We start from the raw sequence: 113,199 nt of genomic DNA on the forward strand, positions 1-113,199 counted from the left end.
CCACCGGAACGCCCTGAGGCCTTCCCCGTCCAGGCCGACGATGTCGATGTCATGACCATCCCGGTCATGGAACACGATCTCCCCACCCGTCATCAGGGCCGGCGCCTTCAACAACCGATTCATCCCATACGCGAGGGTCGTCTTCCCGCACCCCGACTCTCCGGCGAGCCCGAGAATCTCGCCGCGATTCAGCGTCAGCGACACATCCCGCACGGCTTTGACCGGCGGATCCACCTCATACTCGATCGACACATTCCGCGCCGTCAACACCGGCTCACTCATGCGGTGACTCCCTTGGTCTTGGCAGCCTTGCGCACACGGCGCGCGGCTTCGGGCGCATTGCGCAGCTTCGGGTTGATGACTTCGTCGATGGCGAAGTTGATGAGCGACAGACCGGCGCCGAGGAGCGCGATCATGAGCCCCGGCGGGACGAACCACCACCAGGCTCCGCGCCCGAGCGCCTGCCCCGACTGCGCGTCGTTGAGGATCGAGCCCCAGGTGATCGACGAGTTGGGTCCGAGGCCGAGGTACGAGAGCCCCGCCTCGCCGAGGATCGCGAAGATGATCGCGAAGAGGAACTGCGCCGCGAGCAGCGGCAGCAGGTTCGGCATGATCTCGACGAGGATCACCCGGAACGACCGCTCCCCCGCGACCTTCGAGGCATACACGTAGTCACGGGTGCGGAGCGACCGCGTCTGGAGCCGGAGGACGTAGGCGGCCCCGGCCCAGGACGTGATGCCGAGCACGAAGGCGACGAGCTGCCAGCTGCGCTGCGGGACGAACGAGGCGATCACCATGACGAGCGGCAGACCCGGGATCACGATCATCACGTTGGTGAGAAGCGCGAGGCCGTCTTCACGCCACCCACCCAGGTACCCGGCGAGCACGCCGAACAGGAGGGAGAGGATGATCGCGATGCTGCCGGCTGTGACGCCGATGAGCAAGGAGCCCTGGGCTCCGATCGCCAGCTGAGCGAACATGTCGTTGCCGAGCTTGGTGGTCCCCAACCAGTGCTCCGCGGACGGCGGCTGAAGTGCCGGGTTGGCGGTGCTGCGCGGATCCTGCGAGAAGATCGGCGCGATGATCGCGAACAGCACGATCGCCACCACGATGCACGCACCGACGATGAACTTGGGAGAGGTGCTGGGCAGGATGCGACGACGCTTGCGTCCCTGCTGCGTGGCCAGCGAGATCGTGCTCGCGGGGGCGGTGATGGGCGGCTCTTGAGTCAGAAGCGGGTTCTTCGTGTCAGACATTCTGGCGAGCCCTCGGGTCGATGAAGCCATAGACGAGGTCCATGATGAAGTTGGCGGCGAGCACCGTCAGGGTGATGACGAGGAAGAGTCCCTGCATCAGCGCGTAGTCGTTGTTGGTCACGGCCTGGAACATCAGCTTGCCGATGCCGGGGTACGTGAACACCTGCTCCATCACGATGGAGCCGGCGACGACGAACCCGAGCGTGATCGAGAAGCCCGCGATGGAGGGGATCGCCGCGTTGCGGGCCGCATACGTGGTGAGCACCCGACGCGGACGCAGGCCTTTCGCCTCCGCGGTGAGCACGTAGTCCTCGGCGAGCGTGGAGACCATCATGTTGCGCATGCCGAACATCCAGCCACCGACCGAGCTGATCACGATCGTGACGGCCGGGAGGATCGCGTGGGCGACGGCATCGCTGAAGAACGCCCAGGTCGGCTCGGGGCCGTCCGGGAAGTCGAAGACGTCGTAGCCGCCGAAGATCGGGAACCACCCCAGCCCGACCGCGAACACGGCGACCAGGATCAGCGCCATCCAGAAGTACGGGATCGACTGCAGCACGGTGGTCGCGGGGATCAGGTGATCGACCCAGGTGCCGCGCTTCCACCCGGCCCAGGCGCCGAGAACGACACCGAGGACGAAGGAGATGACGGTCGCGGTCCCGACGAGGATGAGCGTCCACGGCAAGGCTCCCGCGATGAGTTCCGTCACCGGGGTGGGGAACTTCGTGACCGAGACACCGAGGTCGCCCTGGAACATGCGGCCCCAGTAGGAGAGGTACTGCTCCCAGAGTGAGGAGTCGTCACCGCCGAGCAGGAGCTTGATGTTGCGGATGGCGGTCTCGGAGACCTCACCGCCGGCCCGCTGCATCTTGGCGATCATGATGTCGGCCGGGTTCCCCGGCATGAGCCGGGGAAGAAGGAAGTTGATGGAGATCGCGGCCCAGAGCGTGAACGCGTAGAACCCGATTCTTCGTGCATAGAACTTCATGTCACTGTTTTCCTGACTTCCTTCTTCCCCGACTCCTTTACTACTTGACCGGCTGCAGCTGCGTCAGGACGTAGCCTGCCGCGATCGCACCCCAGGACGGCGGGAAGGCGTAGAGGTCCTCCTCGGTCGGCCAGCCCGTGTAGTCCTTCGTGTTGTAGAAGGTCTGGGTCGCGTTGATGACGAGCGGGATGTAGGGCAGGTCACGGACGATCTCGGTCTGGATCGTGCCGTACAGCTCCTTCTTCGTGGCCTCGTCGTTCGTGCTGACCGCGGCCTGGATCGCTGTGTCCACGACCGGGTTGCTGTACCGGCTGAAGTTCCAGCGGCCTGCCGGGACCTCGGTGCCGACGGGGCTCGTCGACTCGACGGCGGTGCCGCCGAACCAGTCACGGTAGATCTGGAACGGGTCGGCGACGGACGTGCCGATCACCCCACCCATGATCAGCTGGAAGTCACCGCCCTGACGGGAGTCGGAGAATTCCTGCCACTGCACGGTCGACGCGGTGATCTTGATGCCGGCTGCCTCGGCCTGCTCGGCGATCAGTTTCGCGGCGTCATTGTAGTCGGTCCAGCCATCGACCGAGGTGAGCGTGATCTCGAGCGGCACGCCGCCCTTCTCGTAGATACCGCTGGAGCCCTTGGTGTAGCCGGCGGCCTCGAGGATCGAACCCGCCTCGGCGACGTTCGCCTCCTGCGGGCTGACCTCGTTGGCGGGGTCGGCGACCCACTTCTCGTCGCGCGGAAGAAGGGCGAACGTCGGCGAGATGTCGCCGGTGAGGCCGACGAACGCCTTGTCCTTGATGGTGGCGCGGTCGATCGCGACGTTGAGCGCCTGACGCACGGCCACGTCGGTCTGCGGACCGGTGCAGCCGAGCTCGGCGTTCGAGCAGGTGTAGAGCACCGTCGGGTCCTGCGGCGTGTTGATCCACTCGATCGCGCCGTTGCCGGTCACGTCATCCGGGTTCGGGATGAACATGCCCGTCCAGTCGAGCTTGCCTGCGGCGAGCAGGTCCTGCGCGGTCTGGTTGTTGTCGACGGCGATGTACTGGACCTTCTTGACACCGAGCTCGTCGGCATCGCGGAAGTTCTCGTTCGCGACGAGGGTGTAGGACTCGCTCGTGGTCTTGTCGACGACGTAGGCGCCGGATCCGACCGGGTCTTCATTCGTGAAGTTCGCGAAGTCGGTGACATCCGCCCAGACGTGCTCCGGGAGGATGTAGGTCGAGCCGAGACGCTGGAACTCCGTCGTGTACTGGGCGGTGGTGTACGTCAGCACGACGGTGGTGTCGTCGGTGGCCTCGGCGGAGACCAGACCGTTGCCCTCGGGGTTGTTGGCCTCGTAGTTGAAGGAGAAAGCAACGTCCTTCGCGGTGAGCGGCTTGCCGTCGCTCCACTTGAGGTCGGGCTTGATGGTGATCGTGATCGCCGTGCCGTCCTCGTTGTACTCGAACGAGTCGCCGATCAGGCCGACCGGCTCGGAGTCCGCCGTCTTGTTGTAGAAGAACAGGGGCTCGTAGATCGGTCCGAGCGCGCCGTGGAGCACGGTCGGTGCGAACGGGTTGTAGTTCGCGGCGATCGGGGTCTGGCTGCCGGCCCAGACACGCAGGGCCCGGTCGCCATCGGCGTTGCCGCTGTCGCTGCCGCCGCCACAGGCCGTGAGGCCCAGGGCGAGGACGGATGCTCCGGCAATCGCGGTGAGCGCAATCTTGCGCCTTCCGTTTCGGATCATTTCTCTTGTTTCCTCTCGGTGCTGCACTGCAGGAGGGATCGCTCCGGATGGAGCAGAACCCCGGAGGTGGGGTTCGTGGGCCCGGGGAGGCAGCCGGTCGGCCACTCCCGAAGGGGTTTGTTAGGACAGTAACCTAACAAACCCCGACCCGACGAACAAGACTCCCCGCGTCCACCAGATAACGTTTCGGACTCGACCGGGATCGTCGTCATCCGCGCGCACTAAGGGTGGAGGTGACACTAAGATCGATCCGAGAGGTTAAGGTGCCCATGACTCAAAGCAGGGACATCCGGGTCGCCGTCTCGACGGTCATCCTGACGTTGCGGCGGACCGACGAAGGACGCGCGGTGCTCGCGCTGCCGCTCGTCCTGCGCACCCGCGAGCCGTTCGCCGATCAGTGGGCCCTCCCCGGCGGCTGGCTCACATCGACCGAATCGCCCGTCGACGCCTCCGCGCGCACCCTCGCCGAGACGACCGGTCTCGCCCCCAGTTACCTGGAGCAGCTCTACGCCTTCGGTGCCGTCGACCGCTCCCCCACCCGGGTCGTGTCGATCGTGTACTGGGCGCTGCTGCGTCAGGACGAGGTGACGGCGCAGAGCGCGGCGCACCGCGCGTCGGGCCACTCCCCCGAGAACGTGAGGTGGTTCGACGTCGACGAGCTGCCACAGCTCGCGTTCGACCACACCGAGATCGTCGAGTACGCGCTGTGGCGGCTGCGCAACAAGGTCGGGTACAGCCGCGTCGCGCAAGGCTTCCTTCCCGCGGAGTTCACGCTCGCCGAGCTGCGGGAGGCCTACGAGTCGATCCTCGGCCGCACCCTCGACCCCGCCAATTTCCGTCGCCAGGTGGAAGCGGCGGGCAATCTGCTCCCCACCGACCGGTTCCGCACCGGAAGTCACCGACCAGCCCGCTTGTACCGCGACAACACCGACGTCGAGCTGGCCGACCGCGGCCCTCTCGGTCCCGAAGAAACGAGCACCCGATGAGCATCACCTTCGTACCCGCTCCCGCCGTTCCGCCGATGGACGCCTCGGTCGACCACGCGATCCAGGCCATCGTCAGCGGGGCGTCGACCGACGCCACATGCGCCACCGACCTCGCGGCCGGCCCATGGGATTTCGACGCACGACCGGGATACGGCCCCGGCTCGTCGATGGGCGACGTGATCCCGACCGGCGCCCCGCGACAGGGCGAGCTGCCCGCCGCGTACCGCGACGCGTCGGAGGACGAGCTCGACAGGAGGATCCGCGCCGCGAAGGCCACCCTCGGCGATCGGGTCGTGATCCTCGGCCACTTCTACCAGCGCGAAGAGGTCGTGCAGCACGCTGACTACGTGGGCGACTCCTTCCAGCTCGCGACAGCGGCCAGGGGGCGCGCAGATGCCGAGGCGATCGTGTTCTGCGGTGTGCACTTCATGGCCGAGACCGCCGACCTGCTTTCCATGCCCGACCAGGCGGTGATCCTGCCCAACCTCGCTGCCGGATGCTCGATGGCGGATATGGCCGACATCGACCAGGTCGAGGACTGCTGGGAGCAGCTCGAAGACGTGCTCGGCGACCTCGACGCCGTCGATGCCGACGGCCGTGTACCGGTAATCCCCGTGACCTACATGAATTCCTCTGCCGCGATCAAGGGCTTCGTCGGACGGCACGGCGGGATCGTCTGCACCTCGTCCAACGCCCAGACCGTGCTCGAGTGGGCCTTCGAGCGTGGACGTCGCGTGTTGTTCTTCCCCGACCAGCACCTGGGTCGCAACACCGCCAAGGCGATGGGGGTGCCCCTCGAGCAGATGCCGATGTGGAACCCGCGGCGAGCGCTCGGCGGGTCTTCCGCAGCCGAGCTTGTGGACTCCCGAGTGATCCTGTGGCACGGGTTCTGCTCGGTGCACCGCCGCTTCACGGTGGGTCAGATCGACCAGGCGCGCGCCGAGCACCCCGGTGTGCGCGTGATCGTGCACCCCGAGTGCCCGATGGAGGTCGTCGACGCGGCAGACGAGGCGGGCTCGACCGAGTACATCCGCCGCGCGATCGACACGGCGACCGAACCGACCACCTTCGCGATCGGCACCGAGATCAACCTCGTGCGGCGACTGGCGGCGCAGTATCCGCAGCACGAGATCTTCTGCCTCGACCCGGTGGTGTGCCCGTGCTCCACGATGTACCGCATCCACCCGGGCTACCTCGCCTGGGTGTTGGAGGAGCTCGTGGCCGGTCGCACCCCGAACCGGATCACCGTCTCCGACGACGTCGCCGATCCCGCGCGTGTGGCGCTGGAGCGGATGCTCGCGGCGAAGCCCCCGGTGGTCGCGGGCGCGCGATGAACGTCGTGATCGTCGGATCGGGCATCGCGGGACTCACCGCGGCGCTGCACGCGCACGAGGCCGGCCACGAGGTGACGATCGTCACCAAGGGTGACCTCGGAGACGGGTGCACCGGGTTCGCTCAGGGCGGCGTCGCCGGGATCTACACCCACGACGACTCGGCTGCCGCACACGCCGCCGACACGCTGGACGCCGGTGCGGGACTGTCCGACCCGAGCGCGGTACAGGTGCTGGTCGCCGACGGTGCCGCCCGGATCGCCGAGCTCATCGCACGCGGCGTCGGCTTCGACCGTTCGGCTGATGGTTCGCTGCAGCTCGGTCGTGAGGCCGCGCACCGCCACGCCCACATCGTGCATGCGGGCGGCGACGCGACCGGAGCGGCGATCTCCGCCGCGCTCATCGCCGCCGTGCGACGCACGGGCATCGGCGTCATCGAGCACGCGTTCCTGATCGACCTCGTGAGGGGTGCGAGCGCCGTGCGCGGCATCCGCGTTCTTCGCGACAGTGTGGCCTCCGACATCGCCGCCGACGCCGTGATCCTCGCCACCGGGGGTGCCGGTCACCTCTACGCGCACACGACCAACCCGAGGGGGACGACGGGTGACGGCATCGCCGCCGCGATGCGGGCGGGAGCCGCGGTCGCGGACCTGGAGTTCGTCCAGTTCCATCCGACGATCCTGGCGACGGGCCCCGCGTTCCTCATCTCCGAGGCGGTGCGCGGTGAGGGCGCGACGCTGCTCGACGACCAGGGCCGCCGGTTCGCGTTCGACAGCCACCCCGACGGCGAGCTCGCACCGCGCGATGTCGTGTCGCGAGCGATCGCGCGCCGGGCCGCGGCTCAGGGCGCACCGATCAGGCTCGACGCGACGATGCTCGGAGCCGAGGTCCTCGCGCGACGGTTCCCGACGATCGACCGTGTGACGAGGGAACGCGGGTTCGACTGGGCGCGCGAACCGATCCCCGTGACCCCGGCAGCGCATTACCTGATGGGTGGCGTGGTCACCGACCTCCACGGTCGTACGACGATCCCCGGCCTCTTCGCCGTGGGCGAGGTCGCTCGCACAGGCGTGCACGGAGCCAATCGACTGGCATCGAACTCCCTGCTCGAGGGCGCGGTATTCGGAGCCCGTGCGGCTGCGGCACTGACGAGTTCCTCGGCGGCCGTCGCACAGGAAGCCTCGTCTGCTGATCTTCGTCCGGATGCGGACGACTGGCCCACCGCTCCCGTCTTCACCCGCGCCGCACTGCAGCAGCTCATGTGGGATGACGTCGGACTGCTGCGCAGGGGTGAGGGCCTCGCGCACGCCCTCGCCACGCTGCGGACGTGGTCTGCAGCGAACGCGGCGCCGAGGACGGTGGCCGCGCATGAGGACGCGAACCTGCTGCTCCTCGCCGAGGCGACGGCCGCGGCGGCACTGGCCCGCACGGCGTCCGTCGGCGCCCATCACCGTGTCGATGCGCTCCCACCGGAAACCCCTGCGCCCTCGCACACCCCGTCATCGATCCTGGAGGCCGTCTGATGCTGACCACCGCCACTCTGCACCGCGTCGTCGGCGCCGCCCTCGAAGAAGACGCCCCCTGGGGCGATCTCACCAGCACCACTCTTCTCCCCGCCGACGCGACAGCCACCGCCGATCTCGTGGCTCGCGAGGCCGGAATCTTCAGCGGCGGCGAGGTCTTCGCCGCCGCATTCCGGCTCACCGACGCGTCTCTCGACGTCGACCTGCACGTCGGCGACGGTGACGAGTTCTCGGCGGGTGATGTCCTCGCCTCGGTCTCGGGCTCGGCCCGCAGCGTGCTCACGGCGGAGCGGGTCGCCCTGAACTTCACGCAGCGGATGAGCGGTATCGCCACTCTGACCGCTGCCTACGTGGCGGCGATCGACGATTCGGACGCCCGCATCGCCGATACCCGCAAGACCACTCCGGGCCTGCGCGCGTTCGAACGGCACGCCGTCGAATCGGGTGGAGGCCGCAACCACCGGTACTCGCTGTCCGACGCCGTGATGGCCAAGGACAACCACCTCGCGGTGCTGAAACGCTCCGGCCTCGACCTCGCGACCGCACTGCGCGAGGCACTGTCACGGCTTCCGCACACGACCCACGTCGTCGTCGAGGTCGACCGTGTCGACCAGATCGATGCTGTGCTCGACGGTGGCGCCCACACCGTACTGCTCGACAACTTCTCGCTGGACGACCTGCGCGCGGGCGTGGCCCTGATCGGTGACCGCGCCATCGTCGAAGCCTCCGGCGGAGTGAACCTCGACACGGTCGGCGACATCGCCCGCACCGGAGTGGATGTCATCTCGGTTGGGGCGCTGACGCACTCTGCGCGCGCCCTCGACCTGGGCCTGGACCTGCGGATCGACTGAGCGCGAAGCCCTCCCCGGACATGCACCAGCTCGACATGCTCTACCTCGATCACGCCGCGACCTCCCCCGTACGGCCGGAGGTGCTCGAGGCGATGCGCCCCTACCTCACCGGGGTGTTCGGCAACCCGTCGAGTCACCACACGGCAGGCGAGGCTGCGGCGAGGGCTCTCGATGACGCCCGTGCGCGAGTGGCCCGGGCGCTCGGAATGCGGACGAGCGACGTCGTGTTCACCGGTGGAGGCACCGAGGCGAACAACCTCGCGGTGAAGGGCATCGTGCTGGCCGCTCTCGAGGCCGGGCGGCGCCGTCTGGTGACCTCGCCGATCGAGCACGAGTCGATCCTCGAATCCGCCGAATATCTGCGGCGCTTCCATGCCGTCGAGGTGACGGTGCTGCCGGTCGACTCGCGAGGACGGATAGCACCCGACGACCTGGCGTCGGCGATCGGTGACGACACCGCGCTCGTGTCGATCGGTCACGCGAACAACGAGATCGGCACGGTCCAGGATGTGGCGGCGCTCGCATCCGTCACGAGGGCGGCCCGAGTGCCCCTGCACCTCGATGCCGTGCAGTCGACGGGTTGGCTTCCGCTGCGCGATCTCGGCGGGGATGCGGTGTCGATCGCCGGGCACAAGCTCGGTGCCCCCAAGGGCATCGGCGCGCTGGCCGTGCGGGGGCGCGTGCCCGTCGAGCCGTTGCTGCACGGCGGCGGCCAGGAGCGAGGTCGACGCTCGGGCACCGAGAACGTCGCCGGCGCCGTGGCGCTCGCCACGGCCCTCGACCTCGCGGAGCGGGAGCGCGATGTCGTCGCGGCGCGCGTCGGCACGGCGACGACCCACTTCATCTCCCGGGTACTCGCGGGCGTCCCCGAAGCACGCCTCACCGGCGATGCCGTGCACCGTCTGCCCGGAACGGCGAGCTTCACGTTCGTCGGCACCAGCGGGGAAGCGGTGCTGCTCGAGTTGGAGCGTCGCGGAGTCATCTCCTCGAGCGGGTCGGCGTGCGCGGCAGGCAGCGATGAGCCCTCGCATGTGCTGCTCGCCTGCGGTGTGCCACCGGAGGTGGCGCAGACCTCGGTGCGTTTCAGCTTCGGTCGGGAGCCGCTGCCGGCGGATGCTCCCGAACGACTGGCAGCACTCGTCGCAGAGTCGGTGCGCGCGGCCCGGGGCTGATGCCCGGCCATAGAATCGGCACGTGACTGCCTCCGCCCCGATCGTGACGCTGATCGTCCCCGGACGTGACATCGCCGCCTTCGCACCGGCTGCACTCGACTCCCTGCGCGCGCAGAGCGAGCAACGATGGCGGGCGATCCTCATCGACGACGGCTCGACGGATGACACGGGAGCGGTATTCGACGCCGCTGCGGCCGATGATCGCCGGTTCACGACCATCCGCCACGCGGCCTCCCGCGGTCTCGGCGCAGCGCGCAACGTCGGCCTCGCGCAGGTCGACACCCCGTACCTCGGCTTCCTCGACGGCGACGACGAGCTGCTGCCGAACGCCCTCGCCCGCTTGACGGGGACGCTCGAGCACACCGGCAGCGACTTCGTCGCCGGCGCCTACGTGCGCTCGCGACCCCAGGGCGGCGGTTACGTCGCCGGTCGCGTCCAGCCCTGGGTAGCCGCATCGACCTCGCCGGAGCGGCTCGGCACCACGCTCGCCGCGCACCCGCAGGCGGTGTCGAACATCGTCGCCTGGTCGAAGCTGAGTCGCACGCCCTTCTGGAATGATCTCCGCTTCCCCGAAGACGTCGCGTACGAGGACCAGGTGGTCGCCCAGCTGATGTACACCCGGGCCCGGGCCTTCGACGTGATCCCCGACGTGGTCGTCCGCTGGCGGCTCCGGGCGGATGGGACCTCGATCACCCAGGGCAAGGCGCAACTGCCGGTGCTGCGGGACTATCTCGCTGCCCTGCGGGGCGGCATCCGGGTGCTCCACGAGGCCGGGGCACGCGCCTCGGTGACCGCACGAATCGAACTGATCCTCGCGATGGACCTCGCCTCTCTTCTCGAGATCGCCGGCAGCCACCCCGACCCGACATACGCGGCCGAGGTCGAGACCTTCATCGCCGAGCTGCGAGCGCTTCCCGAATTCGCCGATGCCATGCCCGACCCCGCCACCGCCGCCGCGCTCGCGTGGTGAAGCCCGACCTCCGAACCCCAGACCGGTGAACGCATGAACGACTACCTCTCCTCGCTCTTCTCGCTCGACGGCCGCACCGCGGTGGTGACCGGCGGCAGCTCCGGTATCGGCCGCGGCATCGCCACCGCCCTCGCCCGTGCCGGTGCGGCGACGGTCGTCGTCGCACGCGGAGAGGACCGTATCCGATCGACCGTCGACGAGCTGCGCGCGCACGGGTGCCGCACAGCCGGGGTGGTGGGTGACCTCAGCACACGAGAAGGGATCCACGCCGTCGCCGACGCCGCCGCCGAGCCGTTCGGCGTCCCCGACATCCTCGTCAACTCGGCAGGCATCAACATCCGCCCGCCGTTCCCGGAGATCACCGAAGACGATTGGGACGCGACGATGACGGTCAACGCCCTCGCGCCGTTCCTGCTCGGTCAGCGCTATGCGCAGGGCATGGCTGCCCGCGGATACGGCCGGATCATCCACATCAGCTCTCAGCAGGCCCACCGCGCCTTCGTCGGCAGCGGGATCTACGGCGCATCGAAGGGCGCGGTGGAATCGCTCATGCGCTCAGAGGCCGAAGCCTGGGGCAGCACGGGTGTCACGAGCAACACACTCGTCCCGGGGTTCGTGCTCACCCCGTTGAACGCGCGTCTGCAGCAGGACCCGGAGAAGGTCGCGGAGCTCGCAGCCCGCACCATGATCGGGCGCAACGGACTGCCGAGCGATTTCGCCGCCGCAGCAGTGTTCCTCGCCGGGGCGGGCTCGGCCTACGTCACCGGTCACTCGCTGTTCGTCGACGGCGGGCTGTCGGTGCACTGAAGCCCGTCACGGCTCAAGGCTCCGCCGGGTAGATCCGCTCGTCCGGGCGAGGTTCGGCGAGCAGCGGCACGGCAGCCGTGATGGCCGAGACGGCGTCCGCACCCGCGGAGTCGACAGGGGCCTTGTCGGCACGCCGCTCGGCGAGGGGCGCCACCGCACCGCCGGTCACCGCTTCCTCGACCGCGGCCTCGGTGTCGAGCACGCGCGAGGCCGCCACCTGCTCGGCCGCGAGCTCGGCATAGAGTCCGCCGAGCGCGAGGAGCTCGGCGTGGGTGCCCGACTCGACGATGCGACCCGCCTCGAGCACATGGATCACGTCCGCGCCCATCACCGTCGAGAGCCGGTGGGCGATGGACAGCGTCGTGCGCCCCTTCGCGGCCTCGTCGAGCGCCTCCTGCACGACGCGCTCCGACACGGTGTCGAGAGCGGACGTGGCCTCGTCGAGCAGGAGCACCGGCGGATCTTTCAGTAGCACGCGGGCGATCGCGATGCGCTGCTTCTCGCCACCGGAGAGCCGGTACCCGCGCTCCCCCACCACGGTGTCGTAGCCCTGTTCGAAGCCGGCGATGATGTGGTGGATGTTCGCCGCGGTGCATGCAGCGATCAACTCGTCCTCGGTCGCGTCCGGCTTCGCGTACCGCAGGTTCTCGCGGATCGTGGCGTGGAACAGATAGGTCTCCTGCGACACGATGCCGACGTGGTCGATGATCGACTCCTGGGTGAGCGCGCGCACATCGGCGCCGGCGAACATCACGGCGCCGCCCTTCGCCTCGTACAGGCGCGGAGCCAGGTACAGGATCGTGGTCTTGCCCGCGCCCGACGGCCCGACGAAGGCGACGTGCTGGCCGGGTTCCGCGACGAACGACACCCCGTCCAGCGTCGGGCGGGCATCTGCGGAGGCATCCGGATAGCGGAAGACGACGTCGGCGAACTCGAGCCGCCCCCTGGGTCCCGGCGCCTCGTCGACCGTGATCGCGTCCGGCGCATCCTGGATCTCCGGCACGAGGTCGAGGTACTCGAAGATGCGGGCGAACAACGCCGACGACGTCTGCAGGTCGAGCGAGACGCGCATGAGCCCCATCAACGGCATGAGCAGTCGCGCCTGCACCGTGGTGAAGGCGACGACGGTTCCCGCGGTGATGGCGCCTGTGCCGCCGGCGATCAGGTAGCCCGACACGAGGTAGATGACCGCCGGCACACTGGCCATGAGCACCTGCACGACGGCGAAGAAGCCCTGACCGCTCATCGCCCGTCGCACCTGCAGGACCACCTGGTTGCGGTTCTCGGCCTGGTAGCGCTCGGACTCGGTGCGCTGTCGGTTGAACGCCTTCGACAGCAGCATTCCCGACACGCTCAGGGTCTCCTGGGTGATCGAGGTGAGTTCCGAGAGGGATTCCTGCGTCTCGCCCGCGATGCGCGCCCGGACCTGGCCGACCTTGCGTTGGACGAAGATCAGGAACGGCATCATGATCACGGCGATGAGCGTCAGCCGCCAGTCGATCAGGCTCATCGCGACGAGCGAGGCGATGACGGTCACGACGTTGCCCAGGATGCTGGTGACGGTGTTGGTCAGCACGCCGGAGACGCCGCCCACGTCGTTCTGCAGGCGCGACTGGATGACCCCCGTCTTGGTGCGGGTGAAGAATCCGAGCTCCATCGCCTGCAGGTGCTCGAACAGCTTCACGCGCAGGTCGCCGGTGACGCTGTTTCCGACGGTCGAGGTCAGCCACGTCTGGGCGACTCCCAGCACCGCGGAGATCAGGAACAGAGCGATCATCGCGGCGACCAGCCACGCGAGCAGTTCGAGGTGCGGGCCTCCCCCGGCGACGGGGAACAGCGCGTCGTCGAAGATGCGCTGCACGATCAGGGGCGGCACGACGGCGATCGCGGCTCCGACCACCACCAGGATGCCCGTGAAGAAGATGCGCCAGCGATACGCCCGGAACAGCGAGACCACCCGTGCGCCGAGGCCGCTGATCCGCGGCGCCTCGGCGTTCAGCCTCCGCTGCGCGTCTTCATCGACCCCACGGAAGCCACCACCCCGCGGGCCACCGCCCATGCCGCCGCCCATGCTCATGGCGCCAGCGTACTCACGCGCGAGGACATCGAGGCCCGTCCCTCCGCCGTCAGCGGATATCTGTGAATTCGGAATGAAATGTCCGCGGCTGCCGTTACGCTGAATGACTCTTGCGAACTCTCGCGATATCCACTTCTTCTTCGCCTTGGAGGCCGCCCATGTCTGCCGTCGATACCGGCTCCATCTCGACGACTCCCGCACCGTCAGGGGGCGAGATCTCCCGCAAGGACATGCGGGTGATCTGGCTGCTTCTGGTCGCCGCCTTCGTCGCCATCCTCAACGAGACCACGATGGGGATCGCGATCCCCCACCTCAACACCGACCTGGGCATCCCGCCCGAGCTCGGCCAGTGGCTCACCAGCGCCTTCATGCTGACCATGGCCGTGGTGATCCCCACGACCGGGTTCATCCTGCAGCGGTTCACCACGCGCCAGGTCTTCATCGCCGCGATGATCGCGTTCTCGCTCGGCACCCTCGTGGCGCTCGTCGCTCCCGGCTTCACCGTGCTGCTCGTCGGCCGCGTGATCCAGGCGGCCGGTACCGGCATCATGATGCCGCTGCTGATGACGACGATCATGAACGTGGTCCCGCCGCAGTCCCGTGGTCGCATGATGGGCCGCGTCGGCCTCGTGATCTCGCTCGCGCCCGCGATCGGGCCGACGCTCGCGGGCGCGGTGCTCGAACTCGCCAGTTGGCGTGCACTGTTCGGGATCATCCTCCCGATCTCGCTGATCGCCCTGTTCATGGGTGTGAAGTGGATGACCAACCTCGGCGAAACCCGCAAGGTGCCGCTCGATGTGCTCTCGATCCCGCTCGCCGCGCTCGGTTTCGGCGGCATCGTGTTCGGTCTCAGCCAGTTCGGCGGCGAGGGCGGATCCGGCGAGACCACCGGCATCATCTCGCTGGTCGTCGGCGCTCTCTCGCTCGGGCTGTTCGTCTGGCGTCAGCTCGTCCTGCAGCGCATCGACGACGCGCTGCTCGACCTGCGCGTCTTCCGCTCCAGCAACTTCACGCTGTCCGTGATCATCATGTCGATCCTGGCGCTCTCGATGTTCGGCACCCTGACTCTGCTTCCGCAGTACCTGCAGAACGTGGCCGGCCTCAACCCGCTCCAGTCAGGCCTGATCCTGCTTCCCGGCTCGCTGCTGATGGGTCTGCTCGGACCGATCATGGGGCGTGTCTACGATGCGCGCGGCACCCGCCCGCTGCTCATCCCCGGCACGATCCTGGTGTCGGCGTCGCTGTTCTTCTACTCGACCGTGGGTGAGCACACCGTGTGGTGGGTGCTCATCATCGTGCAGGCGGCCATGTCGGTGGGTCTGGCGATGTCGTTCACGCCGCTGTTCTCCGCCTCGCTCGGATCGCTTCAGCGCTCCCTGTACTCGCACGGCTCTGCGGTGCTGAACACACTGCAGCAGGTCGGCGGCGCTGCCGGTGTGGCGCTCCTGCTGGTGACGTACTCGTCGATCCTGCACGCCGGTGAGCAGGAAGGGCTGTCGACTGCAGTGGCTGGTGCACCCGGTGCACGCATGGCGTTCCTGATCGCGGCGATCATCTCGCTCGCGGCGGTGGCGCTCAGCCCGTTCGTCCGCAAGCCCGCCGACGATGCCGGCGAGGGCTTCCACGGAGGACACTGACCGCCCGTAGGCGGCCTGCGATGGCGTCTGCCTCTTACTCGCTCTTCGGTGCGGGGAACTGGCAGACGCCATTGCTGCAATAGCCGGCGGCATCGCCCTCGAGCAGGTTCAGGGAGTCCAGGAGCGGCTGCAGCCCGACGGGCGCTTCCTGCTGCACGGAGTCCTGCTGCGTGTTCTTCATCCCTCGATCGTACGCCTGCCAGGAGCGGGTGGCGTCGAACCCGCGCCGAACCTGCGAGCACCGCGTCGACAGCGGTTGGACAGCAGTTCTCCCCTACGGTTGATCCATGCTCAAACGACTCCTCGCCCGCATGTTCTGGGCGTTCAGCAGGTGGACGCTCGTGAGCGAGACTGCACCGACACGTCCCACTGTGCTCGTGGGGGCGCCCCACACGTCGAACTGGGACTTCGTCCTGATGCTCGCCATCGCCTGGCGGCTCGACATCGACGTGCACTGGCTCGGGAAGAAGAGCCTCTTCCACGGGTGGCGGGGTCCGATCATGCGGCGTCTCGGCGGCATCCCCGTCGACCGCGACGACCCGGCACGCGTGGTGAAGGATGTCGTGGGGCAGGTCCACGACGGCACCGTGTTCGGTCTGGTCGTCACTCCCGATGGAACCCGTGGGGGCAACGAGTACTGGAAGTCGGGCTTCTACCGGATCGCGAGAGAGACGGGCATGCCGGTGACCCTCGGGTTCGTCGATCGGACCACCATGACCACCGGTCTCGGTCCGACCATCGACCTGACCGGCGATGTCGCGGCCGACATGGACCGGATCCGCGCGTTCTACGCCGACAAGGCCGGCGTGCGTCCGGAGCGACGGACCGAGCCGCGGTTGCGCGAAGAAGGTGCCGACACGACCGAGCCCGACGCCGCATAGGCGCGGACCCCCAGGCGCAGGGGCGTCAGTTCTCCTGCTCGGTGTGCGCGCGAGCGTATTCGAGGTCGTCGTCACTGAGGGGCTCCACCATGCCGACCACAGCACCGGTGATCACACGGATCTCCTCCCGCACCGCTTCATCGAGATGCGGGGTGTCGCTGTCGAGCACGGCCCGGCGTCCGTCTTCCGAGAGCGCGGACCACCATTCGCGGATCGGGGGGAGCGTCATATTGCCTTCTTTCGTCCTGCGGGTGCAAGCGTCTGGACAGCACCGGAGCGCGGAATCCACACTGAGACCATGACATCAGACCCTTCGGGTGGTGAGCACGAGCTCGACGACCGTGCCGACGGACGAGACGAGACGGCGAACGAACGCGCGGATCGCAACTGGGACGAGCTGCTGCAGGAGCTGCGGGTCATGCAGACCGGCACGCAGATCCTGACCGGCTTCCTCCTGGCCGTCGCCTTCCAGCCGCGGTTCACCGACATGGACGAAGTCCAGCGTGATCTGTACGTCGTGCTCGTGGCTCTCGCGGCGGTGGCGACCATCCTCGCCCTCGCCCCGGTGGGGATGCATCGGGCACTGTTCGGACGCCGTCGCAAGCCCGATCTCGTCCGCATCGCCGCCCGGATCGTCCGCATCGACCTGATCGTGATCGGCGCCCTGACCATCGGCGTGACGACCCTGATCGTCGACTTCACGGTGAACCGCAGCGCGGGGATCGTCGCCCTCGTCGCAGCGCTCGTTCTCGTGGCGTCCCTGTGGGTGGCCTTGCCACGCATCATGCGCGGCAGACCCCTCAGCCGTGGAGCCGCCGCCGACTGACGGCGACTCCACGGACGCGAGGACGCTCAGCGTCCTGCCGGACTCCGGTTCTCCGCACTGACCATCCACGCGAACTGCTCGAGTCGCTCGATGATGGCGTGCAGGAGGTCGGCCGACGTCGGATCCTCGTCGTCGACGGCGTCGTGCACGTCGCGCACCGTTCCCACGGCAGCTTCGAGGCGCTCGGTGATCAGGTCGATGGTCTCCGTCGTCGACACCTCGCCGGCGGGGAACTCGGGAAGCGACGTGGTCTTCGCGATGGTCGCGCTGCGCCCGTCGGGGACGGCGTGCAGGGCGCGCATGCGCTCCGCGATCGTGTCGCTGAAGGTCCGCGCATCATCGATGATCTCGTCGAGCTGGCGATGGGTGTCGCGGAAGTTGCGTCCGACGACGTTCCAGTGCGCCTGCTTTCCCTGGATCGCGAGATCGAGCAGGTCGACGAGCACCGCCTGCAGGTTGTTCGCGAGCGTCGTCGAGGCGGTGAACCCCTTCTCCGCGTTCTGCTGCCTGGTCGTCTTCGCCGCGCCCTTGGTCGAGCCGCTGGACTTCTTGGTGGTTTTGCTTTCAGCCATGGTGTGACCTCCTGCCGGTGACGCTAGCTCGCACCGCGGACCCGGGCGAGGGGGTTGACACCGAGCGGATGCAACCCGGAATGTGACTCGAGTGACTGACGCAGACATCGTGAACCACGACCACCGCAGAACGCAGCCGGAGATCGTCATATCGCCGATCAGCGACGAGGATGCCGGCGAGGTATTGACCGTGCAGCGCGCGGCCTTCGTCTCGGAAGCGGCGATCTACGGGAGCGTCGACATGCCCCCTCTGACGCAGACGCTCTCCGAGCTGGAGGCGGAGCTGCGATCCGAGTCCGGCCTGACGGCGCGCATCGACGGGCGACTCGTCGGCGCGCTCCGCTACGTCGAGAAGGACGCTCTGCTGCTGATCGGCAGGATCGCGATCGCCCCCGACATGCAGGGCGAGGGTATCGGAAGGCTGCTGCTGGAGAGCGCCGAGAAGGCGTCGGGTGCGGATGTCGCCGAGCTGTTCACCGGAAGCCTGAGCGAGGCGAACATCCGCCTGTACACGTCATGCGGATATGAGGAGTACGAGCGCGTGCCCGACGGGGACGGCACCGAACAGGTGTTTCTGCGCAAGAACCTGCGAGGAGGGTAAGAGCCTCCTCCGAATCCGCGCAAGGGGGTTGAGACCATCTCCGAGGTCCGGCATCGTGGCCCGGACATGCCGCGACCGTGGCATGCCCCAACCGGAAGGAGAGTCTCGTGCTCACCCTCACCGACAACGCCTCCGCCATCGTGACGACCCTCGTCAGCCGTCAGACCGACGCCCCGGATGCCGGACTCCGCATCCACTCCACCGAGGCCCAGGGTCCGGAAGGCGGTGCACGCCTCGCCGTGCTCGTCGCCGCCGACCCCGAACCGCAGGACCAGGTCGTGGAAGTCGCCGGAACCCGGCTGTTCCTCGATGAGTCGGCTGTCGCTGCTCTCGACGACAAGATCCTCGATGCCGGCGTTGACGACGAAGGCTCCGTGTCGTTCGCCGTCACCCCTCAGGTCGCCTGACCGAAGAATTCCGGATGCCGCGGCCGACTCGGTCGCGGCATCCGTCTGTCCGCACCGCGTAACCTGGAGGGAGCTCGCACACCCGTGCGAACACTCGAAAGGCCACCGTGAAGATCTCTCTGCTCCGCCGGTTCGTCGTCCTCGCGGAGGAACTGCATTTCCCGCGTGCGGCGGAGAAGCTCGGCATCCCGCTGGCCTCGCTCTATACCTCGATCGACAAGATCGAGGAAGAAGTCGGGCACCCGGTCGTGCATCGTGAAGGACCGACCCGGCTCACCCCTGTCGGCGAACTCCTCCTGGTGGAGGCGAAGGCTGAGGTCGCTGCGGCTCCGGAGCCGGTTCGCAACGCGCCCGCCCCTGCCGGAGGCAAGGCCAAGGCATCGAAGGGCAAGGGCCGCACGCCCGCGGTGAAGGGGCAGCCGAAGCCCTACAAGAAGCGCCAGGGCCGTTAGGGAGTCAGTCCCAGTCGAGGTACTCCTCGATGACGACCGCTGTCTCGATCGGGTGCGTCATCGGGAACATGTGATCGGCTCCGTCGATGCTCTTCACGCTCGCACGTTCGGGCGCCGTGGACTGCAGCTGCTCTCCGTTGGAGAACGGAGCGTCGATATCCTTGGTGCCCTGGATGATCAGGACGGGCATTACGGGCGCGAGCGGGATGTCGTTCTCTTCGACGGCCAGCAGCGCCAGGCCGTTCACGCGATCGGCGTGGGCCATGGCGAAGGCCCGTGCGACGGTGCCGCCGAAGCCGTGGCCACCGATCCAGGTGTCGCCCAGACCGACGTGATCGATCAGGGCCAGCACATCCTCGACCCGCTGATCCAGCGAGACCTCTTCACGCTTGGTCTCGGCGCGGTGGCCGATCCGCAGCACGTGGAAGCCGGCCTCTTCGGCGAGGTAGTGCGCGACGACGCCGAGAACATCGGCGGCCACATCGCGTTCCTGGATGAGGACGAGCTTGACGGGACCGTCGCCCTCATCGACGAAGGGGATCGCGCGGCCGTCGGGCTCGAAGATCTGGGTGTCGGTCATCGGCGTCAATCTCCTCGTGCCGTCAGGGTCAGGAACTCCGGCGGAACGTCCACGGCGGACGCCAGCGACCGAACCGCGGCCGGAGCCGCCGTGTTCCAGCGTATCCCGACCTGGCGGTCAGCAAGACGTTCCGGCGGCGGCGTCGTCGAGACGCGACTCGGAGACAGCACGAGAGGAGAGACGATCGAGACGCCGGCGAGCGCGAGCGCCGCCCGGCGAGAGAAAGGGAGGGTGCCGCGCTTCACCCACAGGCGGATACTGAGCGCGAACATCACCAGGACGATGACGGCTGCGCACCCGATCACCACGATGGCCGATATCTCTCGGGGAACCGGGCCGCGCTTCGCTATTCCGAAGCTCGCTATGAGCATGATGACGGAGGCGACCGGCAGAGACCACTCCGCGAACTCGATGACCGGATCGCCGCGCCGGATGGGCGGTCGGTGGAGGGCCCGCCACTGTCGCCGGGACATCGCCGGATCGACGCCTGCGCCCTTTGTCGTTTCCGGACGGTCTCCCGGCTGGCCATCTCGTGGCACGGGCTCAGCGCGGGTCCGAGTGATCGCGCGGCGGCTTTTCCCCCGCGACGACGGAGAGTGCCGCGTAGTAGCGTCTGCCGACCTCCACCGTCGTGATCGCGCGCAACTTGTAGCCGAGGGGTGCGGGGTGCCACGTGCCGTCGGGGCGAACCTCGTGGAGATACACGAACCGACCGGTGATGGTGTCCAGGGCCCCGATCCACGTCGCGCGACGCTCCGACTCCTTTTGGATGCCCAGAAGGTGGTCGCTGCCACCCAATTCTCTGATCACACCCGCTGTCGTCTCGAGGTCGAGCTCAGGCGTGTAAGTAGGTGGCCACTCGGGAAGCGTCTTGGCGAATGCCACTGACACGGACTCGTCGTCGGTGATCTGCCTCGCATCCTGCACTCGGAAGGCGATCAGCCCGTCGAAGTAGCCGCCGTCGACAGTCTGCGCCATCAACGCCCATCTCGATCCGACCCGCAGCACGATGCCTTCAAGACGGTCGGCATGCTTCGGCTTCCGGTCGACTCTCACGAGCGTCATGGTGGTCATCGCGTGGCGCAGGCGAGCGCGCGCCTTCTTCGACTTCACAAGGCCCCCGGATCAGCGTCCCATGGGCAGGCCACTCATCGCCGAGAAGAACAGCGTGGCCCAGAGGATGAAGAAGAGCACGAAGAACACGGTGCCGATCGCTCCGATCACCAGCGCCCACCGGGCGAGACCGGCTCCCGACTCGGTGTTGCCAGGGGTCCGCAGCTGCCGCAGAGCGAAGACTCCGAGGATGATGCCCGCGACAGGCATGACGAATGCGGCGATGAAACCGATGAGCGCGAGCATATTGGTGCGCGGCGCAGTGGCGGGCGAGGTCATGAAGGCCTTCTGGTCGTAGAGGTCACCCGAGCGCGCGCGGCTCATGGCGAGGAGCTCCACGACGTCACCGTCCGGCGTCCTGAGCGATATTCTGGCGGGTTCCCGCAGTCATCCGCAACACGAAAAAGGATCTTCGGCCTGAGCGGCCGCTACCAGGCCCGCCCGCGAAGATCGATCGTGCCCTCGGGCCACCTGCGCGGTGGGGAGCCGAGCGCGAGTGTCAGGATCGGCGGCCCCGGAGGCTGCGTGGTGGGCTGACCGGCGCGATCGATCGAATGCTCCGCTGCGGAGACGCGGTGCCACCCGCACGACTCGTAGAAGGCGACCACCTCCTCGCGGCACCCGAGATACCCGAACTCGATGCCCCCGGCCTCCGTCATCGATGCGGCTGCGCGCTCCAAGAGCCGCGCACCGGCCCGCTGTCCTCGTGCGTGCGGAGAGATCAGAACCCCACCGACGCCCGCGATCACGGCCTCCGCCGCACCGACGCCGATCGTCCGCCGCGCCCAGCCGACGTGCCCCACCACGACATCGCCGAGTCGGGCGATGACGTGAAGGTCGTGGGACGCATAGCCGTAGGGCTGATCGGGATCCCACGCTCCGAACTCGGCGAAGTACTCGGCATCGAAATGCTCCCGCAGCCGCGCCAGGTCGTTCGCGGTCAGACGATCATGCGGAACGGTGTCGATGGAGAAGGTCGTCATACCTCGACGACCTGCCCGGCCTCCACCCGCCAGTGCCGGTCGGTCTGCACGGTGGCGAGCATCCGCCGATCGTGGGTGACCAGCAGCAGCGTTCCCTCGTAGGACTCGAGCGCCTGTTCGAGCTGCTCGATCGCAGGAAGGTCGAGGTGGTTGGTCGGCTCATCGAGCACGAGCAGGTTGATGCCGCGCGCCTGCAGCAGTGCCAGTCCTGCGCGTGTGCGCTCACCCGGCGAGAGCTCATCGACGGCGCGTGTCACATGATCCGCCTTGAGTCCGAACTTCGCCAGGAGTGTGCGGACCTCACCCGACGCCATCTCCGGAACAAGTTCCTCGAAGGCGACCGCGAGCGGCTGCGTGCCGACGAGCAGTGCACGGGCCTGATCGATCTCGCCGATCTGCACGCTCGCGCCGAGACTCGCTGTTCCCTCGTCGGGAAGCTGCCGCCCCAGCAGTCCGCGCAGCAGCGTCGACTTCCCCGCACCGTTGGGGCCGGTGATGCCGATCCGCTCCCCCGCGTTCACCTGGAGCGACACGGGCCCGAGCTGGAAGCTCCCCTGCCGGAACACGGCCGAGCTCAGCGTCGACACGACGGAGCTGGAGCGCGGCGCCGAGCCGATCGTGAACTCGAGCTGCCACTCCTTGCGCGGCTCCTCGACCTCTTCGAGTCGGGCGATCCTGCTCTCCATCTGACGCACCTTCTGCGCCTGCTTCTCACTCGACTCCGCCGATGCCTTGCGTTTGATCTTGTCGTTGTCCGGAGCCTTCTTCATCGCGTTGCGCACGCCCTGGCTCGACCACTCGCGCTGGGTTCGGGCACGAGCGACGAGGTCGGCTTTCTTGTCTGCGAACTCGTCGTACTTCTCGCGCTGGTGACGACGGACCGTGGCCCGCTCCTCCAGGTACGCGTCATAGCCACCGCCGAACACGCGGTTGCTGCCCTGCGCGAGGTCGAGTTCCAGCACGCGGGTCACGCAGCGGGCGAGGAACTCTCGGTCGTGGCTGACCACCACGACGCCGCCGCGGAGCCCCCGTACGAAGGCCTCGAGCCGTTCGATCCCGTCGAGGTCGAGGTCATTGGTGGGCTCGTCCAGCAACGCGATGTCGAAGCGCGAGAGCAGCAGCGCGGCAAGACCGACGCGGGCCGCCTGCCCACCCGAGAGCGACGTCATCATCGCTTCGGCCGGATCGTCGCCCAGGTCGAGTCCGAGATCGGCGAGCACCACCGGAAGCCGCTCGTCGAGGTCGGCGGCGCCGCTCGCCAGCCAGCGGTCCAGCGCGACGGAGTAGATGTCGGCCGGGTCTGTGCCAGGAGCAGCGAGGCTGGGGTCACCGAGTGCAACGGCGGCGACATCCATCTCTCTGGTCGCGGCCGTGCAGCCCGTGCGACGGCCGATGTAGTCGGCGACGCTCTCTCCGATGATGCGCTCGTGCTCCTGCGGAAGCCAGCCGACGAAGGCATCCGCCGGTGAGAGCCGGATCGTCCCGGCCTGCGGTTCGTCGACGCCGGCCAGCAGCTTCAGAAGGGTCGACTTCCCCGCCCCGTTCGCCCCGACGAGTCCGACGACGTCACCCGCCGTGACGGTCAGGTCGAGGGAGTCGAACAGGGTGCGGTGGCCGTACCCGCCGGCCAGCCCTTGGGCCACGAGTGTTGCGGTCATCCGTCAATCCTGTCACCCATGCGGGTGGTGCACGGACGCGTCAGCCGTCGAGGCGCTCGGCGAGCCATCCCTCCAACTGATTGGCATACGCGCGCGCTCGGTAGCGGCGAATGCGCGCCATATCCTCGACGTCGGTCGTCTCGTTCACCGCTCGATCGTTGCCTGCTTCGACGATCTCGACGACCTTCGCAAGCATGCCGTCCTGGAGGACACGCTTGAGATAGGCGTGATCGCCGGTGATACCACCGCCACGTTTCATGGACATCGCCCCCGCCGGCTGGAGGATCTGCAGGAACCTTCCCAGGTGCCGGTCATCAGTGACGAAGACGCATGGAACCTCGAACGCGCCGCGGAACTCGGGGAGAGAGGGCATCGTCGCGACTCGCGAATGCGTCAGGTCAAAGCTCGTGTTCCACAGTGCGTCGAGCGTGGAGGGGAGGTCCTTCTGCTCGCGCAGCTTCATGATGTTCAACGCCATCTCACGCCCCGTGTTATTGCCTGCCAGCAGCAGCACGCCCAGCAACACCTCTCGTGACCCACGGGCGAACAGCTCCTCGGCGAACCCGGTGAGGACACGGAACCCGGACTCGGGACTCCTCCCCTGCAAGTACAACTGATACGCCTTCAGCATCACGGCGTAGGACGGAATGAGGAGATTCTCTCGAACGATCTCGAATTCCTCTGTGCCTATCTCGCTCGGATGTTCAGCGTCCCCAGGAACAGGGTCGGGTAGAGCCTCACCTTCGAGCCACGCTGTGATCCGTGAGCGGTCACCGGCGAGCAGCTCCTGCGCGTTCTCGCTCCGGCGCCGATAGTTCGACACGTCTTGCAGCCCCGCCCGCCGCATGACCCCCTCGCCTGCACCGAGGCCGGGCAGGACCCGTGCGTCAGCATCGAGACGGCGGACAAGATCCGCCATTCGCCGATTCACCACCCCATCGGCGTACTCCGTGCCCTTACGCGCGATGGTATCCAGGTGCGCCGTCACGTTCGCATCCAGGAGGAGAGTCCTGATGGGGCCCTCGTATCGGGCGGGAAAGTACTGGTAGGTGGGCATCTGTCGTCCTCTCGTCCTCGTCGACGACGCTATCGTGACGGTGCGGGCGAGCACGGATTCGCGTGCGCAGTGACAGGTGCGTCAGTCCGAAGCTTCCCCGCCGAACTCAGTTGTTGAAGCGGAACTCCACGACGTTGCGCTACAGATAGGCATTGGCTCCGGCGCTGTGGCTGCGGTCCGTCGAAGCAGGCCGCACTAGGGAAGGCATCGACTGTGCACTCGTCGCTCGGTTCTTCAACAGGCGTGTCAAGAGCCGTTGGTCCGCTGCCGCTTGATTTCATAAAGGTGAATGAGCATACAGCTTCGGAAATCGGCAGGCCGCCATGATATGCGCATGACTGAACATGAAGTCCTCTTCGCCGTCACCGGCGTGATCGCCAACATGTACAACGGGCCGCACTGCGTCGAAGCGACCGCGACTCTTGTCGAGTCCGGCAACCTCATAGGCTACGAGCTCGAAGCACACGCGGTCTCCCTCTTCGCTTCAAGTGAGAGCGGGACTGTGGCCACCGGATCGCAAGGACGCGCGTTCGGAGAGAACTGGGTTAGGCAGCGGAGCGGGGGGCTTCTGGAGACGGCGGGGGAGTTCTCCGGCGGCACGCCGTTCCAGCGGAACGCCGGTCATATGATCGCGGTTGCAGCGGATCAGGGCTTGCTCCTGGACCCGACGTTCTCTCAGTTCCAGAAGCTGGGCCGTGCAGCACGACCGCTGTTCGCAGAAGAAGCCGAGCTGCGGCTGAATAAGTTCTGGAAGCTGGAGGACGAGACGTTTTACGCACGCTGGTACCTCGAGGATGACTACATGCCGGACGACTTCGCCAAGGTTCGCAAAGTACAAGCGGCGGATGCGGCGGAAATCGTGAAGTTTGTCCGCTCGAAGCTCGCTACCACATGAAATTCCAGCGGAACCAGCTCAGTAGACGCGACCGCCTGCCTCAGTTGTTGAAGCGGAGCTCCACCTCATTCCGGCACTCAGGAACGAAGTCGAGTAGGGACCTAACTCGATCCTAGGCCGTCGTGTTCGCCAGAATGTTTTGCACCGAGGCCTGGAGCGTGGATGAAGAGCAACGTCTCAATAACCCTGAACGGGCAGGCAGAGATCACTGCTCAGTTCCGGTCGAAAGGGATGAGCGATCCGGAGCTCTTCGCTGCGCTGCGGCAAGCCAAGCGCGACTGGAAGGTCTCGAAGAAGGAGTACAACAAGGCCTATGACCGCGTGGACGAGGCGGGCGACAAGCACGGCAGACCCAGCCCTCAGTGGCACAAGCAGTCTCGCCGCGCCGACAAGTACTGGAAGCGCACGCACTGGGCGGAGGACGCGTACCTCGTCTACGATGCTCAGGTGCGGTCTCGCGGGCTGTACTGAGACCATGCCAGGCAGTCTTGCGCAGGTCCTTCGTCGGACCCCCTGGCCAGGCTGGGCGGCATGTAGAACGAGCAGGACTGGCTGGACGATCTAGCACGCGCGCACCTGCGTGCAGGGATGCAGCCGGCGTGGTCGCGCTGCTACGAGATGGCGTCGACATCACCGATCGTCCAGATCTCTGGAGCGCCGAGGACAGGGCCAGACGCACTGAATGGGAGTTACGACTGAAGAGACTCGGGCTCAGGGACCGTCGCTGAGCCCGACTCGGCTAGATACTGTGCGGGATCATCCAGCCCGTGAACGGGCCGCCCCTGCTCCGTGCCGGCGCGAGTCAGGTGGCGTTGTCGTCGCTGAAAGTGCCGGAACGCGAGCAGGGTGAGGTTGGACGAGGGCGCTCAGTAGTCGATCGCGTGGTCGGACTGGTAGAGCGCCTTGGCGCTGCTCGCATCACGGATGGCCTGGCGGACCGAGGCCTTGGTGATGTCCAGGACGCGTAGCTTCCCGTCGGTCTCGGCGACCGACTCGATGCGTCGGAAGTCCGCGGAGAACCGTTCGGCGAAGTCGGCGAGACCGCGCAGCTTCGGCAGGGCATCAGTGAGGTGGTGCCCGTGAGGATCCACCAGATCTGCGACCACAGTTCCGTCATGGGCCGTGCCGAAGAAGACGAAGTCGGGACGCAGCGCCCGCCAGTCCTGCACCTCGTCCTTGTAGGCGATCGCCAGAGAGTCCTGGGTCGCCCGGTCGGGGTTGCGGTACCACCCGCGGAACCCGACCCCGTCCGACTCGGCCTTGAGAACCTTGGCCTCCCAGCTGCTAGTGAAGTGCATGGGGACCTTGCCGTCCGCTCGCGACATCACGTGCATGTCGAAGAGCGGCAGGTCTTCCTCGGTGCCGTCCGGGTGGCGCAGCTTGGTGTCCGTCTGAGTAAGCTTCGGCACCGTGATGGCCAGTAGCTCCGGGGTCGTCGACATCGCTTCGATCACGTCGTACTCGGCCTGGCGTTCGTCGGGCAGGCTCTTGCGTGCCACTCGAGTCTGGGTTAGCCACGTCTTGGCGAGCCCGTCAGCCTCGGCCTCGACCGCCTGGGCGATCTCCGGAACGCGTCCCAGCGCCGCCACAGTGATGTGCGCGCCCAACAGGTCGTCCTCGTCGTCGTCGTCACCTACGAGGTGATCGACGTAGCTCGAGCAGAGCGCTGGGCTCAGGACTCGAGCAGCAGCTCGGTAGTAGTCCTCGATCGCACGGGGATCCGCGTCGACCGAGAACGGCTTGTAGGAGAGCCCGCCGCCGACACGACCGCGGATCTCCTCACCCTCCATCGTCACGACGTCCTCGCGTGCGGCCGCGACCTTGTCCTTGTACTGGACAGCCCGACCGTCCAACACCGCGTGGAGGTGGACGTGCGCCTTGCTGACTGCCTCGTCGACGAGCCGATCCTTCGAGAGGGCAGCCGCGAGAGCGGTGAGCCGGCGGATCGGCTTGACGTGCTTCTTCGGGATCGTCACCGACGGGAGCGCAGCGAAACGGTCCCAGACCTCCTGGTCGATCGCCGTGTTCGGGTGCAGCTCGATGGGATCGAACAGCACACGTCGACCCTGGCCACCGCCGGCGTCGTCGCCGTCGCCGTTGTCCTTGCTTGTCGCACCCCGCATCAGGAGCTTGGCGACCTCTGTCGCGGTCTTGCGATCGAACCGCGGCAGGAGGCAGTCCACCGAGTTCAGCAGCTCGTTGCCCGGGATCCGGCGTGCCAGCGGTGTACGCATCATGCGACCGAGCAGCTGGGTGATGTGGGTCGGGCTCTGCGCCGCTCTGAAGGAGACCAGCACCTCCGCGCGGGGGCAGTCCCAGCCCGTCGAGATCGCGTTCTTCGCCAGCAGCACCCGAACGTCTTTGCGCTCCTGGACGCGCTGAGGCTCGATGTACGGCACGACGTGCTTGCCGACGCTCAGGTCGGGGTGCGTCTTGCCGTCGTGGTCGCCGAAGACGTTCGCCACAGCTCCGAACGGGAGCTCGGGCCAGGCTGCGTAGATCGTGTCGAGCGTGCGCACGAGCGTGTCCTGCGACGGCTTGTCATCCAGCTGCACGACGAGCAGCGGCTGCACCGCCTCGGCCTCGCCCTGGGTGACGGCGTACTCCGTCCAGGCGTCGGAGGACGCGCGGATCTTCTCTACCGCGCGAGTCAGCAGGACCGTGTCGAAGGACCCGATCTCGGAGGGAATCGACAGAGCGATGTCGTCTTTCAGCAGGCCGGACGCCTGGACGAGCGCCGAGTCGACCTGGACCGACGGAAGCGCGTCGCGATTCTTCGCCCCCTTCATCGTGGTCTCGAAGAGCTCGACGGTGGCCGAGATGCCGAACACGATCGGCATCGGCGGAACAGGGCCCTGGCCGTTGATCAGTCGCTGCACGATGGTGGTGCGATCACTGGTCCTGGTGCCCATGCCGCGATGCGCTTCGTCGAGGACCAGGTAAAGCGTCAAGTCAGGGTTGGCGATCGTATTGGTGATCGTGTCGTAGATCGAGGTCTGCGCGGTATCGGGGCGATCCTCCAGCCCGCGGAGCATTGCCTCGTCCTCGGCATCGTCCGAGAGGTCCTCGAACGCGCCCTTGACTAGCCGGGAGCCTTTCGCGAGCTTCTGGGTGTTGAGGAAGTAGACCATGCCCGGCTTGAAGGACTGCTCAGCGAACGTGGTCGGCACGACCTGCAGACGGTAGTCGAGCTCGCTGGCTGCGGCCTTGATGCGTGTGCGGCTCTGCTCGTTCAGCGACGGGTCGTCGGAGAACCACAGCACGACTGCGCCAGGGTCGGCTGTGAAGTCGAACTCGTCGTTGCCGAAGAAGAGCGCCTCGATGACGGCCGCGGCCATGACGGTCTTGCCGGCTCCGGTCGTCGCCGCCAGCGAGAACTGCGAGTGGGCGTCGTAGCGGTGGTTGGAGTCGCGTGCGCGCTCGAGGTTCTTGAGAACGTCGCGGACGGCCTTGGCCTGGTAGTCCTTCAGCGTGTACCGCACTACAGGGTCCTCCCCGTGTTGATCTCGAAGTTCTGGAGGTAGCTCTCGTAGAGGCGGATAGGGAGCACACCCTGCGGTAGCTCGCGGCAGACCATCTGGAAGGCCGAGTCGTCATCGGTGACGATGAACGCCTTCTCCACCGAGTCGGCAGCAGTGAGTGTGGTGATGAACTCGTCGACCTGGTCGAGGTTCGTCAGGACGCCGTAGGACTCGGCGACTCCCCAGCCGTGCTCGCCGAGGTCAGCGATGATCGGGCCACGTGACCCGGCTCGGAGCCAGAGCATCGGGGCGATCCGCTCGAAGGCGCGGTTATGCCGGACCGTGAGCGGGGCCTCGTAGGTGAGGTTGAAGAACTCCGCGTTGGCTGCGGTCTCACGGAAGGCGTTCAGGAGGCGCGGCTTGGTCTTGGACTCGTAGACGCCCCGGCTCTCCCACTCGGGGTCGCCAGCGCGATGCCCTGCAGCGGCGGCGTCCACGCTGTCGGTGCGGCTCAGTTCGTTGTTCGTCACCACGATCGAACGACGACGACCACCGTCGTCCGCGTTCATCGCTGCGATGGCGTGAGCGGTGGTGCCCGAGCCGGCGAAGAAGTCGAGGACGACGGCGTCCGGGGAGTTGTTCGCCCAACGCACGAGCTGTTTGATCAGTCTCAGGGGCTTCTTGCCGTTCGCGAAGCCGACGCCGCCCTCGTTGGATACATGACCCATATCCGAGTGGAATCCTCGCCAGAGGTCGCCCCTGATCACGGTTCGTCCGAACCGTGGCACATAGTCGTCGGAGGTTCGGTAGTTCCGGTCCAGGGTGTAGATCTGCCACACCTTGCCCTTGCTGGACCGAGTCAGCCGGTACGTGCGTCCGTCGGTCTGGTGCTCGACCCAGCCGCCTATCGGAACCTCTGCATTCCGACCCGAGACCGGCGGGGTATCGGTGCGTCCGATGCGAGCGAGGTTGTTGAGAATGAACTCACGAGCGGGCAGCGACGCAGCAAGAAGTAGGTCCATCCCGGATGCCCCCACGAAGGTGCCCCGACCCTTACCGCCGGCGCGCGTCAGACCGAAGCGTTCAATGTCCGCACGTACCTCCGGCTCCTCATCCAGACGCTGGTAGACCGACTCCGTAGTGCCGTTGTCGTTGAGCCACAGGGGGTAGTTGGCATCCCACTTCTCGATCCCGTCGAAGAGAGGAGTGTGCCTCACCTCAGTGTCGAAAGCCGGGGACTTGCGGTAGATCAGCACGTACTCGACGTTCTTGACGATCGTGCCCTGTTGAGCGTTGGTCGTCTTGGGTCCAGAGGTCGTGGACATCTCGACGGCGAGCTGTGCGACATGGTTCTCCACACCGAAGATCTGCTCCATGAGCATGCGGAGGCGATGCTGCTCGTCGTCCCCGATCGAGACCATGATCGCGCCGCTCGGCTTGAGCAACTCGCGTGCTACGCGAAGCCGGCGATCCATGAACGCGAGCCACTTCGAGTGCTGGTACTCGTCCTCGCCGTCGACGTAGTTGTCGTTGTAGAGCCAAGCGAACTTGCCGCCGGTGTTGTAGGGCGGGTCGATGTAGATGAGATCGACCGACTCCTGGTGGGTGTAGGTCAGCATCTCGAGCGCGTGGTAGTTCTCGGCGTTGATGACTGTGTGAAACGGCTTGCCTGCCGAGTTCTCCACTCGATCGGTCTCGACGAGGCCCGGGTAGATCCGATCGCGGAACTCTGCGACCACCACGACCAGGTCGTCGGTCACGACCCTCTTCTCGGGCTCCTTGGCATCGAGCTCGACGAGATGAACGTTGCGCTGGCTCTCCGTGCGCTCGACCCGGTCGATGCGCCAGAGTCGGCGGTCAGCGGGCTCAGACGAACCTCGAGCAGGCAGGATCCGGACCTTGTCACCACGTCGGATGGGTCGCCCGTGCATCTCGACGGCCTCGGGCTGATGCTCCTCGAAGACGAGGCCGAAAGTGCGGCGTCGGGTGAGCGCCAGGATCTCCGACTCCAGGTCAGCACCGAGCTGAGCGTCTACCGCCTGGGCCTGCTTCAGAAGGTCGGAGAGCCGCGACATCGCGTTACTTCTTAGCCCCGGAGCCGGCGGTTCCTCCGATACGGAACTCCACCACGTCGCCATCCTGCATGACGTAGTCCTTGCCCTCGAGGCGGGCCTTGCCCTTGGCGCGGGCCTCGACGACGGAGCCTGTCTCGACCAGATCCTCGAACGAGACGATCTCGGCCTTGATGAAGCCCTTCTCGAAGTCGGTGTGGATGACACCGGCGGCCTGAGGCGCCTTCGAGCCCTTGGGGATCGTCCAGGCGCGCGCTTCCTTCGGGCCGGCCGTGAGGTAGGTCTGCAGCCCGAGGGTGTCGAAGCCGATGCGGGCGAGCTGGTCGAGGCCCGACTCGTCCTGTCCGGTCGAGGCGAGCAGCTCCGCCGCATCCTCCGGGTCGAGGTCGATCAGTTCGGACTCGATCTTCGCGTCGAGGAAGATGGCCTTCGCCGGGGCGACGAGAGCGGCGAGCTCCGCCTTGCGCGCGTCGTTCGTCAGCACGGCCTCGTCGACGTTGAAGACGAAGATGACGGGCTTGGCGGTGAGCAGGCCCAGTTCGCGGATAGGCGTCAGATCGATTCCGGCGACCGAGAGCAGCACGCCGCGTTCCAGCGCATCCTTCGCCGCATTCGCGGTCTCGAGCACGACGGGCTCGATCTTCTTGCCGCGGACTTCCTTCTCGTACCGGGCGATCGCCTTGTCGACGGTCTCCAGGTCGGCGAGCATGAGCTCGGCGTTGATCGTCTCCATGTCGGAGGCCGGGTTGACCGTGCCGTCGACGTGCACGACGTCATCGTCGGCGAAGCCGCGCACGACCTGGGCGATGGCGTCGGCTTCACGGATGTTCGCGAGGAACTTGTTACCCAGGCCCTCTCCCTCGCTCGCACCCCGCACGATGCCGGCGATGTCGACGAACGACACCGCTGCGGGAAGGATTCGCTCGCTGCCGAAGATCTCGGCGAGCTTCTCCAGGCGCGAGTCGGGCAGGTTCACCACGCCGACGTTGGGCTCGATCGTCGCGAACGGATAGTTCGCCGCGAGCACGTCGTTCTTGGTGAGTGCGTTGAAGAGGGTGGACTTGCCGACGTTGGGCAGGCCGACGATGCCGATAGTGAGAGCCACGGGGCACGAGTCTACCTGGCCGCCGCCCGGCGATCCTGCGGAAGGCTGCGCGTCAGTCGCGGACGGCCCGGTAGGCCCGTGTCACATACGGAAGGTCGACCGTGGCGTCGCCGTGCAGGTCGAGCTCGTCGAAGAGCGCATCCAGGTCGCGGCGGATACGCGCCTTCTCCTCGTCCGGAGCGGTGATGATGTAACTGCGCGATGCCGCCATGCGGTGCAGCACGTCGCGGGTGACGGGCCGGACCCATTCCCAGCGCTCCTGCTCGATCGGTCCGAACGGCGCGGCGACGACCGGATCTCCCTCGGCCAGCATGATCTCGGCGTGGCTGCCGTGCATGATCTCGGTGAGTCTGCGAACCCAGTCGACACGGTCGTCGCGGATGTTCCAGATGAGGCCGAGCACTCCCCCGCTGCGCATCGTACGACCGATCTCGACCGAGCCGGCGACGGGGTCGACCCAGTGCCAGGCCTGACCCAGGACGACGGCGTCGACGCTCGCATCCGGAAGCGGCAGCTGCTCCGCCGTTCCGACGAACGTGGGCACTCCCGGCACCGCGCCACGGAGGGTCGCGAGCATCTCGGGATCGGGGTCGACCGCGACGACCTCAGCGTCAGGAGCCTGCGCGAGAACTCGCGTCAGCTTTCCCGTTCCCGCGCCGACATCGGCGACACGGCGGGAATCCGCGGGCATCCGCTCGAGCATCCACGCCACCGCCTCGAACGGGTAGTCGGGCCTTCCGGCCTCGTAGTCCCCGGCCTGCGCTCCGAACGACGTCGCCATGTCCTCAGCCATGTCGCCAGCATACGGCGAGTCTCCGACCCCTCTTCGGGCCTGCGGGGGAAAGTGGGGTTGTGCCACTGGACTTCACTGCGATCGACTTCGAAACCGCGAACTCCAGTCCGGCCTCTGCCTGCTCCGTCGGACTCGTCCGCGTGCGTGACGGTGAAGTCGTCGCCACCACCGGGTGGCTGATCCAGCCACCGCCCGGGCACGACGAGTTCCAGGAGTGGAACGTTCGTATCCACGGCATCCAGCCGGAAGACGTGCTGTCGGCCGCCACATGGGTCGACCAGTTCGACCGGCTGTGCGCCTTCGCGGGGGCGGACGTGCTCGTCGCGCACAATGCGGGCTTCGACCTCAACGTCCTGCGCCGCGCATCGGAGGCGACAGGGCAGCTCTGCCCGCCCTACCGCTCCCTGTGCAGCCTGCAGGTCGCCCGCAAGACCTACACGCTCGATTCATACCGTCTGCCGATCGCGGCCGCCGCTGCCGGATTCGAGGAGTTCTCGCACCACGACGCCCTCGCCGACGCCCGTGCCTGCGCGCAGATCGTCATCGACGCGGCAGCCAGGGCGGGCGCTGCCGATGTGTTCGCACTCGCCGATGCCCTGAGCCTGCGCGTGACAGCTCCCGTCGCACCTGCCGCACCCGTTCTGGAACGCGCCGTCGCCTGACCCGTCGCGCGGCATCCGACCCGTCGCGCGGCCTCTGTGCGCGGCAACCTCGGAATGTCGGAAGCCAGCCGCATCATGAACACATGGATGCTCTGGCTGTCGTTCTTCTCCTCGTCGCCCTCGCGGCGGGTGTCGCCGTGGGCTGGTTCCTGCGCGCAGGACGCGGAGCAGCCGATCTGGCGCGTACGCAGGCCGAACTGGCGGCGGCCCGCGACGACCGCGACCGTCAGTACGACCTGTATCGCGACGCCGTCGAGCATGCGCGGAATGAGCAGCGGGCGGAGGCGCAGCGCGTGCAGCAGCAGAACGCGGTGCTGACCGCGCTCGCTCCGGTTCGCGAGAGCCTGCAGCAGATGCAGACCAAGGTCACCGCGATCGAGCGCGAGCGGCATGCGCAGTTCGGCACACTCGAAGAGCAGCTGCGGCGGGCCCAGGAGTCGGATGAGGCCCTGCGCGCGACCACCGAGTCCCTCGCGGGCGCACTGCGTTCCACCGCGACGCGCGGCGTGTGGGGCGAAACCCAGCTGCGTCGGGTCGTCGAAGCGGCGGGACTCACCCGGCACATCGACTTCGACCTGCAGGCGACGATCTCCTCGGACCACGGTCAGGGGCGACCCGACATGGTGATCCGCCTCGCCGGCGGCAGCTCGATCGCCGTCGACGCCAAGGTTCCGCTCGATGCCTACCTCGAGGCGTCCGCTCTTCCGGGCGGCGATGCGCACGAGTCACAGCGCCGCGCACTGATGCAGAAGCACGTCAAAGCAGTCCGAGCGCACATCGATGCTCTGGCCAAGAAGGCCTATTGGGCGGGACTCGATGCGAGTCCCGAATTCGTGATCTGCTTCCTGCCGAGCGAATCGCTGCTGGCCGCGGCGATCGACGAAGACCCGACGCTGCTCGACTACGCGTTCAGCCGTCGGGTGGCGCTCGCCTCCCCCGTCAACCTCTGGGCGGTGCTGAAGACGGTGGCCTTCACCTGGACCCAGCAGGAGGTCTCGACCGAGGCACGCACGCTGCTCGCCCTCGGCACCCAGCTGTACGACCGCCTGGGCACTCTCGCCGGTCACGCCGATGATCTGCGCCGGGCACTGGAGCGCACCGTCGACAGCTACAACCGGTTCGCCGGGTCGCTCGAGACGCGAGTACTCGTCACCGCTCGCCAGTTCCCCGGCGTCGACGCGTCCGCGCTTGCGACAGCACCCGCGGTCGCCACGGGTGCTGCCAGGCGATTCACCGCGGCGGAGCTCCTCGCAGCCGACCCGATGGCCGCGGAGGATGCGCTTTCCGACGGCGGGCCGGGATCCGTCACGCGTGATCCCGTTGAGGCTGCACAGACAGAGCCGGTCCGTGCAGACGTCGGCGACGTGCGGCTGCGACTCGACGGAGAGTGACGCGGTCTACAGCGGGCTGAACGCAACCACATGGCGTGCGACCGCTTGTCGCCTCAGCACGTGTTCGGCGAAGAAGGTCAGGCGATGCCGGGAACGCCGCTGAGCAGCAGGATGACGAGGCCGCTGGTGGCGAGGAACGCGCCGATCATCCACCAGGCGCTGACCTCGTGGCCCTCGGCACGGCGGACGCGGAAGAGAACATCCGCACGTCGCGCCGGATCGACCGCTGGTACGGCCGGAGTCGCGACCGCCGGGGCAGGAACGGATTCCGCATCCGCGCTCACCCGGAGGATGCGCCCCGTGTTGGTCGTGATGATCTTCGTCGGGGCGGCCTTCGAACCGCTCGTGTGCTGCGTTGTCATCTGTTCGCCCTCCTGTGCCTGCGGTGCCTGGCGGCTCCGTCGACGGCGACAAACCCAGTGACAATTGTGACACGGCACCCCGGAGAACCGTGGATCGTGCCGCTGCGAGGCGATACCGGCTCGATAACGATGCCGCCGACGTCACCGCCGGCCGTCATGCGCCGGAGAACACTCAAAGAGTCAGAGCCACTTCGAGACGAGGTGCTCCGACGCGATGCGTCGAAGGGTGCCCGAGGCTCCTCGCAGCACCACGCTCTCGGTGTACACGTAGCCCCGCTCGCGACGCACACCGGCGACGAGCTGCCCATCGGTGACGCCGGTCGCGACGAAGATCGTGTTGTTCCCCTGCACCAGGTCGTCGGCCTCGTAGACCTTGTCCATGTCGAGTCCGGCGTCGATGCCGCGCTGGCGCTCGTCGTCGTCGCGCGGCCAGAGGCGTCCCTGGATGTGCCCGCCGAGCGCCTTGATCGCGCACGCCGTGACGATCCCCTCGGGGCTGCCGCCGACGCCGACGCACATGTCGGTGCGCGCGTCGTGTCGGGCGGCGTTGATGCCGCCGGCGACGTCACCGTCGCTCATCAGGCGCGTGCCGGCCCCGGCGTCACGGATCTCCTGGATGAGCTGCTCGTGACGCGGACGGTTCAGTACGGAGACGACGATCTCGTCCACGGGCTTGTCGAGCGCGCCTGCGAGCTTGCGGATGTTCTCGCCGATGGGCAGACGGATGTCGACGACGCCCACACCGGCCGGCCCCGTGACGAGTTTGTCCATGTAGAAGACACTCGACGCGTCGAGCATCGTGCCACGGTCAGAGACCGCGATCACCGAGAGCGCGTTCTGTCGGCCGGCCGCGGTGAGCGAGGTGCCGTCGATGGGATCGACCGCGATGTCGCACAGCGGTCCGCGTCCGGTGCCGACGACTTCGCCGTTGAACAGCATCGGTGCGTTGTCCTTCTCGCCCTCGCCGATCACGACTCGCCCTTGGAAGTCGACCGTGCCGAGGAACGCGCGCATCGCATCCACGGCCGCGCCGTCCGCCGCCTCCTTGGCCCCACGGCCGATGAAGGGGACCGCACGGATGGCCGCAGCCTCCGTCGAACGCACCAGCTCCATCGCGAGGTTACGGTCGGGACGAAGAGGGCTCAGATCCGCTGTCAGACTCACCATGCGGTCAGCCTAGCCATCGCGCGGCCTGAAACCGCCGGTTTTCGGTCTGGATACGGTGAAGGAATCTCGATTCTTAACAACGAGAAAGAAGCCGCAGCGCACGCCCCCGGTCGCGGCTGCTCTATCCGCGCGCACGCCCCGATAGAGTGGCAACTGTCCCGGCTTCCCCTATCGCAGGAGTTCTCATGCCCGTCGCCACCCCGGATCAGTACGCCGAAATGCTCGACCGCGCGAAGGCCGGCGGCTTCGCGTACCCCGCATTCAACGTCTCCAGCTCGCAGACGATCAACTCCGTCCTCCAGGGGCTGACCGAGGCCGGTTCCGACGGCATCATCCAGGTCACCACCGGTGGCGCCGACTACTTCGCCGGCCACACGGTCAAGGCTCGCGCCACGGGCGCGCTCGCCTTCGCGCGCTTCGCCACCGAGGTCGCGAAGAACTACCCGATCACCGTCGCGCTCCACACCGACCACTGCCCGAAGGACGCGCTGGCCGGATTCGTCGAGCCGCTGATCGCCGCCTCCGAGGAAGAGGTCAAGGCCGGTCGCAACCCGATCTTCCAGTCCCACATGTGGGACGGCTCGGCTGTTCCCCTCGCGGAGAACATCGAGATCGCGAAGGACCTGCTCCCCCGCATGAAGAACATCAACGCCATCCTCGAGGTCGAGATCGGCGTCGTCGGCGGCGAAGAGGACGGCGTGCAGCACGAGGGCTCGAACGAGGCCCTCTACACGACTTTCGCCGACGTCGACCAGGCCGTGCAGGCACTGGGCCTCGGCGAGCAGGGTCGCTACATCGCCGCCCTCACTTTCGGCAACGTGCACGGCGTGTACAAGCCGGGTGGGGTCAAGCTGCGTCCGGAGCTCCTCGGCGAGATCCAGGCCGAGGTCGCCGCGAAGTACAACACCGGCGCCAAGCCGCTCGACCTGGTCTTCCACGGCGGCTCCGGCTCGACCGACGAGGAGATCGCCCTCGCGGTCGCCAACGGCGTCATCAAGATGAACATCGACACCGACACGCAGTACGCCTACACGCGCGCGATCGCCGACTACATGTTCAAGAACTACGACGGCGTGCTGAAGGTCGATGGCGAGGTCGGCAACAAGAAGCAGTACGACCCGCGCGCCTGGGGCAAGATCGCCGAGTCGGCGATGGCCGCCCGCGTGGTCGAGTCGACCCGCCAGCTCGGCTCGTACGGCCAGTCCAAGAGCTGATCTCACCCGAGACACGAGAAGGGGCCCGGCATTCCTGCCGGGCCCCTTCTGCGTCCCCTCGTGGCGCACGTGCGTCGACGCCGATGGGGGTGCGATCAGGGGCTCGTCATCTGATCGAGGTGGGCGACGAAGGCCGGGTCGCTCATCATCGGCACCGCGATGCATACGGACACCACCCCCATGGTGATGATCGCGCCCACGATCGGTAGCCACCAGGTGATGCGTCCGCGGCGCAGGCGGCGGATCGACAGCGCGGCGGTGATCGACCAGCCGACGACGAGGACGATCGCCGCGATCATCCCCCAGGTCTTCCCCTGCGCGAAGTTCGTGAACTCTCCCTCGATGCCGAGGATCTTCATGGTCTGATTCATGACGCTCGGCAGATCCAGGTACGACAGACCCGTGACGACGATGTTGATCAGACCGTAGGCGAGCATCGCGATCGTCGCGAAGCGATCAAGAGGATGCGACCGCTTCGTCGAGGAGTCGCCCGTCGGACCCTCCGTCTGCGCTGCGGGCGGGAACGTCGCTGCGGGAGGCACGATCACGACCTCGTCGAGCGGAGGCAGGCCTGCGGCTCGTCGCTGCTCCTCGGGGGTGGCGAGTTCGCCGTACTGGGGCCGCTGATCGGTCATCTCGCCATGCTAACGGCACAACCTCGGGCCGGTTCACAGCGGGCGACCCCGGCCCGACGTCCGGAAACGATAGCGGCCCCGGAGAAGTGGGGACTTCGCGGGGCCGCGGATGTGGGGCGCTGGGGACGCTCCTCATCCTGATTGATCGCCAGCGCTGGGGACGCTTGAGACGATCAGTAGCGTTCATGTATGCCGCTACTCTCCCCATAGTAGGAAAACGCATCCCGCAAAACCAGAGGGCATACTTCAGATAGTGAACTCGGCTCCGGACGACCCCTCGTCCAGAGCGTCCGCACCGAGCTGCAGGGAGAGACGTCTCGCGGTGCGCTGAAGCGTCGTGACGAGCGTGCGATCGACCACGGCGCGGTCGGCCGGCAGCGAGATGGCCAGTGATGCGGTGACCCCCGGCGCGACGACCGGCACGGCGACGCAGGTGGCACCGATCGCGTACTCCTCCTGATCGACGGACCACCCCGGTGAGCGCTCCAGCTGCGTCAGCAGCGTCCTGCGGTCGCTGATGGTCCGCGGCGTGAGCTCCACCAGGCGGTGCCGGGAGAGGTAGTCCAGACGATCGGCTTCCGGCAGGTCCGCGAGGATCTGTTTGCCGAGCGCGGTCGCGTGCGCACTGGACTGCAGTCCCACCCAGAGCTCGATCCGCGGGTTGCGGACGGCGTCGACGATGTCGACCAGGTGCATCTCCCCGTCGTCGAAGCGCGAGAGGTAGGCGGTGGCTCCCACGTCTTCCGTCACCTCGCGTAGCGCCGCACGCACCCGGGCGAGGAATACGCCCCGCGCGCTGATCTGCTGCTGGAAGGACGGAAACCGCGTGCCGAGCACGACGCCGTCCGGTTCCGATGCTAGATACCCCTCATGCACGAGCGTACGCACCAGGTTGTATGTGGTGCCCGGGGTCAGACCGGTGATCGCCGCGAGCATCTTCGGAGGAAGAGGTCGTGGCGAGTTGGCGACGATGTCGACCAGCCGCAGAGCGCGTTGCACCGACCCGATGAGGGTGGGCTCCGCCTCCGCGGCGCTCAACGCTACGCGCCTCCTCCAGTGGCACGACCGCCGAGAGCCCGTGCGTCGCGCTGGCCCGCAGCGTCCTGACGCAGTTCCTTGGGCAGGGAGAACATGAGGTCCTCCTCGGCCGTCTTCACCTCTTCGACGTCGCGGTAGCCGGCGTCGCCGATCGCATCGAGCACCTCGCGCACCAGAACCTCGGGCACGGACGCTCCACTGGTCACGCCGACCGTCTCGACGCCGTCGAGCCACTCCTGCTGGATCTCCTCGGCGTAATCGACGCGATAGGCGGCCTTCGCCCCGTACTCGAGTGCGACCTCGACCAGCCGCACGCTGTTGGACGAGTTCGACGAGCCGACGACGATCACGAGGTCTGCCCCGGCGGCGACCTTCTTGATCGCGACCTGACGGTTCTGGGTGGCGTAGCAGATGTCGTCGGACGGCGGATTCTGCAGCTCAGGGAAACGTGTGCGCAGCCGGTTGACCGTCTCCATCGTCTCGTCGACCGAGAGGGTGGTCTGTGAAAGCCAGACGACCTTGTTCGGATCCTTGACGACGACGGTGTCGGCCTCTTCGGGAGAGTTCACCACCGTGACGTGCTCCGGCGCCTCGCCGGCCGTTCCCTCGACCTCTTCGTGGCCCTCGTGGCCGATGAGCAGGATCTCGAAGTCGTCTCGCGCGAAGCGCACGGCCTCGCGGTGCACCTTGGTGACGAGCGGGCAGGTGGCGTCGATCGCGTGGAGTCCACGATCGGAGGCCGCGTTCACGACCGCCGGCGAGACACCGTGGGCGCTGAAGACGACGTGAGCGCCCTCGGGCACCTCGTCGACCTCTTCGACGAAGATCGCCCCCTTCTCCTCGAGCTCGGTCACGACGTGGATGTTGTGCACGATCTGCTTGCGCACGTAGACCGGGGCGCCGTAGCGTTCGAGCGCCTTCTCGACGGCCACCACCGCACGGTCGACTCCGGCGCAGTAACCACGCGGTGCGGCGAGCAGAACCCGCTTGTGTCCGGCCACCGGGTTATCCTGAAGCCGCCCGGCCGCCGCACGCACTCGTGGAAGGCGGGGCACGGGGAGATGAACGGCAGTCGAAGTCACCCTTGAATTCTACCGTCGCTCAGCTGTGCGGGGCCGGGGAGGTTCAGGGGTCGGGAACGGGAGCGGATGACAGTCTTCGAAGCGACGACGGGCCAGGGCGAGACGCCGCCGGCCGACTCCGTCGCACCCCGCGATTCGACGGCGGATGCCCCCACTTCGGTCACGCGCCTGAACGCCACGATCCGCGACTTCATCGCACGCTGGAACACCGTCTGGGTCGAGGGCGAGATCACCTCCTGGAACGTGCGCGCCGGCAATGTCTTCGCACGTTTGAAGGACACTCGCTCCGACGCGCAGATCTCCATCCGGGTGTGGTCGAGCGTGCGCGGACGCATCCCCTCCGACATCGGCATCGGCGACCATGTCGTCGCTGCCGTCAAGGCCGACTACTTCGTCAAGGCCGGTGACTTCAGCTTCGCGGTCTCGGCGATGAAGCACGTCGGGCTGGGCGACCAGCTCGAGCGCCTCGAGAAGCTTCGCGTGCAGCTGCGGCAGGAGGGACTCTTCGACCCCTCCCGTAAGAAGCGCCTGCCGTTCCTCCCGCACGTGATCGGGCTGATCACCGGCGAGCGGTCCGATGCGGAGAAGGACGTCCATCGCAACGCCGAGCTGCGCTGGCCGCAGGTGCGCTTCCGCACGGAGTACGCCGCCGTGCAGGGCGACCGCTGCGTTCCCGACACGCTCGCGGCCCTCGCCCGGCTCGACGCCGATCCCGAGGTCGACGTGATCATCATCGCCCGCGGCGGCGGAGACCCGCAGACGCTCCTCGGCTTCAGCGATGAGAAGCTCGTGCGCGCGGTGGCCGCGGCCTCCACTCCCGTGGTGAGCGCGATCGGACACGAGAACGACCACCCGTTGCTCGACGACGTGGCCGATCTGCGGGCTTCGACCCCGACCGATGCCGCGAAGCGCGTCGTACCCGATGTCGGCGAACAGCGCGCCCTCATCGCCCAGTTGCGCTCGCGCGCGACCACGAGACTCACGCAGCGCCTCACGCACGACATCGCACAGCTGGAGCAGTTGCGCTCACGGCCGGTGCTGCGCTCCCCCGCACCGATCATCGACTCCCGTGCCCAGGAGATCTGGCTGCTGCTCGGACGCGGCCGCGACGCCGTGAACAGACAGCTCGACGACGCGGGGCGGCGCACCGGCGAGCTTCGCGCGTCTCTGCGCGCGCTCTCGCCCGCTGCGACACTGGCGCGCGGCTACGCGATCGCCCACCTCGACGGCGGCGTGATCCTGCGCGATGCCGCGGATGCCCCGGCCGGGAGCACACTCACCATCACCCTCGACCGCGGGTCGCTGACCGCCCGCTCCGAGGGCGAGATGCCCGAAGACGCCTGAGCCGAGCGCCCACGGCGCACGACGTAAGATGGAGGAGTGAGCGCCCTGAACGACACCCCTGTGGACACGCTGTCGTTCGAGGCGGCCCGTGACGAGCTCGTCAAGGTCGTGGCCGAACTCGAACAGGGGTCCCCGACTCTCGAGCATTCCCTCGCTCTCTGGGAACGTGGCGAGGCTCTCGCCGCCCGCTGCGAAGAGTGGCTGCTGGGGGCCAAGCGCCGCCTGGATGCCGCCCGCGCCGCAGCATCCGACTCCGAGACGCCGGCGGGAGAGTCGTGAGCAAACAGCCCCCGATCATCGCCGAACTCGGCCGACCCGAGACCCCGGACGAGACCGCCGCCCGCAAGGCGGCGTCCAGCAAGGCCTACCGGTCGAGCCAGACCGTACGCAACCTCGTCGCCGCGCTGCTGGTCACCCTGGCCGTGGTCGCCGTCATCATCTTCGCGGTCCCGCGCGGCGCGCCCGTCGAGCAGAAGCCCCTCGATGTGGCCGCCGTCGCGGAAGGCGTCGAGTCGTCCATGGATCGCCCCGTGCTCATCCCCGAGCTCGGCGACTTCTGGCGCGCGAACGGCGCGGAGATGCAGGGTGGTGCGACCGTCGTGTGGGAGGTCACCCTCGCCCCCAAGTCCGACAAGGAGCGCGGCTTCATCAAGGTCGCGCAGGCGTTCGACGCCGACTCCGCCTGGGCACCGCAGCGCCTGAACGGCATCGCACCGACCGACACGGTGCGCATCGGCGGCCTCGAGTGGGACGTCTACAAGCCCGGCAGTGCCGAATCGAACGCGAACGTCACCTATGCCATCGGCACACAGGCGGGCGACGACTACATCCTGCTCTACGGCTCGCGCTCTGCGGATTCGACCGCCGAGCTCGCCGAATCGCTCATTCCGCAGATCCGCATCATCTCGGAGGCCTCATGACGCACCCGCTGACCCCCACCGCCGCCTGGAAGCAGATGCAGGACGGCAACCGCCGTTTCGTGCAGGACGAACCTCGGCATCCGAACCAGGACGTCGCCCGTCGCAAGGACCTGACGGTCGCGCAGCATCCGGTCGCCACGCTGTTCGGCTGCTCGGACTCCCGCCTCGCCGCCGAGATCATCTTCGACCTCGGCCTCGGCGACCTCTTCGTGGTGCGCAACGCCGGACAGGTGATCGGCGAATCGATCGTCGCGAGCCTCGAATACGCCGTCGCGGTGCTCGAGGTGCCGCTGATCGTCGTGCTCGCTCATGACTCCTGCGGGGCGGTGCGCGCCGCCATCGACGGCACCGCGATCGATGCCGCTCCCCTGCCGCCGCACATCTGGAAGCTGATCGCCCCGATCGTTCCCGCCGCGCGGAAGGTGCTGGCCGAGAACGGCGGGACCACGGTCGCCGAGATCGACTCGGAGCTCGTCGGCATCGAGCACCTGCGGAACACCGTGAGCGACCTGCTGCAGTCGTCCGAGATCATCAGCGACGCCGTCGCCGCCGGCCGCCTGGGCATCGTCGGCGCGAACTACCGGCTGGCCGAGGGCACCGCGGTGCCCGTGATCACGGTCGGAATCGACACCGAGGACGACGCCGCTATCCCGGGGATCGACCCCGCAACCAAGGAGGGTTCGGAATGACCGACACCGAGTACCGCATCGAGCACGACACCATGGGTGAGGTGCGGGTGCCCGTGAACGCTCTCTACGGAGCGCAGACCCAGCGCGCCGTGGAGAACTTCCCGATCTCCGGCAAGGGGCTGGAGTCGACGCAGATCGCCGCCCTCGCCAGGATCAAGAAGGCGGCAGCGCTCGCCAACAAGGAGCTCGGCACTCTCGACGGCGCGATCGCCGACGCGATCGCCCAGGCCGCCGACCAGGTCGCCTCGGGTGCACACGACGGCGAGTTCCCGGTCGACACCTACCAGACCGGCTCCGGCACCTCGTCGAACATGAACATGAACGAGGTCCTGGCGACGCTCGCGACGCGCATCCTCGGCGCGACCGTCCACCCCAACGACCACGTGAACGCCTCGCAGTCGTCGAACGACGTGTTCCCGACCTCGGTGCACATCGCCGTCACCCAGGCGCTCATCGACACGCTCATCCCCGCGCTCGACCACCTCGCCGTCGCTCTCGAGGCGAAGGCGGAGCTGTGGAAGGACGCGGTCAAGTCCGGTCGCACGCACCTCATGGACGCGACGCCCGTCACGCTCGGCCAGGAGTTCGGCGGTTACGCCCGCCAGATCCGCCTCGGCATCGAGCGCGTGCAGTCGGCCCTCCCCCGCGTCGCCGAGGTCCCGCTCGGCGGCACCGCAGTCGGCACCGGCATCAACACCCCGCTCGGCTTCCCGCAGAAGGTCATCGCGCTGCTCGCGGCCGAGACCGAGCTGCCCATCACCGAAGCCAAGGACCACTTCGAGGCGCAGGCCAACCGCGACGGCCTGGTCGAGGCCTCCGGCGCTCTCCGCACGATCGCGGTCTCGCTGACCAAGATCAACAACGACCTGCGTTGGATGGGCTCCGGCCCCAACACGGGTCTCGGTGAGCTCCACATCCCCGACCTGCAGCCCGGCTCCTCGATCATGCCCGGCAAGGTCAACCCGGTCGTTCCCGAAGCCGTGCTGATGGTGTGCGCCCGCGTTATCGGCAACGATGCGACGGTCGCCTGGGCCGGGGCATCCGGTTCCTTCGAGCTGAACGTCGCCATCCCGGTCATGGGCACGGCTGTGCTCGAGTCGATCCGCCTGCTGTCGAACGCCTCTCGGGTGCTCGCCGACAAGACGATCGACGGCCTGCAGGCGAACGTCGAGCGCGCCGCCGCGTTCGCCGGCATGAGCCCGTCGATCGTCACGCCGCTGAACAAGCTCATCGGCTACGAAGCTGCGGCGAAGATCGCCAAGCACTCGGTCGCCAAGGGAATCACGGTGCGCGACGCCGTGATCGACCTCGGTTACGTCGAGCGCGGCGACCTCACCCTCGAGCAGCTCGACGAGAAGCTCGACCTGCTGTCGATGACGCACCCGGGCTGATCCGAACCACGACACAGCGGATGCCGCGAGGACTCGTTCCTCGCGGCATCCGCTGTTTCCGTCGTCAGCTGAGCTCTCCACCCTCCAGGAGCTCGGTGACGAGGGCGGCGATCGCCGAACGCTCGGACCGTGTCAGGGTCACATGGCCGAAGAGGTCGTGTCCCTTCAACGTCTCGATCACGCTGGCGATACCGTCGTGACGGCCCACGCGGAGGTTGTCGCGCTGGCCGACGTCGTGCGTGAGGATCACGCGCGAGTTCTGCCCCATGCGGCTCAGGACCGTCAGGAGCACGTTGCGTTCGAGCGACTGAGCCTCGTCGACGATCACGAACGCGTCGTGAAGTGAACGACCGCGGATGTGCGTCAGCGGGAGCACTTCGAGCAGTCCGCGCTCGATGACCTCCTCGATCACGTTGCCCGAGACCACGGACCCCAGCGTGTCGAAGACCGCCTGCCCCCACGGGCCCATCTTCTCGCCCTGGTCTCCCGGAAGGTACCCGAGCTCCTGCCCGCCGACGGCGAAGAGCGGCCGGAACACGATGATCTTCTTCTGCTGCTGCCGTTCGAGCACCGCTTCGAGTCCGGCGCAGAGCGCGAGCGCCGATTTGCCGGTGCCGGCGCGTCCGCCGAGGGAGACGATGCCGACCTCCTGATCGAGCAGCAGGTCGATCGCGATGCGCTGCTCCGCCGAACGGCCGTGCATTCCGAAGATGTCACGGTCTCCGCGTACCAGTCGGTATTCGCCGTCGCCCGTGACCCGACCCAGCGCGGATCCGCGCTCGGAGTGGATGATCAGACCGGTGTTCACCGGCAACCCCCGGGCCTGCTCGCTGATGCCGACCTCGCTCTCGTAGAGATCGCTGATGTCGTCGCCGGAGAGGTCGAGGGTCGAGATGCCGGTCCATCCGGAGTCCACCGCCTGCTCGGCAAGGTACTCCTCGGCGCGCAGACCGAGAGAGGCGGCCTTGACGCGCATGGGCAGGTCCTTCGAGACGATCGTGACGTCCTGGCCGTCCTGTGCGAGGTGCATCGCGACCGAGAGGATGCGCGTGTCGTTGTCGCTGAGGCGGATGCCGGCGGGGAGCACCGAGGAATCGGTGTTCGCGAGTTCGACCCGGAGCGTGCCGCCCTCGCCGACCTCGACCGGGAAATCCAGGCGTCCATGCTCGATGCGCAGGTCGTCGAGGTGGCGGAGAGCCTGCCGGGCGAAGTACCCGATCTCCGGATCGTGGCGCTTGCCCTCGAGTTCCGTGATCACGACGACGGGGAGGACGACCGAGTGCTCGGCGAACCGGAAGAAGGCCTGCGGATCGCTCAGCAGGACGGACGTGTCGAGGACATACGTGCGCAGATCCTGATCCGGATCGGCGGATGATGCTCGCCTCGACGTCTTACGGGTGGACTGCTGCGCGGTGCTGGTGGCCTGCTGCGCTGTACGTGTGGTCACGACCCACTCCCGACCCGGGGAATCCCGGCTATTCGAACGAGTCGACCAGGGGGTCACGAGTCGTCAACCTGAGGCCGACCCGAACGGGCGCCTTGCCCGATGCCTAGAACGTACGACCGCGCGGGGGATTAACCCGCACTCGACACGCCAGCGATTCGTTACGCGCTGATGAACGTCTCGTTGCCGAACGCGTGCAGCGCCGCGTCGAGGAGCTCGAACGTCTCCGCATCGGTGCCCGCGTGCGGAGCGATCCGCACCGACGACCCGCGCGCCGTCACGACCAGTCCGGCGTTGGCGAGAGCCGCAGCGAGGCGGGCAGGTTCCTCCGGGGCGAGCGCCACGATGCCCGCGCGCTGACGGCGCTCACGCGGGGAGCTCACCTCGATCCCGTGGCGGTCGGCGATCTCGATCACGGTGTCGACGTTGTCGGCGAGCCGATCCTCGATGGCGGCGACACCGGCGTCGCGCATGTCACGCACGCCGATCGCGAGTCGTCCCGCCGCGAGCGTGTCCGGCTGGCTGACGGTGAAGGCACGAGCGGAGGGTGCGGGTGCGGGCAGCTCATCGACGAACAGACCGGTGGCCGTGGTACCGGTGATCCCGGAGAGCACGGGCGAGATGCGCTCCCGCGCTCGGGGCGCGAACCACGCGAACGCACTGCCACGACCGGCGCGCAGCCACTTGTAACCGTGCCCGACCACGACGTCGGCCGCCGAATAGTCGACGTCGATCACACCGAACGACTGGACGGCATCGACGATGAGCAGGCGGTCGGGGCCGATCGCCTCTCGAAGCGCAGCGAGATCGGCGCGGTAGCCGGTGCGGAAGTCGACGTGGCTCACCGCGAGCGCGACCACCTCGTCATCGAGCGCCTCGATCACGGCGTCGGGCGTGACGCGCCCGTCGTCTGGCGTGATCCATCGCGGACTGATGGCGCGGTCCGAAGCCGTCGATGCCCGCTCGACGGTCAGGCTCACGCTCGGGAACTCGGCGGTGCTCGCGATCACTCCCCCGGACAGGCCGTACAGCGCGTGCATGAGCCCGTGCGTCGACGACGGCTGCAGCGTGACACCGTCGGCATCGGATCCGAGCAGCTCGGCGACGAGTTCCTGGGCCTGACCGATGCGCTCCGCGACCAGGGAGAGCGAAGACGGCCGTCCGCTGCCGAGCAGGTCGGCGTCGGCGAAGACCTCTTCGCGGACGGACGGCGATAGCGGGCCGAAAGCGGCCCAGTTCAGGTAGCCGGACTCGTTGTCGAAGGTGTCGACATAGTCCTGGAAAGTGCTCACTTCGTCATTGTGGCACGGGACCACAGGCGCCAGACACCGGTTCAGCGACCGAAGCGTCGGTCCCTATCGGCGTAGTCGCGGATGGCCCGCAGGAAGTCCACCTGACGGAGGTCGGGACCCAGCGCCTCGACGAAGTAGAACTCGCTGTGGGCGCTCTGCCACAGGAGGAAGTCACTGAGCCGCTGCTCCCCGCTCGTGCGGATCACGAGGTCGGGATCGGGCTGTCCTCCCGTGTAGAGGTGCTCGCCGATCATCTCGGGGGTGAGGTGGGCGGCGAGGTCTTCCAGCGTGCCGCCGGATGCCTCGTGCTTCGTGATGATGCTCCGCACCGCGTCGACGATCTCGTTCCGTCCGCCGTAGCCGACGGCGAGGTTCACATGCAGCCCTGTGTGGTCTTTCGTGCGCTGCTCCGCGTCGGAGAGTACCCGCGCGAGCTCCGCGGGGAGGATGTCGGAGCGACCGACGTGCTTGACCCGCCAGTTCCCCTCCTGCGACAGGGCCTCGGCGAGTTCGGCGATGATCTCGATGAGGTCGGCGAGCTCGGCGGAGTCGCGCTTTCGCAGGTTGTCGCTGGAGAGCAGGTAGAGCGACACGACGCGCACTCCGAGTTCGTCGCACCAGCCGAGGAACTCGCGCATCTTCGCCGCCCCCGCTCGGTGTCCCTCTGCGGGCGTGTCCAACCCGAGCTGACGGGCCCACCGGCGGTTGCCGTCGATCATCATCGCGACGTGGTGCGGCACCGTGGCCGGATCGAGGTGGCGGCGCAGCCGGTTCGTGTAGAGCCGATACAGCGGCCCTCGCCCCGGGCTCTCGCGTGACATCACCTCCCTACGCTACCGTGTCAGGGACTTCGGCATCGTGTGCGGAAGCTGAGGATATGTGCTCTGCGCGGTATGCAGGTCGGCTTAGAGTGAGCACGTGAGCACTCCCGATCCCACCGGTCCCGACGTCCCTCAGCTGCCCCTGCTGGAAGCCGCTGCTGTGGATGCGGCGACCGAGGTCAAACCGACGTGGCGGGGATGGATCCACGCCGGCACGTTCCCGGTTGCGCTGGTCGCCGGTGTCGTCCTGATCGTCGTGGCCGACGGCGCCGCGGCGAAGTGGGCCTCCGCCGTGTTCATGCTCACGTCGCTGCTCCTGTTCGGCAACTCGGCGCTGTACCACCGCATCGACTGGCAGCCCAAGGTGAAAGTGCTGCTGAAGCGCATCGATCACGCCAACATCCTGCTGCTCATCGCCGGCACCTACACTCCGCTGGCCGTGCTGGCACTACCTCCGCAGAAGGGTGTGCTGCTGCTGTGTCTGGTGTGGGGCGGCACGCTCGTCGGCATCCTCTTCCGCGTCTTCTGGATCCACGCCCCACGCTGGCTCTACGTCGCGCTCTACCTGCTGCTCGGCTGGGCCGCGGTCATGTACATCGTCGACCTCATGAACGCCAACTTCGCGATGATGGTGCTGGTGATCGTCGGCGGGCTCCTCTACACGGGCGGCGCCATCGTCTACGCACTCAAGAAGCCGAACCCGTGGCCTGGACACTTCGGGTTCCACGAGATCTTCCATGTGTGCACGGTTCTCGCGTTCCTGTGCCACTGGACGGCGTGTCTGCTGATCGCCCTGTCGCCGCTGTCGCCCTCACTGGGCGCGCCGTAGCATCCGGTCAGCGAGCGGGCTTGTCGTCGTCGACGTCGGGAGCGACGGTGCCTTCGGACGCCGGCGCACCCGCTCCGGGAGCCGCGGTATCGCCCTCGGCCCGCGCAGCCTCTTCGGCATCCAGTTCGTCACGCACCTCTTCGCGGTATCGGACGCGGCGGATGCGACGGTTCATGTCCCAGATCAGCAGGATCACCGCGATCACGACCACGACGATCGCTGCGAAACCGACGAACCCCGGGGTCACCGACTCGGGAGCCACGGTCATGCTCGGTGTCGGCATCGGGGTCTCGGACAGAGAGAACATGAGTCGGCCTTTCCTACGCAGGTCGCATAACCTGGTAACACCAGCCTAACGACCGGAAGACCCACCTGTGACGACCGCACACGAGCTCGACGAACGCTATGGCCGCACCCGACGGCGGCGGACGCCGTGGATCATCGGTGGCGCGATCGCACTGCTGATCGTCGGCGCCTTCAGCTGGATGACCGTCGCCCAGTCGATGGCTTCCGTCGATGCCGATGACCTGGGCTTCGAGCTCGTCGACGAGCACTCGGTGAACATCACTTTCCAGGTCACCGGAGTGCAGGGCAAAGACGTCGTCTGCGCCGTCGAGGCGCTCGACGAGGAGTTCGGCGTCGTCGGCTGGAAGATCGTCGAGATCGAGGCCGGAGACAGCCACTCGCAGGCACGCTCCGTCACCATCCCGACGGTCTCCGCGGCCACCACAGGTTTGGTGAACACCTGCTGGGTCGCTTAGACTCGTGCCAGACAAGACGACGCCCCGGCACCGTGCCGGGGCGTCTTGGCATATCCCCCGCAGCATGCCGGAGGGATCCCGAAAGAAGGAGCTTCGTCATGTCCACCGATGCTCAGGTTCCCTTCCTCACGCAGGAAGCCTATGACCGGCTCGTCGCCGAGCTGGAGCACCTGTCCACCTTCGGCCGCGACGAGATCGCCAAGCGCATCGAGGCGGCCCGCGAAGAGGGCGACCTCAAGGAGAACGGCGGATACCACGCCGCGAAGGACGAGCAGGGCAAGCAGGAGGCGCGGATCCGCACGCTCGAAGGCCTGCTGAAGACCGCCAAGGTCGGCGAGGCTCCTGCCAGCCGCGGGATCGTCGAGCCCGGAACCGTGGTCACCGCCCTCGTCGCCGGTGGCGAAGAGGTCTTCCTCCTCGGAAGCCGTGAGATCGCGGCCGGCAGCGACCTCGACGTGTACAGCGAGGCCAGCCCGCTCGGCCAGGCCATCCTCGGCCTCAAGGTCGGCGAGAAGTCGTCGTACGAGGCTCCGAACGGCCGCTCGATCAGTGTCGAGATCGTGAACGTCGAGACCTACACGGGCTGAGACGCCAGCCAGAAGCGCCCCCGCCTCCTGTCGGACGCGGGGGCGCTTCTGCGTGTTCCGGGGCGTGCTCAATCCGGGACGAGGATGGGCTCGAATCCGGCGCGACGCAGCGTGTCGAGTGTGTGCTCCGAATGCTCTGGACCACGCGTCTCGACACTCAGCTCGAGGATGACCTCGCTGATCTGGAGTCCGTGGCCATGGCGGGTGTGCATGGCCTCGATCACGTTGGCACCGGCCTCGGCGATGAGCTCGGACACGCGTGCCAGCTGACCGGGGCGGTCGGGTAGGGGGATACGGATCGTGAGGTAGCGACCGGATGCCGCGAGTCCGTGCGAGACCACGCGCTGCAACAGGAGCGGATCGATGTTGCCGCCCGACAGCACCGCCATGGTGGTTCCGGTCGCCGACACCTTGCCGGCCAGGATCGCCGCCACCCCGGCCGCGCCGGCGGGCTCGACCACGACCTTCGCCTGCTCGAGGAGGATGAGGATGGCCCGCGCCAGGTCGTCGTCCGAGACTGTGACGACCTCGTCGACGAGGTCCTTGATGATGTCGAAGGGGATCGCGCCGGGGCGCGCGACCAGGATGCCGTCCGCGATGGTCGGACGCGTGACGATGTCGACGGGCTCACCGGCCTCGAGCGAGGGCGGCACGGCGGCGGCGTTCTCGGCCTGCACCCCGATGATGCGGACCGTGCGCCCGAGCTCGGCGGCACGCGCCTTCACCGCGGCTGCGACACCCGCGATGAGGCCTCCCCCGCCGATGCCGAGCACGACGGTGTCGACGTCGGGCGCATCCTCCAGAAGCTCGAGGCCGAGGGTTCCCTGTCCGATCACGATGTCGCGGTGGTCGAACGGGTGGATCAGCACGGCCCCGGTGCGCTCGGAGAACTCCGCCGCCAGCCTCAGGGAGGTGGCCACGGTCTCACCTTCCAGCACGACCTCCGCGCCGTACCCGCGGGTGGCGAGGAGCTTCGGCACTGGCACCCCGAGCGGCATGAAGATCGTCGCGGGGATGCCGAGCGCCTGGGCCGCGAGGGCGACGCCCTGAGCGTGGTTACCCGCGGACGCAGCCACGACGCCGCGCGAGCGCTCCTCGGCACTCAGGCGCGACAGACGGTATGCGGCACCACGGATCTTGAACGAACCCGTGCGCTGGAGATTCTCCATCTTCAGCAGGACGGTACCTCCGTGAATGTCGGAGAGCGCCCGCGACGGCAGCGTCGGCGTGTGCGAGATCACCTCGGCCAGACTCTGAGCAGCGTGCTCGAACTCGGTCAGGCTGGGGACTGCGCTCATCGATTCCTCCGTCGCCGCTCGCGCGGCACTGTACTCCAGATAAGGTCGCCGCTCGGCCCGGCGCCGGTGCGCCAGGAACCCGAGCTGATGGTGACGGCCGCGACGTTGACGAAGGCCGCCAACGGCACCGCGAACAGTGCGCCGGGGATGCCGGCGATCATCGCTCCACCTGCCACCACGAGGACGACGGCGAGCGGATGCACCTTGACCGCCGAACCCATCATGATCGGCTGCAGGATGTGTCCCTCGATCTGCTGGACGGCGAGGACCACCAGCAGCATCCAGAGCGCGATCCAGGGCCCGTTGTACACGAGCGCGAGGAACACCGCGACGGCACCGGTCACCACGGCACCCACGATCGGGATGAAGGAACCGAGGAACACCAGCACCGCGACCGGGAGCGCGAGAGGCACCTGGAGCAGGAATGCACCGAGCCCGATGCCGATCGCGTCGATGGTCGCCACGAACAGCTGTGTGCGCGCATAGTTCACGATCGTCGTCCAGCCGTTGCGGGCTGCTCCGTCGACCGCGAGACGAGACTTGCGCGGGAAGATCTTGAGGGTCCATCGCCAGATGCCGGCGCCGTCGGCGAGCAGGCAGATGAGGATGAACAGGGACAGCACGGCACCCGTGGCGACGTGTCCGACGGTGGTTCCGATCGCCAGCGCGCCGGTCCACAGCACCTGTGCCTGCTCGTTGAGGAAGTCGAGCCCCTGCTGCAGATAGTTCGCGATCTGCGTGTCGGAGAGATTCAGCGGGCCTTCGTGCAACCAGACCTGGAACTGATCGAAGGCTTCGGTCGAGCGCTGCTGCACATCGGGAAGCTGAGCGCGCACCTGCCAGACGACGAGCCACATCAGACCGGTGACGATGGCCGCCGTCCCGATCAGCGAGAGAGCGATGGCCAGCCAGCGCGGGAGACCGCGCCGCAGCATCCACGAGAACGCGGGCCATAGCAGCGCGGTGATGAGGATGCCGACCATCAACGGGATGACGAGGAGCTTGAGCAGCATCACCAACCAGATGAACACGCCGATCGCGGCGGCGATGATCAACAGCCGCCACGCGTAGCTCGCGGTGATCCGCAGAGGCAGGGGCACCGCCTCATCGGCCTCGGTCGTCACGGTGCGGTCGGTGGAGACCGGGCGCGGACGGAAAAGATCTCGCAGCCGGGGTCGCTGGTCCTCGCTCATCGCCCAAGTCTACGGTGATGCCGTATGCCGTCGAACGCATCTTTCCCGGCGGACCGATGTCGGCGCCCGCCGATACCCTGACGATGTGACCGAGACGCTCAGCTCCACCCAGGCGCGCCGCATCGCCCTGGCCGCTCAGGGGTTCACCCGCGCGCGGCCCGCCGCGATCACGGATCGCCATGTCCACCGCGTCATGGATCGTCTCGGAGTTCTCCAGATCGACTCGGTGAACGTGTTCGCCCGCTCCCACTACCTGCCGCTGTTCTCGCGGCTCGGCGCCTATGAGCCCACGCTGCTCGACCGGGTCTTCCTGTCCCGCACGACTCACTACGTCGAGTACCTCGCCCACGAGGCGACCTTCATCCCGATCGAGGACTGGCCGCTCTGGCGGTTCCGCATGGACGACTTCCGTCGACGCTGGGCCGGCGAGGACTCCTGGATGAGCAGCAACGCGCGCACAGTGCAGTGGGTGCAGGACGAGCTTCGCGTGCGGGGCCCTCTGCGCCCGGCAGATCTCCGCGCTGACGCGCCGCGGGAACGGGGAACCTGGTGGGACTGGGACGAGGTGAAACTCGCCCTCGAGCATCTGTGGCGCACCGGCGACGTCGCGATCAGCGGGCGTCGAGGGTTCGAGCGCACCTATGCCCTGGCCGAGCACGTGATCCCGGATGCCATCCGCTCGCAGGAGGTCTCGCGCGCCGATGCGATCCGTGAGTTGACCCGGCGTGCGGCTCGATCGAGCGGCGTCGCGACGCAATCCGACCTGGCCGACTACTACCGGATCCGAGACCGGGCCGCCGTCGCCCGCTCGATCGCCGACCTCGTGGATACCGGTGAGCTGCAGCCCGTGCAGGTGCGGGGCTGGGAACGCGGAGGACGTCCTCTCGCGGCCTGGCGGCATCGCGATGCGGTGCTGCCGCGCAAGGTCGACACGGCGGCGATCCTGACCCCCTTCGACCCGGTGGTGTGGTTCAGAGATCGGGCGCTCCGCGCGTTCGAGCTCGACTACCGCATCGAGATCTACGTGCCGGCCGAGAAGCGGCGGTTCGGCTACTACTCCCTGCCGGTCCTCGTCGGCGACCGTGTCGTCGCACGGGTCGACCTCAAGGCCGACCGCACGACATCGACGTTGCAGGTGCAATCCGCCTGGTGGGAGCCGCAGGCCCGTCCCGGAGATGCCGGTCCGATAGCGGCGGAACTCGTCCTCGCCGCGACCTGGCAGGGACTGGAGAACGTGTCGGTGTCGAAGTGGGGCGATGCGACCGAGGCACTGTACGCGGCGTTGGCCGCGGGAACAGGGACAGGTCCTGCCGTGCGTCGCCACGTGCATGCGCGAGAGAGCCCGGCATGATCAAGGCGCGCTGGTGGGTGATCGGCGGCGCTGCAGGGATCGTCGTCGTCGCCGCAGGACTGTGGCTCTGGCAGTCAGCCGTCCGCTCATCCACCCCCGAGGAAGCGACACTCGACTACCTCCATGCCCTGGAATCCGGCGACGCCGACACGGTGGTGGCGAGCGGGGTCGTGGTTTCGACGATCGCCCTCGATGCGTTCGAGGCCGCGACCGGACTGATCGACGACGGCGAGGTCATCCGTGTGCGGGACGACGGCGATGGTGTCTCCGCGACCGCCGAGGTCTCGTTCGATCTCGACGGCGAGACACACACCACCCAGCTGACGCTCGGCATCATCGAGGGCCGCTGGAGCGTCGACGCGACGGGCCTCGGCACACTGGTCGCGGAGTCGACGATCGGCTCCGACGTCGCGATCGGAGACACGACCGTGCCGACGGGGAGGGCCGTCTCTCTGCTACCTGCGACGTACACCGTCGCCGCCGCACCGACGACGATGCTCGAGGGCGAGAACCCGGTGCAGGTGCTGCCCGGAGCGAAGGCCACGACGGCGGTCGATGCCGCCGTGCGTCCGGAGGCCACGGCTGCCGCACAGGCACAGCTCGACGAGATTCTCGAAGCCTGTACCGCCGCAGGTACCGAGGTGCCGGACGGATGCGGAATCCGGATTCCGTGGGGGACCGAGTTCCGGGAGGTGGACATCATCCGCTATCGGATCGACGAGTCACCCGTGATCACGCTGACGCCGTCCGGTTTCATCGCAGAGGGAGGGACGCTCGTGGCCACCGTCACCGGAACCGGCCAGAATGGCGAGGCACTCACGACGACTTATCGGACGGTGTCCTGGAACCTGCGCGGCGACGTCGCGTTCACCGCCGACGACCTCGTGCTCTCTCCGTGGTGAGCGGACGAGGTCAGACGAACCGCGGTCAGAACTGCACGCGCGGCGGCTCGGAGATCGCGCTGCTGTCTGCGACCTCGAAGAACTCCCGCTCGGAGAAGCCCAGCCCCTTGGCGAACAGGTTGTTCGGGAACACCTTGATCTTGGTGTTGAGCTCGCGCACCCCGCCGTTGTAGAAGCGGCGCGCAGCCTGGATCTTGTCCTCGGTGTCGACCAGGGCCTGCTGCACCTGAAGGAAGTTCGTGCTCGCCTGCAGCTGCGGGTACGCCTCGGCGACCGCGAACAGGCTGCGCAGCGCCTGCTGCAGGTGCCCCTCGGCGATTCCTGCTTCGCCGGGCCCGCCTGCGGAGAGGGTCTCGGCACGCGCACGGGTGACGTTCTCGAACACGGCCTTCTCGTGGGAGGCGTAGCCCTTCACCGTCTCGATGAGGTTCGGGATGAGGTCGGCTCGCCGCTTCAACTGCACTGTGATGCCGCTCCACGCCTCATCGACGCGGACGTTCAGCTGCACCAGCGAGTTGTACGTGGCCCACAGATAGATGCCGACGAGCAGGATCACTCCGACAACGATCAGTACTGGCACGAGCCATTCCATCAGAGGCCCACCCTTCCTCGTGTTTCTCTCATCCTAGACGCGCAGTCTGCACGTGGACTGGGCATGCGCGGCCGCAGCCACCGCCGGATCAGCTGCCGAGGACCCGCTCGAGGTAGCGGTTCCCGAATCGACGGTCCGGGTCGAGGCGATCGCGTAGGGCGACGAAGTCGTCGAACCGCGGGTATCGCTCCCGAAGCGTCTCCGCGGTCAGCGTGTGGAGCTTGCCCCAGTGCGGGCGTCCGCCGAACTCGTGCATGATCTCCTCGACGGCCCCGAAGTACTCCGTGGGGTCGGCTCGCCAGTATCGGTGCACGGCGATGTAGGCGCTCGCGCGGCCGTGGGCCGTCGACAGCCAGCGATCGTCCGCCGCGGCGAAGCGCACCTCGATCGGGAACTCGATCCGCCACCCGCGCCGGGCGATGAGTGTCTTGACCGCCTGGAACGCGGCCACGGCATTCTCGGCGGGGATCGCGTACTCCATCTCGCGAAAGCGCACGGTGCGGCTCTGGATGAGCACCCGGTGCGACACCTCCGTGTACTCGCGGTCGCCGGTGAGCGTGACCGCGAGGCGGCTGAAGGACGGGGTGATCGCCGGTGCGACCTGACCCGCCGCGCACACCAGGCGATAGACGCCGTTCGAGAGCAGCGTCTCGTCGATCCATCGTCCGACGACCGGAAGCGGCTTGCGGACGGTCGCCTCCGGGAGACGGGTCTGCCGCTTCGTCAGCGCCACGTCGGTGTGCGGGAACCAGTAGAACTCGAAGTGGTCGGATCCGGCGACGCGCTCGTCGAGCGTGGCGAGTGCCTCGTCGAGAGGCACCGGCTCGTCGATCGCATGCATGACGAAGGCGGGCACGCACTGCAGAGTCACCTCGACGATGATGCCGAGGGCGCCGAGTCCGAGAGCCACCGCCGGGAGCAGATCGCTCTCGTGCTCCTCGTCGATACGCAGGAACTCGCCGGCCGCCGTGACCATGGTGATGCCGACGACCTGGGTCGCGAGGCCGCCGTACCCGGCACCTGTGCCGTGGGTGCCGGTCGAAATCGCACCGGCGATCGACTGGCGATCGATGTCGCCCAGGTTCTCCATCGCGAGCCCGTACGGCGCGAGGAGCCCCGGGATGCGATGCAGGCGCGTTCCGGCGAGAAGGGTCACCCGTCCTGTGACCGCATCCGCCGAGACCAGTCCCTGCAGGTCGTCGAGCTCGAGCAGGACGCCCGGTGCGACGGCGATGCCTGTGAAGCTGTGGCCGGCACCGACGGCCTTCACCGGGAGGCCGTGCTTCACCGCCGCGACGACCGCGCGCTGCACACCCTCGGGGCTTCGCGGGCGCTCCACACGCACGGGTCGCACGGAGGCCGAGCGACCCCAGTTCTGCCAGGTGCCGCCGATCCTCGTCACAGGAAGGCCTTTCCCTCGCCGCGGTATGTCGGCAGCTCGTCGACGATCTCATCCCCCGAGACCAGGTGGTAGCTCTCGATGCGCTCGGCCGGCTCACCGCTCTTGGCATGCCGGAACCAGACCCGGTCCCCCACGCCCAGCGATGTCGCTGCGGGACCCTGGAGCGGCGTCTGCACCTCGCCGGCCGCTTCCCGGGAGAGGGTGTGGAGACCCTGCGGCCACACGGCGCGAGGCTGACGCGAAGCCAGCGCGGGGCCTGAGGCGATCCATCCGCCACCGAGCACGGTGGCGATGTCGACGGCCGGGCGTCGCACCACGTCGAACGCGAACGCGGACGCCGGAGCAGGCCGGAACGAGCGGTACCCGTCGAAGAGGTGCCCGCCGAGCAGCCCGCTGCCCGCACTCGCCTCGGTGAGGGACTCATCGCTCCCGGTGAACTCGAGTGACCCCGTTCCGCCGCCGTTCAGGATCTCGAGCGGCGCGATCGCTCCGACCGCGGCGACGATGCCAGCGCGGCGCTCACGCAGCTCGTTCCGCGAGCGCGCCTGCACCATGCGGATCAGCGGCGAATCGGGGCCTGCGTCGTCGCCCTGGCCCGCGATCTGCGCGTCGTACATCTGGAGTCCGACGAGCCGGAATCCCGGACGGGCGACGACCTTGCGGGCGAAGGCGGCCACCTCTCCGGCGCTGAAGAGCGCTGAACGGCGCACACCGATGTGGCCGAGGAGTGACGAACGCCAGGAGGCGTCGACGTCGATCGCGACCCGGAGCTCAGGACGCGCACCGGGACCGGCGACGCTGTCGATCAGATCGAGATGGACGAGGTCGTCGACCATCAGGGTGATGCGCTGGGCGGCCTGTTCATCGGCGAAGAGCCGCTCCAAGCCCGCACGGTCCACCGTCGGATAGCCGAGCATGATGTCGTCGTGGGTCTCGGCGAGCCAGAGCGCCTCCTGGAGCGTGAACGCGAGGATGCCATGGAAGCCCGGGAGCTTCAGCACCGCATCGAGCACGGAGCGCACCCGTACCGACTTCGAAGCCACGCGGATCGGGAGACCACCTGCCCGCACCAGAAGGTCCATCGCGTTGTAGCGGAGCGCCTCCCGGTCGATCACCGCCACCGGCGCGGGGAGATGGCCGGTCACGGCGGACAGGCGCGGCCAGTAGCGGGCCGGGTCCTCCCACTCGGGGGCGACCGCGGGCGCACCATGGACGGGGCTCAGTTCGTCGATGAGGTCGAGCACTCCCCCACCCTAAGGCCTCCTCGGACTCCGGATCACCCCCGACGGCACCGCGTCGCACTCGCGCACGGCGATAGGCTGGCGGCGAGGCCCCCGTAGCCCAATGGCAGAGGCAGGCGACTTAAAATCGCTTCAGTCTGGGTTCGAGTCCCAGCGGGGGCACCTCCGCGTTCAGTCCTCGACCTCAGCAACCGCCTTGCGCTCACCCGCCGCCTCGCGCATCCGACGCGCGATCAGAATCACGAGCGCGATCGCGATCGCCGAGTACACGACGTAGTCGAGGTAGCCGAGGTACTGCTCCAGCTGCTCGTGCTGTGTGCCGAGCGCCGCACCGACCCCGAGCAGAAGTGTGTTCCAGAGCCCGCTGCCGACGATCGTGTACACGCTGAACGTCACGAGGTTCATCCGAGCCACCCCCGCGGGAATCGAGATCAGGCTGCGGACGCCGGGCACCATCCGCCCGACCAGCACGGTCCAGCCGCCGCTGCGGACGAACCAGTCCGATCCGCGTTCGAGATCGGAACGGCTCACGAGCTTCGTGGCCGCGAGCATCCGCACCGCGCGATCCATTCCGATGGCCGCACCGAGCCAGTACAAGAGCAGCGCACCCAGCCAGGATGCCAATGTGCTCCAGAAGATGAGCCAGCCCAGATTCAGGGGTCCGCTCTGACTCAGGTATCCCGCGAAGGGCAGGATGACCTCGCTCGGGATCGGAGGCACCAGCACTTCGAGGAAGACCAGCACCCCCACGCCGATGTCTCCGAGTGCGGTGAGGACATCGGCCGCGAATCCGGTGAGCCCGGTGAAGCCGTGATCGGCTGCAGCAGTGAGAACCATCTGCGGTCAGCGCCCGAAGATGTCGCCGATACCGGGGATGCCGAGGTTGCCGAGCTGCTCGCCCCACCCGCTCGCGGTATCACCGAGTCCGGACACCGTCTCACCGGCAGTCCCCATCAAGTCTCCTGCCCCGCCGGCCAGCGACTCGACATCGATCCCGGCGGCGAGTGACTCGACGTCGATCCCCTCCGCCAGCGCGCCGAAGTCGACGCCGATGTTCGCGGCCTGCTCCAGAAGCGGACCGGCCACCGTGCTGAGCACCGCACCGCCGGCCACCACGCCGAGCAGTCCGACCGCGGCGCCTCCCGCAGCGACCGCAGCACCGCCGGCGCCCGCGCCACGCGCCCGCGAGAGCAGACCGCGCATCCGCCCCGGTTTCATGGCCTCGGCGCGTCCGGCCGCCCGGGCGAGATCGTCCGGCGACGAGGATCGCGGGCGCTCGCCCGGTTCGAACTCCTGACGCATCCGGTCTTCGACCTGCGCGCGCTGCTGAGGAGTGAGGCGGGCGAACGCCTCGCGGTGGATCTGCTCCACACGCTGCGGATCCGCCGTCTGCAGGAGATAGTCGTAGCGCGCGATGGCCGCACGATCGGCATCGGTCGCGTTCTGCGAGACCCGCGAGGCCCCAGGTGCCGGCGGCGCGTATGGATCGGCGGCAGACGGTGTGGGGCTCGTGGGGCGGGGCCGTCCACCCGGCGCGTACGGCGGTGCGTACGCGTCATCCGGCGAAGGCCGGCCCTGGCTCGACGTGTGTCCCGGATCGCCCTGCCCGCGAACGGCATCGACGGCGCCTCGGAGCATGCCTCCCCAGTCCGTCGACCGGGAACCGTCGGGCGAGCGCGATCCGTCAGGCGAGTGGCCGTTGCGTCCCGAACCGCTGTTCTTCTCGAGCGCGTCGGATGCCATACCGATGAGTCGGGAGAGCTTTCCCATGAGTGGTCCCTTTCGTGGTGCGGACCACCGCGGATCCACGACGTCGGAACGACGGCAGGGTCTCTCGGCAGCCCGCGATGCGGGTGCCAAGGTCTCCTCCACCCTCACGGGCCGGCGGGCCGGAGCACGATCTCGTGCTCGTAATGACGACGTCGCCGCATTCGGGAGTACTCCCCTTGCCCGGGCGACGATACCGGTCGTACCTATGCATCGCCCCGGAGCCTCCCCGCACAAACGAAGATCGGCCCCGGCGCAGAGCGCACGGGACCGATCTTCGTGGTTCGAGGTCTCCTACTTGGCTGCGACCTCGGCCGGTTCAGGAGCCTTCTCGGCGGCGGGCTTCTTCGCAACGGGCTTCTTCGCAACAGTCTTCTTGGCGGCCGGCTTCTTGGCGGCCGGCTTGGCGGCCGCCTTCTCCGATGCCTCCGCCGATGCGGCCGGGGCGGCCTTCGCGGCCGGAGCAGCCTTCGCGGACGGGGCGGCGTCGGCCACCGGTGCCGCGGGGGCCGCCGGACGCGGACGCGCGGCGAACTCCTCGAAGACGTAGCGCGGGTTCTGCACGGTCTCGAGGTTCACGAGGTCACGACCGAGCCACAGGTTGTTCCACCAGCCCCAGATGACGCGGAACTTGCGCTCCCACGTCGGCATGGCGAGCCCGTGGTAGCCGCGGTGCGCGACCCACGCCACAAAGCCCTTGAGAGCGATCTTGCCGGACTGGAAGACACCGTTGTACAGGCCGAGACCGGCAACGGCACCGAGATTCTTGTGGAAGTAGTCCTTGGGCTTCTCGTCGCGGAGCACGGCCACGAGGTTCTTCGCGAGAAGCTTCGCCTGGCGCACCGCGTGCTGAGCGTTCGGCACGCAGAAGCCGCCGACGCCACCGCCCGAGAGGTCGGGAACGGCAGACACGTCACCGGCGGCCCAGGCGCCCTCGACGAACGCCTCGGGGGTGCCGACGCGCAGGTCGGCACGGGTCTGGATACGACCGCGCTCCTCGACGGGCAGGTCTCCGCCGCGTACGACGGTCGGGTTGGCCATGACGCCGGCGGTCCACACGATGACGTCGGTCGGGATGACCTCGCCGGTGGAGAGCTCGACGTTGCCGTCGACCGCGCTCGTCAGCTGAGTGTCGAGGTGCACGTTGGCGCCGCGCTTGGCGAGGTCCTTGAGCACCCACTCGCTGGTCTGCAGCGAGACCTCGGGCATGATGCGGCCCATCGCCTCGATGAGGTGGAAGTGCGTGTCCTCGAAGCTGATCTGCGGGTACTTGCCCACCAGAGCGGATGCCAGCGAACGCAGTTCGGCAAACACCTCGATACCGGCGAAACCGCCGCCGACGACGACGACGGTCAGCAGACGGTCGCGCTCGGGGCCGGCGGGGAGCGAGGCGGCCTTGTCGAAGTTCGACATGACCTTGTCGCGGATCGCGACGGCCTCTTCGATCGTCTTCAGACCGATCGCGTTGTCGGCGATGCCGGGGATCGGGAAGGTGCGCGAGACGGCACCGGCGGTGACGACGATCTGGTCGTACGCGAACTCGTACGGCTCTCCCACGGGCGGCGTGATCGTCGCGACCTTCTGCGCGTGGTTGATGTTGGTCACCTTGGCGGTGAGGACGTGGGTGCGCTTGAGGTGACGGCGGTGGGCGACCACCGAGTGCCGGGCCTCGATGGAGCCGGCGGCGACCTCGGGCAGGAACGGCTGGTACGTCATGTACGGCAGCGGGTCGACCATGGTCACGTCGGCCTCACCCTTGCGCAGGTGCTTCTCGAGCTTCCACGCGGTGTAGAAACCCGCGTACCCTCCGCCGACGATCAGGATCTTGGGCACAGTGCTGTTCTGAGGCACAGAAGAACTACTCCTCGGAGTCGGGGGTGTGGCGTACGGAAATGCGCGCCGATCGGATGCGCCGGGCAGCTGCGGTGACGCCAAGCGCTACCAGGATACCAGGGACCGTGAGCGCAATGAGCGGCAGGGTACCGTAGCGCAGTGAATCCGCGCTGGGAAGCAACGGTGAACCGGCTTCGGTCGGCGCGTCGGCGGCCGGCAGAGGCGGCACGGCCACCGGTGTCACGGGCGCGGCCGGCTGCGGTTCCGTCTCCGCGCGGCGGAAGACGCGGATCCACTCGGCCAGGTCTCCCATGGGGTTCTCGCTCACCGCAGGGATGTTCGCGGAGATCGCCGCTGCCGCATCCACCAGCCCGTATCCGTACAGCGGATCCTGCGGCTTGACCGCGTCGGGGACCGGGATCGCCGTCTTGATGATGCGATTGATGACATCGATCGCCTTGATGTCGGGGTGCGCTGAGCGGATCAGCGCCGCGACTCCCGCGACGATGGGCGCGGCGCCACTCGTCCCGCGCCACTGCGCGATGGAGCCGTCAGCCGAGACGCCGATCAGTCCTTCGCTGGGCGCCGAGATCCCGATCGTGATGCCCTGCGTGGAGGCCTCGATGCTCGCCGTGCCGGTCTGGTCGACGCCGCCGACGGTGAGCACTCCGGGAATGGTCGCGGGGGCGCCGATGATGTTCGTGCCGCTCCCCCGGTTGCCTGCGGCCACGATCACCACCACATCGTGCTCGAACGCATAGAGGAAGGCGTCATCCCAGCTCTTGTCCCAATCGAGCGTGTTCGTGGTGAAAGACAGGTTGATGATGTCGGCGCCGTTGTCGACGGCCCACCGCATGCCCTTCGCCACCTGCTCCGTGAACGGCACCGCGGCAGCCGCGCCGAAACCCACCGAGATCGAGAGCAGGTTGGCCTCCGGAGCCACGCCGATCATGCCTGTTCCGTCGGGAGCACCGCGTCCGGCGGCGAGCGACGCCACCCACGAGCCGTGATTGCCGTCGACGGCGCCCAGCGGCGTCCGTCCGTCCGGGGTGCCGGCTCCGGACACATCGGTGCCACCGACCACGGCGTCACCGAAGACCGCGGGCACCTTGCCGATACCCGTGTCGATCACCGCGATCGTCACGCCCTTGCCGCGGGTCGTCTGCCAGGCCTCGCGGATCCCGGCTCCGTCGAGCCAGTACTCCGAGGCGCGCACCGGGTCGGCAGGATCGTCGGGAATCGGCGGTGGGGTGGCCGAAGCGCCGATGAGCAGCACAGTCGCCGCGACCACCACGATGGCGGCAGCGCTGCGCAGCGTCCGGCGCGCGGTCATACCGTGGGTGCCGCCTCATCGCGGGTGGCGGCACCAGGGTCTTCGCAGCGGCAGACCGCGGGCGACCAGGACGAGCGCGCGAGCGCGGCATCGCCGATCGGATTCACACCGGGGCCGGCTGCTAGGGAGTGCCCGGCGAGAGCGTGCAGGCACTTGACGCGCGTGGGCATGCCACCGGCGGAGATACCGTCGATCTCGGAGACCTCGCCGAACTGTCTGCGGTCGGCGAGGTAGGCCTCGTGAGCCGCGAGGTACGCCGCAGCCACGGCTTCGTCATCGACGAGCAGGGCCGCGAGCTCCGGCATGACCTGCGTGGCCTCGAGCGTCGACATCGCCGCTGTGGCAGCGGGGTGCGTGAGGTAGTAGAACGTGGGGAACGGCGTGCCGTCCGGCAGGCGCGGCGTCGTCGCGACCACCGTCGGGTTGCCGCACGCGCAACGGGCCGCGATACCCACCACGCCTCGGGCCGAACGACCGAGCTGGGCCGACACGACGGCGAGCTCGGCGGGCGTGGGGGCGGGGAACGGCGGCGTGGTCACCTCACCAGCGTAGGGGAGCCGCCAGGGAAGATGCTCGGAGCGGATACTCAGGGAGCGACGGAGGCCGTGTCGCTGAGGCCTGTCGAGACGAGGGTGCGCAGCAGCTGCGGCATCCAGTCCGTCGGCTTCTCCACGAGCGTGTCGCTCACGGGGTCCTGCTCCCGCGGGAGCGCCGCGGGGTCGAGGTCGTTGTCGATCAGGTACACGACCTCGCCGGGCTTGACGTAGTAGAGGCGTTCGCGAGCCTGCGTCGTGATGTAGGCGGGGTCGTTCCAACGCTCACGCTCGGCGACGAGCGCGGCGATCTGGTCTTCGCTCACCTTCACCGACGCCTCGAGAGCAGCGATCTTCTGGCGCTGATCGATGAAGGTGCCGAGCGTCGGCACGAGCACCCAGGCTCCCAGCACCACCAGCGAGAGCATGATGACGGAGAACGCCGAGAGGCGGATGCCGGATGCCCACTCGCGGACGTCGACACGAGGAGCCTCGCGGCGGGTCCTGCTCGATGCGCGCGGCGCTGCCGACGACCGCGCAGCGGGTTTCGTCTTCGCCGAGCCCTTCGCCTTCGCCTTCGCCTTCTCGGCGGGCTTCGGCGTCGGCGATCCGGGAGACGCCGAAGGAGGAGCCGGTCGTCGTACCACGGCCCCTCCTTCGTCGTGCCGCGTCAGCGGCGGTGTTCACCGCCGTCCGCGGCGGCTTCTTCGGTGTGTCGTGCGCTCAGGCCTGGTAGCGCGGGAACGCGGAACGGCCGGCGAAGACCGCGGCATCGCCGAGTTCTTCCTCGATACGCAGCAGCTGGTTGTACTTCGCGACGCGCTCGCTGCGCGCAGGGGCACCTGCCTTGATCTGCCCGGCGTTGGTCGCGACGACCAGGTCGGCGATCGTGGTGTCTTCGGTCTCGCCCGAGCGGTGCGAGAGCATGGCCGTGTAGCCGGAGCGCTGCGCCAGGCTGACCGCGTCGAACGTCTCGGTGAGCGTGCCGATCTGGTTGACCTTCACCAGCAGCGAGTTGGCCACGCCGCGCTTGATGCCATCGGCGAGGCGCTGCGGGTTGGTGACGAACAGGTCGTCGCCGACCAGCTGCACCTTGGTACCCAGGGCGTCGGTGAGGTGCTTCCAGTTGTCCCAGTCGTCTTCGGCCAGCGCGTCTTCGATCGTGACGATCGGGAAGTCGTTGACGAGTCCGACGTAGTACTCGGTGAGAGCCGCGGCGTCCCAGTCCTTGTTGTCCAGGCGGTAGACGCCGTCCTTGAAGAACTCGGTCGCTGCGACGTCGAGGCCGAGGGCGATGTCGGTGCCGGGCGTGAAGCCCGCCTTCTCGATCGCCTTGACCAGGAAGTCGAGGCCCTCGCGGTTGCTGGGCAGGTCGGGGGCGAAGCCGCCCTCATCGCCGAGGCCGGTCGCGTAGCCGGCGGCCTTGAGCTCTGCACGCAGCACGTGGTAGGTCTCGACGCCCCAGCGGAGCGCCTCGGAGTAGGTCTCCGCACCGATCGGCGCGAGGAAGAACTCCTGCATGTCGATGCCGTTGTCGGCGTGCTCGCCACCGTTGATGACGTTGAACAGCGGAACGGGCAGCACGTGCGCGTTCGGGCCGCCGAGGTAGCGGAACAGCGGAAGGTCGGCCGAGTCGGCGGCGGCCTTGGCCACCGCGAGGCTCACGCCGAGGATGGCGTTGGCGCCGACGCGCTTCTTGTTCTCGGTGCCGTCGACGTCGATCAGGATCTCGTCGACGATGCGCTGCTCGCTCGCCTCGACACCCTCGATCGCCGGGCCCAGCTCGTCGATGATGGCCTCGACGGCCTTGAGCACGCCCTTTCCGCCGTAGCGGCTCTTGTCTCCGTCGCGGAGCTCGTACGCCTCGAACGCGCCCGTGGATGCGCCGGACGGAACGGCCGCCCGCTGCACGATGCCGTCGTCGAGGAGGACCTCCACCTCGACGGTCGGGTTTCCGCGCGAGTCGAGAATCTCGCGTGCGCCTACAGCCTCGATCAGTGCCACTGATGTGCTCCTTGCTCAGGGGGAAAACGTTGTGTGGAGCGTCGTCGATCCGCGCCCAGTCTAGCCCGGCCGTCCGACGGCCTCAGGGACTCGCCTGACAGGGATGAGCCGCGGTCCGCCACCCGCCGACATCAGACGACGACGGCGATCGCGAAGCCGTCCCAGCCCTTTGCACCGACGGTCTGCAGTGCCGTGGCGTCGAAGCGCGGGTCCTCCCCCAGCATCCGGAGTCCCTCGCGGGTTCCGACGACCTTGGGGTCGTCGGAATCGTCGCGGACGATCTCCCCTTCGCGCCCGATGTTGTCGAGCACGATCACGGTGCCGGGATGACCGAGCTTCGCCGCCCAGTCGAGATAGATCGTGTTCGACTCCTTGTCGGCGTCGATGAAGACCAGGTCGAAGCCGCCGACCAGGGTCGGAAGCACATCGGCTCCCCTGCCCACCCGGATGTCGACGCGATCGCCGACACCGGCGCCGTCGATGCTGGCACGGGCGACCGCCGCGTTGTCCGCCTCCGCCTCGACCGTCACCACACGGCCCTCGGGACCGACGGCCCGGGCGAGCCAGATCGTCGAATAGCCGCCGAGCGTGCCGACCTCGAGCACGCGACGCGCGCCGCTGATGCGGACGAGCAGGTTCAGCAGTTTGCCCGCGACCGGTGCGACCTCGATCTCCGGCAGCCCTGCGGCCCGCTGAGCGGTGAGCGCCGACTCCAGCTCCGCATCGGGGCCGACGAGCACATCGGAGAGGAAGGAGTCGGCTTCGGACCAGGCGGCGGGGGTGGATTCCATGGCCTCAGCCAACCCCCGCCGCCGCCCTCCGTCAAGACCGCGGCGCAGAGAGCAGACGCCCCGGAGCATCGGCGAGCTCGGGCTGCCGCCGGAACTGTCCGGTCAGCACGAGCACGATGACGACGAGGGCGACCACAATCCATGCGGCGACCCCCAGTGGCCCGGCGAGAGCGAGGTCCGGTTGCGCAGCGGCGAAGATCACGATCATGCCCGCAGCGGCGTTCAGCGAACCGTGCGCGATCACCGCCGGCCACACCGACGCCGACCGCAGACGCAGCCACCCGAGCAGGATGCCCCAGGCGACGCACCCGCCGACCATGAACAGGACGCCCGTGATGTCGGTGCGCCCGAAGTTGTAGCCGAGCAGGATGATCGGGCTGTGCCACAGGCCCCAGATCACGCCGCTGAGGATCAGCGCGGGCCAGGTGCCGAGCGGGCGCAGCGCCGGGAGGAGCCAGCCCCGCCAGCCAAGTTCCTCGCCGAACGCGAAGAGGCTGTTGAGCAGTCCACCGACGGGGATCATCGCGAGCTGGGCGAACACGATGATCTCGACAGGAGGCAGCGGCGCTCCGGCCGGGACGGCTCTCTCGAGCTCGGCGGCGAAAGCCGCGAACGTCAGATCGAGCTGCACGAAGCCGAGCGCGGCCGACATCAGGACACCGAGACCCACCAGCAGCGGAGGCACCAGCCAGCCCGCGACTATGAGCCAGACCACGCGCTTCGCGGGGCGCAGCGGCCACAGTCCGAGGAAGCGGGCCCGGTGCCCGGGCGCGGGGACGCGCATCACGAACATCGCGACGAGGGCTGCCACCGCGGGTGTGAACATCATGACCGGCAGCAGGAAGACGGAGATCGGCTCGGCGAGGCCGTCGCCCAGCCACAGCGGCAGGGCAACCAGCCAGGCGAGGGCGAAGGAGACCGCCACGAAGACGATCACCGCGGTCCACGGCACCCGGCGCGCGTGCAGGGTCTGGTCGTTCATGAGGTCGCCTTTCCGGAGTCGGTCGAGGGGGTGCGCGGTGTTCGCGAGCGCTCGACATAGGCCTGCAACAGCGCCGCGGCTTCCTCCGCGCCGTCGATCGTCACGATGAACGGCCGCCGACCGCGACGGGAGACCTCGATCGCGGAGCCGCGTCGCATGACGATGCCCGTGCGTCCGTCGACGGCGATGCGCCATCCCCAGCCGCCGAACTCGCCGAACGGGGATATCTCGACAGCGCGAGCCGACTCGATCTCGGCGAGCGGGATGCGGATGCGCGGCCATCCCAGCAGGGCCCGGGCGGAGAACCCCTCCGGGGTGACCGTGACGCGGAAGGAGGCGGTCGCCGCCAGCGCGAAGCCGACGACGACCACGACCAGCGCGACGATCCAGCCGCCCTCGACGCCGGTGCCGAGCATGTACGCGGCGAGCGCGACGAGGCCGAGGAGCACCAGGATCAGGAAGGCGAGCGCACCGCGCGGCATCGTCGTCGTGGCGACCCACACGACACGCTCCCCCTTCTCGACGTGCACGGCGTACCGGGGCTCGAGCGTGCGCCCCTGCTCCGATCGCACGCGGGGCTGCACGGCCCAGGCCGCCGCGCCGACCAGGAGGAGAGCACCGAAGGCGATGGCCATGACGCCGCCGATGCCCGGTGCCTCGGCGGGGTCGGCGAGGTCGCGCTGGACGGCGAGGGATCCGAGGCTCATGACGGCGGCGAAGGCGGACATGCCTGCAGCGAGCGCACCCATCAACCGTGCCGCCCCGCCCCAGTGCGCACCGACTGAGGCGAGCGTCACGATCGCCATCAGCGCAGGCAGGCCGAGTCCGATCCCGATGAGGAGCCAGACATACGTGGAGGGTGGCCCGAATCCGTCGGCGCCGCTCGCGCCCCAGTGAGTCGCGACCTGCGGAGGCAGCGTGGGCAGCCAGGTGAGGAGGACCACGACAGCCACGGCGGTGATCACGATCGGCGCGATCACCGCGACGACGAAGAACGTCAGCCGCGCACGTCGCAGCAACGGAGCCGGGGTACGGGTGAGGTCGTGGGTGGTGTCGCGGGCGGTCATGGCGAATCCTCCTCGGAGTTCTCGATGGCGTTCATGCCGGTGCGGGCGTCGCGGTGCGCATGCACGATGCCGGCGAGCGTGTCGGCGGAGACGCCGAGCGCCGCGGCGCGGCGCACCAGCTCGTCGATGTCATGCGCGAGCTCGGCGAGGGGTGCGGCCGACGCCGAGATGACCGCTCCCCGCCCACGACGCAGGTCGACCAGGCCCTCATCGCGCAGTCGCTGGTAGGCATGCAGCACGGTGTGCTGGTTGATGTCGAGTGCCTCGGCGACGTCGCGTGCCGCGGGCAGTCGGTCACCGGGCGCGAGCACGCCGGCGAGGATGTCGGAGCGGACGGAGGCCGCCACCTGGTCGTACAGCGCGCGGGGGCTGTCGGGATCGACGCGGATGAGCATCCGACCCTCCTCTCCTGATATCGCTACTTATTCTATGCGAACTATAACAACTGTGCCAACCCTCCACACGTCTTTGTCACTCTTGACCGGGTGCTCCACACTGACCTTCATGCGCATCACTCCCCGCCGTCTCGCGATCGGCATGAGCCTGTGGATCCCCAACCTGTTCAGCGGCATCCGCATCCGCCGCTTCAGTGAGGACTGGACGCACGCGACCGTCGAGCTGCACGTCAACGTCTTCACCCGCAACTACGTCAAGACCGCTTTCGGCGGCTCGATGTCGGCGATGACCGATCCGTACTTCTTCATGCTGGTCATGCACCAGCTCGGACGCGACCACGTCGTGTGGGACACCCGCGGGGAGATCGAGTTCCTCAAGCCCGGCCGCGGCGTGCTCACGGCCGAATTCGAGGTGTCGAAGGAGAAGGCCGAGGAGATCCGCGAGCGCGCACGCGGCGGGGCCAAGGTGCTCGAGTGGTTCGAGACCGTCATCACCGACCGGGAGGGCGACGTCGTGGCGAAAGTGCGGCGCGAGGTCTACATCCGGGAGAAGAAGCGGGTCACCGCCTCGCGGGGCTGACTCCGGGTGCGAGCGTCGACGACCTCGCGATCAGGGTGGGCGCCAGCCTCACGGTGTCGTGTGCGGTCGAAGCGCCCGACACCAGTCCGAGGACGAGTTCGAGGGCCGTGCGCCCGCTCTCCTCGAACGGCTGCCGCACGGTCGTGAGGTCGAGCGCCGCGGCGACCTCACCGTCGTCGTACCCGACGACCGCGAGCGGGGCGGTGCCAGGATCAGCACGTAGCGCCGACAGCACCGCGGCGGCGAACTGGTCGTGGTTCGCGACGATCGCCGTCGCGCCTGCCGCTCGGGCCGCGGCGATCACCCGACCGTCGACCGACGAGGGGTCGGTGACCGCGAGGTCCGCCATCGCCACGTGCGGGGTCAGTCCCTCGACGCGCAGCATCCCCGCCGACACGTAGGCCGGCGAGCGCTGCGGCTCGTGCACGAAGAGGACGCGGCGATGCCCGAGGTCGGCGAGGTGGCGGCCGATCTGGGCCCCGCCGTCGCGATCATCGACGAGGACGACCGGACCGCCCACGTCGGACCGCGTCGGCACCACGTCGACGTAGACGACCGGGATGCGCGCCGCCCTGCTCGCCCGGCGCGCCGCTCCGCCGAGCGGAACCCCCATGACCACGAGGCCGGTGGCGTCCGTGCGGGTGGGCAGCACGTCGAGCAGCGGCTCATCCGCCGCAGCGGCCGAATCGAGGTCGTAGGGGATGATGTCCACCGCCGCATCCCTCGCCCGCCGAAGCATCCCGGACAGGCGGCGCAGGTACGACGGATAGGTGGTGAACGGCGCGGCGACGGCGATGCGCGCCGCTCCGACCCGCCGCCCCTGCGTCATGCGGTAGCCGAGTGCGGTGGCTGCGGCGACGATGCGCTCGCGGGTCTCGGGTCGCACCCGGTGCGGAGCGCTCACCGCGAGTGACACCGTGGAGATGCTCACTCCGGCGCGCTCCGCGACGTCGTAGATGGTGACCCGTCCTGGTCGTGCGCGCATCGTCCGGCTTCCTTCTTCATCGAAGTTCTTCGATTGTTCAGACTAGGGCGGAACTCGCACCGAGGGAACTCATCGGTGCGGAACTCATCGAAGGAGATGCCCGATGCCGACACGACGGTCCCGATTCCGGCGCCCCGCGCTCGACAGCGCGGTCGCGGCATGGGAGCAGCGGGTCGCCCCTCTGCTCGACCGGGAGCCCGCAGACCCCGCAGGGCGACGTCGGGTCGCGGCTCGGAACGACGAGGCAGTGAGCTCCGCCCTCGGGATCACGCCGCTCCCCACCGCCTCCGAGGAGCACATCGTGCCGGTCGACGGGCACCCCGACGTGCGCGTCCGCGTGTACTGGCCCGGCGAGGAGCGCACGCCACCGGGGTCGGGGCTCCCCGTGCTGGTGTACTTCTACGGGGGCGGATTCACGATCGCCGGAATCGACTGGGTCTCCTGGGACGCCCGGTTCCGAGCCAGAGCACGGGATGCGGGGATCGTGATCGTCGCGGCCGACTACGTGCACGCACCGGAGGAGCGCTTTCCTACCCAGCCGGAGCAGTGCTGGTCGGCGTTCGAATGGACCCACGCCCACGCGGAGCAGCTGGGGGCGTCGCCGGACCGGATCGCCGTGGGCGGAGCATCGTCGGGAGGCGACCTCGCCGCGGCCGTGACACTCATGAACCGCGACCGCTCCGCGCATCCGATCGCCCTGCAGCTGCTGGAGAACCCGGCACTGGATTTGACGATGGAGCACGCCGACATGAGCGGCATCGATGCCCGCATGCCCGGAGTCATCGTGCGCGCGGTCGGCCGCACCCTGGTGCGGCAGTACGTCGGCAACGATTCCGCGGCTGCGCGTTCGCCGTATGCCTCGCCGCTGCGGGCCTCGACGCACGAGGGCCTTCCGCCCGCCGTGATCCTCACCTCCGAGCTCGACCCCCTCCGCGGCGATGGAGAGGCCTACGCACGGGCGTTGTCGGCTGCGAGCGTGCCGGTGACCGCGCTGCGATTCATCGGGCAGACGCACGGGTCACTCGGTTCGACCGGGTTCGTGCCTGCAGCGGACGTCGCGCACCGCCTGGTCGTCTCTGAGCTGCGCACTCTTCACCGAGCAGCAGCATGAGCGATCAGGAACAGAGCGGGCCGCTGCTGAGTCCGGAGATCCGGGAATGGATCCGGCGCATCCGGGAGCTCTCCGCGACTCTTCCCGACCTCGAGTCGCGCGACATGGGAGCGCGCCGCCGCGCGCAACGGGAGTTGAGCGACCTCCTGGCCGTCGAGTTCACCGCACCGGTTCCCGCAGGCGTGGAGATCGACGACCTCATCGTCGCGGGTGGGGCAGGCCCGCTGCGAGCGCGTCGATACCGCCCTGCATCCGCGATCGGCACGCTGCCGACGATGCTGTGGCTGCACGGAGGAGGGTGGACCGGTGGCACGATCGACGAGCTTCTCAACGACCGTCTCTGCGCGGATCGCGCCTTGCGTTCCCGGGTGCAGATCATCGCGCTCGAGTACCGGTTGGCGCCCGAGCATCCCTTCCCTGCTCCGGTCGACGACGCCGTCGCCGCAGTGGCGAACGTGCGCGAGCGCGCCGTCGAACTCGCGGTCGACGCGGACCGGCTGGGCATCGGCGGCAACTCCGCCGGCGCGACGATCGCGGCCACGACCGCGCTGCGCCAGCGGGATGCCGGAGCGCCGCTGCATCACCAGACGCTCGAGGTGCTGCCGGCGGCGCTGCGCCTCTTCGGTGCCTCGATGCACCGATACCTCGGCGCCGCGGAGAGGGAGGGGGTCGAGCACCTCGCCGACCTCTACCGCGCCGGAGCGCCCCTCACCGAAGCCTCCCCGCTGGATGCACCGGATCACCACGGACTCGCACCCGCGCTGATCCTCGCCGCCGAATTCGACCCTCTCAAGGACGGCGCCGTCGCCTATGCCGAAGCGCTGCGGGAGGCGGGAGTGCCCGTCGCGCTGCGCATCGGCTCCGGCCACGACCACGCCTCCCCCGGACTCACCGGACGCTGGGAGGGGGCACAGGAGTGGCGTGATGTCTTCGTCGCCGAACTCGCCCACGCCTACCATGCGCCCGCCCGCCCGAACGCTGATCCGGTGACGGCCGCCGGTGCACGCCCGTGACCACTCCCCACCCCGACCGAGACCCGGAGACGATGATGTCCACCCACGCAGTCGATCCCGTTTTCCCCGCCACCCCCGCTCCGCCGCTCACTGCCGACGCGATCCCCGGACAGCGCCAGAGCCGCTGGTTCTGGATCTCCTTCGTGCTCGCCTGGCTCGGATCCGGCATCGCCCAGGGTGTCGCCAGTGTGGCGATCCCCCAGCTCCTCAAGGAATGGGACCCCGATCAGGCGACGGGCAACCTCAGCATCATCCTCACGCTCGGCGGCGCCGCCATCCTCATCACGACGCCGATCTTCGGCCGGCTCAGCGACCGCTCGATGTCGACCCTCGGCATCCGCCGGCCCTGGATCCTCTCCGGCTCGCTGATCGCTCTGGTCGGGTACGGGGTGCAGGCCACCGCTCCGTCGCTCCTCGTGCTCGGGGTCGGCACGATCCTGGTGCTGGTGGGCTGGGGCGCCGTCTCGATGACCGTCCACACCCTGTTCGCCGACCAGATCCGCCGCAGCATCCGCGCCATCATGTCGGCGGTCACCGGCGCCGCCACCGCGATCGGGATCCTCGGCGGCGTCTCGCTCGCGGGCGTCGTCGCCCCGACCGGTCAGGTCGGCATGTTCCTGATCCCTGGCGGACTCTCCGTGGTGCTCGCGATCACCCTGTTCTTCACGCTGAAGGACATCCGCCGCCTGATGCCCGCCGAGCCGCTGGACTGGAGCGGCGTCCTGGCCACGTTCTGGCTGAGCCCGCGCCGCTACCCGGACTTCGCCTGGGCCTGGGTATGCCGGTTCTTCATGACCGCGTCGATCGTGTCGGTCACGAGCTACCTGTACCTGACGATCTCCGGCCGGTTCGGGATCGACGACCCGAGCCAGATCGCCGCGGTGCAGACGCAGGCGACGGCGGCCTTCACCCTGATGAACCTGGTGATGGCATTCGTCTTCGGTGTGATCTCCGATCGGACAGGACGCCGCAAGCCCAGCGTCGTCATCGGCGCCCTCGCGAGTGCGGGCGGACTGGTGCTGGCGATCTCGTTCGGCGACATCGCGTTCTTCCTGGTCGGGATCGCGATCGTCGGAGCCGGGCAGGGCGCCTACATCGCGGCCGACGTCGCCCTGATGACGGAGTGCCTCCCCTCCGTCGACGACGCCGGCAAAGACCTCGGCATCGTCGCCCTCGCCTATCTGCTGCCGGGCATCCTCGTGCCCGTTTTCGGATTCTTCGCGACGCGCATAGGCTCGCCGACAGGTGAGAACTTCGCGGCCCTCTACATCGGCGCGGTCGTGATGGCCGTGATCGCCGCATTCGCGGTCACCCGAGTGAAGGGCGTGCGATGACCGATTCTCCCCGCCTCAGCGGTGCAGCCCGCCGCGAGTACCGGCGCCTGACCCGAGCCGCCGACATGCCGCCGCGGACGCACCGGAACGTCACGCGCACGGCCGACATCCGGGTCTCGGCGGACGACGGCGCCCCCCTCCTCACCGACCACTGGCATGCGGAAGGATCCGGCGGGCACACCGTCCTGATCCGGACCCCGTACGGGCGTGACGGCATCGCGGGTGTGGCGCTCTTCCTCGCCGAACGCGGGCACCACGTGGTCGTGCAGAGCTGCCGGGGAACGTTCGGGTCCGGCGGGATCTTCGACCCCCTGCACGACGAGGTCGCAGACGGGCAGGCGACCATGCGGTGGCTGCGCGCACAGGCGTGGGCGACCGGCCGCGTGCACTCCTGGGGCGGGAGCTACTTCGGCGTGACCCAGTGGGCGTACTGCGACGGCGAAGAGCGTCCGGACGCCATGGGCATCGCGATCTCGGCACGCCGCTTCGACGACGCGATCCTCTACCCCGGCCGCGGATTCTCGATCGACACCCCGCTCACGTGGGCATACGCACTCGACATCCAGGAGCGGTCGCTGCCGTCCAAGGCCTGGGCGCTGCTGCGTGCCCGCCGCGGGTTCCGTCGCGGGGCACTCGCTGTTCCCCCTGCGGATGCGGTGCGGGTGGCACGCGGCGCCGACCCGCAGTTCTTCCGCGACTGGGTGGAGCACAGCGACGAAGGCGACCCCTGGTGGGAGCCGATGCACTTCGCACAGGACGTCGACACCATCCCGCCCGTCACCCTGGTCGCGGGATGGCAGGACCTGTTCCTGGTCGGTCAGCTCGTGGACTATGCAGCCCTCCGCGATGCCGGCCGCCCGGTGCGCCTCATCATCGGCGACTGGGTGCACGGGGCGCCGGAGATCACGGTGATCGGCGTCCGCGAGGCGCTGCGCTCGTTCACCGCTGACGCACCGACGGACGGCGTGCGTCTCGACGTGACCGGAGGCGGCGGCTGGCGCGAGCTGGAGAGCTGGCCTCCGCCGCACACGACGATGACCGTGGAGCTCACCGCCGACGGACGCCTGGACCGGAGCGGCGCCGAGAGCCCCGCGTCCGACCTCGCGTATCGCTACGACCCCGCGGATCCGACCCCCGACGCGGGCGGCCGCACGCTCAACCCCTTCTCCGCGGGGCGACGCCGGCAGCGCACCCGCGAACACCGGGACGACGTGCTCGTCTTCACCGGCGATCCGCTTCCGGACGACCTCGTCGTCATCGGGACGCCCCAGATCGCGTTGTCGTTCGTGTCGTCGAACCCCCGCGCCGATCTGTTCGTGCGTCTGTGCGAAGTGGATGCCCGCGGTGTCTCCCGAGCGCTCACCGACGGGTACCGACGGCTCCCTCCCGAGGGGGCGATGACCGACGCGGCCGGCCGGATCCTGCTCGAACTCGCACCACTGGCCCACCGCTTCGCCGCCGGTTCGCGCCTGCGCGTGCAGATCTCGTCCGGTGCGCACCCTCTGCATCTGCGCAACTCCGGCACGGACGATCCGGTGCGCGACCACGCGCGCCTGATCCCCAGCGATCAGATCGTGCGGGTCGGAGGCTCGCGGCCTGCCACCCTCACCCTGCCCGCGCAGGTGTCCGCGCCGGCACAGGTGAGGGCCGAGTCACCCGCCGTTCACCGTCGCGTGCCACGATGACGGGATGCCCCTCGCCCGTCGACTGACACTCGCAGACGCGGTCGCCATCGGCCTCGGCTCGATGATCGGCGCCGGTGTCTTCGCTGTGTGGGCTCCGGCGATCGGGGTCGCCGGGAGCGGCATCCTCATCGCCCTCGCGATCGCCGCCGTCGTCGCCTACTGCAACGCCACCTCGTCGGCGCAGCTCGCCGCCGCACACCCTGTCGCCGGTGGCACCTACGCCTATGCCCGGGCGGAGATCGGCCCGTGGTGGGGCTTCATCGCGGGGTGGAGCTTCGTGATCGGCAAGATCGCGAGCTGCGCAGCCATGGCCATGACCTTCGCCGCCTACGCGGCCCCAGCGGGCTGGCAGCTGCCCGTGGCGGTCGCGGCGGTCGTGCTGCTCGCCGTCGTGAACTGCTTCGGCGTGACGCGCACCGCCCTGGTCACCCGCATCCTCGTGGTGTGCTCGCTGCTCGGACTCGCGATCGCGGTCGGTTTCGGATTCGCTGCGGCCTCGACGTCCACGCCGACGCCCCTCCCCGATGCCACGGCATACGGCGTGCTCCAGGGCGCCGGACTGCTGTTCTTCGCGTTCGCCGGATACGCGCGCATCGCGACCATGGGGGAAGAGGTCGTCGACCCTGCGCGCACGATCCCCCGCGCCATCGTGTTCGCCCTGGGCGGCGCGGTCGTCGTGTACGCGCTGGTGGGGCTCGCCGTCATGCTCGTGCTCGGCGCCGACGTGATCGGTTCGACGGCTCCGCTGGTCGATCTGCTCGTCGCCACCGGCGCATCGGCGTGGACTCCGATCCTCCGGGTGGCCGCGGCTGCGGCGTCACTCGGCGCTCTGCTGGCGCTGCTGACGGGAATCGGACGCACGACCCTGGCCATGGCTCGCGAAGGTGACGTCCCTCGATTCCTCGCCAAGATCGACCGACGCCATCAGGTACCGCAGCGTGCGGAGATCGCGGTCGCCCTCGTCGTGATCGCCATCGTGCTCCTCGCCGATCTGCGCGGCGCCATCGGCTTCTCGTCCTTCGGCGTGCTGCTCTACTACCTGATCGCGAACGCAGCCGCATTCCGACAGAAGGGGCCCGCTCGCCGTTACCCGCGGGCCCTGCAGGTGCTCGGAGCTCTCGGATGCCTGGTGCTGGTGAACACCCTGCCCGTGCTCGCCACGCTGATCGGCACCGCCGTGGTGCTGATCGGCGTCGGGTACCGGATGCTGCGGCTGCGGTTCATGCCGGTCTGAGCTCTCCGGGTCTGAGCTCTCCGGGTCTGGCTCAGCTGCTCGCCTGGGAGCGGTACGTGCGCGGTGCGATGCCGAGGACAGCCTGGAAGTCGCGCGTGAGATGCGCATGATCCGCGTAACCGAGTTCGGCGGCGATCGAGGCCAGGTCGACCGCCGGATTCTCGCGCAGCCGGTGCGCCGCCTCCTGCAACCGCCGACGTCGGATCATCGCGGCAGGTGAGAGCCCGACGTGCCGGTGCGTCATCCGCTGCAGAGTGCGCACCGAGACGGCCAGCCGCGTGGCGGCTTCCTCGGGGGTGAGCGCCGCGCCATCACCCATCAGCACGTCCATGACCGCGTTGGCCTGCCGCGCCGGCTCGCCGGCTGATGACGCCCGGCCCTCGAGCCAGTGGGCGAAGGCCTCGACCGCCCGCTCGCGGCGCCCCTCACCCGAGCCCATCGCGAAGGTGACGGCATCGCGGAGCTCGGTGACGCCCGCGTCGTCGAGCACCCGCTCGCCGTCGACCAGGGACGCCGGATCGTCGATCAGCGCGGCGACCGCAGCCGGACGCAGCAGCGCCCCGACGGCCCATCCGTTCCCCCGCAGATCGCGGTGCGACGCGCGGGTGGTCGCGCCCGAGAGCGTCACGGCATCCGTATCGACGACGAGGTTGAGCGCCGGATAGGCGACGATCTCCTGCCGTGATGAGCGCCCCGGCTCGATGTCCCACTCCGGAATCCAGAACCACTCGACGAGCTCCGTCACCGCCGACGGTGGCGGCAGCCGGTGGAACTGCGGCAGGCGTGCGGGATACAGCACACCGCGGGTCGGGTTCACCATGCGCCCAGCGTAGGCTCCGGCCCCGACATCCGGATGCTGTCGCGGATCTTCAAGCCACCGGCACGCCACCCGGCCTAGCGTGGCGGCATGAGCAACGACGACACCACGACAGATGCCCCCACGACCGGCGCGAACGGGACGTACACGACGAACGGCCGGCCGAACAGCGCCACCTCGCTCACCCCCTTCCTGGCCATCCCGGACGCGAAGCAGGCGATCGAGTTCTACCGCGACGTCTTCGGCGCCCGGGTGATCGATGTGACCGAGTTCGGCGGGGTGGTCGCCCATGCCGACCTCGACTTCGGCCTCGGTCTGCTCCAGCTCGGCGAGCCGAACCCCGACTACCACCTCGTGCGCTCCCCCGACGGTGACGACGACTGCTACTCGATGGGCCTGTACGTCTCCGACGTCGACGCGGTCGTCGCGAAGGCCGTCACCGCAGGAGCGACCGTGCGCGAAGCCCCCGCGCCCTTCGTCTCGGGCGACCGATTCGCCAGCATCCGCGATCCGTTCGGGGTGCGCTGGTCGGTCATGACGCGTGTCGAGGACATCTCCGACGAGGAGAGCGGCCGCCGGGTCGCGGAGTGGGCGGCGTCGTTCAGCGCTGCGCCGGCAGACGACGCGAGCTGAGCGATCTCTCCGCCGCACGGCATACGGCGGGCAGCAGCGCCTCGGCCGTGCGGCGATAGCCCAGAGCGCTCGGGTGGAACCGGTCGAGGCTGAACATCGCCTCCGGCTCGTCGAAGAACATCGGCCCGACCGCGCGACGCAGATCGACCGGCTCGGCGCCCGCCTGCCGCGCCGTCTCGTCCTGGCTCTCGGCGAGACGGCGGGACAGGCTCGACGCGATCCGACGGAGGGGTTGTGGAACCGCGCGCAGCGCACCGAGATCGGGGCAGGTCCCCACGACGACCTCGGCGCCCCTCTCACGCAGCCGGCGGATCGTCTCGTGCAGATGCTGTGCGGACAGCGCCACGGGCAGCCGGTGCGTCACGTCGTTCCCGCCGACGACGATCACCGCCACATCGGGACGGTACTCCGTAGGCACGGCGTCGAGCTGGCGCTGCAGATCAGGCGATTCCGCACCGACCACGGCCGCCGTGCGCAGCCGCACCGGTCGATGGATCCGGCGTCCCGTCGCCTTCGCCAGACGTCCGCCGAGCGTCTCCTTGCGATGCTCCGCCCCGAGGCCGGCGGCTATCGAGTCGCCGAGCACCAGCAGGTCGAGCGGCTCCCCGTCGAGGGCACGACGCCAGACGCGATCCGCATCGAGGGACTCCTCGCCCAGCGGCTTCCCGATCCGGCGTCGCGCGAGCGCGGCCTGGCGAGCGAGCACGAGGCGGACGCCGCCGCCGACCGCGACGAGGGTGATCCCCGCCACGACCGACCGGACGACGACGGAGGTGCGGATGCGGCTCACGCCCCGATTCCACCCCGTCACCGTGAACGCGGCGTGAACGAGCCGACTGCGCACGGGCCCGTCAGGACAGCGGCTTGAGCTCCAGCTCGCCGGTGCCGGCGGAGACGGTCGCGAACGCCGTGTAGCCGTCGGCCGCCGAACGCTCGAGCAGCGCCTTGACGTTCTTGGTGCGTCGTTCGAGCCGCACCCTGGCGCCGTCCGCGATGAGTGCCGCCTTGTGCCGGACGAGTTCGTGCACCGGAACGTCGGCGTCGTGGATCAGCACGACCGCCTGTGCGGTGCCCTCGGACTCGTCGGCGATCAGGTCGACCAGACGCTCGAAGCCGAGCGAGAAGCCCACCGCCGGAACCTGCTGCCCCAGGAAGCGGCCGATCATGCCGTCGTAGCGGCCACCGCCCCCGAGGGAGTAGCCGACGGAGGGGTGCGCGAGCTCGAAGATCGTCCCCGTGTAGTAACCCATGCCGCGCACGAGGAACGGGTCGAAGACGAGCGGGATGTCGGACTGACCTCGACCTGCGGCGACCGCCTCGCCGATGCCGACCAGGTGCTCGACGAGCTCGACCGGGGCGCCGTCGGGCAGCGCCTTGCGGATCTGCCGCTCCCCGAACGGGTCGTACTCCATGGTCTGCGGGCGGCGCAGGAACGCCTCGAACGCGTCTGCGGCCGCCGTCGAGGCGCTGCGCTCACGCAGCTCGGTCGCCACGCCCTCGGCGCCGATCTTGTCGAGCTTGTCGATCGTGATGAGCACCCCTGGGCGCTCCTCGGCGGTGAACCCGAAGCTGTCGAGCATCCAGTCGAGCACTCGACGGTCATTGATGCGCACGGTCGCGCCGTCGAGGCCCAGTGCGTCGACGGCGTCGAGGGAGGCGACCATCAGCTCGGCCTCGGCGCGTGACGAGTCGTCGCCCATGATGTCGATGTCGCACTGCACGAACTGGCGGTAGCGGCCCTTCTGCGGACGCTCGGCACGCCACACCGGACCGATCTGGATCGAACGGAAGACGGCGGGGAGCTGCCCGCGGTTGCTCGCGTAGAAGCGGGCGAGCGGCACGGTCAGGTCGTAGCGGAGGCCGAGGTCGGAGAGCGCTGCCGGGTCTTCGGCGGCAGCGCGGATCGCGTCGGCATCGAGGCCGCGGCGCAGGATGTTGTACGACAGCTTCTCGTTGTCACCGCCGATGCCGGCGTGCAGGCGGTCGTAGTCCTCGACGACGGGCGTCTCGATCTCGTCGAATCCGTGCGCGAGGTAGCGCTCGCGGATGACGGAGAGCACGCGCTCACGGCGGGCCTTGTCGGCGGGGAGGATGTCGCGCATGCCGCGCGGCGGGTTCACGGTAGCCACGGTTCCATCTTCCCAGGTCTGCCGACGTCGTCGTGCCGGGGTCAGGATGCGGCTTCGGCGGCCCGCACGTCGTCTTCCAACACGCGCAGCCTCTCGCGGAGCGCACGCTCGGCGTCCCAGCCCTCGGCACGCGCCGTGGACACGAGGGCGAGAAGTGCATCACCGAGCTCGGCTTCCGAGGCCGGTGAGACGGCGGACGGTGTCGGCTCGATCGACACGCCCACTCCGGCCGCGCGACCAGCGAGCTTCTGCGCGAGGGCGAGCGCCGGCATCCCCCTGGGCACACCGTCGAGCACGCTGCGGCGGGTGCGCTTCTCCGCGGCCTTCGCCGCGTTCCAGTGCACCAGCACCTGCTCGGGTGTCGCGGCCACCTCGCCGGCGAACACGTGCGGATGCCGACGCACCATCTTCTCGGTGAGCGTGCGTGCCACATCGTCGATGTCGAACGGATCGTCGGGATCCTGCGCGGCGATCGCCGCATGGAACAGCACCTGCCACAGCAGATCGCCCAGCTCCTCGCGAAGGTCGTCGCGGCTGCCCGCCTCGACGGCGTCGATCACCTCGTGCGACTCCTCGATCAGGTAGGGCACGAGGTCGCGATGCGTGATCTGCTGCGACCACACGCAGCGTTCCCTGACCGCGTGCATCGTGTCGGCGGCCTGACGCAGCGGATCGTTCCCATCCGCGGTGGTGTCGGGCTGAGAGCTCACGCTTCCTCCTCGAATCGGTCGGGCGCGGATCGGTCAGGAACCGGGCGACGGCTCATGACGATGCGGATGCGACCCGACGGTACCAGCGCGCCCGCAGCGACACGATGACGCCGGAGAACACCAGAGCGATCAGCGAGCCCACGAGCACACCCAGGATCGCCTGATCCCTGATGCCGCCCTCGTCGGCGAAGGCGAGGTTCGCCAGCAGCAACGAGACCGTGAAGCCGATGCCGCCGAGGGCGCCGGCGGCGAGGATGTCCGCGAACGGGAGAGCCGGATCGGCACCCTTCGGACGGATGCGCATCGCGAGCCAGCCGAACAGCGAGATGCCGATGATCTTGCCCACGGGGAGCGCTACCACGATCGCCCAGAACGCGGGAGACAGCTGCGTGATCGACACGGCGGGGATCACGACGAAGGCCGCGACGAAGGCGAAGAGCGGCAGGATCGCTCCGTTCACGGTCGGCTCGAGCGCATGCCTGGTGCGCCCCGCGGGAACGGGCGACATCACGAGTCCGAGCAGCACGCCGGCGATCGTGGCGTGGATGCCCGAGGAGGCGACCAGCCCCCAGGTGACCACGCCCACCACGACCATGGCGACCGCGATCAGCGGGTGGCCCTTGGCGTGCAGGAGACGGCTCAGCGCCCAGAACACGGCCACGCCGACGATCGCGAGACCGAACAGCAGCCACTGCACGTCGTCGGCGAACAGCACCGCGATGAAGATGATGCCGATGATGTCGTCGAGGATCGCGAGGGCGAGCAGGAAGACGCGCACCCGCGACGGCAGCCCCTTGCCGAACATCGCCAGCACTCCGAGTGCGAACGCGATGTCGGTCGCCGTGGGGATGGGCCAGCCGGGCGCGGTGGTGCCGTCGCCGCCGGCGATCAGGAGGTAGACCGCGATCGGGACGAGCACGCCGCCGGCCGCCGCGATCGCGGGCTGCACGGCCTTCCGCGGCGAGTCGAGCTCACCGTGGGTCAGCTCGTGGCGCAGCTCGATGGCCACCACGAGGAAGAAGACCGCGAGAAGACCGTCGGACACCCAATGCGCGATCGACAGGTCGAGGGCGGTGCCGGGTATCGCGATGTGGAAGTCGAGGAAGGCCGCGAGCGCGTCATGGGTCGGGAGGTTCGCGAGGAGGAGTCCGAGTCCGGCCGCGATGAGGAGGAGAACGGCGGGGAACTGCTGCCCGCGGAGGGGGTTCGCTGAGATGCGCATCCCCTCCATCGTAGGTCGCCGGGGTCGTCCGGCGCCTCCTCCTCTGCCCCCTCCCGAGGGCATCGTCATGCGTGCAGGAGACCCCTTCCACGAGGGATACTCTCGAAGGGTGACCCCCGCACACTCCTTCTCCGAGCCCACGAACACCGAGGCCATCCGCGTGATCGGCCGATTCGAAGCCGGCCGCGGCATCCCCGATGCGATGCGCACAGACGTCAGGATGCTCGGGCAGCTGCTCGGGCAGGTGCTGCGCGAAGCCGGCGGCGACGGCCTCTTCGAAGACGTCGAACGGCTGCGGCTCGCGACCATCCAGGCCTACGACGAGGAGACCCCCGACGCGTTCGAGCGCGCCGCGGCGATCGCCGAGTCGTTCACGGTCGCGCGGGCCGACGAGGTCGCTCGCGCGTTCACCTGCTACTTCCACCTGGTCAACCTCGCCGAGGAGCACCAGCGCGTGCGGGTGCTCCGCGAGCGCGCCGGGCAGCCGGGCCGCGAGGATGCCGCCGACACCGTCGCGACCGCGTACGCGCGGCTACGCACCGAGGTCGGCGACGATGAGGCCCGCCGCCGCCTGGAGGGTCTCCGCTTCCACCCGGTCTTCACCGCGCACCCGACCGAGGCGCGTCGCCGTGCGGTGTCGTCGAGCATCCGCCGTCTTTCCGAGCTGCTCACGCAGCACGATGCGGCGAGCGAGGGCGGCTCGGAGGAGCACCGTGCCCGCCGGCGCATGCTGGAGGAGATCGACACGCTCTGGCGCACCGCTCCGCTGCGTTCCCAGAAGCCGTCTCCGACCGACGAGGTCCGCACGGTGATGGGGGTGTTCGACGAGACGCTCTTCACCACGGTGCCGCACGTGTACCGCCGCATCGACGACGCTCTGCGCGGCGAGGACTCCGGTTCCAGCGCCCCGGTGGTTCCCGCGTTCGTGCGGATCGGCTCCTGGGTGGGCGGCGACCGCGACGGCAACCCCTTCGTCACCGCATCCGTCACCCGTGAGGCCTCGCAGATCGCGGCCGACCACGTGCTGCGCGGTCTCGAGCGCGCCCTGGAGCGCATCGGCCGGACCCTCACCCTCGCCTCCGACGACACTCCGCCGAGCGCCGAGGTCACGGCCCTCTGGGAGCAGTTCGCCGCGGTGGAGCCGGAGCTTGCCGCCGAGCTCGCCACCCGCTCGCCCGAGGAGCCGCACCGCCGCGTGCTGCTGGTGCTCGCGCGTCGCGTCGCCGCCGTCCGACACCGCGATGACAGCGCACAGGCCTACTCCCGGCCCGAGGAGCTGCTCGCGGATCTGCGCGCCGTGCAGGCGTCGCTCGCGGCTGCCGGAGCGAAGCGCCACGCGTTCGGCGGCGTGCAGCACCTGATCTGGCAGGTCGAGACCTACGGCTTCCACCTCACCGAGCTCGAGGTGCGTCAGCACTCCCAGGTGCATTCGAAGGCGCTGGCCGAGCTCGATGCGGGCGAAGCCATCAGCGCGCAGACCGAGGAGGTGCTGGAGGTGTTCCGCGCGATCGCGGACATCCAGCGCGACCGCGGGCTGCGCGCCGCCGGACGCTATGTCGTCTCCTTCACCCAGGCGGCCTCCGACCTCGCCAATGTGCACCGACTCGCCCGCTACGCGCTCGGCGACGACGCCCCCGTGCTCGACGTGGTGCCGCTGTTCGAGACGTTCGCCGACCTGCAGGCGGCTCCCGGCATCCTCGCCGAGGCGGTGACGTTCCCGGAGTTCCGCGAGCGCATGGCCGCCACCGGCAACCGCCTCGAGGTTATGCTCGGCTACTCCGACTCGTCGAAGGACGTCGGCCCCGTGGCCGCGAACCTTGCCCTGTACGAGGCACAGGAGAAGATCGCACGGTGGGCCCAGGAATCCGACATCGAGCTGACGCTCTTCCACGGTCGTGGCGGTGCGCTCGGGCGCGGTGGCGGCCCCGCGAACTCCGCGATCCTCGCGCAGCCGCCGCACTCGGTCGACGGTCGGTTCAAGCTCACCGAGCAGGGCGAGGTCATCTTCGCGCGCTACGGCGAGCCCGCGATCGCGATGCGCCACATCGACCAGGTCGCCGCGGCGACGCTGCTCGCCTCCTCCCCCACCGAGGAGGAGCGCACGAGCCGGGCGGCCGCCCGCTACGCCGAGGTCGCCTCGATCATGGACGCCGCCTCCCGCGAGCGGTTCTTCTCGCTCGTGAAGGCGGAGGGCTTCGCCCCCTGGTTCGCGACCGTGACGCCGATGGAGGAGATCGGGCTGCTCGCGCTCGGCTCCCGCCCCGCCCGCCGCGGACTCTCGGTCGAGTCGCTGGAGGACCTGCGGGCGATCCCGTGGGTGTTCGCGTGGACGCAGGCCCGCATCAACCTCGCCGGCTGGTTCGGACTCGGCAGCGCGCTGGATGCCGTCGGCGACGAGGAGCTGCTCGTCGAGGCGTACCGTGAGTGGCCGCTGCTTCGCACCATGATCGACAACGTCGCGATGAGCCTCGCCAAGACCGACGAGCGCATCGCCCGCCAGTACCTCGCCCTCGGCGACCGCGACGACCTGGCACAGCTCGTGCTCGACGAGCTCGCGACCACGCGGCGCTGGGTGATCCGTCTCACCGGCGGCGAGAGCCTCCTCGAGAACAAGCCCGTGCTCCAGCGCGCCGTGCAGCTGCGCAGCCCCTACGTCGACGCGCTCTCGCTGCTGCAGCTGCGCGCCCTCCGGGCGCTCCGCTCGGCCGCCGAGGATCCCACGGGCTCCGGCGCCGATGCGGAGCAGCAGCGACTGCTGCTGCTCTCGGTCAGCGGCGTGGCCGCCGGCCTGCAGAACACCGGGTGACCGCCCGCGCCCAACCGAGCGGGACTCGACCCTTTCGGTGCCCACTAGAGTGAAATCTCTGCCGGATCCGGCACAGCCTCACGCGACACGATCGCCTGCACCACCATCCCCCACCAGAAAGCTCTTCCGCGTGACCGCTACGTCTCCCGCCGACTTCCATCCGCTCGCCGCGTCCGTGCAGCCCGTCTTCGACACGGTGCTCTCTCGCAGCCCCTACGAGCCGGAGTTCCACCAGGCCGTCCACGAGGTTCTGCACTCGATCGCGCCTGTCCTGGAGAAGCACCCGGAGTATGTCGACGGTGGCATCCTCGAGCGGCTCGTCGAGCCCGAGCGCCAGATCCTGTTCCGCGTGCCGTGGATCGACGACTCCGGAAAGCTGCAGGTCAACCGCGGCTACCGCATCCAGTTCTCCTCGGTGCTCGGCCCCTACAAGGGCGGGCTGCGGTTCCACCCCTCGGTGAACCTCTCGATCATCAAGTTCCTCGGCTTCGAGCAGATCTTCAAGAACGCGCTCACCGGCCAGGGCATCGGCGGCGGCAAGGGCGGATCCGACTTCGACCCGCACGGCAGGTCCGACGCCGAGGTCATGCGCTTCTGCCAGTCGTTCATGAACGAGCTGTACCGCCACCTCGGCGAGCACACCGACGTCCCCGCCGGCGACATCGGCGTCGGCGGCCGGGAGATCGGCTATCTCTTCGGTCAGTACCGCAAGGTCACCAACCGTCACGAGTCCGGCATGTTCACCGGCAAGGGCACGGGCTGGGGCGGCGCCGAGGTGCGCACCGAGGCCACCGGTTACGGCGCGGTGTTCTTCGCGCAGGAGATGCTCGCCGTGCACAGCGACTCCCTCGCGGGCAAGCGCGTCGGCATCTCGGGCTCCGGCAACGTCGCGATCTACGCGATCCAGAAGGCCACTCAGCTCGGCGCGACCGCGGTGACGGCATCCGACTCCTCGGGCTACGTCGTCGACGATGCCGGCATCGACGTCGACCTGCTGCGTCAGATCAAAGAGGTCGAGCGCGCCCGCATCGTGGAGTACGCCAACCGCCGCCCCAGCGCCCCCTTCGTCGAGGGCGGCAGCGTCTGGGAGGTCCCGGTCGACATCGCGGTGCCCTCCGCCACGCAGAACGAGGTCAGCCTCGCCGATGCCGAGGCCCTGATCGCGAACGGTGTGCGTGCCGTCTCCGAGGGCGCGAACATGCCTTGCGTGCCGGATGCGGTCGACGCCTTCCAGAAGGCGGGCGTGCTGTTCGCCCCGGGCAAGGCCGCGAACGCCGGTGGTGTCGCGACCTCTGCACTCGAGATGAGCCAGAACGCCTCCCGCCAGCGCTGGAGCTTCGGCGACAGCGAGAACAAGCTGCGCGAGATCATGGCCGACATCCACGATGCGGCCTTCGACGCGGCGGAGCGTCACGACGTCGGCGGCGACTACGTGGCCGGAGCCAACATCGCCGGCTTCGAGCGCGTCGCCGCCGCGATGCTCGCGCAGGGCGTCATCTGATCTGCTGAACCGACGCAGAAGAGCCGCTCCCCCTCCCGGGGAGCGGCTCTTGTGCGTTCACCGCACTGTCGTCAGCTCTCGTCGACCGGCACCTTGTCGACCGGCTCCTTCACCACCTTGTTGTATCCGGTCACCGCCTGGTTCTCGTCGAAGGCGACGACCTTCTTGCGGAATCCCTTCGTGATGATCGCGAGGTAGACGACTCCGATCGCCGTCCACACGAGGCCTCCGCGCAGAGCGTCTTCGTGCAGGTTCGCCCAGAGCAGGCCCGTGAGCACCATGCCGATGCCCGGCATCACGATGAAGCTGAAGATGTCGCCGGGCGTCTTGCGGCGGCCCTTGCGGATCGCGAACCAGGCGATCACCGAGATGTTGACGAATGTGAAGGCGATCAGTGCGCCGAAGTTGATCCACGCCGCGATCAGCTCGAGCGTGAACGGGATCGCCAGCAGCGAGATCGCGCCCACCAGCACGATGTTGAACGTCGGCGTGTGGGTGCGCGGGTTGATGTAGCCGAACGCCCGCTGCGGGAGCACGTTGTTGCGCCCCATCACCAACAGCATGCGCGACACCGAGGCATGCGAGGCGAGGCCCGAGGCGAGGGTCGCGCAGAAGCCGGCCGCCGTCAGCACGGCCATCAGCACGGGACCGCCGACCAGGTTGCCGATGATCGGCAGCGTCGAGTCCTCGACGAACTGCATGTCGCCGCCCGGGGCGAACTCGTTCCAGTCGGGGAAGCGCAGCTGCGTGAGGTAACCGGAGATGAGGAAGATGGCGCCGCCCAGCAGCACCGTCAGCAGGATGGCCTTGGGCATGATCTTCGGATCCTTCGCCTCCTCCGCGTACATCGTGACCGCGTCGAAGCCGATGAATGAGAAGCAGACGATCGTGGCGCCCATCAGCACCGCGCCCATCGTGGCGCCGTCGTGGAAGAACGGGGTCATCGACGCGACCGTCCCCGCCCCGTCGCCGCGCATCAGCTGGGCGATCACCATCACGACGAACACAGCCATCACGACGATCGAGAACACGAGCAGGATCATGTTCATGTTCGAGGTGCCGCGCATCGTCAGGTAGATGATGCTCGTGACGAGGATGCAGTAGAGCACGACCCAGATCCACCCCGGGATATCGGGGAACAGTGCCTCCAGATAGCTGCGGATGATGAGGCAGTTCACCATCGGCAGCAGCACGTAGTCGATCAGCGACGTCCAGCCGACCATGAACCCGAGGTTGGGGTGGATCGACTCGCGTACGTAGGTGTAGGCCGATCCGGCGCTCGGGATCGCGCTGGAGATCTTGCCGTAGCTGATCGCGGTGAACACCATCACGACCAGGGCGACGAGATACGCGGCCGGTACGACGTCGTCCGTGTCGCGGGCGACCATGCCGAAGGTGTCGAACACGACCGTCGGCGTCATGTACCCGAGCCCGAGCCCGACGATCGCCCACAGCCCGAGATTTCGTCTGAGCGTCCCTCCGCCGTGCGCGAGCGGCTTCGTCTTCGTGGCCATGGGTACTCCTCGGGGGACAGCGCATGGGTCGGACTTCGGGTCGTCCGACGCTGAGCAACAGTATGGACCGGAGGGAATCGCCAGCGCTACGGTCAATTCGGTTCGAAATACGCTTTTAACAATCCGAACGACGAAGGGATTCGAAGATGCGGTCCTGAGTCACCATCCCTCGGTGAGCACCCGATCCAGCATCTCGACGACGTGATCGGCACTCTGCGCCGTGAGGCACAGCGGCGGTTTGATCTTCAGGACGTTGGATCGTTCGGAGGTCGTCAGAACGATCACGCCCAGTTCGCGCATCCGCTCGCAGATCGCCGCGGCCTCGGCGGCAGCAGGCTCCATGGTGTCGCGATCGCGCACGAGTTCGACGCCGAGGTACAGCCCCTCGCCGTGCACGACGCCGATCAGCGGATGCCGGTCGACGAGGTCCCGAAGGCCCTCGGCGAGGCGCGCGCCGATCACTGCCGCGTTGTGCTGCAGTCCCTCCTCGGCCATCGCATCGAGCACCGCGATGCCGACGCGGCAGCTGAGCGTGCTGCCGCCGGCGGAGGAGAAGAACTGGCCCTGCGTCGACAGGGCGTCCGCGATGCGCCTCGAGGTGATGACCCCTCCGATCGGGTAGCCGTTGCCCATCGGCTTCGCGATCGTGACGATGTCGGGCACGACGTCGGCGAGCTCGAATCCCCAGAAGGCGGATCCCATCCGTCCGAAGCCGACCTGCACCTCGTCGGCGATGCACAGTCCGCCCGCCGCCCTGATCTGCGCGTACGCCCCGGCGAGGTAGCCCTCGGGGAGCACGACGCCACCCGCGTTGCCGAGGATCGACTCGCACAGGAACGCGGCGACCTCTCGTCCGTCGTCCTGCAGCCGATCGAGATCGGTCGCGAGGTCGGCGAGGTAGTCTTCCGCGACGTCTTCGCCTCGATACGTGCCGCGGAAGCGGTTGGGCACATCGGCCACGTGCACCCAGTCGGGTCGCGTCTCCCCGGCGAACGGGTTGTCATAGGCGCTGGTGGTGACCGCGTCGCTCGCCATCGTCCAGCCGTGATAGGCCTCTCGCAGTGCGACGACCGTGCGACGACCGGTCGCCGCCTGCGCCAGGCGGATGGCGAGATCGACCGCCTCCGAGCCGCTGTTGACCAGCAGCACCGTGTCGAGTCCGCTCTCCTCCGGCATCAAGGCGAGAAGTCGTTCGCTGTACTCCGCGAGGTCGCGGAAGAGGAAGCGGGAGTTCGTGGCGAGGGTCCGCAGCTGGCGGTCTGCCGCGTCCGCGACCTTCGGGTGGGCGTGGCCGAGACCGGCGACGTTGTTCACCATGTCGATGTAGGTGCGCGCGGTGGTGTCGATCAGATGATGCCGCCATCCGCGCTCGATCTGGGGCGGGCGCTCGTAGTAGCGCTCCTGCGCCGCAGCGAAGATCCGCTCGCGGCGGTGCAGCTCCGCCTCCGCATCATCCCGCTGCGCGAAGGACGGCAGACCGAGCAGAGGTGCGGGGTCGGCGGTGAGACGGCTCCATGCCGGGACGCGGTCAGGGGCGACCAGCGGTGCTCCGTCCGCCTGCTGCTCGGGGGCGTCCTCGCGGTGGATCCCGACGGTCATGCGCCGAGGTTCGAAGGCCGCGGCGACCCAGCCCACCGTCTCACCGGCGCTCACGGGGCGCTCCCGGCGCTCTTCCGCATCGAGGCCTGTGATCTCGAGCACCCAGTCGCGGCCATCACCCGGACCGTCCAGGTCGAGGATGAGACGTGCGACCGTGCCCCGCTGCGTCACCCGCCCGCTCGCAGGAGCCGCCACCCTCACTCGGGGGCCCGGAGGGAAGTGCAGTTCGCAGGCGGTCGCCCAGGTTCGCCCGGGTTCTGCATCGTCGACGCGTGCTCGCGTCAGCCGGAACACCCCGTACGGCATGACCGCCACAGCGACCCCGAGCTCGATCGCCTCGGCGACCAGGTGCTGCTCAGCGCTCTCTTTGAGCCAACGCCCGCGGTCGAGGACTGCGGACTCGACACCGGGATCGATCACGGCCACGCGGCCGGCGAGATCCGGCAGCAGCACGGCGAGCGGTGCGGCATCCGGCTCCGCCATCGGCTCGACGGCATCGAAGCCATGCGCGTCGATTCCCACCGCGGCGCACACCTGCTCGGTCATCTCGACGAGCGGCAGCAGCGTCGCGGCGTCGAAGATCGCCTGCTCGCCCGCGACCCGCTCCCGTGCGTAGTCGTTGTCGCCGTCGATCTCGAGCTGACGCCATCCGCTCGCCACCAGCAGCGCGGCGCGCAGCACCACGAGCGGCCAGACGGCCTCGGCCTCCGCCGCGCTCAGGGGCGCGTGCCGGTGGAAGGCGGTGACCGTCTCGATCACCCGCAACGGACGCTCCGGCTCATGGTGCAGCATCGACGAAGCGCAGACCGCGAGCTCGGCGACGCGCCAGCCGAGACCGAGGTCGCCGAGATCGAGGACCGTCTGAGGGTGCAGCCGGGAGTCCGCCCCGCGCTCCCCCATCACGTTGTCGTCGGTGAGGTCGCCGTGGATCGCCTGCACCGGAAGTCGCTCGGCGAGCGGTGCGAGTGCGGCCTGCGCCTTCGCCGCCGCTCGCAGCACCCGGCCGCGAAGTGCGGCATCGGCGATGGACGGCGCAAGTGCCCCGATCTGCTCGTGTGCCACGCGCATGTCCCACATCTGCGCGCGATCGAGACCGAGGTGTTCGAGAGGCGCCAGCGCATTGACGGAGGCGGCGGCGAGCGCCCCGAACTCCGCGAGGACCACCGGGGCGAGGTAGCCGGCATCCACCAGCGACTCCCCCGACGCGAACTCGCTGCGCCGCGCGGCGAACCCGTTCCAGCGCTGTGTGAGCGCGCCGTCGAGGCCGCGGAGCACCGACGGCACACGAACACCCGCCTCGCGGTAGGCGTCGATGGCGGCGTGCTGCGCATCGCGTTCCGCCTCGCCGACCACCGGGTTGTCGATGCGCAGCACGCTCCTCGTGCCGTCGTCCGCTGTGAGCAGGAAGTTCCGGTCCTGGTTGCTGCCGAGTTCCTCTGCCGTCGCCGTGATCCCGTAGCACGTGAGCGCGATGCGCGCGGCATCGTCGGTGCTGACGTCGGGGCGGACCAGGCCCCCGCCGCCCGTCATGCGCGGTGCTGCCCGCGGTGCGCGTCGTCGAGGCTCACGTCGTGTGCATGCCGCGCGAGCGAGCTGCCGTAGCGCTCGGTCAGCTGCACCATCAGGTCGGGGGTGTCCCGATCGACGCCGAAGACGTGCCCGGGGAAGTCGAGGTCGGGCTGCGCCGCCGCGATCTCCTCCTCACGATCCGGCGAGAACAACTGCGCAGGATCGCCGACCGCCACCCAGCCGATCGGCACGACCGTGCCCTCCGGCAGCACCGCGCGGCGGAGCACGATCGCGTTCACGCGCACCTCGCAGCGCGGCCCGATCAGGGATCCGTTGAACAGCCGCGATCCCGAGGCGAGGAACGTCTCCTCTCCCACTGTCGCGCCCGCGATGCTCGACAGCGTGCCGATCAGGGTGTGCGACCCGATGTGCACGGCATTCGCCGCCGTCGCTCGGATGAGTGCGTTCTCCATCACGATGACGTGCTCACCGAGGGTGATCGCCCCTCCTTCGGCGGTGATCACGGCACCGTGCAGCACCTGGCAGCCGGGCCCGATCTCCACGTCGCCGGAGACGACGGCGGTGGGGGCGATGACGGCGGTGTCATGGACGCGGGGCCGAGCCCCGAGGTGCTCGTACAACATGCGGCCAGACTAGTACCGCGGCCCGCACCCGTGCGCTACTCGGTCTTGACCGGTTCGGGGAAGATCGCGGTGAACAGCTGACCGACCCACTCGAGCAGCTGCGCGTCGGGAAGCGGTTCGAGCCCCACGCCGACGGCGGCGGGGACGGTCGGCATCGGCACGACCAGCGCCTCCCCTCCGGCCACGAGCTTCGCCTTCGGGTAGAGCCGCTGCAGTCGCACCTTGATCGAGTCCTCGAGCCGGGCGGGCGCGATGCGCAGATTCGAGCCCATCACGACCACATCCGTCAACCCGGCCCGTGCGGCACGGCGGCGCAGGCGCGAGATCGCCAGCAGCCCCTCGACCTCTTCGGGCGGAGTCCCGTAGCGGTCGACGAGCTCTTCGATGACCAGGTCGATCGCGTCGTCCTTCGCTGTCGCCGCCGAGGCCGCGGAGAGCTTCTGGTAGGCCTCGAGGCGCAGTCGCTCGCTGTCGATGTAGTACTCGGGGATGCGCGCGTCGAGAGGAAGCTCGAGACGCAGCTCCTGCCCGGTCTCGACCTCGTCGCCGCGGAACGTCGCCACGGCCTCGCCGATCATGCGCAGGTACAGGTCGAATCCGACGCCCGCGATGTGACCGGCCTGCTCGGCGCCGAGGAGGTTGCCCGCTCCGCGCAGCTCGAGGTCTTTCAGCGCGACCTGCATGCCCGAGCCCAGGTCGTTGTTGACCGCGATGGTCTGCAGACGGTCGGCCGCGGTCTCGCTCAGGGGCTTCATCTCGTCGTACAGGAAGTATGCGTACGCCCGTTCGCGGCCTCGTCCGACGCGCCCACGCAGCTGATGAAGCTGGCTGAGCCCGTACTTGTCGGCGCGGTCGATGATGATCGTGTTCGCGTTCGCGATGTCGAGACCCGTCTCGATGATGGTGGTCGAGACGAGCACGTCGAACTTGCGCTCCCAGAAGTCGTCGACGACCTGTTCGAGCTGATGCTCGCCCATCTGTCCGTGGGCGACCGCGATCCTGGCTTCCGGCACGAGTTCGGCGAGCTCGCTCGCCACACGCTGGATCGACTGGACGCGGTTGTGCACGAAGAAGATCTGCCCCTCGCGGAGAATCTCGCGACGGATCGCCGCGGCCATCTGCTTGTCGCTGCGCGGGCCGACGAACGAGAGGATCGGATGCCGGTCCTCGGGCGGGGTCGCCAGCGTCGACATCTCGCGGATGCCGGTGACCGCCATCTCGAGCGTGCGCGGAATGGGGGTGGCGCTCATGGCGAGGATGTCGACGTTGGTCTTCATCTTCTTGAGGGTGTCCTTGTGCTCGACGCCGAACCGCTGCTCCTCGTCGATGATCATCAGACCGAGGTCTTTGAACATCACCTGATCGGTGAGGATGCGGTGGGTGCCGATCACCATGTCGACCGAGCCCTCCAGCAGACCCTGCAGGGTGAGCCGCGCCTCCTTGTCGGTCTGGAAGCGCGACAGCGGCCGCACCTTGACCGGGAATCCTGCGAAGCGCTCGGTGAACGTCTCGAGGTGCTGCTTCACCAGCAGCGTCGTCGGCACGAGCATCGCGACCTGCTTGCCGTCCTGGATCGCCTTGAACGCGGCGCGCACGGCGACCTCGGTCTTGCCGAAGCCGACGTCACCCGAGAGCAGGCGGTCCATCGGGATCGGCCGCTCCATATCGGCCTTGATCTCGTCGATCGTCTGCAGCTGGTCGAGGGTCTCGGCGAACGGGAACGCCTCTTCCAGCTCGCGCTGCCATGGCGTGTCGGGGCCGAAGGCGTGGCCCTTGGCGCTCATGCGGGCGGAGTAGAGCTTCACGAGCTCGACGGCGATGTCGCGAACGGCCTTGCGTGCCTTGCCCTTGGCCTGCGACCAGTCGCTGCCGCCCATCTTCGAGAGCGTCGGGGCCTCGCCGCCGACGTACTTCGACAGCAGGTCGAGCTGATCCGTCGGCACGAACAGCTTGTCGCCCGGGTAGCCGCGCTTGGACGGCGCGTACTCGAGCACGAGGTAGTCGCGCACCGACTTGGTGGCGTTGCGCCCACCCGTCGACACCTCGCGCTGAGTCATCTCGACGAAGCGGCCGATGCCGTGGGTCGCGTGCACCACGAAGTCGCCCTGCTTGAGCTGCAGCGGGTCGACGACGTTCTTGCGTCGCGACGCGAGCTTCTTGACGACGCGCTGGTCGCCGCCGATCGTGCGGCCGTAGAACTCGTTGTCGGTGAGGACCGCGAGCTTCGCCTCGGCCACCTGGAAGCCGGCCTCGACAGACCCGGTGACCAGCGTCGCGACGCCGCCCTCCGGGGCCTCGGTGAGCGTCTCGACCACGCGGGCGGCCAGGCCCCGGTCGGCGAGCACGTCGCGTGCACGGTCGACCAGGCCGTGCCCGGCGGCGATCACGACCACACGCCAGCCGTCGGCGACCTTCGCCTCGACGAACGAGATCGCACCGTCGACGTTGCCGTGGAACGACGGGATGACGGCAGCCCCGAGGTTGGTCGCCTCCGCGTCGCCCTCGCCGAGTCCGGCGCCGAACGGGCTGAGCCGCCACCACACGCCGCCGCGGTCGCGCACGACCTCGCGGAGCTCGGCGATCGTCAGGAAATCGCCGGCGCCGAGATCGATGGGTGCGGAGGCGCCGGAGGTGGCCGCGCTCCAGGCCGCATCGAGGAACTCGCGGTTGGTGTCGCCCAGGGTGATGGCGCGGGCGCTCGAGCGCTCGGGATCGATGACCGCCGTGGCGCTCCCGGACGGCAGGTACTCGGCCAGCGACTTCAACGGTCCAGCGACGGCGGGAAGCAGCGACTCCATCCCCTCCACCGGGATGCCCTCGGCCATCTTCTCGAGCATGCCCGAGATCGCCGGGAAGCCGCCGACGAGGGCGCGGGCACGATCGCGGACCTCGGCCGTGAGCAGCAGCTCGCGCGTCGGCGGAAGGTCGACGCCCGTGACGTCGCCCGGCAGCGAGCGCTGGTCGGCGACCGAGAACGCGCGGATCTGGTCGATCTCGTCGCCGAAGAACTCGACGCGGTAGGGGTGCTCCGAGGTGGGAGGGAAGACGTCGAGGATGCCGCCGCGCACCGCGAACTCGCCGCGGCGCGACACCATGTCGACGCGGGAGTATGCCCGCTCGACCAGCTGCTCCACCACGCGGTCGAGTTCGTGCCCGCGGCTGGCGACGGCGAGTTCGAGCGGGGCGATCTCGCCCAGGTTGCCCGCGATCGGTTGGAGTGCGGCCCGCACGGATGCCACGACGACGAGCGGGTGATCACCCGACCACTCCGCGATGCGGCGCAGCGTCTGCAGTCGCTGGCCGACCGTGTCGGGGCTCGGGCTGAGCCGCTCGTGCGGCAACGTCTCCCAGGCCGGGAAGGTGAGGATGTCGGCGTCGGGCAGATACGCGTGCATCGCCAGCGCGAGACTCTCGGCCCTCCGGCCCGTGGGGACGACGGCGAGCAGGGCGGCCGGGTGTCCTGCCGCCGTCCGCCTCTCGAGCAGACCGGCGAGCGCCGGGGCGTCGAGCCCGTCGACCAGGCCGAGGTCGGCATCGGTGCGCGCCCAGCTGAGGGCGTCACGGTACAGAGACGCCTCTTCCAAGGCGCGCAGAATCCCCGGAACAGTCACCGGATAAGACTAGTCGCGACCACGGACACTCCGGCCGCCGCGCCCGGCGAGAGTCGCTCGCCTGCCTAGGCTGTCGGGATGGAATCCGTCGTCCTCACCACCGAACGCCTCGTCCTCCGCGCCCCGACGGAGGCGGACATCGATGCGATCGCGGATGCCTGCCAGGACCCGGAGATCGCACGCTGGACCACGGTGCCGAGCCCGTACACCCGCGACGACGCCGAGGAGTTCGTGCGCCTGGTGGCTGCGCAATGGGACGCCGGTTCGGAGGTCGTCTGGGGCATGTACGCGGATGGCGAGCTCGTGGGCATGATCGGTCTTCACAACATGACCGAGCACTTCACGGGTGCGACCGCCGAACTCGGCTATTGGGTGACGGAGGGTGCACGGGGCCAGGGATATCTCACGGAAGCGGCCAGTGCCGTGATCGACTGGGGGTTCGTCGGACTCCGGCTCGTCCGCATCCGCTGGCAGGCCGTCGCCGGGAACATCCCCTCCGCCCGTGCTGCCCGAGCCCTCGGCTTCCGCTACGAAGGTCTGCAGCGGCAGGCACTGACGAGCCCGCGCGGTCGTGACGACGGCTGGACGGCCGCTCTTCTGCCCGGTGACGACCGCACGCCCGTGGTCTGGCCGGTCCTCTGAGGCCCGATCGTCTGAGCCACGGCCGCGAGCGGGACACGTGACAGTGTCGGCGGCCGATGACAGGATGAACGCATGCCGGAGATGCCCGAAGTCCAGGGCCTGACCACCTTCCTCGCCGAGCGCGCCGTGGGACGCACGATCACGCGCGCCACCGTCTCGGCGATCGCCGCGCTGAAGACCTACGACCCGCCGATCTCCGCACTGCAGGGCGCCACGATCACACAGTCCGCTCGTCTCGGGAAGTTCGTCGTGCTCTCCTGCAGCGATGACCTGCACCTGGTGTTCCACCTCGCGAAGGCCGGGTGGCTGCGCTGGTACGAGACGCTTCCGACGACGCTCATCAAGCCGGGCAAGTCGCCCATCGCCCTCCGCGTCGCGCTCGACGACGGCAGCGGGTTCGACCTCACCGAAGCGGGCACGAAGAAGTCGCTCGCGGTCTACGTGGTGCGCGATCCGCAGGAGGTGCCCGGCATCGCCCGGCTCGGCCCCGATCCGCTCGACTCCTCGTTCACCCGCGATGCGTTCGCCACGCTGCTGGACGACCGGCGGATGCAGATCAAGGGGCTGCTGCGCGATCAGGCGGTGATCGCGGGCATCGGCAACGCCTACTCCGACGAGATCCTGCATGCCGCGCGCATGTCGCCGTATGCGATCGCCGGAAAGCTCGATGACGCCGAGATCGACCGCCTGTTCGCCGCCATGCGCGAGACCCTGACCGAGGCTGTCACCGAGGCCTCAGGAAAGCCGCCGGCCGACCTGAAGGATGCCAAGCGCCGCGGGATGCAGGTGCATGCACGCCGCGGAGAGGCCTGCCCGGTGTGCGGCGACACGGTGCGCAGCGTGTTCTTCGCCGACCGCTCGCTCGAGTACTGTCCCACCTGTCAGACCGGCGGCAAGGTGCTCGCCGACCGGCGTCTCTCCCGACTGCTGAAGTGACGGCGAGCGCAGACGGCGCCACCGATCCATGTCTCGGAATGAAATGCGCTCGGACGCGTTGAGTACACTCAGAGCAACAACGTGCTCCGGGGTCGGTGAGAATCCGAACCGGCGGTGACAGTCCGCGAGCGTCTCGAGAGATCGGGATGCCGATCCGGTGGAATTCCGGGACCGACGGTGATGCGAGGGAGACCTCGCTAGTCCGGAAGGGAGGCAGCACGAGGCGCATCCGTGCGTCCGTTCCGCCACCCCTGTCTGACCCGGAGCCTCAGAGGAGGACGACGGATGGCAGTGAACGCGGCAGAGCGCCACGCGATGGTTCGCGCGCTCCACCTCGCCGCCCGCGGACCGCGCGGGGCGAACCCGCAGGTCGGCGCGGTCATCCTCTCTCCCGACGGTACGGTGATCGCCGAGGGCTGGCATCACGGCGCCGGCACCCCGCACGCCGAGGTCGATGCGCTCTCGAAGCTCGCCCCCGGCGAGGCCAGAGGAGCGACAGCCGTCGTGACCCTCGAGCCCTGCAACCACACCGGCCGCACAGGTCCCTGCGCCGTCGCGCTCATCGAAGCGGGCGTCGCACGTGTGGTCTACGCGCTCGATGACCCCGGTGCCGCCTCGGGCGGTGGGGCGGAACGCCTCCGGTCCGCGGGAGTCGAGGTCGAGTCGGGCGAGCAGGCGGACGCCGCGCACACCCTGATCGCCGGATGGCTGACCGCCCAGCGACTCGGACGCCCGCATGTCACCGTCAAGTGGGCGCAGAGCCTCGACGGCCGCGCCGCCGCCGACGACGGATCGAGCCGGTGGATCACGGGGTCCGCCGCCCGCGCCGACGTGCACCGTCGCCGGGCAGCGGCCGATGCCATCGCGGTCGGCACCGGAACCGTGCTCGCCGACGACCCGGCCCTCACCGCCCGCGACGGCGACGCGCTGCTCCCCGATCAGCCGATCCCGGTGGTCATCGGGTCACGGCCCACTCCGGTCGACGCCGCGGTGCACCGGCATCCGCACGCTCCGCTGTTCTTCGACACCCGCGAGCTGCACGCGGTCGTGGCCGACCTGCACACCCGCGGTGTGCAGACCCTGTTCGTGGAGGGCGGCCCGACGCTCGCCAGCGCCTTCATCGAAGCAGGGCTCGCCGACCGCGTACTCGCCTACATCGCCCCGGTGCTGCTCGGCGGCCGCCGACTCGCCCTGACCGACATCGGCGTCGGATCCATCGCCGAGGCGCGCCGCCTGACCATCGACGAGTGGGTGCCCCTCGGGCACGACCTGCTCGCGATCGCACACCCTGCAGAAGACACGCACTCCGTGGAAGACGCAGACCCTCAGAACGAAGGAGCCGCCTGATGTTCACCGGAATCATCGAGGAGATGGGTGAGATCACCGCGATCGCCCCCTCCGGCGACGGCTGGCGCCTGACCGTGCGCGCCCCCCGCGCCGCCGCCGACGCCGTGCACGGCGAGTCGATCGCCGTCTCCGGCGTGTGCCTGACCGTGGTCGGCTCGACCGCCGACACGTTCGACACCGACGTGATGAAGCAAACGCTCGACGTCGCCGCGATCGGATCGGCGACGGTCGGCACCCGCGTGAACATCGAGAAGGCCATGCCGGTGGGCGCGCGACTCGGCGGACATATCGTGCAGGGCCACGTCGACGGAGTCGGCGACGTGCTCGAGGTGCGGCCCGGCGCCCAGTGGAGCGTCCTGCGCATCAGCCTGCCCGCCGACCTCGCCCCGCTCGTCGTCGACAAGGGCTCGATCTCGGTAGACGGCACCTCGCTGACCGTGAGCGCCGTCAGCGCCCCCGCAGACCCCTCCCCGTGGTTCGAGATCTCCCTGATTCCGGAGACCCTCGCCGCGACCACTCTCGGAATCCGCGCCGTCGGAGACCGCGTGAATCTGGAGACCGACATCCTCGCCCGCCACGTCGAGCGCCTGCTCGCGTTCCGCGCCGCACCGGAAGGAGGCTCGCGATGAGCCTTTCCACGATCGCCGAGGCCCTGGAGGCGCTGCGCGCCGGGCGCCCCGTTCTCGTCGCCGACGATGAGAACCGCGAGAACGAAGGCGATGTGATCCTGTCGGCGGAGCTCGCGACACCCGAGTGGGTGGCCTGGACCGTGCGCTGGTCGTCGGGGTTCATCTGCGCTCCGATGCCCGCCGACCTCGCCGACCACCTGAACCTGCCGCCGATGGTCGCCGCCAGCGAAGACGCCCGCTCGACGGCGTACACCGTGAGCGTCGATGCGGCTCAGGGCGTCACCACCGGCATCAGCGCCCACGATCGCGCGCACACGCTGAACGTGCTCTCGAACCCGGAGTCGACCTCGACCAGCATCATCCGCCCCGGGCACGTGCTGCCGTTGCGGGCGGTCGACGGCGGCGTGCGCGAGCGCAGCGGTCACACCGAGGCCGCGGTCGAGCTCATGAAGCTGGCAGGACTCCGCCCGGTGGGCGCGATCGCCGAGGTCGTCGCGGAGGACGGGAGCATGATGCGCCTTCCCGGACTGATCGAGCTCGGCGCCCGTGACGGCGTGCCGGTGATCACGATCGAGCAGCTCATCGCCCACCTCAACGAGATCGATCCCGAGGGAGCCACGCAGAGCGCGCACCGCGGACGTCGCGTGAGCCTGCGCGCCGACGCGACGGTGCCGACCACCCACGGCACCTTCCGCTTCCTCGCCTACAAGGACCGCATCACCGGCACCGACCACATCGCGGTCGTCTCCGGCGAACCCGGCGACACCGCGCTCGTTCGCGTGCACTCGGAGTGCCTGACCGGCGAGGCCTTCGGCTCGCTGAAATGCGAGTGCGGTCCGCAGCTCGACACCGCCCTCGACGCGATCCAGAAGGAGGGCGGGATCGTCATCTACATGCGCGGGCACGAGGGGCGAGGGATCGGCCTCATCAACAAGCTGCGCGCCTACAGCCTGCAGGAGGAGGGGCTCGACACCGTCGACGCCAACCTCGCACTGGGGCTGCCCGCCGACGCCCGCGACTACGCGGCGGCGGCCGGCATCCTCTCCGACCTGGGCGTGTCGAAGGTGCGCCTGCTGACGAACAACACCGACAAGGTCGCGCAGCTGCGTGAGCTCGGCCTCGACGTCGTCGAGCAGGTGCCGCTGATCGTCGGAGTGGGCCCGAACAACCACCAGTACCTGGAGACCAAGCGTGACCGGATGGGTCACATCATCGGCGAAGCGGAACTCGCAGAGGCGCTCGCCCACGGAGAGGACGACAAATGAGCGGCGCAGGAGCACCCGAGACCGGCAACATCGACGGACGGGGTCTGAACGTCGTCATCGTCGCCGGAACCTGGCATGAGACGATCTCGAACGGCCTGATCGCGGGTGCCGAGCGCGTGCTGGACGCGGCGCAGGCCACCCACCGACTGGTGCGCGTCCCGGGCTCTTTCGAGCTTGCGATCGCCGCGCAGGCCGCCTTCGCCGGCGGCGCGGATGCGGTCGTCGCGCTCGGAGTGATCATCCGCGGGGGCACACCGCACTTCGAGTACGTGTCGGCGGCGACCACCGATGGCCTCACCCGTGTCGCCCTCGACGCCGGCAAGCCGGTCGGCTTCGGCGTGCTCACCCTCGACGACGAGCAGCAGGGTCTCGACCGTGCGGGCCTGGAAGGCTCCAAGGAGGACAAGGGCGCCGAAGCAGCGGACGCTGCCCTGCGCACGGCCCTCGTGACCCGGGAGCTGCGCGGCTGAGGTCAGCCTGCCCTTGCTAGCGCAAAAGGGCTCCGCGCTCGTACGGTGAGGGCATGGAGACTCTCCGTCATATCGTGCTGTTCGTCCACCTCATCGGATTCGCCGTGCTGTTCGGCTCCTGGGCCGTGCAGGCATTCGGCGGCAAGCGGGAGTTCACCCGTCTGATGAACACCGGCATGGCGATCGCCGCCGTCGCGGGCCTCGCGCTCGCCGCGCCGTGGGGCATCTCGTACGAGCTCAACTACGTCAAGATCGGCGTCAAGCTCGTGATCCTGCTCGTCATCGGTGCGCTGCTCGGCATCGGTCTGGGGCGTCAGCGTCGTGGAACGGCTGTCCCGCCCGCGGTGTTCTGGCTGGTCGGCATCCTCACCGCCGCGAATGCCGCGATCGCCGCGATCTGGCGCTGATCCGCACCTCTGCGCTTCGCTGAGCCTTCCGCGCTGAGGGGCGTCAGCGGGTCCGCGGTGGCGCCGTGCTCGCCCGCACGATGAGCTCGGTGCCGACGAGCGGGGTCTGCTGCCGTTCGAGACCGTCGAGTTCGGCGAGCAGCGCGTCCACCGCGAGTGCCCCCACGCGCTCCGGGTGCTGCTGCACCGTGGTCAGCGGCGGCCACAGCTGTGCGGCATCGGGCAGACCGTCGAAGCCGACGATGCTGACGTCTTCCGGCACCTCGCGCCCGACTTCGCGGAAGGCACGCAGCACGCCGATCGCCATCTGGTCGTTCGCTGCGAAGACGGCCGTGACCCCCTCGATCTGCCGCAGTTCGACACCGGCCGCGTAGCCGGATGCCGCCGTCCAGTCCCCCGCGAGCGGCTCCGGCACCGCTCTCCGGTGCGTGTCGAGCGTCTCCCGCCAGGCCTCGCGACGACGCTCCGCGGAGTAGGAGCGCGCAGGACCGGTGACATGCCACACCGTGTCGTGGCCGAGCTCGAGAAGGTGCTCGGTCGCGAGCCGCGCGCCCTGCGCCTGGTCGGTGTCGACGAACGGATGCGTCTCGCCGCGGTTCGAGTCGACGAACACGACGGGAAGCGCATCCGGGATCTCGATGTCGGCCTCGTCGAGCTGGTGCGCCTCGATCACGATGATGATGCCGTCGACCGCGTGCTCTTCCAGCCGCCGGAAGGCGCCGGCCACGGTCTCTCCCGCACTCGACTCGACGGGGATGAGCGTGAGGGCGTAGCCGAGCTGCGCGGCGCGCACCGCGATGGCATCGAGCGTGCGCTGGTTGCCGTACGAGCTGAAGGAGAACATCACGACGCCGATGGTGCGGAAGCGCCCGGATCGCAGCGCACGAGCGGCACTGTTGGGACGGTATCCGAGGCTGTGCATCGCGGCCTCGACGCGCTCCCGCGTGGCGGCACCGACGTAGCCCCTGGCGTTGACGACCCGTGACACGGTCTGGCCGGATACGCCCGCCTCACGGGCGACGTCTTCCATCGAGGGCTCACGCCGACGCGTCGGCGCCTCGGTCGGATGCTCTGGGATCACGATCACCCATCCCCTCATATGTTGACGTTGACACACTAGCAGTCGATCGCATATGTTGACGTTGACACACGGCGCAGAGCGCGCCCGGAACGTACGAAGGACTCGTCGATGACGACTGAAATCCCCGCAGCCCTGGGTGCCCCCGGCATCCGGCGCCGCGACACGCGCGACTGGAAGGGATGGGCCTTCGTCGGCCCGTTCATGGTCGTGTTCGCCCTGGTGTTCCTGACGCCCCTCGCCTATGCGCTCTACCTGAGCTTCTTCCAGGAGAAGCTCATCGGCGGCACCGCCTTCGTCGGGCTGGACAACTACGCACGCGCACTCTCCGATCCGCAGTTCTGGGAGGCGTTCGGCCGCGTGCTGCTCTTCCTCGTCGTGCAGGTGCCGATCATGCTGATCCTCGCGCTCGGAGCCGCTCTCGCCCTCGACAGCGCCCGCCTGCGCGGCGCATCCTTCTTCCGCATCCTGATCTTCCTGCCCTACGCCGTCCCCGCGGTGGTGGCGGTGCTGATGTGGGGCTACATCTACGGAGACCAGTTCGGCCTCACGAGCAACATCAACGACTTCCTCGGCGTCGACGCGATCACGCCTTTCGCGAAGGAATGGATGCTGCTCTCGATCGGCAACATCGTCACGTGGGAGTTCGTCGGCTACAACATGCTGATCTTCTACTCCTCACTCAAGACCATCCCGACCGACATGTACGAGGCGGCATCTCTCGACGGTGCCGGGGCATGGCGCACGATCTTCTCGATCAAGATCCCGTCCGTGCGCGGAGCACTCGTGATCGCGACGATCTTCTCGATCATCGGCAGCTTCCAGCTCTTCAATGAACCCAACATCCTGCGCCCGCTCGCCCCGAACGTGATCACGACGTTCTTCACCCCGAACATGTACGCGTACAACCTGTCGTTCGCCGGGCAGCAGTTCAACTACGCCGCGACCATCGCCATCATCATGGGCGTCATCACCGCGGTCATCGCCTACGTCGTGCAGCTGCGCGGCTCGAAGTCGGAGGTGCGCTGACATGGCACTCCCCCTCGCCCGTCCCGCACGCCGACGCCACGATCCGATGAATCCGCGGAAGTCGAACACGCTGCTGATCGTCATGATCGTCTACGCGCTCTACACGCTCGTCCCGCTGGTCTGGCTGCTGTTCAGCTCGACCAAGACGCAGGCAGGGCTCTTCAGCTCGTTCGGGCTCTGGTTCGCCGACGACTTCGCCTTCTTCGACAACCTGGTCGCCACGTTCTCGTACCGCGACGGCATCTTCCTGCGCTGGCTCGGCAACACCCTGCTGTACGTCGTCGTGGGCGCCGGAGGAGCGACGCTGCTGGCCACGATGGCGGGCTACGGGCTCGCGAAGTTCCGCTTCCCCGGGCGACGCGCGGTGTTCGCCGTGGTCCTCGGCGCGGTGGCGGTGCCCGGTACCGCCCTCGCTGTCCCCACGTTCCTGCTGTTCAGCGAGCTCGGCCTGACCAACACTCCCTGGGCCGTGATCATCCCCTCGTTGATCAGCCCGTTCGGCCTCTACCTGATCTGGGTGTTCGCCTCCGAATCGGTGCCGACCGAGCTGCTCGAGGCCGCCCGCATCGACGGCGCCGGCGAGTTCCGCACGTTCTTCACGATCTCGATGCGACTGCTGGCGCCGGGGATCGTCACCGTGGCGCTGTTCACGGTCGTGGCCACCTGGAACAACTACTTCCTGCCGCTGATCATGTTGTCCGACCCCGCGTGGTATCCGCTCACCGTGGGCCTGAACCAGTGGAGCGCACAGGCCATCGGCGCCGGATCCCAGCCCATCTACAACCTCGTGATCATGGGCTCGCTGCTCACGATCATCCCGATCGTCATCGCCTTCCTGCTGCTGCAGCGCTTCTGGCAGTCAGGTCTCACCGCGGGAAGCGTCAAGCAGTAGCTCCCCGCACCTCTCCTGCATCACCTCTGCGATCCGACGCTGGATCGCACCTCCCGAAAGGACACAGCAATGAAGCACCTTCCCTCACCGACGCGGCGCACCCTCGTGGTGCTCGCCGCAGGAACCGTGGCGGCGCTGGCGCTGGCCGGATGCGGCACCGGCAGCGACGCCGGTTCCGGCGGCAGCGCGAGCTCCGGCTCGTTCGACTCGATCGAGGCCGCACTCGACAAGGGCGGCGAGATCACGTACTGGTCGTGGACGCCCTCTGCTGAGGCACAGGTCGAGGCCTTCCAGAAGGAGTACCCCAACGTCACGGTCAAGCTGGTGAACGCCGGCACCAACAACGAGGAGTACACCAAGCTGCAGAACGCGATCAAGGCGGGCTCCGGCGCCCCCGACGTCGTGCAGATCGAGTACTACGCCTTCCCGCAGTTCGCCCTGACCGACGCGTTCACCGACCTGTCGCAGTACGGGTTCGCCGACTTCGAGGACGACTACACGGCCTCCACCTGGAACTCGGTGACCGACGGCGAGGCGATCTACGGTCTTCCGCAGGACTCCGGGCCCATGGCCCTGTTCTACAACAAGACCGTGTTCGACGCCGCCGGGGTCGCCGTTCCCACCACATGGGACGAGTACTACGAGGCGGCGAAAGCGATCCACGCGGCGAACCCCGACGCGTACATCACCAACGACACGGGAGATGCGGGCTTCGCGACCTCGATGATCTGGCAGGCCGGGGGAAAGCCGTTCGAGACCTCGGGAACCGACGTCACGATCGACCTGCAGGATGCGGGGTCGAAGACGTGGACCGAGAACTGGAACCGCCTCGTCGAGGAAGACCTGCTCGCGCCGTACGGCAGCTGGAGCGACGAGTGGTTCCGCGCCCTCGGCGACGGCAGCCTCGCCAGCCTCGTGATCGGCGCCTGGATGCCCGCCAACCTCATCTCGGGTGCGCCCGATGGGTCCGGCGACTGGCGCGTCGCGCCGATGCCGACCTACGACGGCTCTCCGGCGAGCGCGGAGAACGGCGGCGGCGGACAGGCCGTCACGACACAGAGCAAGAACCCGGAGCTGGCGGCCGGATTCCTGTGGTGGCTGAACAACTCCGAGGACAGCATCTCGATCTTCCTCGAGACCGGCGGCTTCCCGTCGACCACGGCCGAGCTGTCGAGTGACGAATTCCTCGCCGAGGCGCCGGAGTACTTCGGCGGCCAGAAGATCAACGAGGTCCTCGCTGCTGCGGCCGACGACGTGGTGGAGGGCTGGAGCTACCTGCCCTACCAGGTCTACGCGAACAGCATCTTCGGCGACACCGTGGGCCAGTCGTACCAGGACGGCACCGACCTGAACATGGGCCTCACCGCCTGGCAGGATGCGCTGGTCGAGTACGGCAACGCGCAGGGCTTCACCGTCAACAAGTAACGCCGCGGGCTGAGCCGGTCCCGAATCCTCCGTACCGGAATCGGCTCAGCCCGCCTCATCGAAAGCACCACGACACGTGACCTCCTTCTCCCTCGGCGACACCGACTTCCTCCGCGACGGACAGCCGCACCAGGTGATCTCCGGCGCCATCCACTACTTCCGCGTGCACCCCGACCAGTGGCGCGACCGCATCCGCAAGGCACGGCTGATGGGGCTGAACACGATCGAGACGTACGTCGCCTGGAACGCGCACGAACCTCGGCGCGGAGAGTGGGATGCGACTGGATGGAACGATCTGGGGCGCTTCCTCGATCTGGTGCACGCCGAGGGGCTCGATGCGATCGTGCGACCAGGCCCCTACATCTGCGCCGAGTGGCACAACGGAGGCCTTCCGGTGTGGCTCACCGGGAGCGTCCAGGGTGTGCGCTCCTCCGCTCCGGAGTTCCTTCTCGAGGTGAGCGCCTATCTTCGCCGGGTGTACGACATCGTCGCCCCGCGGCAGATCGTCCACGGGGGGCCCGTCGTGCTGGTGCAGATCGAGAACGAGTACGGCGCCTACGGCACGGACCGGGCCTACCTCGAGGCTCTGGTCGCCGTCACACGCGACGCCGGGATCACGGTGCCGCTGACGACCGTGGATCAGCCCGTCGATCGGATGCTGAGTGACGGAAGCCTCCCGGAGCTGCACACGACCGGGTCGTTCGGCTCGCGGAGCGCCGAACGGCTGGCCACCCTGCGCCGGCATCAGCCGACCGGACCTCTGATGTGCTCCGAGTTCTGGGACGGTTGGTTCGACTGGTGGGGTGGGGTGCACCACACGACCGATGTCGTCACGGCCGCCGCCGACCTCGACGAGCTGCTGGCGGCCGGCGCATCGGTCAACATCTACATGTTCCACGGCGGCACCAACTTCGGGCTGACCAACGGCGCCAACCACAAGGGGCGCTACCTGCCTCTCGTGACCTCCTACGACTACGACGCCCCGCTCGATGAGGCGGGGAATCCGACGGAGAAGTTCTTCGCCTTCCGCGAGGTGATCGCCCGGTACGCGCCGGTGCCCGACGAGCTTCCTGCGGCGGCCGCCGCTGCGCCCGAGTTCGAGGTTCCGCTCCGAGCGGCGGGGCCGTGGACCGACATCGCCGACCCCGCGCCGACCACCGCTCTGCCGCAGACCTTCGACGCACTCGGGCATCTGAGCGCCCTCGTGCGCTACGACATCGAGCTGCCGGAGCGGAAAGGCGGCCTCCTCGTCGTCGACGAGGTGCGTGACCTCGCCTGGGTGAGCGTCGACGGCCACCCGGTCGGCACCCTCTCCCGCACCCGACACGACCGCGCGATGAGGATCCCGGATGGCCGCACCCTCCGCATCCTGGTCGAGGATCAGGGGCGCGTGAACTACGACCACCGGCTCGGCGAGGAGAAGGGACTGATCGGCGAGATCACCCTCGACGGCGCTCCGCTTTCGGGGTGGAGTTCGACACCGCTGGACGTCGCCGCAATCGCGGAGCAGAAGGCCATCACATCCCAGATCGAGGCCGCAGCCGCTGCCAACGCCGCCGGCAGCGGCCCGGTCGCATGGTCCGCCGAGTTCGCCCTGGATGCACCGGCTGACCTATTCCTCGACGCGGGGTCCTGGAGCAAGGGCTTCGCGTTCGTGAACGGCTTCTTCCTCGGCCGGTATTGGCGCAACGGCCCGCAGCGCACGCTGTACGTGCCCTCGCCCACGACGAGAGCAGGAGCGAACCGTCTGGTCGTCCTCGAACTCGAACAGCTCGTGTCGCCGAGGGCCGTCTTCGCCTGCACTCCGGCCCTCGGCGACACCGAGGAATAGCCCGCCGTTGATTCGAATCGCGTGAATGGTCGCAATCACAGGGGAAATACGACCAGTTGCGCGATTCGAAAGCACGGGTACGTACAGCAAACACTCAGGAAGGCGTAAACTCGCCCGAGTCCCTCGGCATACCGGGGACTCGATCGGAGGAGCTTCATGAGTACTGCCACTGCGCCCGCGAATCCTCGCTCGCGCGTCATCACCGCGAGCCTGGTCGGCACCACGATCGAGTTCTACGACTTCTACGCGTACGCGACGGCGGCCGTGCTCGTGTTCCCGGTGCTGTTCTTCCCCACCGGTGACGACACCACGTCGCTCCTCTCGTCGTTCGCGGTGTTCGGGGCCGCGATGGTCGCCCGCCCGATCGGCGCGGTGGTCTTCGGCCACTTCGGCGACAAGTTCGGGCGCAAGGCGACGCTCGTGGCGTCGCTGCTGACGATGGGTATCGCGACCTTCGTGATCGGCCTGCTGCCGACCTACCAGGACATCGGGTGGTGGGCCGCCCTGCTGCTGCTGATCCTCCGGCTCGCGCAGGGCTTCGCGCTCGGCGGCGAATGGTCGGGGGCGGCACTGGTCGCCACCGAGAACGCGCCCAAGGGCAAGCGCGCCTGGTACGGCACCTTCCCGCAGCTCGGCGCCCCGCTCGGCTTCATCATCGCCAACTTCCTCTTCCTCGCGATCAACTGGCTGCTGCCCCACGCCGAGAACCCGGTCCTGAAGTCCGAGGCGTTCCTCTCCTGGGGCTGGCGCATCCCGTTCCTGTTCTCGGCCGTGATGGTCATCATCGGGCTGTGGGTGCGACTGAAGCTCGTCGAGTCCGACACCTTCAAGAAGGCCGAGACGAAGGGCGTGATCCGCAAACTCCCGCTCGCAACCGTCTTCCGTCACCACTGGAAGCAGCTCATCCTCGGCACGTTCATCATGCTGGCGACGTACGTGCTGTTCTACCTGATGACGAACTTCACGCTCGCCTATGGCACGAAGGCCGCCTCACTCGAGACCGCCTCCGCCGCCGCGAAGGCCGCCGCCGAGGCAACGGGCGCCCCCTTCGACCCGATCAAGTTCGCGGCCCAGTTCTATCCCGGTCTCGGCTTCGGCTACACCGACTTCGTATTGATGCAGATCATCGGCGTGGTGTTCTTCGGTATCTTCACGCTGCTCTCCGGTCCGATCGCCGACGCGGTCGGACGACGGAAGCTGCTGCTGTGGGTCACCGGAACCATCATCGTGTTCGGTCTCACGTTCAACGCGTTCCTCCTGCCGGCCGTCGACCCGAAGTTCACGGGTGCACTCACCCAGGCATTCCTCGTGTTCGGGTTCATGCTGATGGGAGCGACGTTCGGCCCGATGGGTGCGCTGCTTCCCGAGCTGTTCCCGACCAACGTGCGCTACACGGGGTCGGCGATCGCCTACAACGTCTCGTCGATCCTCGGCGCGGCGGTGGCCCCGCTCATCGCCCTGAAGCTGTGGGAGGTGGCCGGCGGCGCTCCGTGGCTGGTGGGTCTGTACCTGTCCGCGATGGGTGTGCTGACGTTCATCGCGCTGATCCTCTCCCCCGAGACCAAGGACAGCGACTACGACGACGACCTCGGCGTCGCGGCAGCCGTCGAGCTCTGATCTTGCGGCCGTGGCGCCTCGCGTCACGGCCGCAGGAACTCCTCGATCGCGGCGATGGTCGTCGCGTTGTCGAGGTGTCGCACGGCACGGATCCCGACCGCCTCGGCACCGTCGACCGACACCTGATGGTCGTCGATGAAGAGCACGTCGTCCGGTTCCGCGCCCATGCGCTGCAGCGCTCGCCGGTAGGCCTCGGGATCCGGCTTGTTCACGCCCTGCTCATGGCTGTAGCAGATCGGGTCGAACACCTCGGAGAAACCGAAGCGTCGCTCCTCCTCCTCCCGCGCACCATCGGCGGAGTTGGAGAGGATCGCGGTCCCCGCGCGTGACGAGAGCGTTCGCGCGTAGTCGATCAGCTCGATGTTGCCGGTGCCGCAGTATGCGTCCCAGAAGTCCGCGCGCATGGCCGCGCACTGCTCATCGTCGAGTTCGAGCGCGGCGCCCACCGCCGCCCAGAACGCGGGCTCCGTGCCGACGGTGACATCGATCGCGGGAAGTTCGGCGCCCGCGATCCGCGCGTCGAACGCCGCCGTGTCGAGGCCGCTCACCGCGCGCCAGCGCTCCCACCACTCCTGCTGCCACGCGTCGTCGTCGACGACCTCCAGCACTCCCCCGATATCGAACAGGATCCACTTCTTCGTCGGCATCCCTCCAGACTGTCACGTCAACATGTATTGACAATCAGGGAGGCGTCAACGACGATTGACGCAGGAGGTCCACCATGACAATGCCGACCACGATCGCACAGGACGACGGGAGCGAGCCCCTGGCCGCGCTGCACCACCTCGCCGAGGTGCGAAGGGAGGTCGCCCGCGCCGAGGAGGCGAATGTGCGTCGCGCGCGGAACCTCGGTTACTCGTGGCAGGCGATCGCCAGCGCCCTCGGCGTGAGCAAGCAGGCGGCGCATCGGCGATTCGGCCGCTCCTGAGCCTCATACAGCCGCTCCATAGGATTCGACCGCGAACGAAGTACGGTCGAAGTACCATCTCCAGATAGAGGTCCCCGCATGTCCGGTTCGGCGACAGCACGCCGCCGCGGACGTGGCGCACAGCCTGAAGGCCCCCGCGCCACCTTCCGCCAGCTCCTCCCCTTCCTCTTCGAACACAAGCGCACCCTCATCGTGGTCGCGGTGCTCAGCGTCATCGGCGCGGCGACCTCGCTCGTGCAGCCGCTGCTCGTGGGCCAGGTCATCGAAGCCGTGCAATCCGACACCGGCATCGGGATCCTCGTCTGGCTGCTGGTCGGCTTCGTGGTCGTGTCGTCGATCATCTCCGGGTTCCAGCACTATCTGCTCCAGCGCACCGGCACCGCGGTCGTGTACTCGAGCCGCCGCAAACTGATCGCCCGCATCCTGCACCTGCCGACGTCGGAGTTCGACGCCCGCCGCACCGGCGACCTCGTCTCGCGCGTGGGCACCGACACGACGCTGCTCTACGCCGTGCTCACCCAGGGACTCGCAGACGCGGTCGGCAGCGCCGTGCTCTTCCTCGGCGCGCTCATCGCGATGCTCGTGATCGACCCGATCCTGCTGCTGCTCATCGTCGTGGTGATCGGTGTCTCCGTCGCGGTGGTCGTCCTGCTGAGCGGACGCATCCGCACCGCATCGACGGCACAGCAGGAGAAGGTCGGCGAGCTCGCCTCCGGCGTGGAGCGCGCGGTCGGCTCGATCCGGACCATCCGCGCCTCGGGGGCGACCGAGCGCGAGACCACCGCGGTGTCGGAGCTCGCCTCCGACGCATACGGCATCGGCGTGCGCATCGCCAAGATCTCCTCGATGGTCGTTCCCGTCTCCGGCATCGCGCTGCAGCTGTCGCTTCTCGTCGTCCTCGGCGTCGGCGGATTCCGAGTCGCCGCAGGGGCCATCACGATCGCCTCGCTGATCTCGTTCATCATGTTCCTCTTCCTGCTCGTGATGCCGCTGGCCACCACGTTCGGTGCGATCACGTCGGTGAACCAGGCCCTCGGCGCCCTCGGCCGCATCCAGGAGGTGCTCGACCTGCCCACCGAGTCTCAGGACGACGAGAAGATCGCCGCATCGCTGCCCTCCGAGGAAGCTGCCCCGCACGCACCCGCCATCGAGTTCCGCGACGTGCGCTTCCACTACCCCGCGAACGTCGTCGCTGCCCGTCAGGCGGCGGCGAAGGCAGCGCGGAACCTCCTCGCGGACGCGCACCTGGAGTCTGCGGAGGATGCCGCGCCCCCGGCGCAGGACCATGAAGTGCTCCGCGGGGTCTCGTTCGCCGTGCCGCACGGCTCCCGCGTCGCCCTGGTCGGCCCCAGCGGCGCCGGCAAGAGCACGATCCTGTCGCTGATCGAGCGCTTCTACGACCCGACCGGCGGATCGATCCGGCTGCACGGCCACGACGCGCGCACCTATCCGCGCGACGACCTGCGCGCCAACTTCGGCTACGTCGAGCAGGATGCGCCCACCCTCGCCGGCACGCTCGCCGAGAACCTGCGCCTCGCCTCGCCCGATGCGAGCGATGCCGACTGCGAACGGGTGCTGCGCGCCGTGAACCTCGGCGACGTGCTCGAGCGCAACCCGCTGGGCATCGAGGCCCCCGTCGGCGAAGACGGCGTGATGCTGTCCGGCGGCGAGCGTCAGCGCCTCGCGATCGCCCGCGCGCTGCTCACCGACGCCCCGATCCTTCTGCTCGACGAGTCGACGTCATCGCTCGACGGTGTGAACGAGCAGCGCATGCGTGAAGCGATCGACGCCGTCTCCACCGACCGCACGCTCATCGTGATCGCGCACCGCCTCTCGACGGTCGTCGACAGCGACCTGATCGTGGTGCTGCAGGACGGCGTCGTGGTCGGCCAGGGCACGCACGCCGAACTCGTGGAGTCGACGCCGCTGTACCGCGACCTCGCCCGGCATCAACTGCTCACCTGATTCACGTCCGTTCCCGGACAACACGAAGGCGGGACGTCGGAGACCACTCAGCCATGGGTTCGTCTCTGATGTCCCGCCTTCGCGGGTATGAGGGTGCCGGCTCCCCCGAACCGGCACCGGTCTGGGGGAACTACGCCTTGTCGAGGCGGTAGCGCAGCGAGGCCAGCTCGGCGCGCAGCGCCGCGGGGACCTTGTCGCCGAAGGTGTCGTAGAACTCCTCGGTCAGATCGGCCTCGGTCTTCCATGCCTCGGCGTCGACGGAGAACAGCTCGTCGAGATCGGCGGCGGGGATGTCGAGCCCGTCGAGGTTGAGGTCTTCCACGCGCGGCAGGCGTCCGATCGGGCTGTCGACCGCGGGCACGTCACCCGCGATACGGCGGATGACCCAGTCGACGACACGCGAGTTGTCGCCGAAGCCCGGCCACAGGAACCGGCCGTCGTCACCGCGGCGGAACCAGTTCACCTGGAAGATGCGCGGTGCACGGTCGAAGCGCAGACCGCGACCGACCTTCAGCCAGTGACCGAAGTAGTCGGCCATGTTGTAGCCGCAGAACGGCAGCATCGCGAACGGGTCGCGGCGGAGTTCCCCGACCGTGCCCTCGGCGGCAGCCGTGCGCTCGGACGAGATGTTCGATCCGAGGAAGACGCCGTGGGTCCAGTCGGTGGCCTCGACCACGAGCGGCACGTTGCTCGCGCGGCGTCCGCCGAAGAGGATGACGTCGAGCGGCACGGCCTCTTCCCAGTCCTCGGAGATCTGCGGGCACTGCGCCGCCGACACCGTGAAGCGGGAGTTGGGGTGCGCGGCGGGCCGACCCGACTCGGGGGTCCAGTCGTTGCCCTCCCAGTCGATCAGGTTCGCGGGCGCCTCGTCGGTCAGGCCCTCCCACCACACGTCGCCGTCCGGGCGGAGTGCGACGTTGGTGAAGATCGTGTTGCCCCAGAGGGTCTCGACCGCGGTGACGTTGGTCGACTCGCCGGTGCCGGGTGCGACACCGAAGAAGCCGG

Annotated in this window: 108 protein-coding genes, 1 tRNA gene and 1 riboswitch (1 of these 110 only partly in view); of the genes, 52 read left to right on the forward strand and 57 right to left on the reverse strand. The window is 68.6% G+C overall.

The features are described 5' to 3' along the window. From ACFVWL_RS00005 to ACFVWL_RS00020, 4 genes are all read right to left on the reverse strand, one after another. On the reverse strand, positions 1-282 hold a 282-nt coding region (locus ACFVWL_RS00005), incomplete at its 3' end, for an ATP-binding cassette domain-containing protein (RefSeq protein ID WP_387177155.1). Then, complete coding sequence (locus tag ACFVWL_RS00010) at positions 279-1,256, reverse strand: ABC transporter permease (RefSeq protein WP_387177156.1); 978 nt, start codon at positions 1,254-1,256, stop codon at positions 279-281. The genes ACFVWL_RS00005 and ACFVWL_RS00010, both read right to left, overlap by 4 nt. Beyond that, the gene (locus tag ACFVWL_RS00015) at positions 1,249-2,244 is read right to left on the reverse strand and encodes an ABC transporter permease (protein WP_028503850.1); all 996 of its coding nucleotides are present in this window, start codon (positions 2,242-2,244) and stop codon (positions 1,249-1,251) included. Before ACFVWL_RS00015 ends, ACFVWL_RS00010 begins: the two co-directional genes overlap by 8 nt. Before the next feature lie 40 nt (positions 2,245-2,284). Further along, positions 2,285-3,973 (reverse strand): ABC transporter substrate-binding protein, encoded by a 1,689-nt coding sequence (locus tag ACFVWL_RS00020; protein ID WP_387177157.1) that lies wholly within the window; start codon positions 3,971-3,973, stop codon positions 2,285-2,287. 269 nt (positions 3,974-4,242) lie between these two features. Between ACFVWL_RS00020 and ACFVWL_RS00025 the strand changes: the two genes are divergently transcribed. Genes ACFVWL_RS00025 through ACFVWL_RS00055 form a run of 7 tightly spaced genes read left to right on the forward strand, consistent with a single transcriptional unit; the run spans position 4,243 to position 11,613 of the window. Further along, entirely contained in the window at positions 4,243-4,959 is a 717-nt protein-coding gene (locus ACFVWL_RS00025; RefSeq protein WP_387177158.1) for an NUDIX domain-containing protein, read from the forward strand. Next, positions 4,956-6,293 carry a quinolinate synthase NadA gene (nadA, locus tag ACFVWL_RS00030; protein WP_387177159.1) on the forward strand — a complete coding sequence of 446 codons (1,338 nt, stop codon included), beginning with the start codon at positions 4,956-4,958 and terminating at the stop codon, positions 6,291-6,293. The genes ACFVWL_RS00025 and nadA overlap by 4 nt, the downstream gene beginning before the upstream one ends. Beyond that, positions 6,290-7,813 (forward strand): L-aspartate oxidase, encoded by a 1,524-nt coding sequence (gene nadB, locus ACFVWL_RS00035; RefSeq protein WP_387177160.1) that lies wholly within the window; start codon positions 6,290-6,292, stop codon positions 7,811-7,813. The genes nadA and nadB overlap by 4 nt, the downstream gene beginning before the upstream one ends. Beyond that, on the forward strand, positions 7,813-8,664 hold the full coding sequence (gene nadC / locus ACFVWL_RS00040) for a carboxylating nicotinate-nucleotide diphosphorylase (RefSeq protein ID WP_387177161.1): 852 nt from the start codon (positions 7,813-7,815) through the stop codon (positions 8,662-8,664). The genes nadB and nadC overlap by 1 nt, the downstream gene beginning before the upstream one ends. 35 nt (positions 8,665-8,699) lie before the next feature. Next, positions 8,700-9,836: a cysteine desulfurase family protein gene (locus tag ACFVWL_RS00045; protein ID WP_387180867.1), complete on the forward strand. Its 1,137-nt coding sequence runs from the start codon at positions 8,700-8,702 to the stop codon at positions 9,834-9,836. 22 nt (positions 9,837-9,858) lie between these two features. Further along, positions 9,859-10,806 (forward strand): glycosyltransferase family 2 protein, encoded by a 948-nt coding sequence (locus tag ACFVWL_RS00050; protein WP_387177162.1) that lies wholly within the window; start codon positions 9,859-9,861, stop codon positions 10,804-10,806. A 33-nt stretch (positions 10,807-10,839) separates the two neighbouring features. Next, positions 10,840-11,613, forward strand: coding sequence for an SDR family NAD(P)-dependent oxidoreductase (locus ACFVWL_RS00055; protein WP_387177163.1), 774 nt, complete (start codon positions 10,840-10,842; stop codon positions 11,611-11,613). A 13-nt stretch (positions 11,614-11,626) separates the two neighbouring features. Here ACFVWL_RS00055 and ACFVWL_RS00060 read toward each other — a convergent pair whose 3' ends face one another. Beyond that, on the reverse strand, positions 11,627-13,684 hold the full coding sequence (locus ACFVWL_RS00060) for an ABC transporter ATP-binding protein (protein ID WP_387180870.1): 2,058 nt from the start codon (positions 13,682-13,684) through the stop codon (positions 11,627-11,629). A 164-nt stretch (positions 13,685-13,848) separates the two neighbouring features. Between ACFVWL_RS00060 and ACFVWL_RS00065 the strand changes: the two genes are divergently transcribed. Further along, positions 13,849-15,327 (forward strand): MDR family MFS transporter, encoded by a 1,479-nt coding sequence (locus tag ACFVWL_RS00065; RefSeq protein ID WP_387177164.1) that lies wholly within the window; start codon positions 13,849-13,851, stop codon positions 15,325-15,327. A gap of 34 nt (positions 15,328-15,361) precedes the next feature. Here the strand turns inward: ACFVWL_RS00065 and ACFVWL_RS00070 are convergent, their stop codons facing one another. Then, positions 15,362-15,508, reverse strand: coding sequence for a hypothetical protein (locus tag ACFVWL_RS00070; RefSeq protein ID WP_387177165.1), 147 nt, complete (start codon positions 15,506-15,508; stop codon positions 15,362-15,364). A gap of 106 nt (positions 15,509-15,614) precedes the next feature. Between ACFVWL_RS00070 and ACFVWL_RS00075 the strand changes: the two genes are divergently transcribed. Further along, positions 15,615-16,208, forward strand: coding sequence for a 1-acyl-sn-glycerol-3-phosphate acyltransferase (locus tag ACFVWL_RS00075; protein ID WP_387177166.1), 594 nt, complete (start codon positions 15,615-15,617; stop codon positions 16,206-16,208). A 25-nt stretch (positions 16,209-16,233) separates the two neighbouring features. Here ACFVWL_RS00075 and ACFVWL_RS00080 read toward each other — a convergent pair whose 3' ends face one another. Further along, complete coding sequence (locus ACFVWL_RS00080; RefSeq protein ID WP_387177167.1) at positions 16,234-16,437, reverse strand: hypothetical protein; 204 nt, start codon at positions 16,435-16,437, stop codon at positions 16,234-16,236. A 69-nt stretch (positions 16,438-16,506) separates the two neighbouring features. Between ACFVWL_RS00080 and ACFVWL_RS00085 the strand changes: the two genes are divergently transcribed. Further along, positions 16,507-17,034 (forward strand): DUF6328 family protein, encoded by a 528-nt coding sequence (locus ACFVWL_RS00085; protein WP_387177168.1) that lies wholly within the window; start codon positions 16,507-16,509, stop codon positions 17,032-17,034. A gap of 26 nt (positions 17,035-17,060) precedes the next feature. On the opposite strand, the gene ACFVWL_RS00090 is transcribed toward ACFVWL_RS00085, so the two are convergent. After that, complete coding sequence (locus tag ACFVWL_RS00090; protein ID WP_387177169.1) at positions 17,061-17,606, reverse strand: Dps family protein; 546 nt, start codon at positions 17,604-17,606, stop codon at positions 17,061-17,063. 91 nt (positions 17,607-17,697) lie between these two features. Here ACFVWL_RS00090 and ACFVWL_RS00095 point away from each other — a divergent pair, with 91 nt between their 5' ends. From ACFVWL_RS00095 to ACFVWL_RS00105, 3 genes are all read left to right on the forward strand, one after another. Further along, positions 17,698-18,207 (forward strand): GNAT family N-acetyltransferase, encoded by a 510-nt coding sequence (locus ACFVWL_RS00095; protein ID WP_387177170.1) that lies wholly within the window; start codon positions 17,698-17,700, stop codon positions 18,205-18,207. Positions 18,208-18,314: 107 nt separating this feature from the next. After that, complete coding sequence (locus ACFVWL_RS00100; RefSeq protein ID WP_387177171.1) at positions 18,315-18,614, forward strand: Fe-S cluster assembly protein HesB; 300 nt, start codon at positions 18,315-18,317, stop codon at positions 18,612-18,614. Between the two features lie 107 nt (positions 18,615-18,721). Then, entirely contained in the window at positions 18,722-19,066 is a 345-nt protein-coding gene (locus tag ACFVWL_RS00105) for a LysR family transcriptional regulator (protein ID WP_387177172.1), read from the forward strand. Positions 19,067-19,070: 4 nt separating this feature from the next. Here the strand turns inward: ACFVWL_RS00105 and ACFVWL_RS00110 are convergent, their stop codons facing one another. From ACFVWL_RS00110 to ACFVWL_RS00140, 7 genes are all read right to left on the reverse strand, one after another. Further along, positions 19,071-19,646 (reverse strand): alpha/beta fold hydrolase, encoded by a 576-nt coding sequence (locus tag ACFVWL_RS00110; protein ID WP_387177173.1) that lies wholly within the window; start codon positions 19,644-19,646, stop codon positions 19,071-19,073. Between the two features lie 5 nt (positions 19,647-19,651). Next, the gene (locus tag ACFVWL_RS00115) at positions 19,652-20,119 is read right to left on the reverse strand and encodes a hypothetical protein (RefSeq protein ID WP_387177174.1); all 468 of its coding nucleotides are present in this window, start codon (positions 20,117-20,119) and stop codon (positions 19,652-19,654) included. A 70-nt stretch (positions 20,120-20,189) separates the two neighbouring features. Further along, positions 20,190-20,711, reverse strand: coding sequence for a hypothetical protein (locus ACFVWL_RS00120; protein WP_387177175.1), 522 nt, complete (start codon positions 20,709-20,711; stop codon positions 20,190-20,192). 60 nt (positions 20,712-20,771) lie between these two features. Then, positions 20,772-21,098: a DUF4190 domain-containing protein gene (locus ACFVWL_RS00125; RefSeq protein ID WP_387177176.1), complete on the reverse strand. Its 327-nt coding sequence runs from the start codon at positions 21,096-21,098 to the stop codon at positions 20,772-20,774. 89 nt (positions 21,099-21,187) lie between these two features. Further along, entirely contained in the window at positions 21,188-21,742 is a 555-nt protein-coding gene (locus tag ACFVWL_RS00130; protein ID WP_387177177.1) for a GNAT family N-acetyltransferase, read from the reverse strand. Next, positions 21,739-23,400 carry an ABC-F family ATP-binding cassette domain-containing protein gene (locus ACFVWL_RS00135; protein WP_387177178.1) on the reverse strand — a complete coding sequence of 554 codons (1,662 nt, stop codon included), beginning with the start codon at positions 23,398-23,400 and terminating at the stop codon, positions 21,739-21,741. Before ACFVWL_RS00135 ends, ACFVWL_RS00130 begins: the two co-directional genes overlap by 4 nt. A gap of 40 nt (positions 23,401-23,440) precedes the next feature. Then, on the reverse strand, positions 23,441-24,457 hold the full coding sequence (locus ACFVWL_RS00140; RefSeq protein ID WP_387177179.1) for a hypothetical protein: 1,017 nt from the start codon (positions 24,455-24,457) through the stop codon (positions 23,441-23,443). Positions 24,458-24,791: 334 nt separating this feature from the next. Here ACFVWL_RS00140 and ACFVWL_RS00145 point away from each other — a divergent pair, with 334 nt between their 5' ends. Together ACFVWL_RS00145 and ACFVWL_RS00150 are read left to right on the forward strand one after the other, a co-directional pair. Then, on the forward strand, positions 24,792-25,352 hold the full coding sequence (locus ACFVWL_RS00145) for a hypothetical protein (RefSeq protein WP_387177180.1): 561 nt from the start codon (positions 24,792-24,794) through the stop codon (positions 25,350-25,352). A 231-nt stretch (positions 25,353-25,583) separates the two neighbouring features. Next, positions 25,584-25,823, forward strand: coding sequence for a hypothetical protein (locus ACFVWL_RS00150; RefSeq protein ID WP_387177182.1), 240 nt, complete (start codon positions 25,584-25,586; stop codon positions 25,821-25,823). A 395-nt stretch (positions 25,824-26,218) separates the two neighbouring features. On the opposite strand, the gene ACFVWL_RS00155 is transcribed toward ACFVWL_RS00150, so the two are convergent. The 4 genes from ACFVWL_RS00155 to ACFVWL_RS00170 are packed head-to-tail and all read right to left on the reverse strand — an operon-like array spanning position 26,219 to position 32,783. Further along, complete coding sequence (locus ACFVWL_RS00155; RefSeq protein ID WP_387177184.1) at positions 26,219-28,834, reverse strand: DEAD/DEAH box helicase; 2,616 nt, start codon at positions 28,832-28,834, stop codon at positions 26,219-26,221. Next, entirely contained in the window at positions 28,834-30,888 is a 2,055-nt protein-coding gene (locus tag ACFVWL_RS00160; RefSeq protein WP_387177186.1) for a site-specific DNA-methyltransferase, read from the reverse strand. Before ACFVWL_RS00160 ends, ACFVWL_RS00155 begins: the two co-directional genes overlap by 1 nt. A 4-nt stretch (positions 30,889-30,892) precedes the next feature. After that, positions 30,893-31,990 (reverse strand): redox-regulated ATPase YchF, encoded by a 1,098-nt coding sequence (gene ychF / locus ACFVWL_RS00165; RefSeq protein ID WP_387177188.1) that lies wholly within the window; start codon positions 31,988-31,990, stop codon positions 30,893-30,895. Positions 31,991-32,042: 52 nt separating this feature from the next. Beyond that, positions 32,043-32,783, reverse strand: coding sequence for a class I SAM-dependent methyltransferase (locus ACFVWL_RS00170; protein ID WP_387177190.1), 741 nt, complete (start codon positions 32,781-32,783; stop codon positions 32,043-32,045). 59 nt (positions 32,784-32,842) lie between these two features. On the opposite strand from ACFVWL_RS00170, the gene ACFVWL_RS00175 reads away from it, so the two are divergent. Next, positions 32,843-33,445, forward strand: coding sequence for a 3'-5' exonuclease (locus tag ACFVWL_RS00175; protein WP_387177192.1), 603 nt, complete (start codon positions 32,843-32,845; stop codon positions 33,443-33,445). A gap of 83 nt (positions 33,446-33,528) precedes the next feature. Then, on the forward strand, positions 33,529-34,836 hold the full coding sequence (locus ACFVWL_RS00180) for a DNA recombination protein RmuC (protein ID WP_387177194.1): 1,308 nt from the start codon (positions 33,529-33,531) through the stop codon (positions 34,834-34,836). A 77-nt stretch (positions 34,837-34,913) separates the two neighbouring features. Here the strand turns inward: ACFVWL_RS00180 and ACFVWL_RS00185 are convergent, their stop codons facing one another. Together ACFVWL_RS00185 and glpX are read right to left on the reverse strand one after the other, a co-directional pair. Next, a complete protein-coding gene (locus ACFVWL_RS00185) occupies positions 34,914-35,198 on the reverse strand; it encodes a hypothetical protein (protein WP_387177196.1) in 285 nt (94 codons plus the stop codon). Positions 35,199-35,378: 180 nt separating this feature from the next. Next, positions 35,379-36,365: a class II fructose-bisphosphatase gene (gene glpX, locus ACFVWL_RS00190; RefSeq protein ID WP_387177198.1), complete on the reverse strand. Its 987-nt coding sequence runs from the start codon at positions 36,363-36,365 to the stop codon at positions 35,379-35,381. A 185-nt stretch (positions 36,366-36,550) separates the two neighbouring features. Here glpX and fbaA point away from each other — a divergent pair, with 185 nt between their 5' ends. Further along, positions 36,551-37,579 carry a class II fructose-bisphosphate aldolase gene (gene fbaA, locus ACFVWL_RS00195; RefSeq protein ID WP_136043528.1) on the forward strand — a complete coding sequence of 343 codons (1,029 nt, stop codon included), beginning with the start codon at positions 36,551-36,553 and terminating at the stop codon, positions 37,577-37,579. A 95-nt stretch (positions 37,580-37,674) separates the two neighbouring features. Here the strand turns inward: fbaA and ACFVWL_RS00200 are convergent, their stop codons facing one another. The 3 genes from ACFVWL_RS00200 to ACFVWL_RS00210 all read right to left on the reverse strand — a co-directional run bounded on the left by ACFVWL_RS00200 (position 37,675) and on the right by ACFVWL_RS00210 (position 40,334). Beyond that, positions 37,675-38,214: a DUF6264 family protein gene (locus tag ACFVWL_RS00200; protein WP_387177200.1), complete on the reverse strand. Its 540-nt coding sequence runs from the start codon at positions 38,212-38,214 to the stop codon at positions 37,675-37,677. 246 nt (positions 38,215-38,460) lie between these two features. Next, positions 38,461-39,252: an IclR family transcriptional regulator gene (locus tag ACFVWL_RS00205; RefSeq protein ID WP_387177202.1), complete on the reverse strand. Its 792-nt coding sequence runs from the start codon at positions 39,250-39,252 to the stop codon at positions 38,461-38,463. Positions 39,253-39,254: 2 nt separating this feature from the next. Beyond that, positions 39,255-40,334, reverse strand: coding sequence for a 4-hydroxy-3-methylbut-2-enyl diphosphate reductase (locus ACFVWL_RS00210; RefSeq protein WP_387177204.1), 1,080 nt, complete (start codon positions 40,332-40,334; stop codon positions 39,255-39,257). Positions 40,335-40,400: 66 nt separating this feature from the next. On the opposite strand from ACFVWL_RS00210, the gene xseA reads away from it, so the two are divergent. From xseA to ACFVWL_RS00235, 5 genes are read left to right on the forward strand one after another with little or no spacing between them, the layout of a single operon-like run. Beyond that, positions 40,401-41,678, forward strand: coding sequence for an exodeoxyribonuclease VII large subunit (gene xseA, locus ACFVWL_RS00215; protein ID WP_387177205.1), 1,278 nt, complete (start codon positions 40,401-40,403; stop codon positions 41,676-41,678). Between the two features lie 36 nt (positions 41,679-41,714). Further along, entirely contained in the window at positions 41,715-41,957 is a 243-nt protein-coding gene (locus ACFVWL_RS00220; protein WP_387177207.1) for an exodeoxyribonuclease VII small subunit, read from the forward strand. After that, the gene (locus ACFVWL_RS00225) at positions 41,954-42,598 is read left to right on the forward strand and encodes a DUF4245 family protein (RefSeq protein WP_387177209.1); all 645 of its coding nucleotides are present in this window, start codon (positions 41,954-41,956) and stop codon (positions 42,596-42,598) included. The genes ACFVWL_RS00220 and ACFVWL_RS00225 overlap by 4 nt, the downstream gene beginning before the upstream one ends. Next, positions 42,595-43,287: a carbonic anhydrase gene (locus ACFVWL_RS00230; RefSeq protein ID WP_387177211.1), complete on the forward strand. Its 693-nt coding sequence runs from the start codon at positions 42,595-42,597 to the stop codon at positions 43,285-43,287. Before ACFVWL_RS00225 ends, ACFVWL_RS00230 begins: the two co-directional genes overlap by 4 nt. Further along, positions 43,284-44,678, forward strand: a complete 1,395-nt coding sequence (locus ACFVWL_RS00235) for a class II fumarate hydratase (protein ID WP_387177213.1) — start codon at positions 43,284-43,286, stop codon at positions 44,676-44,678. The genes ACFVWL_RS00230 and ACFVWL_RS00235 overlap by 4 nt, the downstream gene beginning before the upstream one ends. A gap of 64 nt (positions 44,679-44,742) precedes the next feature. Here the strand turns inward: ACFVWL_RS00235 and ACFVWL_RS00240 are convergent, their stop codons facing one another. The 3 genes from ACFVWL_RS00240 to ACFVWL_RS00250 form a co-directional block, all read right to left on the reverse strand. Continuing rightward, a complete protein-coding gene (locus ACFVWL_RS00240) occupies positions 44,743-46,125 on the reverse strand; it encodes a PhoH family protein (protein ID WP_387177215.1) in 1,383 nt (460 codons plus the stop codon). A 158-nt stretch (positions 46,126-46,283) separates the two neighbouring features. Next, entirely contained in the window at positions 46,284-47,414 is a 1,131-nt protein-coding gene (locus ACFVWL_RS00245) for an aminotransferase class V-fold PLP-dependent enzyme (protein WP_387177216.1), read from the reverse strand. Between the two features lie 41 nt (positions 47,415-47,455). Next, complete coding sequence (locus ACFVWL_RS00250; RefSeq protein WP_387180873.1) at positions 47,456-48,235, reverse strand: isoprenyl transferase; 780 nt, start codon at positions 48,233-48,235, stop codon at positions 47,456-47,458. 97 nt (positions 48,236-48,332) lie between these two features. On the opposite strand from ACFVWL_RS00250, the gene ACFVWL_RS00255 reads away from it, so the two are divergent. Then, the gene (locus tag ACFVWL_RS00255; RefSeq protein WP_387177218.1) at positions 48,333-49,064 is read left to right on the forward strand and encodes a hemolysin III family protein; all 732 of its coding nucleotides are present in this window, start codon (positions 48,333-48,335) and stop codon (positions 49,062-49,064) included. Positions 49,065-49,071: 7 nt separating this feature from the next. Here the strand turns inward: ACFVWL_RS00255 and ACFVWL_RS00260 are convergent, their stop codons facing one another. Then, complete coding sequence (locus ACFVWL_RS00260; RefSeq protein ID WP_387177220.1) at positions 49,072-49,371, reverse strand: hypothetical protein; 300 nt, start codon at positions 49,369-49,371, stop codon at positions 49,072-49,074. Between the two features lie 67 nt (positions 49,372-49,438). Here ACFVWL_RS00260 and ACFVWL_RS00265 point away from each other — a divergent pair, with 67 nt between their 5' ends. Together ACFVWL_RS00265 and greA are read left to right on the forward strand one after the other, a co-directional pair. Then, the gene (locus tag ACFVWL_RS00265; RefSeq protein WP_387177222.1) at positions 49,439-49,825 is read left to right on the forward strand and encodes a DUF4307 domain-containing protein; all 387 of its coding nucleotides are present in this window, start codon (positions 49,439-49,441) and stop codon (positions 49,823-49,825) included. A 98-nt stretch (positions 49,826-49,923) separates the two neighbouring features. Next, positions 49,924-50,412, forward strand: a complete 489-nt coding sequence (gene greA, locus ACFVWL_RS00270; RefSeq protein ID WP_021199541.1) for a transcription elongation factor GreA — start codon at positions 49,924-49,926, stop codon at positions 50,410-50,412. 68 nt (positions 50,413-50,480) lie between these two features. On the opposite strand, the gene ilvA is transcribed toward greA, so the two are convergent. Continuing rightward, positions 50,481-51,710, reverse strand: coding sequence for a threonine ammonia-lyase (ilvA, locus tag ACFVWL_RS00275; RefSeq protein ID WP_387177224.1), 1,230 nt, complete (start codon positions 51,708-51,710; stop codon positions 50,481-50,483). Further along, positions 51,707-52,903 (reverse strand): AI-2E family transporter, encoded by a 1,197-nt coding sequence (locus ACFVWL_RS00280; protein ID WP_387177226.1) that lies wholly within the window; start codon positions 52,901-52,903, stop codon positions 51,707-51,709. The genes ilvA and ACFVWL_RS00280 overlap by 4 nt, the downstream gene beginning before the upstream one ends. A gap of 85 nt (positions 52,904-52,988) precedes the next feature. Between ACFVWL_RS00280 and ACFVWL_RS00285 the strand changes: the two genes are divergently transcribed. Together ACFVWL_RS00285 and ACFVWL_RS00290 are read left to right on the forward strand one after the other, a co-directional pair. Continuing rightward, a complete protein-coding gene (locus ACFVWL_RS00285; protein WP_387177228.1) occupies positions 52,989-54,254 on the forward strand; it encodes a winged helix-turn-helix domain-containing protein in 1,266 nt (421 codons plus the stop codon). Next, complete coding sequence (locus tag ACFVWL_RS00290) at positions 54,251-55,156, forward strand: hypothetical protein (RefSeq protein WP_387177230.1); 906 nt, start codon at positions 54,251-54,253, stop codon at positions 55,154-55,156. Before ACFVWL_RS00285 ends, ACFVWL_RS00290 begins: the two co-directional genes overlap by 4 nt. 25 nt (positions 55,157-55,181) lie before the next feature. Here ACFVWL_RS00290 and ACFVWL_RS00295 read toward each other — a convergent pair whose 3' ends face one another. The 3 genes from ACFVWL_RS00295 to ACFVWL_RS00305 form a co-directional block, all read right to left on the reverse strand. Further along, a complete protein-coding gene (locus ACFVWL_RS00295) occupies positions 55,182-55,748 on the reverse strand; it encodes a LemA family protein (RefSeq protein ID WP_021199536.1) in 567 nt (188 codons plus the stop codon). Between the two features lie 88 nt (positions 55,749-55,836). Beyond that, positions 55,837-57,150 (reverse strand): D-arabinono-1,4-lactone oxidase, encoded by a 1,314-nt coding sequence (locus tag ACFVWL_RS00300; protein ID WP_387177232.1) that lies wholly within the window; start codon positions 57,148-57,150, stop codon positions 55,837-55,839. Continuing rightward, positions 57,147-58,394, reverse strand: coding sequence for an amino acid deaminase/aldolase (locus ACFVWL_RS00305; protein WP_387177234.1), 1,248 nt, complete (start codon positions 58,392-58,394; stop codon positions 57,147-57,149). Before ACFVWL_RS00305 ends, ACFVWL_RS00300 begins: the two co-directional genes overlap by 4 nt. Positions 58,395-58,480: 86 nt before the next feature. Between ACFVWL_RS00305 and ACFVWL_RS00310 the strand changes: the two genes are divergently transcribed. Then, positions 58,481-58,553 (forward strand) — tRNA-Leu (locus ACFVWL_RS00310). A 9-nt stretch (positions 58,554-58,562) separates the two neighbouring features. Here the strand turns inward: ACFVWL_RS00310 and ACFVWL_RS00315 are convergent. The 11 genes from ACFVWL_RS00315 to ACFVWL_RS00365 all read right to left on the reverse strand — a co-directional run bounded on the left by ACFVWL_RS00315 (position 58,563) and on the right by ACFVWL_RS00365 (position 69,096). Further along, positions 58,563-59,228: a DedA family protein gene (locus ACFVWL_RS00315; RefSeq protein WP_387177236.1), complete on the reverse strand. Its 666-nt coding sequence runs from the start codon at positions 59,226-59,228 to the stop codon at positions 58,563-58,565. Positions 59,229-59,234: 6 nt separating this feature from the next. Beyond that, complete coding sequence (locus tag ACFVWL_RS00320) at positions 59,235-60,161, reverse strand: cation-transporting ATPase (RefSeq protein ID WP_387177238.1); 927 nt, start codon at positions 60,159-60,161, stop codon at positions 59,235-59,237. Between the two features lie 291 nt (positions 60,162-60,452). Next, the gene (locus ACFVWL_RS00325) at positions 60,453-61,991 is read right to left on the reverse strand and encodes an NAD(P)/FAD-dependent oxidoreductase (RefSeq protein ID WP_387180875.1); all 1,539 of its coding nucleotides are present in this window, start codon (positions 61,989-61,991) and stop codon (positions 60,453-60,455) included. Positions 61,992-62,016: 25 nt separating this feature from the next. After that, positions 62,017-63,324: a S8 family serine peptidase gene (locus tag ACFVWL_RS00330; RefSeq protein WP_387177240.1), complete on the reverse strand. Its 1,308-nt coding sequence runs from the start codon at positions 63,322-63,324 to the stop codon at positions 62,017-62,019. Then, positions 63,321-63,863, reverse strand: coding sequence for a DUF501 domain-containing protein (locus ACFVWL_RS00335; RefSeq protein WP_387177241.1), 543 nt, complete (start codon positions 63,861-63,863; stop codon positions 63,321-63,323). Before ACFVWL_RS00335 ends, ACFVWL_RS00330 begins: the two co-directional genes overlap by 4 nt. A gap of 47 nt (positions 63,864-63,910) precedes the next feature. Beyond that, positions 63,911-64,504, reverse strand: a complete 594-nt coding sequence (locus tag ACFVWL_RS00340; RefSeq protein ID WP_387177243.1) for a septum formation initiator family protein — start codon at positions 64,502-64,504, stop codon at positions 63,911-63,913. A 76-nt stretch (positions 64,505-64,580) separates the two neighbouring features. Continuing rightward, positions 64,581-65,861, reverse strand: a complete 1,281-nt coding sequence (gene eno, locus ACFVWL_RS00345) for a phosphopyruvate hydratase (protein ID WP_387177245.1) — start codon at positions 65,859-65,861, stop codon at positions 64,581-64,583. 131 nt (positions 65,862-65,992) lie between these two features. Further along, positions 65,993-66,652 carry an O-methyltransferase gene (locus ACFVWL_RS00350; protein WP_387177247.1) on the reverse strand — a complete coding sequence of 220 codons (660 nt, stop codon included), beginning with the start codon at positions 66,650-66,652 and terminating at the stop codon, positions 65,993-65,995. A gap of 31 nt (positions 66,653-66,683) precedes the next feature. Next, a complete protein-coding gene (locus tag ACFVWL_RS00355; protein WP_387177249.1) occupies positions 66,684-67,634 on the reverse strand; it encodes a CPBP family intramembrane glutamic endopeptidase in 951 nt (316 codons plus the stop codon). Continuing rightward, positions 67,631-68,701 (reverse strand): DUF1648 domain-containing protein, encoded by a 1,071-nt coding sequence (locus ACFVWL_RS00360; RefSeq protein ID WP_387177251.1) that lies wholly within the window; start codon positions 68,699-68,701, stop codon positions 67,631-67,633. The genes ACFVWL_RS00355 and ACFVWL_RS00360 overlap by 4 nt, the downstream gene beginning before the upstream one ends. Next, positions 68,698-69,096, reverse strand: a complete 399-nt coding sequence (locus ACFVWL_RS00365; protein ID WP_387177253.1) for a GntR family transcriptional regulator — start codon at positions 69,094-69,096, stop codon at positions 68,698-68,700. The genes ACFVWL_RS00360 and ACFVWL_RS00365 overlap by 4 nt, the downstream gene beginning before the upstream one ends. Positions 69,097-69,205: 109 nt before the next feature. On the opposite strand from ACFVWL_RS00365, the gene ACFVWL_RS00370 reads away from it, so the two are divergent. Beyond that, a complete protein-coding gene (locus tag ACFVWL_RS00370) occupies positions 69,206-69,676 on the forward strand; it encodes a PaaI family thioesterase (RefSeq protein ID WP_021199522.1) in 471 nt (156 codons plus the stop codon). Here the strand turns inward: ACFVWL_RS00370 and ACFVWL_RS00375 are convergent. Beyond that, complete coding sequence (locus ACFVWL_RS00375) at positions 69,657-70,661, reverse strand: LacI family DNA-binding transcriptional regulator (RefSeq protein WP_387177255.1); 1,005 nt, start codon at positions 70,659-70,661, stop codon at positions 69,657-69,659. The genes ACFVWL_RS00370 and ACFVWL_RS00375 overlap by 20 nt on opposite strands. 103 nt (positions 70,662-70,764) lie before the next feature. On the opposite strand from ACFVWL_RS00375, the gene ACFVWL_RS00380 reads away from it, so the two are divergent. Genes ACFVWL_RS00380 through ACFVWL_RS00400 form a run of 5 tightly spaced genes read left to right on the forward strand, consistent with a single transcriptional unit; the run spans position 70,765 to position 77,038 of the window. Next, positions 70,765-71,772 carry an alpha/beta hydrolase gene (locus ACFVWL_RS00380; RefSeq protein ID WP_387177257.1) on the forward strand — a complete coding sequence of 336 codons (1,008 nt, stop codon included), beginning with the start codon at positions 70,765-70,767 and terminating at the stop codon, positions 71,770-71,772. Beyond that, positions 71,769-72,785: an alpha/beta hydrolase fold domain-containing protein gene (locus tag ACFVWL_RS00385; protein WP_387177259.1), complete on the forward strand. Its 1,017-nt coding sequence runs from the start codon at positions 71,769-71,771 to the stop codon at positions 72,783-72,785. Before ACFVWL_RS00380 ends, ACFVWL_RS00385 begins: the two co-directional genes overlap by 4 nt. A gap of 35 nt (positions 72,786-72,820) precedes the next feature. Further along, the gene (locus ACFVWL_RS00390; RefSeq protein WP_387177260.1) at positions 72,821-74,119 is read left to right on the forward strand and encodes an MFS transporter; all 1,299 of its coding nucleotides are present in this window, start codon (positions 72,821-72,823) and stop codon (positions 74,117-74,119) included. Beyond that, the gene (locus tag ACFVWL_RS00395; RefSeq protein WP_387177262.1) at positions 74,116-75,804 is read left to right on the forward strand and encodes a CocE/NonD family hydrolase; all 1,689 of its coding nucleotides are present in this window, start codon (positions 74,116-74,118) and stop codon (positions 75,802-75,804) included. Before ACFVWL_RS00390 ends, ACFVWL_RS00395 begins: the two co-directional genes overlap by 4 nt. A 4-nt stretch (positions 75,805-75,808) precedes the next feature. After that, on the forward strand, positions 75,809-77,038 hold the full coding sequence (locus ACFVWL_RS00400; protein ID WP_387177264.1) for an APC family permease: 1,230 nt from the start codon (positions 75,809-75,811) through the stop codon (positions 77,036-77,038). 31 nt (positions 77,039-77,069) lie between these two features. Here the strand turns inward: ACFVWL_RS00400 and ACFVWL_RS00405 are convergent, their stop codons facing one another. Next, the gene (locus ACFVWL_RS00405; RefSeq protein WP_387177266.1) at positions 77,070-77,858 is read right to left on the reverse strand and encodes a helix-turn-helix domain-containing protein; all 789 of its coding nucleotides are present in this window, start codon (positions 77,856-77,858) and stop codon (positions 77,070-77,072) included. 87 nt (positions 77,859-77,945) lie between these two features. Between ACFVWL_RS00405 and ACFVWL_RS00410 the strand changes: the two genes are divergently transcribed. Then, complete coding sequence (locus ACFVWL_RS00410; RefSeq protein ID WP_387177268.1) at positions 77,946-78,488, forward strand: VOC family protein; 543 nt, start codon at positions 77,946-77,948, stop codon at positions 78,486-78,488. Here the strand turns inward: ACFVWL_RS00410 and ACFVWL_RS00415 are convergent. The 4 genes from ACFVWL_RS00415 to nhaA form a co-directional block, all read right to left on the reverse strand. Further along, a complete protein-coding gene (locus ACFVWL_RS00415; RefSeq protein WP_387177270.1) occupies positions 78,457-79,278 on the reverse strand; it encodes an SGNH/GDSL hydrolase family protein in 822 nt (273 codons plus the stop codon). The genes ACFVWL_RS00410 and ACFVWL_RS00415 overlap by 32 nt on opposite strands. Before the next feature lie 61 nt (positions 79,279-79,339). Further along, on the reverse strand, positions 79,340-80,590 hold the full coding sequence (hisS, locus tag ACFVWL_RS00420; RefSeq protein WP_387180878.1) for a histidine--tRNA ligase: 1,251 nt from the start codon (positions 80,588-80,590) through the stop codon (positions 79,340-79,342). Between the two features lie 68 nt (positions 80,591-80,658). Continuing rightward, positions 80,659-81,264 carry a MazG family protein gene (locus tag ACFVWL_RS00425; RefSeq protein WP_387180879.1) on the reverse strand — a complete coding sequence of 202 codons (606 nt, stop codon included), beginning with the start codon at positions 81,262-81,264 and terminating at the stop codon, positions 80,659-80,661. 115 nt (positions 81,265-81,379) lie between these two features. Beyond that, positions 81,380-82,549, reverse strand: a complete 1,170-nt coding sequence (gene nhaA / locus ACFVWL_RS00430) for a Na+/H+ antiporter NhaA (RefSeq protein ID WP_387177272.1) — start codon at positions 82,547-82,549, stop codon at positions 81,380-81,382. 109 nt (positions 82,550-82,658) lie between these two features. Between nhaA and ACFVWL_RS00435 the strand changes: the two genes are divergently transcribed. Both ACFVWL_RS00435 and gdhA read left to right on the forward strand, forming a co-directional pair. After that, positions 82,659-85,355, forward strand: a complete 2,697-nt coding sequence (locus ACFVWL_RS00435) for a phosphoenolpyruvate carboxylase (RefSeq protein ID WP_387177274.1) — start codon at positions 82,659-82,661, stop codon at positions 85,353-85,355. Between the two features lie 130 nt (positions 85,356-85,485). Then, entirely contained in the window at positions 85,486-86,856 is a 1,371-nt protein-coding gene (gdhA, locus tag ACFVWL_RS00440; RefSeq protein WP_387177276.1) for an NADP-specific glutamate dehydrogenase, read from the forward strand. A gap of 71 nt (positions 86,857-86,927) precedes the next feature. Here the strand turns inward: gdhA and ACFVWL_RS00445 are convergent, their stop codons facing one another. The 4 genes from ACFVWL_RS00445 to mfd all read right to left on the reverse strand — a co-directional run bounded on the left by ACFVWL_RS00445 (position 86,928) and on the right by mfd (position 95,733). Further along, positions 86,928-88,370 carry an APC family permease gene (locus ACFVWL_RS00445; RefSeq protein ID WP_387177278.1) on the reverse strand — a complete coding sequence of 481 codons (1,443 nt, stop codon included), beginning with the start codon at positions 88,368-88,370 and terminating at the stop codon, positions 86,928-86,930. Between the two features lie 159 nt (positions 88,371-88,529). After that, entirely contained in the window at positions 88,530-91,499 is a 2,970-nt protein-coding gene (locus tag ACFVWL_RS00450) for an aminotransferase (RefSeq protein WP_387177280.1), read from the reverse strand. Then, positions 91,496-92,122, reverse strand: a complete 627-nt coding sequence (locus ACFVWL_RS00455) for a gamma carbonic anhydrase family protein (RefSeq protein WP_387177282.1) — start codon at positions 92,120-92,122, stop codon at positions 91,496-91,498. The genes ACFVWL_RS00450 and ACFVWL_RS00455 overlap by 4 nt, the downstream gene beginning before the upstream one ends. Positions 92,123-92,157: 35 nt before the next feature. Next, positions 92,158-95,733 (reverse strand): transcription-repair coupling factor, encoded by a 3,576-nt coding sequence (gene mfd, locus ACFVWL_RS00460; RefSeq protein WP_387177283.1) that lies wholly within the window; start codon positions 95,731-95,733, stop codon positions 92,158-92,160. A gap of 78 nt (positions 95,734-95,811) precedes the next feature. On the opposite strand from mfd, the gene ACFVWL_RS00465 reads away from it, so the two are divergent. The 7 genes from ACFVWL_RS00465 (at position 95,812) to ACFVWL_RS00495 (ending at position 101,429) form a co-directional block, all read left to right on the forward strand. Beyond that, the gene (locus ACFVWL_RS00465; RefSeq protein ID WP_387177285.1) at positions 95,812-96,375 is read left to right on the forward strand and encodes a GNAT family N-acetyltransferase; all 564 of its coding nucleotides are present in this window, start codon (positions 95,812-95,814) and stop codon (positions 96,373-96,375) included. Between the two features lie 72 nt (positions 96,376-96,447). After that, positions 96,448-97,311, forward strand: coding sequence for an Fpg/Nei family DNA glycosylase (locus ACFVWL_RS00470; RefSeq protein WP_387177287.1), 864 nt, complete (start codon positions 96,448-96,450; stop codon positions 97,309-97,311). Positions 97,312-97,389: 78 nt separating this feature from the next. Beyond that, positions 97,390-97,534, forward strand: a riboswitch (FMN riboswitch). A 62-nt stretch (positions 97,535-97,596) separates the two neighbouring features. Further along, on the forward strand, positions 97,597-98,658 hold the full coding sequence (gene ribD, locus ACFVWL_RS00475; protein WP_387177289.1) for a bifunctional diaminohydroxyphosphoribosylaminopyrimidine deaminase/5-amino-6-(5-phosphoribosylamino)uracil reductase RibD: 1,062 nt from the start codon (positions 97,597-97,599) through the stop codon (positions 98,656-98,658). Beyond that, on the forward strand, positions 98,658-99,287 hold the full coding sequence (locus ACFVWL_RS00480) for a riboflavin synthase (protein ID WP_387177291.1): 630 nt from the start codon (positions 98,658-98,660) through the stop codon (positions 99,285-99,287). Before ribD ends, ACFVWL_RS00480 begins: the two co-directional genes overlap by 1 nt. Further along, positions 99,284-100,552 (forward strand): GTP cyclohydrolase II, encoded by a 1,269-nt coding sequence (ribA, locus tag ACFVWL_RS00485; protein WP_387177293.1) that lies wholly within the window; start codon positions 99,284-99,286, stop codon positions 100,550-100,552. The genes ACFVWL_RS00480 and ribA overlap by 4 nt, the downstream gene beginning before the upstream one ends. Beyond that, positions 100,549-101,022: a 6,7-dimethyl-8-ribityllumazine synthase gene (ribH, locus tag ACFVWL_RS00490; RefSeq protein WP_028503763.1), complete on the forward strand. Its 474-nt coding sequence runs from the start codon at positions 100,549-100,551 to the stop codon at positions 101,020-101,022. Before ribA ends, ribH begins: the two co-directional genes overlap by 4 nt. 53 nt (positions 101,023-101,075) lie before the next feature. After that, positions 101,076-101,429, forward strand: coding sequence for a Fe-S protein (locus ACFVWL_RS00495; RefSeq protein WP_387177296.1), 354 nt, complete (start codon positions 101,076-101,078; stop codon positions 101,427-101,429). A 43-nt stretch (positions 101,430-101,472) separates the two neighbouring features. Here ACFVWL_RS00495 and ACFVWL_RS00500 read toward each other — a convergent pair whose 3' ends face one another. Beyond that, complete coding sequence (locus ACFVWL_RS00500) at positions 101,473-102,459, reverse strand: LacI family DNA-binding transcriptional regulator (RefSeq protein ID WP_387180882.1); 987 nt, start codon at positions 102,457-102,459, stop codon at positions 101,473-101,475. A gap of 159 nt (positions 102,460-102,618) precedes the next feature. Here ACFVWL_RS00500 and ACFVWL_RS00505 point away from each other — a divergent pair, with 159 nt between their 5' ends. From ACFVWL_RS00505 to ACFVWL_RS00525, 5 genes are all read left to right on the forward strand, one after another. Then, positions 102,619-103,536, forward strand: a complete 918-nt coding sequence (locus ACFVWL_RS00505) for a carbohydrate ABC transporter permease (protein ID WP_387177298.1) — start codon at positions 102,619-102,621, stop codon at positions 103,534-103,536. Positions 103,537-103,582: 46 nt separating this feature from the next. Beyond that, entirely contained in the window at positions 103,583-104,428 is an 846-nt protein-coding gene (locus tag ACFVWL_RS00510; RefSeq protein ID WP_028503759.1) for a carbohydrate ABC transporter permease, read from the forward strand. 69 nt (positions 104,429-104,497) lie between these two features. After that, positions 104,498-105,853, forward strand: a complete 1,356-nt coding sequence (locus ACFVWL_RS00515; RefSeq protein ID WP_387177300.1) for an ABC transporter substrate-binding protein — start codon at positions 104,498-104,500, stop codon at positions 105,851-105,853. A 76-nt stretch (positions 105,854-105,929) separates the two neighbouring features. Beyond that, the gene (locus tag ACFVWL_RS00520; protein ID WP_387177302.1) at positions 105,930-107,684 is read left to right on the forward strand and encodes a beta-galactosidase family protein; all 1,755 of its coding nucleotides are present in this window, start codon (positions 105,930-105,932) and stop codon (positions 107,682-107,684) included. 156 nt (positions 107,685-107,840) lie between these two features. Next, positions 107,841-109,301, forward strand: coding sequence for an MFS transporter (locus tag ACFVWL_RS00525; RefSeq protein ID WP_387177304.1), 1,461 nt, complete (start codon positions 107,841-107,843; stop codon positions 109,299-109,301). Between the two features lie 23 nt (positions 109,302-109,324). Here the strand turns inward: ACFVWL_RS00525 and ACFVWL_RS00530 are convergent, their stop codons facing one another. Then, complete coding sequence (locus tag ACFVWL_RS00530) at positions 109,325-109,948, reverse strand: HAD family hydrolase (RefSeq protein ID WP_387177306.1); 624 nt, start codon at positions 109,946-109,948, stop codon at positions 109,325-109,327. Positions 109,949-110,022: 74 nt separating this feature from the next. Here ACFVWL_RS00530 and ACFVWL_RS00535 point away from each other — a divergent pair, with 74 nt between their 5' ends. Then, the gene (locus ACFVWL_RS00535; RefSeq protein WP_387177307.1) at positions 110,023-110,229 is read left to right on the forward strand and encodes an AsnC family protein; all 207 of its coding nucleotides are present in this window, start codon (positions 110,023-110,025) and stop codon (positions 110,227-110,229) included. 78 nt (positions 110,230-110,307) lie between these two features. Continuing rightward, on the forward strand, positions 110,308-112,194 hold the full coding sequence (locus ACFVWL_RS00540; RefSeq protein ID WP_387177309.1) for an ABC transporter ATP-binding protein: 1,887 nt from the start codon (positions 110,308-110,310) through the stop codon (positions 112,192-112,194). A gap of 130 nt (positions 112,195-112,324) precedes the next feature. Here ACFVWL_RS00540 and ACFVWL_RS00545 read toward each other — a convergent pair whose 3' ends face one another. Then, positions 112,325-113,199: the 3' end of a phosphoenolpyruvate carboxykinase (GTP) gene (locus tag ACFVWL_RS00545; RefSeq protein WP_387177311.1), read on the reverse strand. It continues 988 nt past the right edge of the window; the window shows 875 of its 1,863 coding nt (coding positions 989-1,863); its start codon lies beyond the right edge, outside the window; the stop codon is at positions 112,325-112,327.

Source organism: Microbacterium sp. NPDC058269, from assembly GCF_042881445.1.
Taxonomy (GTDB): Bacteria; Actinomycetota; Actinomycetes; order Actinomycetales; family Microbacteriaceae; genus Microbacterium.

Excerpts from the sequence above, each read along its gene's own strand:
- ACFVWL_RS00010 (WP_387177156.1), bottom strand. The coding sequence starts at position 1,256 with ATGTCTGACACGAAGAACCCGCTTCTGACTCAAGAGCCGCCCATCACC.
- ACFVWL_RS00015 (WP_028503850.1), bottom strand. The coding sequence starts at position 2,244 with ATGAAGTTCTATGCACGAAGAATCGGGTTCTACGCGTTCACGCTCTGG.
- ACFVWL_RS00020 (WP_387177157.1), bottom strand. The coding sequence starts at position 3,973 with ATGATCCGAAACGGAAGGCGCAAGATTGCGCTCACCGCGATTGCCGGA.
- ACFVWL_RS00025 (WP_387177158.1), top strand. The coding sequence starts at position 4,243 with ATGACTCAAAGCAGGGACATCCGGGTCGCCGTCTCGACGGTCATCCTG.
- nadA (WP_387177159.1), top strand. The coding sequence starts at position 4,956 with ATGAGCATCACCTTCGTACCCGCTCCCGCCGTTCCGCCGATGGACGCC.
- nadB (WP_387177160.1), top strand. The coding sequence starts at position 6,290 with ATGAACGTCGTGATCGTCGGATCGGGCATCGCGGGACTCACCGCGGCG.
- nadC (WP_387177161.1), top strand. The coding sequence starts at position 7,813 with ATGCTGACCACCGCCACTCTGCACCGCGTCGTCGGCGCCGCCCTCGAA.
- ACFVWL_RS00045 (WP_387180867.1), top strand. The coding sequence starts at position 8,700 with ATGCTCTACCTCGATCACGCCGCGACCTCCCCCGTACGGCCGGAGGTG.
- ACFVWL_RS00055 (WP_387177163.1), top strand. The coding sequence starts at position 10,840 with ATGAACGACTACCTCTCCTCGCTCTTCTCGCTCGACGGCCGCACCGCG.
- ACFVWL_RS00060 (WP_387180870.1), bottom strand. The coding sequence starts at position 13,684 with ATGGGCGGCGGCATGGGCGGTGGCCCGCGGGGTGGTGGCTTCCGTGGG.
- ACFVWL_RS00065 (WP_387177164.1), top strand. The coding sequence starts at position 13,849 with ATGTCTGCCGTCGATACCGGCTCCATCTCGACGACTCCCGCACCGTCA.
- ACFVWL_RS00070 (WP_387177165.1), bottom strand. The coding sequence starts at position 15,508 with ATGAAGAACACGCAGCAGGACTCCGTGCAGCAGGAAGCGCCCGTCGGG.
- ACFVWL_RS00075 (WP_387177166.1), top strand. The coding sequence starts at position 15,615 with ATGCTCAAACGACTCCTCGCCCGCATGTTCTGGGCGTTCAGCAGGTGG.
- ACFVWL_RS00080 (WP_387177167.1), bottom strand. The coding sequence starts at position 16,437 with ATGACGCTCCCCCCGATCCGCGAATGGTGGTCCGCGCTCTCGGAAGAC.
- ACFVWL_RS00085 (WP_387177168.1), top strand. The coding sequence starts at position 16,507 with ATGACATCAGACCCTTCGGGTGGTGAGCACGAGCTCGACGACCGTGCC.
- ACFVWL_RS00090 (WP_387177169.1), bottom strand. The coding sequence starts at position 17,606 with ATGGCTGAAAGCAAAACCACCAAGAAGTCCAGCGGCTCGACCAAGGGC.
- ACFVWL_RS00110 (WP_387177173.1), bottom strand. The coding sequence starts at position 19,646 with ATGACCGACACCCAGATCTTCGAGCCCGACGGCCGCGCGATCCCCTTC.
- ACFVWL_RS00115 (WP_387177174.1), bottom strand. The coding sequence starts at position 20,119 with ATGTCCCGGCGACAGTGGCGGGCCCTCCACCGACCGCCCATCCGGCGC.
- ACFVWL_RS00120 (WP_387177175.1), bottom strand. The coding sequence starts at position 20,711 with ATGACGCTCGTGAGAGTCGACCGGAAGCCGAAGCATGCCGACCGTCTT.
- ACFVWL_RS00130 (WP_387177177.1), bottom strand. The coding sequence starts at position 21,742 with ATGACGACCTTCTCCATCGACACCGTTCCGCATGATCGTCTGACCGCG.
- ACFVWL_RS00135 (WP_387177178.1), bottom strand. The coding sequence starts at position 23,400 with ATGACCGCAACACTCGTGGCCCAAGGGCTGGCCGGCGGGTACGGCCAC.
- ACFVWL_RS00140 (WP_387177179.1), bottom strand. The coding sequence starts at position 24,457 with ATGCCCACCTACCAGTACTTTCCCGCCCGATACGAGGGCCCCATCAGG.
- ACFVWL_RS00145 (WP_387177180.1), top strand. The coding sequence starts at position 24,792 with ATGACTGAACATGAAGTCCTCTTCGCCGTCACCGGCGTGATCGCCAAC.
- ACFVWL_RS00150 (WP_387177182.1), top strand. The coding sequence starts at position 25,584 with ATGAGCGATCCGGAGCTCTTCGCTGCGCTGCGGCAAGCCAAGCGCGAC.
- ACFVWL_RS00160 (WP_387177186.1), bottom strand. The coding sequence starts at position 30,888 with ATGTCGCGGCTCTCCGACCTTCTGAAGCAGGCCCAGGCGGTAGACGCT.
- ACFVWL_RS00170 (WP_387177190.1), bottom strand. The coding sequence starts at position 32,783 with ATGGCTGAGGACATGGCGACGTCGTTCGGAGCGCAGGCCGGGGACTAC.
- ACFVWL_RS00180 (WP_387177194.1), top strand. The coding sequence starts at position 33,529 with ATGGATGCTCTGGCTGTCGTTCTTCTCCTCGTCGCCCTCGCGGCGGGT.
- ACFVWL_RS00185 (WP_387177196.1), bottom strand. The coding sequence starts at position 35,198 with ATGACAACGCAGCACACGAGCGGTTCGAAGGCCGCCCCGACGAAGATC.
- glpX (WP_387177198.1), bottom strand. The coding sequence starts at position 36,365 with ATGGTGAGTCTGACAGCGGATCTGAGCCCTCTTCGTCCCGACCGTAAC.
- fbaA (WP_136043528.1), top strand. The coding sequence starts at position 36,551 with ATGCCCGTCGCCACCCCGGATCAGTACGCCGAAATGCTCGACCGCGCG.
- ACFVWL_RS00200 (WP_387177200.1), bottom strand. The coding sequence starts at position 38,214 with ATGACCGATCAGCGGCCCCAGTACGGCGAACTCGCCACCCCCGAGGAG.
- xseA (WP_387177205.1), top strand. The coding sequence starts at position 40,401 with ATGACAGTCTTCGAAGCGACGACGGGCCAGGGCGAGACGCCGCCGGCC.
- ACFVWL_RS00230 (WP_387177211.1), top strand. The coding sequence starts at position 42,595 with ATGACGCACCCGCTGACCCCCACCGCCGCCTGGAAGCAGATGCAGGAC.
- ACFVWL_RS00235 (WP_387177213.1), top strand. The coding sequence starts at position 43,284 with ATGACCGACACCGAGTACCGCATCGAGCACGACACCATGGGTGAGGTG.
- ACFVWL_RS00250 (WP_387180873.1), bottom strand. The coding sequence starts at position 48,235 with ATGTCACGCGAGAGCCCGGGGCGAGGGCCGCTGTATCGGCTCTACACG.
- ACFVWL_RS00260 (WP_387177220.1), bottom strand. The coding sequence starts at position 49,371 with ATGTTCTCTCTGTCCGAGACCCCGATGCCGACACCGAGCATGACCGTG.
- greA (WP_021199541.1), top strand. The coding sequence starts at position 49,924 with ATGTCCACCGATGCTCAGGTTCCCTTCCTCACGCAGGAAGCCTATGAC.
- ilvA (WP_387177224.1), bottom strand. The coding sequence starts at position 51,710 with ATGAGCGCAGTCCCCAGCCTGACCGAGTTCGAGCACGCTGCTCAGAGT.
- ACFVWL_RS00280 (WP_387177226.1), bottom strand. The coding sequence starts at position 52,903 with ATGAGCGAGGACCAGCGACCCCGGCTGCGAGATCTTTTCCGTCCGCGC.
- ACFVWL_RS00290 (WP_387177230.1), top strand. The coding sequence starts at position 54,251 with ATGATCAAGGCGCGCTGGTGGGTGATCGGCGGCGCTGCAGGGATCGTC.
- ACFVWL_RS00295 (WP_021199536.1), bottom strand. The coding sequence starts at position 55,748 with ATGGAATGGCTCGTGCCAGTACTGATCGTTGTCGGAGTGATCCTGCTC.
- ACFVWL_RS00315 (WP_387177236.1), bottom strand. The coding sequence starts at position 59,228 with ATGGTTCTCACTGCTGCAGCCGATCACGGCTTCACCGGGCTCACCGGA.
- ACFVWL_RS00320 (WP_387177238.1), bottom strand. The coding sequence starts at position 60,161 with ATGGGAAAGCTCTCCCGACTCATCGGTATGGCATCCGACGCGCTCGAG.
- ACFVWL_RS00330 (WP_387177240.1), bottom strand. The coding sequence starts at position 63,324 with ATGACCGCGCGCCGGACGCTGCGCAGCGCTGCCGCCATCGTGGTGGTC.
- ACFVWL_RS00350 (WP_387177247.1), bottom strand. The coding sequence starts at position 66,652 with ATGGAATCCACCCCCGCCGCCTGGTCCGAAGCCGACTCCTTCCTCTCC.
- ACFVWL_RS00355 (WP_387177249.1), bottom strand. The coding sequence starts at position 67,634 with ATGAACGACCAGACCCTGCACGCGCGCCGGGTGCCGTGGACCGCGGTG.
- ACFVWL_RS00360 (WP_387177251.1), bottom strand. The coding sequence starts at position 68,701 with ATGACCGCCCGCGACACCACCCACGACCTCACCCGTACCCCGGCTCCG.
- ACFVWL_RS00365 (WP_387177253.1), bottom strand. The coding sequence starts at position 69,096 with ATGCTCATCCGCGTCGATCCCGACAGCCCCCGCGCGCTGTACGACCAG.
- ACFVWL_RS00370 (WP_021199522.1), top strand. The coding sequence starts at position 69,206 with ATGCGCATCACTCCCCGCCGTCTCGCGATCGGCATGAGCCTGTGGATC.
- ACFVWL_RS00375 (WP_387177255.1), bottom strand. The coding sequence starts at position 70,661 with ATGCGCGCACGACCAGGACGGGTCACCATCTACGACGTCGCGGAGCGC.
- ACFVWL_RS00380 (WP_387177257.1), top strand. The coding sequence starts at position 70,765 with ATGCCGACACGACGGTCCCGATTCCGGCGCCCCGCGCTCGACAGCGCG.
- ACFVWL_RS00385 (WP_387177259.1), top strand. The coding sequence starts at position 71,769 with ATGAGCGATCAGGAACAGAGCGGGCCGCTGCTGAGTCCGGAGATCCGG.
- ACFVWL_RS00390 (WP_387177260.1), top strand. The coding sequence starts at position 72,821 with ATGTCCACCCACGCAGTCGATCCCGTTTTCCCCGCCACCCCCGCTCCG.
- ACFVWL_RS00395 (WP_387177262.1), top strand. The coding sequence starts at position 74,116 with ATGACCGATTCTCCCCGCCTCAGCGGTGCAGCCCGCCGCGAGTACCGG.
- ACFVWL_RS00400 (WP_387177264.1), top strand. The coding sequence starts at position 75,809 with ATGCCCCTCGCCCGTCGACTGACACTCGCAGACGCGGTCGCCATCGGC.
- ACFVWL_RS00405 (WP_387177266.1), bottom strand. The coding sequence starts at position 77,858 with ATGGTGAACCCGACCCGCGGTGTGCTGTATCCCGCACGCCTGCCGCAG.
- ACFVWL_RS00410 (WP_387177268.1), top strand. The coding sequence starts at position 77,946 with ATGAGCAACGACGACACCACGACAGATGCCCCCACGACCGGCGCGAAC.
- hisS (WP_387180878.1), bottom strand. The coding sequence starts at position 80,590 with ATGCGCGACATCCTCCCCGCCGACAAGGCCCGCCGTGAGCGCGTGCTC.
- ACFVWL_RS00425 (WP_387180879.1), bottom strand. The coding sequence starts at position 81,264 with ATGCACGCGGTCAGGGAACGCTGCGTGTGGTCGCAGCAGATCACGCAT.
- nhaA (WP_387177272.1), bottom strand. The coding sequence starts at position 82,549 with ATGCGCATCTCAGCGAACCCCCTCCGCGGGCAGCAGTTCCCCGCCGTT.
- ACFVWL_RS00445 (WP_387177278.1), bottom strand. The coding sequence starts at position 88,370 with ATGGCCACGAAGACGAAGCCGCTCGCGCACGGCGGAGGGACGCTCAGA.
- ACFVWL_RS00450 (WP_387177280.1), bottom strand. The coding sequence starts at position 91,499 with ATGACGGGCGGCGGGGGCCTGGTCCGCCCCGACGTCAGCACCGACGAT.
- ACFVWL_RS00455 (WP_387177282.1), bottom strand. The coding sequence starts at position 92,122 with ATGTTGTACGAGCACCTCGGGGCTCGGCCCCGCGTCCATGACACCGCC.
- ACFVWL_RS00465 (WP_387177285.1), top strand. The coding sequence starts at position 95,812 with ATGGAATCCGTCGTCCTCACCACCGAACGCCTCGTCCTCCGCGCCCCG.
- ACFVWL_RS00470 (WP_387177287.1), top strand. The coding sequence starts at position 96,448 with ATGCCGGAGATGCCCGAAGTCCAGGGCCTGACCACCTTCCTCGCCGAG.
- ribD (WP_387177289.1), top strand. The coding sequence starts at position 97,597 with ATGGCAGTGAACGCGGCAGAGCGCCACGCGATGGTTCGCGCGCTCCAC.
- ACFVWL_RS00480 (WP_387177291.1), top strand. The coding sequence starts at position 98,658 with ATGTTCACCGGAATCATCGAGGAGATGGGTGAGATCACCGCGATCGCC.
- ribA (WP_387177293.1), top strand. The coding sequence starts at position 99,284 with ATGAGCCTTTCCACGATCGCCGAGGCCCTGGAGGCGCTGCGCGCCGGG.
- ribH (WP_028503763.1), top strand. The coding sequence starts at position 100,549 with ATGAGCGGCGCAGGAGCACCCGAGACCGGCAACATCGACGGACGGGGT.
- ACFVWL_RS00495 (WP_387177296.1), top strand. The coding sequence starts at position 101,076 with ATGGAGACTCTCCGTCATATCGTGCTGTTCGTCCACCTCATCGGATTC.
- ACFVWL_RS00500 (WP_387180882.1), bottom strand. The coding sequence starts at position 102,459 with ATGGAAGACGTCGCCCGTGAGGCGGGCGTATCCGGCCAGACCGTGTCA.
- ACFVWL_RS00505 (WP_387177298.1), top strand. The coding sequence starts at position 102,619 with ATGACGACTGAAATCCCCGCAGCCCTGGGTGCCCCCGGCATCCGGCGC.
- ACFVWL_RS00510 (WP_028503759.1), top strand. The coding sequence starts at position 103,583 with ATGAATCCGCGGAAGTCGAACACGCTGCTGATCGTCATGATCGTCTAC.
- ACFVWL_RS00515 (WP_387177300.1), top strand. The coding sequence starts at position 104,498 with ATGAAGCACCTTCCCTCACCGACGCGGCGCACCCTCGTGGTGCTCGCC.
- ACFVWL_RS00525 (WP_387177304.1), top strand. The coding sequence starts at position 107,841 with ATGAGTACTGCCACTGCGCCCGCGAATCCTCGCTCGCGCGTCATCACC.
- ACFVWL_RS00530 (WP_387177306.1), bottom strand. The coding sequence starts at position 109,948 with ATGCCGACGAAGAAGTGGATCCTGTTCGATATCGGGGGAGTGCTGGAG.
- ACFVWL_RS00535 (WP_387177307.1), top strand. The coding sequence starts at position 110,023 with ATGACAATGCCGACCACGATCGCACAGGACGACGGGAGCGAGCCCCTG.
- ACFVWL_RS00540 (WP_387177309.1), top strand. The coding sequence starts at position 110,308 with ATGTCCGGTTCGGCGACAGCACGCCGCCGCGGACGTGGCGCACAGCCT.